The organism is uncultured Winogradskyella sp. (genome assembly GCF_937958655.1).
Lineage (GTDB): Bacteria > Bacteroidota > Bacteroidia > Flavobacteriales > Flavobacteriaceae > Winogradskyella.
On sequence record NZ_CALGNH010000001.1, the window covers coordinates 1 to 101,251 of the forward strand.

At 34.3% G+C, this 101,251-nt stretch carries 88 protein-coding genes and 1 tRNA gene; 50 read left to right on the forward strand and 39 right to left on the reverse strand.

Translation table 11 applies throughout. The annotated features are described in order from the left end of the window. From Q0800_RS00005 to Q0800_RS00020, 4 genes are all read left to right on the forward strand, one after another. The coding region (locus tag Q0800_RS00005; RefSeq protein ID WP_299126551.1) for an isoaspartyl peptidase/L-asparaginase family protein at positions 1 to 800 on the forward strand (800 nt) is incomplete at its 5' end. 123 nt (positions 801 to 923) lie between these two features. After that, the gene (locus tag Q0800_RS00010) at positions 924 to 6,536 is read left to right on the forward strand and encodes an MG2 domain-containing protein (protein WP_299126552.1); all 5,613 of its coding nucleotides are present in this window, start codon (positions 924 to 926) and stop codon (positions 6,534 to 6,536) included. 227 nt (positions 6,537 to 6,763) lie between these two features. Next, on the forward strand, positions 6,764 to 7,615 hold the full coding sequence (locus Q0800_RS00015) for an SH3 domain-containing protein (RefSeq protein WP_299126553.1): 852 nt from the start codon (positions 6,764 to 6,766) through the stop codon (positions 7,613 to 7,615). A 140-nt stretch (positions 7,616 to 7,755) separates the two neighbouring features. Beyond that, the gene (locus tag Q0800_RS00020) at positions 7,756 to 7,899 is read left to right on the forward strand and encodes a hypothetical protein (protein WP_299126555.1); all 144 of its coding nucleotides are present in this window, start codon (positions 7,756 to 7,758) and stop codon (positions 7,897 to 7,899) included. An 88-nt stretch (positions 7,900 to 7,987) separates the two neighbouring features. Here Q0800_RS00020 and Q0800_RS00025 read toward each other — a convergent pair whose 3' ends face one another. Further along, positions 7,988 to 10,453, reverse strand: a complete 2,466-nt coding sequence (locus Q0800_RS00025; RefSeq protein WP_299126556.1) for a T9SS type B sorting domain-containing protein — start codon at positions 10,451 to 10,453, stop codon at positions 7,988 to 7,990. A gap of 100 nt (positions 10,454 to 10,553) precedes the next feature. Here Q0800_RS00025 and pbpC point away from each other — a divergent pair, with 100 nt between their 5' ends. Next, positions 10,554 to 12,884 (forward strand): penicillin-binding protein 1C, encoded by a 2,331-nt coding sequence (pbpC, locus tag Q0800_RS00030; RefSeq protein WP_299126557.1) that lies wholly within the window; start codon positions 10,554 to 10,556, stop codon positions 12,882 to 12,884. 134 nt (positions 12,885 to 13,018) lie between these two features. Next, positions 13,019 to 13,450: a hypothetical protein gene (locus Q0800_RS00035; protein WP_299126670.1), complete on the forward strand. Its 432-nt coding sequence runs from the start codon at positions 13,019 to 13,021 to the stop codon at positions 13,448 to 13,450. Between the two features lie 113 nt (positions 13,451 to 13,563). Here Q0800_RS00035 and Q0800_RS00040 read toward each other — a convergent pair whose 3' ends face one another. Then, positions 13,564 to 14,643, reverse strand: coding sequence for an endonuclease/exonuclease/phosphatase family protein (locus Q0800_RS00040; RefSeq protein WP_299126558.1), 1,080 nt, complete (start codon positions 14,641 to 14,643; stop codon positions 13,564 to 13,566). 139 nt (positions 14,644 to 14,782) lie between these two features. Here Q0800_RS00040 and Q0800_RS00045 point away from each other — a divergent pair, with 139 nt between their 5' ends. The 3 genes from Q0800_RS00045 (at position 14,783) to Q0800_RS00055 (ending at position 19,539) form a co-directional block, all read left to right on the forward strand. Beyond that, positions 14,783 to 17,659, forward strand: a complete 2,877-nt coding sequence (locus tag Q0800_RS00045) for a carboxypeptidase regulatory-like domain-containing protein (RefSeq protein WP_299126559.1) — start codon at positions 14,783 to 14,785, stop codon at positions 17,657 to 17,659. 35 nt (positions 17,660 to 17,694) lie between these two features. Further along, on the forward strand, positions 17,695 to 19,104 hold the full coding sequence (locus Q0800_RS00050; RefSeq protein WP_299126560.1) for a DUF5689 domain-containing protein: 1,410 nt from the start codon (positions 17,695 to 17,697) through the stop codon (positions 19,102 to 19,104). Between the two features lie 72 nt (positions 19,105 to 19,176). After that, the gene (locus Q0800_RS00055) at positions 19,177 to 19,539 is read left to right on the forward strand and encodes a hypothetical protein (RefSeq protein WP_299126561.1); all 363 of its coding nucleotides are present in this window, start codon (positions 19,177 to 19,179) and stop codon (positions 19,537 to 19,539) included. Between the two features lie 64 nt (positions 19,540 to 19,603). On the opposite strand, the gene Q0800_RS00060 is transcribed toward Q0800_RS00055, so the two are convergent. Then, positions 19,604 to 20,116 (reverse strand): heavy metal-associated domain-containing protein, encoded by a 513-nt coding sequence (locus Q0800_RS00060; RefSeq protein ID WP_299126562.1) that lies wholly within the window; start codon positions 20,114 to 20,116, stop codon positions 19,604 to 19,606. A gap of 96 nt (positions 20,117 to 20,212) precedes the next feature. Between Q0800_RS00060 and Q0800_RS00065 the strand changes: the two genes are divergently transcribed. After that, positions 20,213 to 21,091, forward strand: a complete 879-nt coding sequence (locus tag Q0800_RS00065) for an EamA family transporter (protein ID WP_299126563.1) — start codon at positions 20,213 to 20,215, stop codon at positions 21,089 to 21,091. A gap of 50 nt (positions 21,092 to 21,141) precedes the next feature. Here Q0800_RS00065 and Q0800_RS00070 read toward each other — a convergent pair whose 3' ends face one another. Next, on the reverse strand, positions 21,142 to 23,220 hold the full coding sequence (locus Q0800_RS00070; RefSeq protein ID WP_299126565.1) for a pitrilysin family protein: 2,079 nt from the start codon (positions 23,218 to 23,220) through the stop codon (positions 21,142 to 21,144). Positions 23,221 to 23,239: 19 nt separating this feature from the next. Continuing rightward, positions 23,240 to 24,559: a pitrilysin family protein gene (locus Q0800_RS00075; protein ID WP_299126567.1), complete on the reverse strand. Its 1,320-nt coding sequence runs from the start codon at positions 24,557 to 24,559 to the stop codon at positions 23,240 to 23,242. A 290-nt stretch (positions 24,560 to 24,849) separates the two neighbouring features. Here Q0800_RS00075 and rplU point away from each other — a divergent pair, with 290 nt between their 5' ends. Together rplU and rpmA are read left to right on the forward strand one after the other, a co-directional pair. Then, positions 24,850 to 25,530, forward strand: coding sequence for a 50S ribosomal protein L21 (gene rplU, locus Q0800_RS00080; protein ID WP_299126568.1), 681 nt, complete (start codon positions 24,850 to 24,852; stop codon positions 25,528 to 25,530). Positions 25,531 to 25,594: 64 nt separating this feature from the next. Next, on the forward strand, positions 25,595 to 25,855 hold the full coding sequence (gene rpmA / locus Q0800_RS00085) for a 50S ribosomal protein L27 (RefSeq protein ID WP_110474587.1): 261 nt from the start codon (positions 25,595 to 25,597) through the stop codon (positions 25,853 to 25,855). A gap of 180 nt (positions 25,856 to 26,035) precedes the next feature. Here the strand turns inward: rpmA and Q0800_RS00090 are convergent, their stop codons facing one another. From Q0800_RS00090 to Q0800_RS00120, 7 genes are all read right to left on the reverse strand, one after another. Next, positions 26,036 to 27,808: a DNA mismatch repair protein MutS gene (locus tag Q0800_RS00090; RefSeq protein WP_299126569.1), complete on the reverse strand. Its 1,773-nt coding sequence runs from the start codon at positions 27,806 to 27,808 to the stop codon at positions 26,036 to 26,038. 4 nt (positions 27,809 to 27,812) lie between these two features. Then, on the reverse strand, positions 27,813 to 28,712 hold the full coding sequence (locus tag Q0800_RS00095; RefSeq protein ID WP_299126570.1) for a M20/M25/M40 family metallo-hydrolase: 900 nt from the start codon (positions 28,710 to 28,712) through the stop codon (positions 27,813 to 27,815). Between the two features lie 251 nt (positions 28,713 to 28,963). Further along, positions 28,964 to 29,710 (reverse strand): succinate dehydrogenase/fumarate reductase iron-sulfur subunit, encoded by a 747-nt coding sequence (locus tag Q0800_RS00100; RefSeq protein WP_299126571.1) that lies wholly within the window; start codon positions 29,708 to 29,710, stop codon positions 28,964 to 28,966. 11 nt (positions 29,711 to 29,721) lie between these two features. After that, positions 29,722 to 30,096 carry a hypothetical protein gene (locus tag Q0800_RS00105; protein ID WP_299126572.1) on the reverse strand — a complete coding sequence of 125 codons (375 nt, stop codon included), beginning with the start codon at positions 30,094 to 30,096 and terminating at the stop codon, positions 29,722 to 29,724. A gap of 28 nt (positions 30,097 to 30,124) precedes the next feature. Next, positions 30,125 to 32,125, reverse strand: a complete 2,001-nt coding sequence (locus Q0800_RS00110; protein WP_299126574.1) for a fumarate reductase/succinate dehydrogenase flavoprotein subunit — start codon at positions 32,123 to 32,125, stop codon at positions 30,125 to 30,127. Positions 32,126 to 32,137: 12 nt separating this feature from the next. Then, on the reverse strand, positions 32,138 to 32,824 hold the full coding sequence (locus tag Q0800_RS00115; protein ID WP_299126575.1) for a succinate dehydrogenase cytochrome b subunit: 687 nt from the start codon (positions 32,822 to 32,824) through the stop codon (positions 32,138 to 32,140). A 98-nt stretch (positions 32,825 to 32,922) separates the two neighbouring features. Continuing rightward, entirely contained in the window at positions 32,923 to 35,766 is a 2,844-nt protein-coding gene (locus Q0800_RS00120; protein WP_299126576.1) for a glycosyl hydrolase, read from the reverse strand. Between the two features lie 267 nt (positions 35,767 to 36,033). Between Q0800_RS00120 and Q0800_RS00125 the strand changes: the two genes are divergently transcribed. Further along, a complete protein-coding gene (locus Q0800_RS00125) occupies positions 36,034 to 37,326 on the forward strand; it encodes an aminopeptidase P family protein (protein ID WP_299126578.1) in 1,293 nt (430 codons plus the stop codon). 23 nt (positions 37,327 to 37,349) lie between these two features. Beyond that, positions 37,350 to 38,060 carry a PmeII family type II restriction endonuclease gene (locus tag Q0800_RS00130; protein WP_299126579.1) on the forward strand — a complete coding sequence of 237 codons (711 nt, stop codon included), beginning with the start codon at positions 37,350 to 37,352 and terminating at the stop codon, positions 38,058 to 38,060. On the opposite strand, the gene dcm is transcribed toward Q0800_RS00130, so the two are convergent. Further along, positions 38,006 to 39,277, reverse strand: a complete 1,272-nt coding sequence (gene dcm / locus Q0800_RS00135) for a DNA (cytosine-5-)-methyltransferase (protein WP_299126580.1) — start codon at positions 39,275 to 39,277, stop codon at positions 38,006 to 38,008. The two genes, Q0800_RS00130 and dcm, sit on opposite strands and share 55 nt — an antisense overlap. A gap of 216 nt (positions 39,278 to 39,493) precedes the next feature. On the opposite strand from dcm, the gene Q0800_RS14135 reads away from it, so the two are divergent. Then, positions 39,494 to 39,700 carry a type II restriction endonuclease gene (locus tag Q0800_RS14135; protein ID WP_366518819.1) on the forward strand — a complete coding sequence of 69 codons (207 nt, stop codon included), beginning with the start codon at positions 39,494 to 39,496 and terminating at the stop codon, positions 39,698 to 39,700. A 39-nt stretch (positions 39,701 to 39,739) separates the two neighbouring features. Here the strand turns inward: Q0800_RS14135 and Q0800_RS00140 are convergent, their stop codons facing one another. Continuing rightward, complete coding sequence (locus tag Q0800_RS00140) at positions 39,740 to 39,973, reverse strand: hypothetical protein (RefSeq protein ID WP_299126581.1); 234 nt, start codon at positions 39,971 to 39,973, stop codon at positions 39,740 to 39,742. Between the two features lie 356 nt (positions 39,974 to 40,329). Between Q0800_RS00140 and Q0800_RS00145 the strand changes: the two genes are divergently transcribed. Next, on the forward strand, positions 40,330 to 41,694 hold the full coding sequence (locus tag Q0800_RS00145) for an AAA family ATPase (RefSeq protein WP_299126583.1): 1,365 nt from the start codon (positions 40,330 to 40,332) through the stop codon (positions 41,692 to 41,694). A gap of 2 nt (positions 41,695 to 41,696) precedes the next feature. Here Q0800_RS00145 and Q0800_RS00150 read toward each other — a convergent pair whose 3' ends face one another. From Q0800_RS00150 to Q0800_RS00160, 3 genes are all read right to left on the reverse strand, one after another. Beyond that, entirely contained in the window at positions 41,697 to 42,401 is a 705-nt protein-coding gene (locus tag Q0800_RS00150; RefSeq protein WP_299126585.1) for a DNA adenine methylase, read from the reverse strand. Positions 42,402 to 42,594: 193 nt separating this feature from the next. Further along, positions 42,595 to 43,899: a branched-chain amino acid transport system II carrier protein gene (gene brnQ / locus Q0800_RS00155; protein WP_299126586.1), complete on the reverse strand. Its 1,305-nt coding sequence runs from the start codon at positions 43,897 to 43,899 to the stop codon at positions 42,595 to 42,597. Continuing rightward, positions 43,900 to 45,450 carry a serine hydrolase gene (locus Q0800_RS00160; protein WP_299126588.1) on the reverse strand — a complete coding sequence of 517 codons (1,551 nt, stop codon included), beginning with the start codon at positions 45,448 to 45,450 and terminating at the stop codon, positions 43,900 to 43,902. 91 nt (positions 45,451 to 45,541) lie between these two features. Here Q0800_RS00160 and Q0800_RS00165 point away from each other — a divergent pair, with 91 nt between their 5' ends. Continuing rightward, on the forward strand, positions 45,542 to 46,315 hold the full coding sequence (locus Q0800_RS00165) for an alpha/beta hydrolase (protein WP_299126589.1): 774 nt from the start codon (positions 45,542 to 45,544) through the stop codon (positions 46,313 to 46,315). A 411-nt stretch (positions 46,316 to 46,726) separates the two neighbouring features. Then, positions 46,727 to 46,957: a hypothetical protein gene (locus tag Q0800_RS00175; protein WP_299126591.1), complete on the forward strand. Its 231-nt coding sequence runs from the start codon at positions 46,727 to 46,729 to the stop codon at positions 46,955 to 46,957. Here Q0800_RS00175 and thiL read toward each other — a convergent pair. Beyond that, positions 46,941 to 47,993: a thiamine-phosphate kinase gene (gene thiL / locus Q0800_RS00180; protein ID WP_299126592.1), complete on the reverse strand. Its 1,053-nt coding sequence runs from the start codon at positions 47,991 to 47,993 to the stop codon at positions 46,941 to 46,943. The genes Q0800_RS00175 and thiL overlap by 17 nt on opposite strands. Before the next feature lie 105 nt (positions 47,994 to 48,098). Here thiL and Q0800_RS00185 point away from each other — a divergent pair, with 105 nt between their 5' ends. From Q0800_RS00185 to sufD, 11 genes are all read left to right on the forward strand, one after another. Then, positions 48,099 to 49,355, forward strand: coding sequence for a choice-of-anchor B family protein (locus tag Q0800_RS00185; protein WP_299126593.1), 1,257 nt, complete (start codon positions 48,099 to 48,101; stop codon positions 49,353 to 49,355). Between the two features lie 55 nt (positions 49,356 to 49,410). Next, positions 49,411 to 50,856, forward strand: coding sequence for a choice-of-anchor B family protein (locus Q0800_RS00190; RefSeq protein WP_299126595.1), 1,446 nt, complete (start codon positions 49,411 to 49,413; stop codon positions 50,854 to 50,856). Positions 50,857 to 50,918: 62 nt separating this feature from the next. Next, positions 50,919 to 52,253, forward strand: a complete 1,335-nt coding sequence (locus tag Q0800_RS00195; protein ID WP_299126596.1) for a hypothetical protein — start codon at positions 50,919 to 50,921, stop codon at positions 52,251 to 52,253. After that, a complete protein-coding gene (locus Q0800_RS00200; protein WP_299126597.1) occupies positions 52,253 to 53,026 on the forward strand; it encodes an MbnP family protein in 774 nt (257 codons plus the stop codon). The genes Q0800_RS00195 and Q0800_RS00200 overlap by 1 nt, the downstream gene beginning before the upstream one ends. Before the next feature lie 6 nt (positions 53,027 to 53,032). Next, entirely contained in the window at positions 53,033 to 54,091 is a 1,059-nt protein-coding gene (locus Q0800_RS00205; RefSeq protein ID WP_299126599.1) for a cytochrome c peroxidase, read from the forward strand. Between the two features lie 112 nt (positions 54,092 to 54,203). Beyond that, positions 54,204 to 54,449: a hypothetical protein gene (locus tag Q0800_RS00210; RefSeq protein WP_299126600.1), complete on the forward strand. Its 246-nt coding sequence runs from the start codon at positions 54,204 to 54,206 to the stop codon at positions 54,447 to 54,449. A gap of 104 nt (positions 54,450 to 54,553) precedes the next feature. After that, the gene (locus Q0800_RS00215; protein WP_299126602.1) at positions 54,554 to 54,883 is read left to right on the forward strand and encodes an iron-sulfur cluster assembly accessory protein; all 330 of its coding nucleotides are present in this window, start codon (positions 54,554 to 54,556) and stop codon (positions 54,881 to 54,883) included. Positions 54,884 to 54,892: 9 nt separating this feature from the next. Then, on the forward strand, positions 54,893 to 56,341 hold the full coding sequence (gene sufB / locus Q0800_RS00220) for a Fe-S cluster assembly protein SufB (protein ID WP_299126604.1): 1,449 nt from the start codon (positions 54,893 to 54,895) through the stop codon (positions 56,339 to 56,341). 48 nt (positions 56,342 to 56,389) lie between these two features. Further along, entirely contained in the window at positions 56,390 to 56,800 is a 411-nt protein-coding gene (locus Q0800_RS00225) for a hypothetical protein (protein WP_299126606.1), read from the forward strand. A gap of 4 nt (positions 56,801 to 56,804) precedes the next feature. Next, entirely contained in the window at positions 56,805 to 57,557 is a 753-nt protein-coding gene (gene sufC / locus Q0800_RS00230; RefSeq protein WP_299126607.1) for a Fe-S cluster assembly ATPase SufC, read from the forward strand. Between the two features lie 128 nt (positions 57,558 to 57,685). Beyond that, the gene (sufD, locus tag Q0800_RS00235) at positions 57,686 to 58,999 is read left to right on the forward strand and encodes a Fe-S cluster assembly protein SufD (RefSeq protein WP_299126608.1); all 1,314 of its coding nucleotides are present in this window, start codon (positions 57,686 to 57,688) and stop codon (positions 58,997 to 58,999) included. 402 nt (positions 59,000 to 59,401) lie between these two features. Here the strand turns inward: sufD and Q0800_RS00240 are convergent, their stop codons facing one another. Next, positions 59,402 to 59,704: a hypothetical protein gene (locus Q0800_RS00240; protein WP_299126609.1), complete on the reverse strand. Its 303-nt coding sequence runs from the start codon at positions 59,702 to 59,704 to the stop codon at positions 59,402 to 59,404. A gap of 122 nt (positions 59,705 to 59,826) precedes the next feature. Here Q0800_RS00240 and Q0800_RS00245 point away from each other — a divergent pair, with 122 nt between their 5' ends. The 8 genes from Q0800_RS00245 (at position 59,827) to Q0800_RS00280 (ending at position 68,181) form a co-directional block, all read left to right on the forward strand. Then, a complete protein-coding gene (locus tag Q0800_RS00245) occupies positions 59,827 to 61,041 on the forward strand; it encodes a cysteine desulfurase (RefSeq protein WP_299126610.1) in 1,215 nt (404 codons plus the stop codon). Between the two features lie 49 nt (positions 61,042 to 61,090). Next, positions 61,091 to 61,918, forward strand: a complete 828-nt coding sequence (locus tag Q0800_RS00250; protein WP_299126612.1) for an META domain-containing protein — start codon at positions 61,091 to 61,093, stop codon at positions 61,916 to 61,918. A gap of 33 nt (positions 61,919 to 61,951) precedes the next feature. Next, entirely contained in the window at positions 61,952 to 62,374 is a 423-nt protein-coding gene (locus Q0800_RS00255) for a SufE family protein (RefSeq protein WP_299126613.1), read from the forward strand. A 79-nt stretch (positions 62,375 to 62,453) separates the two neighbouring features. After that, positions 62,454 to 62,780 carry a DUF59 domain-containing protein gene (locus Q0800_RS00260; protein WP_299126616.1) on the forward strand — a complete coding sequence of 109 codons (327 nt, stop codon included), beginning with the start codon at positions 62,454 to 62,456 and terminating at the stop codon, positions 62,778 to 62,780. Between the two features lie 2 nt (positions 62,781 to 62,782). After that, positions 62,783 to 63,289, forward strand: a complete 507-nt coding sequence (locus Q0800_RS00265) for a DUF2480 family protein (protein ID WP_299126617.1) — start codon at positions 62,783 to 62,785, stop codon at positions 63,287 to 63,289. 114 nt (positions 63,290 to 63,403) lie between these two features. Beyond that, the gene (locus tag Q0800_RS00270) at positions 63,404 to 64,348 is read left to right on the forward strand and encodes a DUF3078 domain-containing protein (RefSeq protein ID WP_299126618.1); all 945 of its coding nucleotides are present in this window, start codon (positions 63,404 to 63,406) and stop codon (positions 64,346 to 64,348) included. 231 nt (positions 64,349 to 64,579) lie between these two features. Then, positions 64,580 to 67,345, forward strand: a complete 2,766-nt coding sequence (locus tag Q0800_RS00275; protein WP_299126620.1) for a PD-(D/E)XK nuclease family protein — start codon at positions 64,580 to 64,582, stop codon at positions 67,343 to 67,345. Further along, on the forward strand, positions 67,342 to 68,181 hold the full coding sequence (locus tag Q0800_RS00280) for an alpha/beta fold hydrolase (protein ID WP_299126621.1): 840 nt from the start codon (positions 67,342 to 67,344) through the stop codon (positions 68,179 to 68,181). The genes Q0800_RS00275 and Q0800_RS00280 overlap by 4 nt, the downstream gene beginning before the upstream one ends. Positions 68,182 to 68,215: 34 nt before the next feature. On the opposite strand, the gene Q0800_RS00285 is transcribed toward Q0800_RS00280, so the two are convergent. Beyond that, positions 68,216 to 68,289, reverse strand: a tRNA-Ala gene (locus Q0800_RS00285). Between the two features lie 3 nt (positions 68,290 to 68,292). Further along, positions 68,293 to 69,090, reverse strand: coding sequence for a universal stress protein (locus tag Q0800_RS00290; protein WP_299126623.1), 798 nt, complete (start codon positions 69,088 to 69,090; stop codon positions 68,293 to 68,295). An 80-nt stretch (positions 69,091 to 69,170) separates the two neighbouring features. Between Q0800_RS00290 and Q0800_RS00295 the strand changes: the two genes are divergently transcribed. The 4 genes from Q0800_RS00295 to Q0800_RS00310 all read left to right on the forward strand — a co-directional run bounded on the left by Q0800_RS00295 (position 69,171) and on the right by Q0800_RS00310 (position 72,363). Continuing rightward, complete coding sequence (locus Q0800_RS00295; RefSeq protein ID WP_299126625.1) at positions 69,171 to 69,671, forward strand: GNAT family N-acetyltransferase; 501 nt, start codon at positions 69,171 to 69,173, stop codon at positions 69,669 to 69,671. After that, entirely contained in the window at positions 69,668 to 71,002 is a 1,335-nt protein-coding gene (locus Q0800_RS00300) for an MATE family efflux transporter (RefSeq protein ID WP_299126627.1), read from the forward strand. The genes Q0800_RS00295 and Q0800_RS00300 overlap by 4 nt, the downstream gene beginning before the upstream one ends. A gap of 127 nt (positions 71,003 to 71,129) precedes the next feature. Further along, positions 71,130 to 71,582, forward strand: coding sequence for a 6-carboxytetrahydropterin synthase (locus Q0800_RS00305; RefSeq protein WP_299126628.1), 453 nt, complete (start codon positions 71,130 to 71,132; stop codon positions 71,580 to 71,582). Between the two features lie 10 nt (positions 71,583 to 71,592). Continuing rightward, positions 71,593 to 72,363, forward strand: a complete 771-nt coding sequence (locus Q0800_RS00310) for a UDP-2,3-diacylglucosamine diphosphatase (RefSeq protein WP_299126671.1) — start codon at positions 71,593 to 71,595, stop codon at positions 72,361 to 72,363. Here the strand turns inward: Q0800_RS00310 and Q0800_RS00315 are convergent. The 4 genes from Q0800_RS00315 to Q0800_RS00330 all read right to left on the reverse strand — a co-directional run bounded on the left by Q0800_RS00315 (position 72,360) and on the right by Q0800_RS00330 (position 76,985). Continuing rightward, the gene (locus Q0800_RS00315; protein ID WP_299126630.1) at positions 72,360 to 73,634 is read right to left on the reverse strand and encodes an MFS transporter; all 1,275 of its coding nucleotides are present in this window, start codon (positions 73,632 to 73,634) and stop codon (positions 72,360 to 72,362) included. The genes Q0800_RS00310 and Q0800_RS00315 overlap by 4 nt on opposite strands. A 3-nt stretch (positions 73,635 to 73,637) precedes the next feature. Beyond that, on the reverse strand, positions 73,638 to 74,741 hold the full coding sequence (locus tag Q0800_RS00320; protein ID WP_299126632.1) for an OmpA family protein: 1,104 nt from the start codon (positions 74,739 to 74,741) through the stop codon (positions 73,638 to 73,640). A gap of 26 nt (positions 74,742 to 74,767) precedes the next feature. Continuing rightward, positions 74,768 to 76,459: a single-stranded-DNA-specific exonuclease RecJ gene (recJ, locus tag Q0800_RS00325; protein WP_299126633.1), complete on the reverse strand. Its 1,692-nt coding sequence runs from the start codon at positions 76,457 to 76,459 to the stop codon at positions 74,768 to 74,770. Between the two features lie 103 nt (positions 76,460 to 76,562). Further along, positions 76,563 to 76,985 (reverse strand): OsmC family protein, encoded by a 423-nt coding sequence (locus Q0800_RS00330; protein WP_299126634.1) that lies wholly within the window; start codon positions 76,983 to 76,985, stop codon positions 76,563 to 76,565. Positions 76,986 to 77,053: 68 nt separating this feature from the next. Between Q0800_RS00330 and Q0800_RS00335 the strand changes: the two genes are divergently transcribed. After that, positions 77,054 to 77,656: a carboxymuconolactone decarboxylase family protein gene (locus Q0800_RS00335; protein ID WP_299126635.1), complete on the forward strand. Its 603-nt coding sequence runs from the start codon at positions 77,054 to 77,056 to the stop codon at positions 77,654 to 77,656. A gap of 62 nt (positions 77,657 to 77,718) precedes the next feature. On the opposite strand, the gene Q0800_RS00340 is transcribed toward Q0800_RS00335, so the two are convergent. The 6 genes from Q0800_RS00340 to Q0800_RS00365 form a co-directional block, all read right to left on the reverse strand. Continuing rightward, positions 77,719 to 78,843 (reverse strand): Fic/DOC family N-terminal domain-containing protein, encoded by a 1,125-nt coding sequence (locus Q0800_RS00340; protein WP_299126636.1) that lies wholly within the window; start codon positions 78,841 to 78,843, stop codon positions 77,719 to 77,721. A 206-nt stretch (positions 78,844 to 79,049) separates the two neighbouring features. Continuing rightward, positions 79,050 to 79,619 carry a uracil-DNA glycosylase family protein gene (locus tag Q0800_RS00345; protein WP_299126637.1) on the reverse strand — a complete coding sequence of 190 codons (570 nt, stop codon included), beginning with the start codon at positions 79,617 to 79,619 and terminating at the stop codon, positions 79,050 to 79,052. A gap of 3 nt (positions 79,620 to 79,622) precedes the next feature. Next, entirely contained in the window at positions 79,623 to 80,822 is a 1,200-nt protein-coding gene (locus tag Q0800_RS00350) for an AAA family ATPase (protein WP_299126638.1), read from the reverse strand. A gap of 85 nt (positions 80,823 to 80,907) precedes the next feature. Then, complete coding sequence (gene rsmI, locus Q0800_RS00355; protein WP_299126640.1) at positions 80,908 to 81,579, reverse strand: 16S rRNA (cytidine(1402)-2'-O)-methyltransferase; 672 nt, start codon at positions 81,577 to 81,579, stop codon at positions 80,908 to 80,910. Position 81,580: 1 nt separating this feature from the next. Then, positions 81,581 to 81,937, reverse strand: a complete 357-nt coding sequence (locus tag Q0800_RS00360) for a DoxX family protein (protein WP_299126641.1) — start codon at positions 81,935 to 81,937, stop codon at positions 81,581 to 81,583. A gap of 4 nt (positions 81,938 to 81,941) precedes the next feature. Next, positions 81,942 to 82,688 (reverse strand): hypothetical protein, encoded by a 747-nt coding sequence (locus Q0800_RS00365; protein ID WP_299126642.1) that lies wholly within the window; start codon positions 82,686 to 82,688, stop codon positions 81,942 to 81,944. A gap of 83 nt (positions 82,689 to 82,771) precedes the next feature. Between Q0800_RS00365 and Q0800_RS00370 the strand changes: the two genes are divergently transcribed. From Q0800_RS00370 to Q0800_RS00405, 8 genes are all read left to right on the forward strand, one after another. Beyond that, complete coding sequence (locus tag Q0800_RS00370) at positions 82,772 to 83,425, forward strand: thymidine kinase (protein WP_299126643.1); 654 nt, start codon at positions 82,772 to 82,774, stop codon at positions 83,423 to 83,425. Then, positions 83,412 to 84,518: an alanine racemase gene (alr, locus tag Q0800_RS00375; protein ID WP_299126645.1), complete on the forward strand. Its 1,107-nt coding sequence runs from the start codon at positions 83,412 to 83,414 to the stop codon at positions 84,516 to 84,518. The genes Q0800_RS00370 and alr overlap by 14 nt, the downstream gene beginning before the upstream one ends. Before the next feature lie 84 nt (positions 84,519 to 84,602). Further along, positions 84,603 to 85,001: a large conductance mechanosensitive channel protein MscL gene (gene mscL / locus Q0800_RS00380; protein ID WP_299126646.1), complete on the forward strand. Its 399-nt coding sequence runs from the start codon at positions 84,603 to 84,605 to the stop codon at positions 84,999 to 85,001. A 189-nt stretch (positions 85,002 to 85,190) separates the two neighbouring features. After that, complete coding sequence (locus tag Q0800_RS00385) at positions 85,191 to 86,180, forward strand: aspartate-semialdehyde dehydrogenase (RefSeq protein ID WP_299126648.1); 990 nt, start codon at positions 85,191 to 85,193, stop codon at positions 86,178 to 86,180. A gap of 99 nt (positions 86,181 to 86,279) precedes the next feature. Next, positions 86,280 to 88,445: a prolyl oligopeptidase family serine peptidase gene (locus tag Q0800_RS00390; protein ID WP_299126672.1), complete on the forward strand. Its 2,166-nt coding sequence runs from the start codon at positions 86,280 to 86,282 to the stop codon at positions 88,443 to 88,445. 137 nt (positions 88,446 to 88,582) lie between these two features. After that, on the forward strand, positions 88,583 to 89,947 hold the full coding sequence (locus tag Q0800_RS00395; RefSeq protein WP_299126649.1) for a hypothetical protein: 1,365 nt from the start codon (positions 88,583 to 88,585) through the stop codon (positions 89,945 to 89,947). Positions 89,948 to 89,957: 10 nt separating this feature from the next. Continuing rightward, positions 89,958 to 93,062, forward strand: coding sequence for an FG-GAP-like repeat-containing protein (locus tag Q0800_RS00400; RefSeq protein WP_299126650.1), 3,105 nt, complete (start codon positions 89,958 to 89,960; stop codon positions 93,060 to 93,062). Positions 93,063 to 93,129: 67 nt separating this feature from the next. Next, positions 93,130 to 94,041, forward strand: coding sequence for an ABC transporter ATP-binding protein (locus Q0800_RS00405; RefSeq protein WP_299126651.1), 912 nt, complete (start codon positions 93,130 to 93,132; stop codon positions 94,039 to 94,041). Positions 94,042 to 94,047: 6 nt separating this feature from the next. Here the strand turns inward: Q0800_RS00405 and Q0800_RS00410 are convergent, their stop codons facing one another. The 8 genes from Q0800_RS00410 to Q0800_RS00445 form a co-directional block, all read right to left on the reverse strand. After that, a complete protein-coding gene (locus Q0800_RS00410) occupies positions 94,048 to 96,300 on the reverse strand; it encodes an MMPL family transporter (RefSeq protein ID WP_299126653.1) in 2,253 nt (750 codons plus the stop codon). Between the two features lies 1 nt (position 96,301). Continuing rightward, positions 96,302 to 96,844: a 4'-phosphopantetheinyl transferase superfamily protein gene (locus tag Q0800_RS00415; RefSeq protein ID WP_299126654.1), complete on the reverse strand. Its 543-nt coding sequence runs from the start codon at positions 96,842 to 96,844 to the stop codon at positions 96,302 to 96,304. After that, a complete protein-coding gene (locus Q0800_RS00420) occupies positions 96,844 to 97,095 on the reverse strand; it encodes a phosphopantetheine-binding protein (protein WP_299126656.1) in 252 nt (83 codons plus the stop codon). Before Q0800_RS00420 ends, Q0800_RS00415 begins: the two co-directional genes overlap by 1 nt. A 22-nt stretch (positions 97,096 to 97,117) precedes the next feature. After that, positions 97,118 to 98,392: a beta-ketoacyl-[acyl-carrier-protein] synthase family protein gene (locus Q0800_RS00425; RefSeq protein ID WP_299126658.1), complete on the reverse strand. Its 1,275-nt coding sequence runs from the start codon at positions 98,390 to 98,392 to the stop codon at positions 97,118 to 97,120. 291 nt (positions 98,393 to 98,683) lie between these two features. Further along, entirely contained in the window at positions 98,684 to 98,992 is a 309-nt protein-coding gene (locus Q0800_RS00430; protein ID WP_299126659.1) for a GIY-YIG nuclease family protein, read from the reverse strand. Between the two features lie 233 nt (positions 98,993 to 99,225). After that, positions 99,226 to 99,663, reverse strand: coding sequence for a hydroxymyristoyl-ACP dehydratase (locus Q0800_RS00435; RefSeq protein WP_299126662.1), 438 nt, complete (start codon positions 99,661 to 99,663; stop codon positions 99,226 to 99,228). 122 nt (positions 99,664 to 99,785) lie between these two features. Continuing rightward, on the reverse strand, positions 99,786 to 100,583 hold the full coding sequence (locus Q0800_RS00440) for an SDR family oxidoreductase (protein ID WP_299126664.1): 798 nt from the start codon (positions 100,581 to 100,583) through the stop codon (positions 99,786 to 99,788). A gap of 177 nt (positions 100,584 to 100,760) precedes the next feature. Next, positions 100,761 to 101,251, reverse strand: a 491-nt coding sequence (locus Q0800_RS00445) for a 3-oxoacyl-[acyl-carrier-protein] synthase III C-terminal domain-containing protein (protein ID WP_299126667.1), incomplete at its 5' end; no start/stop codon positions are given.

Here is a 101,251-nt window from a genome sequence, read left to right on the forward strand (position 1 = left end):
CAGTAACCAAAACCATTAACGTTATGGAAGATTCTCCTTTATTCAATGCAGGAAAAGGAGCCGTGTTTACCAATGCAGAAACGAATGAGTTGGACGCTTCAATTATGGATGGCAGAACTCTAAACGCTGGTGCTTCTGCAGGCACAACAACAGTTAGAAATCCAATTGATTTAGCGAGGGCAATTATGGATAAATCTCAGCACGTAATGATGGCAGGTTTTGGTGCAGAAAAGTTTGCTGAAGCGCAAGATTTAGAAATCGTAGATCCACAATACTTTTTTACTGAACGTCGCTTTAACTCGCTTAAGAACGCTAAAAATAGAGAGAAGGTAGAATTAGACCATGATGAGAAAACTGCCTTCTATGATGATAATATCAAAGACTACAAATTCGGAACAGTGGGTTGCGCTGCACTAGATAAAAATGGAAATCTAGCTGCTGGCACCTCAACAGGAGGTATGACCAATAAACGCTATGGCAGAGTTGGTGATGCACCAATTATTGGATCTGGCACTTATGCCAATAATGCGACTTGTGCAGTCTCTAGCACTGGTTGGGGCGAATATTTTATTAGAGCACAAGTAGCGCATGATATTTCTGCACTTATGGATTACAAGGGCTTAAGTTTAAAGGAAGCTTCTAAAGTAGTTTTAGACAAAGTTAAAGATCTTGGTGGCAATGGTGGCATTGTAGCCGTAGATAAAGATGGTAATATGGTAGCTGAGTTTAATACAGCTGGTATGTATCGTGCGACGATGAATGATAAAGGCGAATTAGAAATTGGAATTTATGAAAAATAGGTTTTAAGAACAATTTAACAACCACCCAAAGTCTAAATGTTAAAACCTTGGCGTACATATTTTAACAAGAATGTACCTACCCTTCTTTTTCACTGAAGTTTTATTTAATTCCATCAAACAATCATGCACATCAAAAAGCACCTTGCCTTCCTGGCTCTAATTGTCATTGCAATTTCGTGTAAAAAGAAGCCTATAGAAACAGATAATATTTTTAAGTATAGAGATTATATTAGTTACACTACTTCCGGAGTGGTTTCGGTAATAACACCAATTAAAATTAATCTCGCTGAGGACGTAAAAGGTTGGGAAGCAGAGCAAGAGTTAGATGCTGGTTTAATTAAAACACATCCTCATATCCAAGGAACTTTAAAAGCACTCAATAAACACACCTTATTGTTTACGCCAGATGAAGCTTTAAAGCCAGCTACGGCATATGGTGTTACTGTAAAGTTAGGTGATATCTATAAAACCATTCCTACAGAATTTAAAAACTACACCTTTGAGTTTAAAACCATAACACCAAGTTTTAGTATTACCACTAACAACTTACAATCGTATAGTAAAGAATGGCAATATGTGTTGGGTCAGTTGCGCTCTTCTGACGTTATTACTTTAGAAGAAGCTAAGCAATTAGTCACTGCAAAACAGAAGAAAAAAGACTTAAATATTGTTTGGTTAGAAGAACCAAAGCCTTCAAAATATTTTGAATTTAGAATAGACAGTATAAAACGTGAAATAGAAGATAGTAAAATTGATATCGCTTGGGACGGTAAAGCCATTAAAGCCGAAAATAAAGGCGAGAATTTCATCACCATTCCTGGGAAAAACAATTTTAGTATTGTTGAAACTAATGTGATTCAAAATCCAGAGCAATACTTATCCATTAACTTCTCTGACCCATTAAAAAAGCAACAGAATTTTGCAGGTTTAGTAACTATTCAAAATGTGAAAAACCCAAGATATATTGTAGATGGTAATATTTTAAAAGTGTATCCAGACAATAAACTAGTCGGTGATATTAGAGTAGATGTATTTACAGGTATTAAAAATACCGACGGCTTTAAACTTAAAAGTGCATTCACTCAAACGCTAACCTTCGAAGAATTAAAACCACAAGTACGACTAATAAGCAATGGTTCAATTCTACCAAATTCAAAAGATTTAAAATTCAATTTCGAAGCCGTTAACCTCAATAAGGTTGATGTGCGTATCATAAAAATATTTGAAGATAACGTGCTTCAGTTTTTGCAAGAAAAGAACATGAATAGCAACAACGAATACCATATAAAACATGTTGGTCGTCGTATTGCTAAAGAAACAATAACGCTTATTCAAGATCCAAAACAAAACACAGGCAAATGGAAAGCCTACAGCATCGATTTATCTAAATATTTACAAGCTGATCCTGGTGCGATTTATAGAGTTGAAGTTGGTTTCAAAAAAGACTATTCACTTTACGACTGTACTTCTAATTCAGAAACGACAGAAGTCGACGAAGACGATGATTATGATGACTATTACGATGATTATTACGAAGAAGATTTCTATGCATCAGAGGATATTTCTGAAGAAGAACAAGAACTTCGCGAAGAACGTTATTGGGATAATTTAAGCTACAGTTACAGAAATACCAATTACAGATATAGAGACAGAGACAACCCTTGTACAGATTCGTACTTTAACTACGGAAACCGTACAGTAGCACTAAATTTAATAAGTTCGGACCTTGGTGTGATAGCAAAGCAAGGCAACGACAATACCTATTTCTTTGCTGTGACTAATATTTTATCTACAAATCCTGAAGGCAATGCTAAAGTCACTTTATATAATTACCAACAACAAGAATTAGCAAAAGGCAATACCAACAGTGATGGAATTATAGAATTAGACGCTAAAAAACGTGCTGCTTTTGCCATTGTCACCAAAGGAAAAAATGTGAGCTATGTGCGATTGTTTGATGGTAATTCGTTATCGCTAAGTAAGTTCGATGTCTCAGGTAATCGTTTACAACGTGGACTCAAAGGTTACATCTATGGTGAGCGAGGAGTTTGGAGACCAGGTGATAGTTTATTCTTAACCTTTGTACTCAATGACAAGGCCAATAAATTACCTAAACGTCATCCTGTTAAGCTCGAAATCACAGGTCCTGTTGGAAAGCTCGTTTACAGAAAAGTGTCAGTAGATAACATCAATAATTTCTACGATTTTAAAGTACCAACATCACCAGATTATAAAACCGGAAACTACAATGCAAAAGTGTCTGTTGGTGGAGCTAATTTTACAAAACCCTTAAAAATTGAAACGGTTAAACCGAACCGTCTAAAAATTAAAATAGACTTTAAAGACAAGGTGTTAACCAACAACAAGTCATTACAAGGTGATTTAGACGTAGCGTGGTTACATGGTGCACCAGCAAAGAATTTAAAAGCTGAAATAAAAGCAAAATTCACGACGTCGTACACAAGTTTTAAAGGCTATAAAGGTTATGTTTTTAACGATCCAACTAAAAACTTTAACACTGAAGAAACCAATGTATTTGAAGGCTATTTAGATGCAGAAGGGAAAGCAAAAGTAGATACAGAATTAAATATTGGCAAAAATGCTCCTGGCATGTTAACCGCTCAATTCCTAGTGAGAGCATTCGAAAATGGTGGTGATTTTTCACTCGATGCCTTCACCATGCCTTATGCTCCTTATGAAAGTTTCGTCGGTTTACAATCACCAAAAGGCAACAACTATGGTTCGTTCTTTACAGACGAAAATCACACCTTTGATATTGCTACAGTTACTGCTGAAGGGAAACCAATTCAACGTAAAAAATTAGAAGTAAAAGTCTATAAAATCGAATGGCGTTGGTGGTGGAATTCTTCTTACGATAACTTATCGAGTTACGTATCGAGTAATTACCATAGACCAGTTCAACAATATGAAATCGATACTGATGCTAATGGAAAAGCTAGCTTTAAGGTTAATATTCCAGAGAACGATCGTGGACGTTATTTAATTAGAGTGGTTGATCCTGTAAGTGGTCATGCCACAGGACGCACAGCCTATTTCTATAAGAACTGGTGGTCTAACTCAGCTTCTGGTAATAAAGAAGCAGCTAAGATGTTAGTCTTTTCAACAGATAAAGAAAATTATAATGTTGGTGATACAGCTAAACTCACTTTCCCATCTGGTAGTGAAGGCAGAGCTTTAGTCAGTATAGAAAATGGAACAGAAGTGTTGCAACACCAATGGGTAAAAACAAAGCCAGGTGAAACTACGATTGATATTCCTGTAACTAAAGACATGGCTCCGAATGTATTTATCAATATTTCATTATTGCAACCACATGCAATAATCTCTAATGATTTACCAATTCGTTTATATGGAGTGATTCCGATGCTCGTAGAAAATCCGGCTACAAAATTAGAACCTCAGATTAGTATGCCAGATAAAATTCAACCAGAGCAATCGTATGAGATAAAAGTGTCAGAAAAGAACAATAAAGCTATGACCTATACCATTGCAGTTGTTGAAGAAGGTTTATTAGACTTAACGCGTTTTAAAACGCCAAATGCTTGGAATAGCTTTTACGCTCGCGAAGCTTTAGGTGTAAAAACTTGGGATATTTTTGATGATGTCATTGGAGCATATTCTGGTAGTATAGATCAAGTCTTTGCCGTTGGTGGTGATGGCGCTGCGGCTAAGGGCAAAAACAAAAAAGCAAATCGCTTTAAGCCAGTAGTCACCTATTTAGGACCTTTCCTTTTAAGTGAAGGAAAAACAAAAACTCACAAACTGAAAATGCCAAATTATGTTGGTGCAGTGCGTACTATGGTTGTGGCTGGTAATAACAATAATGAAGCTTATGGAAGTGCTGAAAAATCAGTGCAAGTTAAAAAGCCATTAATGGTCTTAGCAACCTTGCCGCGCAAGTTAAGTCCTGGTGAAAAAGTAACGCTTCCTGTAACTGTTTTTGCTATGGAGAATAAAGTGAAAAACGTTACACTTTCTGTAAAAACTAGTGATGGTATTACTGTAAAAGGGAACAAATCACAATCCTTACAATTTAGTAAACCAGATGAAAAAATGGTCTATTTTGAATTGGATGTCACTAAAGCAAAAGGCATTAATACGATTGAAGTTGTAGCCACTGGGAATGGAGAAAAATCAACCTACAAAGTAGAGATTGATGTGGAGAATCCGAATCCAATGACCTCTCGTGTTATTGACAAGGAATTACAAGCCAATGCAAAACAAAAAATTGATATTACAACCTTTGGAGTGCCTGGAAGTAATTCCTCAACTGTAGAGTTTTCAACTTTACCTCCAATGGACTTTACCAAGCGTATGGAGTATTTAATTCGCTATCCACATGGTTGTGTTGAGCAAACCACATCTGGTGTTTTTCCACAATTATTCTTAACCGATATTTTTGATTTAACACCTCAAAAGAAAAAGCAGGTGCAAAGCAATATTGAAAATGGCATCAGACGCTTAGGAAATTTTCAAAATACAAGTGGTGGCTTAGGCTATTGGATGGGTGAAAGTACAGCCAATGATTGGGGAACAAGTTATGCCGGTCACTTTATGATTGAAGCCGAAAAGAAAGGCTTTGTATTACCCTTAAGTTTTAAGAGTAATTGGATTAATTATCAAAGACAAGCTGCTCGTAATTGGAGACCAAGCTACAAACATTACCATACTGATTTTGCACAAGCCTATCGTTTATACACCTTAGCTTTAGCTGGAAGCGCAGACTTAGCAAGTATGAACCGTTTGAGAGCGTTTGAAGAGATTTCTAACGATGCCAAATGGAGACTAGCTGCGGCTTATGCATTAGCTGGACAAAAAGAAGCGAGTGAAGCCATTTATAAATCCGCAAACATCGATTTTGAATCTGATAAGGAAGATAACTATACCTATGGTTCTGTTTACAGAAATAGAGCCATGGCTTTAGAAACTATGCTCATTACAAATCACCCTAAGAAAACAGATTTGGCAAAATCTATTGCAAAATCTTTAGCAAGTGATCGTTGGATGAGTACACAAACAACAGCATACAACTTATTAGCAATTGGCAAAATGATTACGAAGAATGGCGGTAAAGAATTGAAATTAACGTACAGTATTAACGGAAAAACAGAAACCATTGACACACAAAACGGCATTGCTCAACGAAATATTTCAATAAACGAAGGAGCAAATCAATTGGTAGTAGATAATGGAAAAGACAATTTGGTGTATGTACGCATTTTAAATTCTGGAAAACTAAAACTGGGAGAAGAAATAGCAGTACAACGAGGCTTTTCAATTTCAACCGTATATAAAGATTTACAAGGCAACACCATTGATGTAACCAAATTACAACAAGGTCAGGATTTTGTAGCAACGGTTAGTATTTCAAACTTAACCAGAGATTATGTAAATGATGTGGCTTTAACACAAATTTTTCCATCAGGTTGGGATATTGTGAACACACGATTTACAGATTTTGGAGATACTACTGTGAGTCAGGCAGGATTTACAGATATACGAGATGACCGTGTAAATTTCTATTTTGATATGAGTAGAAAAGGAAAACATCCTTCGACTGCGCTCAGGACAGGCTCTACCAAAACCTTTACTGTAATGCTAAATGCATCGTACTTAGGCACCTATTATTTGCCAGGAGCGCAAGCAGAAGCCATGTATGATAATGATGATTATTTGGTAAGAAATAAGGGCCAATGGGTTATTGTTGAAAAATAAAAAACGAGTATGAACGTCAGTTCGAGTGATTCTGACTTTTCTGTCAGAATAGTATCGAGAACCTTAGTAACTAAACATTGTTTCTCGATACAAATCTTAAGCTCCTAAAAGCCTAAAATTCACTCGAAATGACAAAACAATAAACAAAACTAAATTCTTACTAGTCGACAAGTAAGAAGCTAAGCATAAACAAACCGCTAAAATGTTTAACTTAAAAACAAGAAATTATGAACAATTTAAAAATGATTTTAGCGATTGCATTGGTATTCAATATGACAATTGCAACAGCACAAGAAGAAGCCTATGTAGCGGCAGAAAGTGGATTATCTCTGAGAGATCAGCCAGATGTTAGTGGAAAAATGTTGACCAAATTAGCCTATGGTGAAGCCATTGGTGTACTAGAAGAAACGGATAAGAACTTAGTCGTATTAGATGGAGGTGAGAAAATTAGCGGTAATTGGGTAAAGGTAGAAACCAATAATCATGTTGGTTATGTGTTTAACGGATACTTATCTCCAAATAAAATTGCACAGACAATTCGAGTTACGCTTAATGATTTAAATGTTGAAATTAAAAACTTAGCAACTAGTGATTATAAACGTTTACATCGTTTAAAAGAAGATGAATCCATTACAATTAATGTAGATGAAAGCGATTCTCCAGAAGGCAAAAACATTGTCCTTATAGATAATGATTATAAGCAAGTGAGCCTATTTCAACGTTTTGAAAATAGTTTCTCATTTATGAGTGCGGATACTAATTGTAACTCTAACGAATGGACACAATTTAACACCGAATGGAAGCCATTAAAGCAATTAAAGTCTAATACTTTTGAAACTTTAACTTTTACAGAAAAGGATTGGGTCAACTTTATTGAAACTGCGACAAAAGATTTAAAAGATGATGTTGTAGATAAATGTGGTGAAGACTGGTTGGCTTATGTAAAGTCTATAGAAAATATAAAAGATTTCCCTGTTAGTGTATCTACAAACCGTGTATTTATTAAATTTATCTTGACAGATTTTGAAGATAATATCACTGAAAAAATAATTGAGTTTGAAATCCCAAAAGACTCATGAAATATTTACACCCCTAAAGTCCCCTCAAGGGGACAATCCTAATAAGTTACTTTTGAACTATTGTCCCCTTGAAGGGACTTTAGGGGTGTTTTTAAAAATAAGTTTAACCTAACAGATTACCATTTTCACAGGAAATGAATATGAAGGACTTTACACCATACTTCGACGTAATTTTTACGTCAATACAGACAGAAAATACCGAAGGCTATGCTGAAATGGCTGATATAATGGAAACCTTAGCAAAACAATCAAAGGTCGGAGCAAAAAGAAAAAAGAATATTTAATAAAAACTATAAATCCTACTTAGAAATTTCTAAATAGTGGTATTTAGATTCTTCATTCGTTCTTCACTCTGAATGACAAAAAATACGTCTAACGTTTCAACGTAAAATGACCTTTTAACTCTTTTCCATCTAAAACGATGCGATACCAATAATCTGATGTCGGTAAATCCTGTCCATTGAATGTGCCGTCCCAATTGACATTTCTATTTGTTGCAGAAAATAGCAACTTACCATAACGATCAAAAATATAGACTTCGGAAGACGTAAAAAACGGGTCAAGGTTTAAGGAAAAGAAATCGTTTTTACCATCATCGTTTGGCGTCATAAATTTTGGAATATAAAAATGTGCGTGCTCTTGTATAGTAATTGTATTACACTGAGTGGATTTTACGTAAATAGTATATAAACCAGACGGTAAATTACTAAACGTGTTACTTAACTGATAATTAATACCGTCAATTGAATATTGAATCGCTCCAGTATCTACTGTATTAATAATTATAGAGCTTCCTAATGTGGTAATATTTTCAATTATTGGATTTTCAATCTCAGTAACATTAAACGTTATAATTTCAGTAGCGCAACCATCGGTTACCTCAACTGCATAAACACCACCAGCACTTATATCTATAGATGGTGTGGTTTCACCAGAATTCCATTGATACACAGGATTACTAATTGATGTTGTTGCTATTAAGGTTATTAATTCATCCTCGCATAGTGTTAAAAACGCATCTCTTGTTTCAATAGGTTGTGTTCCTATAATGCCCCATTGGCAGGTAGTTAAATTAAACTGAGTAGATTGCCAACACTGTAAATCCATTGGCTCTTCTGGCGCAACACCTATAATTTCCCACAAGCAAGTAGCGTCATTAAATGTTGCGGTTTCCCAACAATCTAAATTTATTGGCGCTTCAGGTTGAGTTCCTGATATTTCCCACGAGCAGGTTACTTCGTTAAAAAGTGTAGTTTCCCAACAGGCTAAATTAGTTGGTGGCTCTGGTGCTGTACCACTAACTTCCCAGCTACAATTCACAGTATTAAAAGTTGCCATTTCCCAACAGGCTAACCCTGTTGGTACTGTTGGCTCCGTACCTGTAACGTCCCAAGCACATGTTGTTGTATTAAAGGTTACCGTTTCCCAACAAGCTATAGTGGGCTGTGCTGGTTGTGTGCCAATAATTTCCCAACTACAGGTGCTATTATTAAATATCGTAGATTCCCAACATGCCAATCCTGTAGGTGAAGCGGGTTGTGTGCCTGTAATAGTCCAATCACAAAGCGCATTATCAAACACTGCAGTTTCCCAACATTCTAATGCAGGTTGCATTGGCTGATTTCCTGTTACCTCCCAAATACAAGTGGTATCATTAAAGGTAGCTGACTCCCAACATTCTATAATTGGTTGCGTTGGCTGATTTCCTGTTACTTCCCAACTACAAGTTGCGTTATTAAATGTAGCGATTTCCCAACACTCTAAGTTTGTGGGTGCTGTGGGTTGTGTTCCTGTAATAACCCAATTGCATATATTATCATCAAATAGTGCGGTTTGCCAACATTCTAATACAGGTTGCGTAGGAGCCTGAGTAATATTTACCTCATAAATATCTGAAAACGTAATACAATCTTCATTATCTAAATTGATGGGAAACTCAGCCACCTTAGCTCTAAAAAAAGTAGTTGTAGTAATGTTATTTATAGTTAAGTTAGCCATTGTCTCACCTGGGATATCTACCCAATTTAGACCATCATTACTGCTCTGCCATTGGTAAAAATGACTACTAAAAACTATATTGTCTGGTTGCGCAAAAATGGTATCTGAAAAAGGTGCCTGTGTACTACAAAAACTTACTGAATTATTGTTTCCTGTATCCGCAATAGTTATTTCATCTCCACAACTTTTAAAAACAATATCATCTATAGCGACATCATTACCACAACCACCAGAACTATTATTAATCATTTTTAAAATCACTGATGTTTGACTAGGTATGGTTTGAAAAACTAATGCAAATTGATCCCAAATTGGTGCCAATGTACCCGTAATGTTACCTGTACTGCCAGAGGCTAATAGATTAGAGTCTGTACTATCCCAAATTTCAAAACTTACGTTAACTGGTATAGCACCAGCTCCACAATACCCATTAAGTGGACTTAAATTTAACAACCAAGATGAAAACTCGTAAGTCGTATTTTCGCACAAACCTGTTATTGTTGTTCTGTAGAATTCACCAGGACTAAAGCTAGAATTTACAATTAACATTCTACCGTGCGTGTCATTTGGCGTATGATCTCCTGTAAAGAACCAATCAAAATAATTGGTATTACTGGTGACCGTATAAAGTCCGTCATTTGGCGGTTGCCCATTGGCATAGTTATAAGTTGTAGTTCCTGGTGGTAAGGGTGTATCATTTAATCCTACCCCAAAGTCCTCAACAAAAATTGGATCACCAGAATTTCCTTGACAGAAACCTAATTGGGCTTGCATTTCTATAGTTACAAAAGAAATACACAAAATAAAAAGGGTCTTAAAATCTAAAACATTCTTTTTCACGTTTAAATATATATAGAAGTTTGTGTAATTTTCTTTTCTTTTCGATAAAATGAAGTTAAAAATTGATTTTGTATAGTATATGTATAGGTTGATAAAATATATGAGGCGTAAGCGCATAATTACTCTAGTGATTTTATTACTAAGTATTGGCTACTATTTTTGCTTACCTCAACAATTATTTAAAGACCCAACTTCAACCATAATTACAAGTTCATCCAATGATCTTCTTGGCGCATTAATTGCCGATGATGGCCAATGGAGATTTCCTGAGTGTGATAGTATTCCTCAAAAATTTAAAACGTGTATTCTTCAATTTGAAGATGAATACTTTTATAAGCACCCTGGCTTTAATCCTATTTCCATTTTTAAAGCGTTTCAACAAAATCTAAGTTCTGGCTCTATAAAACGAGGAGGAAGCACCATTACACAACAGGTGATTCGCTTATCTCGAAGGGGACAAAAACGAACATATCTTGAGAAACTTAAAGAAATCATTCTCGCTACACGTTTAGAATTTAGAAGCTCTAAAGACGACATCTTAAAACACTATGCAAGCCATGCTCCTTTTGGCGGTAATGTCGTTGGTATAGATGCTGCTGCTTGGCGTTATTTTAATCGTAATGCTTCAGATCTATCTTGGGCAGAAAGTGCTACGCTTGCTGTGCTTCCTAACGCACCGAGTTTAATTTATCCAGGTAAAAACCAAAAAAGCTTACTAGACAAGCGTAACCGCTTATTGAAAAAATTATTTGAAAACGGAACAATCGATGAGCTTACATACAAACTATCAATTGCAGAAGGTTTGCCTCAAAAACCTTATCCTTTGCCACAAATTACGCCTCATCTGCTTCAAAAAGCGGCGAAAAATCAAAAAGGAAAACACATAAAATCCACAATTGACATCGCTTTACAATCTCATGCCAATCAATTAGTAAAACGGCATTATAATGTCTTAAAACAAAATGAAATTTATAATATTTCGGTATTAATATTAGATGTGAATACGCGTAAGGTTTTAACTTACATAGGCAATTCCCCTACTGATAAAGCACATCAAAAAAGTGTTGATATTGTAAATAAACCTAGAAGCACAGGCAGTATTTTAAAACCATTTTTATATGCTGCTATGCTAGATGCTGGAGATCTACTTCCTAATACTTTGGTTGCAGATGTACCAACACAATTTGGCAGTTATCAACCAGAAAATTTTGATAAATCGTATGACGGAGCTGTACCTGCAAGTGAAGCTTTATCGCGCTCATTAAATGTACCCTCGGTTAGGATGCTTCAAGGTTTTGGACTAGATCGTTTTTATCATTACCTAAAACAACTTCAATTAAAAGATTTAAAATATAACACTAACCATTATGGTTTATCGCTTATACTTGGTGGTGCAGAAAGCAATTTATGGGACTTATGTAAGAGTTATTCGGCCATGGCCTCCACTATAAATCATTTTAATGATAACTCTAGCCAATACTTTACTCATGAATTTATTCAACCCATTTATAATTCTAAATCAACTATTGATTTTGGTAAACCTACCCACGAGAAAACGGTATTTGATGCTGCTTCGATTTATCTTACGTTTGAAAGTATGAAACAAGTCAATCGTCCTCAAAGTGATGAGAGTTGGGAGTTTTATGATTCTTCACAAACTATAGCTTGGAAAACAGGTACAAGTTTTGGTTTTAGAGATGCTTGGGCCATAGGTACAACAAAAGATTATGTTGTGGGCGTTTGGGTTGGTAATGCAGATGGTGAAGGCAGACCTGGCTTAGTTGGAGTACAAACGGCAGCACCAATACTGTTTGATGTCTTTAAGCTTTTACCAAAAAGTGAATGGTTTGGCAAGCCCTATGACGAAATGATTGAGGTCTCTATTTGTAAAAAAAGTGGTTACAGAGCGTCCTCAATTTGTGATGAAACATCAATTATGCACATCCAAACTTCTGGTAAAAAGACTGAACCTTGTCCTTTTCATAAATTAGTTCATTTAGATAATTCCGAGCGCTATCAGGTGAATTCTTCTTGTGAATCGGTTTCTAACTTAAAGACCTTGTCGTGGTTTGTATTACCACCATTACAAGCCTATTATTTTCAGAATAAAAGTCCGTTTTACAAATCGCTTCCGCCTTACAGAAATGATTGTACTGAGGTATCTAAAGTAACTATAGAATTTATTTATCCCAATCAGCAAAGCACTATTTTTCTTCCTAAAGATTTTGATGGAGAAGCTAACGAGCTCGTACTAAAAGTGGCTCACTCAAAACCTGAACTAGAGCTACACTGGTATATTAATGAAAAATATATTGGTAGTACAAGAGACATCCACGATATGGCAACAAAGCCAGAAGAAGGCGAACATATTATTACCGTTGTTGATGAGCTTGGTAATGAGATAAAACATAAAATTATAATTGCACAGTAAAAGTTTATACGATATTGTTTTGCCCAACACACCTAAAGTCGCCTTGAGGAGGTTTTAGGGTGTAATAGTTTTCAAATGCAAATATTGAACATTGTTGTGTTCAATTGTTTACTTTTGTCATTATATAATAACTCATTATGGAAACGATTCAATTTATACATTCTGGTTGGGCCTATTTAGTACTCGTGGTTTTAGTATTAGCTACTATAAACGCACTTTTTAAATTCTTTGGTGATAAGGAATTTGATGCTAAAGATTTTAGAATCTCACTTTTTACTTTAATAATAATGCATATTCAGTTATTGTTAGGTCTTATTTTATGGTTTACAAAAGGCTATTTTGATGAAATGACGGTTGGGGAAGTCATGAAAAATGATGGCGTAAGAAAATTAGCCGTTGAGCATCCTGTAACCATGCTAATCGCTGTAGCATTGGTAACTATTGGTTATTCTAAACATAAAAAGAAATTAGTGTCTAAGCCTAAGTTTAAGGTGCTTTCGGTTTTTTATACCATAGCATTAGTCTTAGTACTATATATGATTCCTTGGAATCTTTGGTTTAGCTAAAAATAATATGATTGTCTGAAAAGTAGTGCTCTCTGTAATTTTGAGCATTAGTTAAAATGACAGTTTTTTATTAATTTACATTTTAGACATCCTCTTGTTATGAAATCTGTTTATTAGCCCTTTGTAGTCTCTTTATCTTCCTCAACTTCCCTAATCAAATAAACATAAACAGGGAAGTGATCACTAAAACCATCTGTAAAACCACCATCGGCAAAACTTCTAAATGGGTAGCCTTCGTATCTGCCTCTTTTATTAGTTAAAAATGCTTTATTGTAAATACCTGCTTTCCAAAATCTAAACGACGAATAATCATTGCTAAGTAATGGCTTGGTCATCATTATTTGATCAAACAAACTCCAAGCATCTCTATAGGCAGTTGTACCATATCCTTTTTCAGTAAACATTTTTTCAAAAGGATTATAGATCCCTTTAAAGGGCACTTTTTTTCTATCCTTCCTAGCTTTTAGCACTTTCTTTACACTTTCGTTAGTTGGATCATCATTAAGATCTCCCATGGTTAATATCTTGGCATAAGGATCAATAGATTGCAATGAGTCTATAAGGCGTTTATTTAATTTTGCCGCACCTACACGCTTAGATCGACTTCTTGCCTCACCACCACTTCGAGATGGCCAGTGATTAACTAAAACATGGATTAGGTCTCCATCTAATTTACCATAGACCAATAATTGATCTCTAGTATAGACTCTTTTCCTAGTAAGATCATCGTATATTAAAAGCTCATGAGAAGTAGATTCTATAGGTCTAAATAGTGCCTTTTGGTATAACAAAGCAACATCAATACTTCGTTTATCAGGACCATCAAAATGAATAATACCATAGTCCTTAGATAATAATAATGGATCATTAACTAAATCCTCTAAAACCTTTCTGTTCTCAATTTCACAAACACCAATAATAGCTGGCGCATTATTGGCCATATCGTTGCCAATACCAGCAACCACAAGTGCCATGTTTTTTATCTTCTTTTTATAAACCTCTGATCGATTAGCTTTTAGTTCCATGATAGGACTAGCTTCGTCATATTTTAAAGGATCATTAATAGTATCAAAAAGATTTTCTAAATTATAAAAGGCTACGGTGTGGATTTTAAAACGCTTTTCATCTTGTGCTTCAATATTTGAAACATAAGTTATAGCTAGTGTAAGAAGTAATAGTTTTAATGATTTCATGGCTACTATATTAACTAATTGTTATATCCTAAGCAAATTGCTTGCCAAAAGTATATAATTCTTATAAATGGTGTAAATTTGAGGGTTTTTATTAACCATTATTTAATCTGTACTAACAATCATAATCAAATATGCAGGTATGAAAAAAAGTTTTTTATTCTTTCTATTCGGAACAATACTTACCTTAACTGCTTTTGCACAACAAACCATTGTAAAGGGTAGTGTTTTGGATGGAACTACAGGAGAACCAATTCCTGATGTAACCATTACTATTGAAGAAACCTTACAGACACTAAAAACAGACGCCAAAGGTGAATTTAGTTTTGTACAAAATGTTCCTCTTGGGGAACAGGTTTTGAAAATTGAAAAAGTAGGCTATGTTACAAAACGTTACCCAATCATTGTTAACGAAGGACAAACCGTTGATATCAGCGGAATGACCTTAGATTTTGATACCAGTGACAAAAAAGATCTATTCATTATTTCAATTTCAGATGCCAATCTCAATAGTGAGGATGACGGATTAACAGATAACATTTCTGGTCTTCTACAAGCATCTAGAGATGTATTTTTAAGTGCAGCAGCATTCGATTTTAGTGCAACATTCTTTAGACCGCGAGGTTTAGATAATGCCAATGGTAAAGTACTCATCAATGGTTTGGAAATGAACAAGCAATTTAATGGACGACCGCAATGGGCAAATTGGGGAGGCTTAAACGATGTGCAACGTAATCAAGAATTTTCAATGGGTATGTCTGCTAATGATTACAACTTTGGTGATTTAGCAGGTACTAATAATATTATAATGCGCGCCTCTAAGTACAGGAGAGGTGGTCGTGTATCTTATGCAGCAGCGAATAGAAGTTATGCTGGTAGAGTTATGGGAAGTTATAGTTCTGGGCTTTTAGAAGGAGGTTGGTCGTACTCTGTGTTAGGATCTAGACGCTTTGGTAATGAAGGTTACATTGACGGAACACTTTATGATGCTAATTCGCTATTTGTTGCTGTAGAAAAGCAACTCAATGATAAGCATAGCATAAATTTTACAGGAATTTATGCGCAGAACAGACGTGGCCGTTCTACAGCTATTACAGAAGAGGTGTTTAATCTTAAAGGAAGACAATACAATCCTTTTTGGGGACTACAAGATGGAGAACAACGAAATTCAAGAATGCGAGAGACTAATGAACCAATACTAATGTTAAATCATTATTGGGATATAGCGCCTAAAGTTCGTTTAAATTCTAATGTCGCCTACCAATTTGGTGAAATTGCGAATACTAGAATAGACAATGGAGGTACAAGATTGGTGACCTTTAATGGTGAAAATGCGTATTTAGGTGGTGCTCGTAATCCAGATCCTACCTACTATCAAAATTTACCAAGTTTCTTTTTACAAGATCCCAACCCAACATCGTATGATTTTCAGCAGGCTTATGTCTCTCAACAAGATTTTATAAACGATGGTCAATGGGATTGGAATGCGCTTTATGAGGGTAACGCTACTTTAAGAGCTCAAGGAGGTAATTCATTATATGTTGTACAAGCAGATGTAGTAAAAGACCAACAGTTCTCTTTTAATTCTATATTAGATGCTGAACTTGCAGATAATATAAAATTAAATGCTGCTATTAATTATAGAAAACTAAAAAGTGAAAATTTTGCCCGTGTAGAAGATTTACTTGGAGGAACTGGCTATTTAGATGTTGATTTTTTTGCAGAAGAAGATGACAATTCAACGATCAGTGACCAAGTAGCCGCAAACTTAGCGCAGAGTGACGTAAATAATCCTAACAGAATAGTTGGTGAAGGCGATCGTTATAAATACAATTATGAGATGAATGCAGATGTTGTAAGTGGATTTGCTCAGGCACAATTTAAATATAATAAAGTCGATTTTTATACTGCCATTAATTTGTCGCAAACAACATATCAAAGAAATGGATTATATGAAAATGGATTTTTTCAAGGTAATGGTTCATTTGGAAATAGCGAAAAATTAGACTTTTCAAATTATGGTTTTAAAGCTGGCTTTACATATAAAATAACAGGTAAACATTTAATAGATGTCAATGGAAGTTATTTTACTAAAGCACCATCAATTCGTAATTCGTTTAGTAATGCTAGGCAGTCTAATGCTACAGTAATAGGCTTAGAAAGTGAAAAAGTGCAATCCTTAGATGCAAGTTATATTTTTAGATCACCTATTGTAAAAGCAAGATTAACCGGTTTTTATTCTGGTTTTCAAGATGGCTCAGACATTGGTTTTTATTTTACTGAAGATCTTGCTGGTCTTGGTATAGATACTGGTGACGCATTTGTTCAAGAAGTTTTAACAAATATAGAACGTAGACATGTTGGTGTAGAGTTTGGTTTAGAAGCACAAGTTACACCAACAATAAAACTAAAAGGTGCAGCTTCTGCAGGACAGTATACATTTCAAAATAATCCAGATCTATACTTAACGAGTGTGGATTTTCAAAACAGAAGTGATATTGGTACAGAAGTTAGATTTGGTGACGGCACAACTCAATTAGATGGTTACCATGTTGCTGGTGGACCAGAACGTGCTTACCAAATTGGGTTTGAATATAGAGATCCTGACTTCTGGAATATTGGCATTACTAGTAACTTTTTCTCTAACGCCTACGTGGATGTCAGTAATTTAGCTAGATCGGCTAACTTTACGTCAGATTTTGATGGTAATACCTTCAATGACTTCGACGAGCGTACTGCAAGAGATTTACTAAAACAAGAACAATTTGATGACTACATGTTAGTTAACATTATAGGTGGAAAATCGTGGAAAATTAACGATTACTTTTTAGGCTTCTTTGCCACAATAAATAATGTTTTAAACGAGGAATATAGAACTGGTGGTTTTGAGCAATCTCGTTTAGCCAACTTTAGGCGTTTACAGGAGGATAAATCTAGAGATAACGGCCCTGTTTTTGGACCTCGTTATTTCTACGGAAATGGCACTACGTATTACCTTAATCTATATGTTAGATTTTAATAAAAGCTATGTTAAAACAATATAAAATTACAAAAATGAAAACTTTAAAAATTACAAAAATAGTACTACTTCTTTTAGGGTTAGTGGTATTTAACGCTTGTGTACAAGACGATGAATTTAATACACCAAATACTGGAGTTACAGAACCTAATATAGATACTGTTAACGACGTCGTTAGCATCAATTCTGTTCTAGGTGAGCTAATACAAGCTAATCAAGGCGGTGAACCAATTTATACTTTTGAATTTGATGAAGGTATTGAAAGATTTGTTGAAGGTTTTGTGATTTCATCGGATGAAGGAGGAAATTTCTTTGAAGAATTTATTATTCAAAACGCACCAGAAAATCCAACTAATGGACTAAGAGTTTTATTAGATGTTAACCCTTTATTTGTGCGTTACGAAGTTGGTCGTAAAGTATTTATAAAATTAAACGGTTTAACTGTTGGATTCTCTAATGGGGTTTTAACTCTTGGAGTATTAGAAGGTATAGATGGTGCTGCAAAAATACCCGCAGCACAAGAGAATGATTTTATTTTTAGATCGCCAGAAGTCGCAGACCTAATTCCTCTACCAGTATCTATATCGGATTTTTCAGATGACAAAACAAATTTATTAATTGAATTACAAGATGTTCAATTTAGTAGAAATGAAGCAACTGGAGATAACCCTTTAAGTTTTGCTTCAGAACCGTCTGATCAATTTGATGGTGATCGTACTTTAGAAAGTTGTGCTTCTTCTGCATCGGTTGTTTTTAGCACTAGTACGTTTGCTGATTTTAAGGGCTTAACCTTACCGTCAGGTAGAGGTAGTATGAATGTTATATTAACTAAAGATTTCTTTGGAGAAGTATTTAATGTTGTTGTAAACTCACCTGAAGATATCAATTTTGATAGTGCAGATCGATGCGACCCAGATTTCTTAGAATGTACTGATCCATCTGGTGGTGGCGCTGCCATCTTCCAAGAAGACTTTGAAGGTTTTGGCACTTATACTTCTGAGGGTTGGGATAATATTAATATAAGCGGAACCGATACAGACTGGTTTATTAGTAGTTTTAGTGGTAATTTCTACTCTCGTATTTCGGCATTTGGCTCTGATAATAACGAAGCAGATGTTTGGTTAGTAACACCAGAGATAGATTTAAGCACAACTGAAGGTGAGGAATTAAGTTTTGATGTTCAAGCAAATTTTGACAATGGCACCAATTTATCAGTTTGGATTTCTACGGATTACGCGGGCGACCCTACCACTGCAACTTGGTCTATTTTAGACGCCACCATACCTACTGGTCCTGCTGGTACATTTGGTAATTTTGAATCTGTTGGCCCTATAAATATTTCTTGTGTAGAAGGTACTGCTGTAGTAGGCTTTCTTTACGAAGGGTCTGATCCTAGCGCAACAACACGATATCATTTAGATAATGTTATAGTCACTGGTAACTAATTTAATGACTTTAATTTATCCTAAAACCGCATCTTATTCTTTTTTAAGATGTGGTTTTTTTAAGTTTACATTATGCTAGACACCTATTATATAACCATATTTAATCATTACAAGAAAAGGTTTAAAAAACAAAGTATTCGCATTGCGTTAATCTATATTATTTCTTTAGAGTTTTCAATTATTATAGCATTAGGAGCTTTCTTTTTAGCTTTTGCTAACCAGATGAAAATGGCGACTATGTCGGTCACTAAATTTTGGGTACTATTAAGCCTAATAGGTCTATTTATTATTTTTAAAAACTGGATGCGTTACAATGGCAAAAAAAGAAATATTTTAAACGCCAAACTCAAAGTAAAAGGTACATCTGTTTATTTACTATGGCTTTTGCCAGTAAGTTTTTTTGCAATGGCATTAATCTTTCTACAAACACAATAAAAAAGCGCTACCTTATATGGTAACGCTATGCTATTTTTTATTAGATTAAAAAACAATCTTATTGTTAGGCACTTTTCTCTTGTTTACAACATGCTTTTTTGCAATCTTGCATACAAGCTTCCTTGTCGTTTTTTGCATCACCAGTGCAACATTTCATTTTACAGTCTGCTTTGCAGGTTTTTTTATCCGAGCCAAATACCTCAACTTTTTTAATATCCTTTACCTTGTAAATATCAGCAACACTCGTTACTGTTTCTTCTAAGGACTCAGGTGATACCTTTGCTTCGTCGTACTCTACCATTGCAAGACGCTTATCAAAATCTACTTTTGCAGATTTAACACCTTCCATTTTGGCCATTTTTTTCTCTATCGTTTTAGCACAACCCATTGCACAGGTCATACCATCGATTCCAAATTCTACTTTTGCATAGGATGCATTAGGATCTAAGGTCTTAGCAACATCCTTTTCGTCCACTTCAATTGCTACAGTTTTCACCTCTGGTTTAGTTTCATTTTTACAAGATGTGAAACCCAAAACTAAAACCACAGCTAGACATAAACTCTTAAATACTCTCATAAGTTTAAAATTTTAAATATTGGTTAAATCTAATAAATATTGCCATTTATTGCAGAATATTTAACGACTTTTGTGACTGTTTTAGATGGCCTTTGTATGAAAAACCCTAGCATTAAGTGGATATATCTAATTATTTTATCTATAATTTGGGGCAGCTCCTTTATTTTAATTAAAAAATCGTTGTTAGGCTTATCTCCTTATCAGCTTGGTGCACTGAGAACTATTATTACAGGAGTTATTCTATTAGTAGTAGGATTTACAAAACTTAAAACCATCCCTAAATCTAAATGGAAATGGATTTGCCTTTCCGCATTCTTAGGGTCTTTCTTCCCTTCTTTTTTCTTTGCCATTGCAGAGACTGAAATTGATAGCGCCGTGGCCTCTATTTTAAATTCTTTAGTTCCGCTCAATACAATATTACTTGGTTTCGCCATCTTTAAAATAACATCTACTAAACGACAAATTTTTGGAGTTATCATTGGCTTTATCGGTACTGCAATTTTAATTTTAAAAGGGGCTGATCTTAATCCTAACCAAAATTATTTATATGCAGGTTTTGTTATTGCATCAACACTTATGTACGGTGCTAACGTTAATATTATAAAACGTTACTTACAAGATGTAAAACCTTTAGCAATTGCCGCTGGTAATTATGTGTTTATTATAATCCCTGCATTGGTTGTACTTCTTTTCACAGACTTTTTCACCGCTGCACGGTTTAGCCACCCAGATCTTCCCATGTCTATTTTTTATACTATTGTTTTATCTGTTTTTGGTACCGCTATAGCTAAAGTTATTTTTAATAAATTGGTACAGATGTCTACACCAGTTTTTGCATCTTCAGTAACTTACGTTATGCCTATTATCGCTTTAATTTGGGGGCTTTTAGATGAAGAAACCTTTAGCTTAATACAAGGTTTGGCGGCATTACTTATTTTGTTTGGTGTTTATTTATCGCACATAAAAAAAGTATAAAAAAACCGAAACATTTCTGTTTCGGTTCTTATAGATAATTTTAAAAGTTTTTAATTAAAATCTTCTGCTGTTACTCCTTCGTTAACTTTTATTTCAGTAACATCTAATTCAATAACCTGTGGGCCATTTGCTATTTTCCATTTTTTAGGCATCATAACACCATTTACATCGGCATAGTCTGAAAAATCAGTAATTGTAGTTATTGACTGCCCTTGAGCCTCACTGGTTTCTTCAGTTCTTAAAAGATATCCTGTTTTAACATCATAATATCTAAATGAGTCTTTACCGTCTTTAGTTACTTTAATTTTATAAACATCTTTACCATCAATCGCTGTTAAGCTTTCTAGTTTAACAGTAGAAGCTTCTAGAAATAATTCGGGAAACAAGCCTTTTGCTGATTTTCTAGAGGATACATCTTTTTCGTCCATAGGAATTTTTCTACCCTGCTGCTCTATGTATCCGTTCTCTCCATCAAAATTCTGCTTCATTACAGTTCCCATACCTTCAACAATCATTTCCATAGAAAACTTATTTGGCGACATCTGTTTCAGCACCGCTTTAGGCTTAAAGGGTGCACCAGCAATTGTTACATCTGCATTAGTAAGTGTTGAGTTTACCTTTCTTAAATTAGCTTCACCTCCAACTGCGCTCACATAGTTTTTAATAACAGTCTCTGCAGTTAATCCTTCTGGTAATGGCTTGGAGAAAACTGGCTTTTCTGTTTTGTTGGCATACTTATCGTAATACATAATTGGTATACCTGTCTTTTCAAGATTTTCCAACACTTCACTTCCTTTACCAACAACTACAATACGTGCATTTTCAGTTTTAAAGTGCTTATTTGCTACTCGCATTACATCATCTTTAGTTACCGCGTTAATCTTCTCTAAATACGTAGAATAAAAGTCCTCTGGTAAACCGTTAAGTTTTATATTTAATGCATAATTAGCAATAGTCTGTGGACGCTCTAATGCCAAAACAAAATCACCTACATACTTGGCTTTAGCATTGGCCAAATCCTTGGCGTCAACTGGTTCTGTTTTAATTCTATTAATTTCTTTAAGCGTTTCTACAACAGCGCTATCTGTCACCATGTTTCTAACGGCTGCGCCAGCCGTAAAACGAGATGCGTTCCAACGGCTTGTACTAATATTAGAACGTGCTCCGTAAGTATAACCATGTTCTTCTCTTAAGTTCATATTTAAATAGCTCCCAAAACCACCTCCTAATATTTTATTAGCAATTAGAACTGAATGATAATCCTCATCGTTCATTTTAAAATCAACATTATTAGTCAACGAAATATTAGATTGTACTGCATTTGGCATATCCACAAAATTAACCTGAGTATATTGTGCATTTGGAGCTGGATTAGGAATCTTAATATCTATACCCGCAGATTTCTCCCACTTGCCAAAATGCTTTTTTATTTGGCGTTTTACACTGCTCATATCTACATCTCCAACAACAACTAAATAGGCGTTATTTGGATTGAAATACTTTTCGTAGTATGCCAAAACATCACCAAATTCAATATTATTAACGGTTTCTTCTGTAACAAATTCACCTCTTGGATGATTAGTACCGTAAGATAAAGCACTACCTACTCTGCCTGCAACAGCATCTACACTTTTAGCTTCTGATTTTAATCCTTCTATTAACTTTTCTTTTTCCTTGTCAAATTCTTCTTTAGTTAATAGTGGATTGATGGCAGCATCGGCCATTAATTCAATAATTCTATCAGAATACTTTGATAACGAACTCGCAAATGCGCTTTGAGACCCAAAACCTAAGTTAGCCCCTAAAAAGTCGATTTCGTCATTAAACTCGTCTTTAGGAATATTAGTTGTACCATTACCTAGCATAGCACCCAAAATACTCGAAACACCTGCTTTATCGCCTTCTGCTATTGGTTTATTATCTATTCTTAATGAATAGGATACTCTTGGTAATTTATGGTTTTCTACCACTAATACCTGAATCCCATTTTTTAACTTAAACTCACCTGGTTTCTCTAAAGTAATTTTTGGAGCAGGTCCTGGTTGTGGTTGTTTAGATCTGTCGATTTGAGCACTTACTCCAATTGCCATTAAAAACAATACAATAAATGCTGATATTTTAGTTTTCATCTGTCTTTTCATTTTAATGTTATTGGTCGTCTTTTTTTGGTAAGTATTCCAAGATTAAACGTTGGTTAGAATTTAAATACTTCTTAGCTACGTCTCTAATTTCTTCTCTGGTTATAGAGCGGTAGATATCAATTTCATTATTTATTAAATTAATATCATCGTATAACATATAGTAGCGTGCCAAAGAATTTGCAATACCCTCTACACTAGAATTAGAATTTACAAAGTCATTTTCAAATTGATTTTGAAGTTTTTGATAATCGCGCTCAGAGATTAATTCTGTTTGTATTTTTGCGAGTTCTTCATCCATTTCTGTGATTAATGTATCTAGTGACACCTCACCCAAAGGAAGTCCAAATAACGCATAGATACCATAATCTTCTTGACTGATATTTACGGCTTGGACTGCTAATGCTTGTTTTTGTTGGTCTACTAATTTTTTGTATAATACAGAACTTTTTCCACCACTTAAATAGCTAGAAATCATGTTTAAAACATACGAATCTCTATCTTTAAATGATGGTGTTCTGTATGCTGCTATAACCGCAGGGATTTGAATGTTAGGGTCATAAGCTTTATCTCTCATAGACTCAGTAATTGGCTCCTCTCTCGGTAAATCTCTTGTAACTTCAGCACCTCTAGGGATTGGACCAAAATAATCTTGAATCATTTTTTTTGCGGCGGCTTTATCTATATCTCCAGCAACAACCAAAACAGCATTATTTGGCACATAATACTTTTTATTAAATGCTTGAAATTCTTCTAAAGTAGCTGCATCTAGGTGCTCCATTTCGCCAATAGTGGTTCCTTTATAAGGATGCACTTTAAACACACGTTTCTTAACCTCTGCAAGTAGATTACCGTAAGGTTGATTATCTACTCGTAGTCTTTTCTCTTCTTTTACAACTTCATTCTGTGTATCTACACCTATTTGATTAATTACTGGGTGTAATAAACGCTCAGACTCCATCCATAGCCCTAGTTCTAAACTATTAGACGGAAATACTTCATAATAGTATGTTCTGTCATCTGTAGTATTAGCATTGTTGCTTCCTCCATTTGAGGTTACAATATTAAACCACTCACCACGAGGGATGTTCTCAGTACCTTCAAACAGTAAATGCTCAAAGAAATGAGCAAATCCAGTACGTTCTGGGTTCTCATCCTTAGCACCAACATGGTACATTACAGAAACTGTTACTACTGGAGCGGAATTGTCTTGATGCAAAATTACATGCATACCATTGTCTAAATCGTACTCTTCAAATTCTACTTGCTGTGCATTGGCAAAAATACCAACGAACAACATGAGTACGAGAGCAAATAAGGCTTTTTTCATTAGTACTTGTGTTTAAGTTTTTATAATAATTAAAATGTAAGTCTTAACTCTATGCACTTTGTTACATAAAGTAGTGTAAAAATAAGTAATGCATAGTTTTTTTAGTATAATAAAATGTGAAAACTGTGATATTTAGATCATCTGTCTCAATTTAAAACCTGTACCTATTAAAATATAGTGGGCTAAAGGGCTGAAAACGTTTGTATATTACGGATTTAAGAGTATATTTGCATCCGCTTTCTGAGAAAAGCACATTTAATTATTAAACAAATTAATAAAAACGTTACGCTATGTACGCAATTGTAGAGATAGCAGGGCATCAATTTAAAGTTGAAAAAGACCAAAAAGTTTTTGTTAACCGTTTATCTACTGAAGAAGGTAAGAAAGTCTCTTTTGACAACGTTCTTTTAATAGGAAATGGTAATGACATTACTTTAGGCGCCCCAGCTATAGACGGAGCACAAGTTAGTGCAAAAGTCTTAAAGCACCTTAAGGGTGACAAAGTTATTGTTTTCAAAAAGAAAAGACGTAAAGGTTACCGTGTAAAAAATGGTCATAGACAAGCCTTAACAGAAATTATTATTGAAGGCATTACTGCTTCTGGAGCTAAGAAAGCAGCACCGAAGAAAGAAACTAAAAAAGCTGAACCTAAAGCTGCTGCTCCAAAAGCAGAAGCAAAGAAGGCAGCTCCAAAAGCTAAACCAGCTGCAAAAAAAGCAACAGGTAAAGCAGATGATTTAAAGAAAATTGAAGGTATCGGTCCTAAAATTGCATCTACTTTAGTAGAAGCTGGAGTAGCTACTTTTGCTGACTTAGCTAAAACGAGTCCAGAGAAAATTTCTGAAATCATTGCGGGAGTTCGTGGTAACCATGTTACCGATACTTGGCCAGCACAAGCTAAATTAGCTGCCGAAGGTAAATGGGACGAGCTTAAAAAATGGCAAGACGAATTAGACGGTGGTAAAGCGTAATTGCTTAATCACTTTAGTATAACCTGTCTGCCGACATAGGCAGGCCATATAAAACTTATAGATCATGGCTCATAAAAAAGGAGTTGGTAGTTCGAAGAATGGTAGAGAATCAGAATCAAAACGTCTTGGCGTTAAGATTTTTGGTGGACAAGCTGCTGTTGCTGGAAACATTATCATAAGACAACGTGGTAATACGCATCACCCAGGTGAAAACGTATACCAAGGAAAAGACCACACTTTACATGCTAAAGTTGATGGTTTAGTAAAATTTACTAAGAAAAAAGACAATAAGTCTTATGTTTCTATAGAGCCGTTTGAGGCTTAGGAAATAATTTTCTTTGTCTGCCGAAGCTTTAGCGAAGGTCGATATTAACATTTAAAAACCCTTTCTGTTTCAGAGAGGGTTTTTTGTTGCAATATATTTTTTTGTCATGCTGAATTTATTTCAGCATCTGGTTTATTCTATTTGAAGAGAGATTCTGAAACGAGTTCAGAATGACAAATATTAAACAATCTCCATCTTCTTCAAAAGAAAACTCGCATTCATATTTTGGCAAACACCTTTTTTAAGTTTGTAATCAAAAAACAGTTCGTCATTTTTTATTTCTGCATCAAAGAAATAGTTTTTCACTGCTTCCAATTGAGTAGCAATTTCTGTGAGACTTAAATCATGAGTCGCAATGATTCCTGTAGCATTAAGTGTTACTAGTTTTTCAACGAATTTTCTAGAACCAATGGCTTTGTCCGTACTATTAGTGCCTTTTAAAATTTCATCTAAGATTACAAAGTAATTTTTATCATTCTCTATAGTATCTACAACAAATTTTAGTCGCGTTAACTCACTAAAGAAATAAGAACTATCATCTGTTAAAGAGTCTGTAGTCCGCATACTCGTAATAAGCTTAATAGGCTTATATTGACTTTTACTTACACAAATTGGTAATCCTACATTTGCCATTACAATATGTAAAGCTATAGTTCTTAAAAAGGTGCTTTTACCAGCCATATTAGCGCCAGTAACAATAAAGAATTGCTGATAATCTATTTGTAAATTACTATCTACGCGTTTTTTTGAATTTAATAAAGGGTGACCTAAATCCTCAGCCAAAATCGTAGTGCTGTTGTTTGTAATTTCTGGATATGTGAATTTTTGATGGTTAAAAGCATAATTGCCCAAACTATTGTAAGCATCAAAAAAAGTAACAACCTCAAACCAATCTTCAACCTTATTTGCGTATTTCGTAATCCATTGTTCTACATGGTAGGTTTGTCTAATATCCCAAAGTAAATAGCCATTACCAAAAATGGCAGAGATAAAATTATTTCTATTATCAAGTGCATCTAAAGCTTTTGAAAATTTTGAGAAAATCTGAGAGGCTTTTAAAGCTTCTGATTGTATTTTTAGTTGCTTGTGCTTTAGCAAATCAGAATTAAAAACTTTTGATTCTATTTGGTCTAACAAAAGTGCATATTGCCTAAAGGTATCTTTTGCTTTTTCAGTAGGCTGTGCGAGATAGTTAACTTTTTTGAGATAGCGACCTGTAATACCTAGACCTAAAAGCAACCAATAACCAGCGTACTTTATGGGAATAATTTCTAAAATACCCAATGCCAAAATTACTATCGAGGCTAAACTAAAAACAATTGTTAACCAATACGTTACGGCATTTAAAAAAGGCTTATAATCTTTTAACCATTTAATGATTGAATTTGCCGAATGCTCTACGGCAACTCCTTGAGCTATACCGGAATAATTTTGCCTCCACTCAGGTAAGCCTGCTAATTCTTTAATAGCTTTTTGACGTGTTTTTATATTTTCAGTATCGTTAGCCAGAAGCTTAGAAGCAAGCACTTGCGTACCCTCTTTAATTGCAGTCCGATCGATAAACTGAAAAAACGATCCTCTGCCAAATAGATCAATATCGAGACTGTAAGCATGATTTGCATTTTGAAATTGATCTCCGTCTGGTCTGTTATGAAAATCGCCAGATAAAATTTTAAGCTCATCTTCGTTTAGCATAGCCAAGCGCTTATGCAGTGCTCTTTTAGATTTTAAATCTGTATATTTTGAAAGCAGAAATAGAAAAATACCAATACCAACTATACCGAGTACAAGAGCAACTTGCCAATTGTGAAGCGTTAGATATATACCTAAAGCCACAGAGACAAAAACGGCCAATCTAAGCGTGCTTAACAGTCCCATTTGATTGTAGAGCCGTTTCGCCGTATTTTGATGTGACTCTAATTGTGATTTATAAAACGTTTCTGGGTTTTGCATTTAATTATAATCCTGAATTATCGATAGTTTCAAAAATTGAACTAATCATTTTTACTGAATTTTTATAGAATTCTGGTGTAATGTCCTCGAAATCATCTGTTGGTTTATGATACGCTGGGTGATCTTCGTTACCGAAATATAAAAAGGGGATATTAGCCTTATAAAAAGGACCATGGTCTGATGCCATAGTCCAATCATCCTTTCCGTCAGTACCATCATGTCCCTGAAGTAATTTGGACGTCGTAGGGTTTTCAAAATTGGCAATAATCTTTTTTAAAGCTTTATTGTAACGACCACCAACTACATAGAGTTCGTCCTTTGGGCTTCGGCTTATCATATCCATATTTAAGTTAACCAAAATCTTATCGTTGTCAAAACTTGAAACAAATTGTTTTGCTCCTTGAAGCCCTAATTCTTCAGCATCAAAAGCGGCCAAAATTACTGAATGCTTTGGTGGATTCTTTTTAAAATATTCAGCAAAAGCAAGTAATGCAGAAACCCCTGAGGCATCATCGTCTGCACCATTATATACCTTTCCATTTTTAATACCCAAATGGTCATAATGTGCGCTTATGACGATGTACTTCTTAGGAAATTTAGAACCCTTTATTTCAACTAAAACATTTGCGGCGTTTAATGTTCCGATGCGGTTTTGAAACGAAAATAAATGCTCAAATCCCCCATTCAATCCAGAAACATTTAATTTTTTAAATTCTTTAATTATATATGCTCTAGCTAAAGCATTTCCCTTTTCACCAGTGCGTCTCCCCTCAAACTTATCAGAACTAAGAATCCTTAAATGTTCTAATAGTTTATCCTCGTTAAATTGTGCAGTTAAATTTTGAGAACAGCTTAACGTCACTGTCAATTGAAACAATACTATTAATAGAATCTTATTTTTCATACTACTAATTTAAGCTTTTGTAAAAGATCTTAACTTTTGCTAGTTGATAAAAAAAATGTCTGATATAAACTCTTACTCCGTTATTTCTTTTGTTTGTAGCTATGGCAGTAAGTTTCAAAATGTGCCTCGTCTATCAGAATTTAGTCTCATTTTTGCCTAAAAGCAGAAAATAAAAATGAGTTTAAAGAAAATATCCTAAGATAAATATTATCATCTTAGGATATAACTGTATTATATATTTAAACTTAACCTTAGCCTTTTAATGAAGCTGATAAGTACTCACGGTTCATACGCGCAATGTTTTCTAAAGAAATTCCTTTAGGGCACTCCACTTCACAAGCTCCTGTATTGGTACAATTACCAAAACCTTCATCATCCATTTGTTTTACCATATTTAATACACGATCGGTAGCTTCAACCTGTCCTTGTGGCAATAAAGCAAACTGTGATACTTTTGCCGATACAAATAACATGGCACTAGAGTTTTTGCAACTCGCCACGCAAGCACCACAGCCTATACATGTGGCTGCATCAAAGGCCATATCTGCATTGTGTTTTTCTATAGGGATGGCATTTGCATCTTGCGTATTACCAGATGTATTTACCGAAATAAATCCACCAGCCTGCTGTATGCGATCAAAGGCGGTACGATCTGTCATTAAATCTTTAATCACTGGGAATGCCTCAGCTCTCCAGGGTTCTATATATATGGTTTCCCCATCAGAAAAGCTCCGCATGTGTAATTGACACGCTGTAATTTTTGTTTGGGGACCGTGTGCACGACCATTGATATACAACGAACAAGATCCACAGATACCTTCTCTACAATCGTGATCAAAAACTACAGGATCTTGTCCTTTTTCAATTAATTCTTGATTGAGAACATCTAACATTTCTAAAAAAGACATGTCAGGTGAAATTCCACTTACAGGATAATCAACAATTTTACCTTTATCATTGGCGCTTTTTTGACGCCATATTTTTAATGTTAAATTCATAGCTGTTCTTTTTATTGTTTTAGTCGTTCTTGTGAGGAACTTGTAAAATCTATATTATTTTGAAGTTCTAAATCATGCCCTTCAAATTCTATTGGTATGCCTCCTGTTTTCTTTAAAATAAAGTTGAGTAGCATAGATGCTAATAATGTAACTACAAATATGATAGCACCGTAAAAAATCATTGCGAAAATTATAACAAATATTCCGCCACCCATTATAGCAAAACCACCAACAGCATCTTGTGTCATCCCTACCGCAGAAGCTATGAGCATCACAGGAACAAATATTAACAACAGTATAGCTAAGTAAGTTAATGTTGCTACAATAGCATACTTAACTGGGTCTACACGCTTTAATTTTAATTTTATAATCCTACTACTGTTCATATTGATTGCTTGGATAATTGGTTAAATCTTATTTGTAACTTCTCTCTTTCACTTCAATATTCTCGTAAGTCAGTTCTTCTTTATGAAGTACGGCATCACTTGGTTTACCTTTATACTCCCAAGCCGAAGTAAATCTAAACTCAGGGCGTCTTAAAGCTTCACCTCCTTCTGTTTGGTATTCTTCCCTAAAATGACCACCTGCGGATTCTTCTCGTGTTAAGGCATCTTTTGCAAATAACTCGCCCAATTCTAAGAAATCTGCTACCCTTCCTGCTTTTGCTAATTCTTCATTGTATTCATTCTCGGTACCAGGAACAAACACATCCTTATAGAATTCTTCTCTTAAAGCTGCAATTTCTGTAATGGCTTCTTTAAGCTCTTTTTCATTACGTGCCATACCACATTTGTTCCACATAATTTTACCCAAACGTTTGTGAAAATGGTCTACAGATTTTGAGCCTTCGTTATTAATTAATTTATTAATGTCAGCTCTTACTTTCTCTTCTGCTTCATCAAACTCTTTGGAGTCCGTAGGTATTTCACCCGTTCTAATATCATGTGCTAAGTAATCACCTATGGTGTAAGGCAATACAAAGTAACCATCTGCTAAACCTTGCATTAATGCAGATGCACCTAAACGGTTAGCACCATGGTCTGAGAAGTTAGCTTCGCCAATGGCATATAATCCAGGAACCGTTGTCATTAAGTTATAATCTACCCAAAGACCTCCCATGGTGTAATGTACAGCAGGATAAATCATCATTGGTGTTTCATAAGGGTTTTGGTCAACAATCTTTTCGTACATCTGGAAAAGATTACCATATTTATTTTCAACGACTTTTTTACCTAACTTAGTAACAAGTGCTTTATCTTCAACATTTAGGCCTTTTACATAGGCTTGCTCTTTGCCGTAACGCTCAATAGCTGCAGCAAAATCTAAATAGACAGCTTCACCTGTTTTATTTACACCATAACCAGCATCACAGCGCTCTTTAGCTGCTCTAGAGGCAACATCACGAGGTACTAAATTTCCAAAGGCGGGATAACGACGCTCTAAATAGTAATCGCGATCTTCTTCGACCAAATCTTTTGGCTTTAAGGTTCCATTTCTAATCGCTTCAACATCCTTTTTATGTTTTGGCACCCATATACGTCCGTCATTTCTTAAAGATTCGGACATTAATGTTAATTTAGATTGATGGTCTCCAGAAACTGGAATACATGTTGGGTGAATCTGAGTGTAACATGGATTGGCAAAAAATGCACCACGCTTGTGTGCTTTCCAAGCTGCCGTTACATTAGATCCCATGGCATAGGTTGAAAGGTAAAATGCATTTCCATAACCACCTGTACCAAGAACCACAGCATGAGCCGAGTGTCTTTCTATTTCTCCTGTTATAAGATTACGCGCAATAATCCCTCTCGCTTTTCCATCTACTATAACAACATCTAACATTTCATGTCGCGTGTACATTTTTATTTTACCACGTCCTATTTGGCGATTCATAGCTGCATAGGCACCTAGTAACAACTGCTGACCAGTTTGTCCCTTAGCATAAAACGTTCGCGATACTAACACACCACCAAACGATCGGTTATCTAACAAACCTCCATACTCGCGAGCAAAGGGTACCCCTTGTGCAACACATTGATCAATAATGTTAGTAGATACCTCAGCTAAACGATAGACATTAGCCTCACGAGAACGGTAATCTCCGCCTTTTACTGTATCGTAAAACAAGCGGTATGTTGAATCACCATCACCTTGATAATTTTTTGCTGCATTAATACCACCTTGCGCCGCAATAGAGTGTGCACGTCTTGGTGAATCTTGAAAACAGAAGGCTTTTACATTATAACCTAATTCCGCTAGCGTTGCCGCTGCTGAACCACCAGCCAAGCCTGTACCAACAACAATAACATCTATTAACCGTTTGTTAGCCGGATTAACCAAGTTAATATCGTTTTTATGTTTTGTCCACTTGTCTTTTAATGGACCTTCTGGAATTTTAGAATCTAATATTGACATGTGATACTTTTTTTAGTGAGTGAAATAGTGAAATAAAGCGATAAAAATGAATCCAAGTGGTACTCCAATGGCGTACACTTTACTAAAACCCTTAAGACCTCGTACGTATTTATTATTAGCACCAACAGATTGAAATGCTGAGTTAAAACCATGTAATAAATGTAGACTTAGCAGCACAAAAGAAACTGCATAAATAGCAACACGCCAACCATCTACAAATTTATGTTGCAAATGCTCAAAATACCTGTAACCACTATCCGCATCGTTAGGGTCTATTAAACCAGACATATCACCTTCAATAAATTTTATATTAATTTCAGGAAACCAAAAATCGTAAAAATGTAAACCCATAAATGCTAAAATAACCGCACCAGACAATAACATATTTCTGCTCATCCATGTTGAATTTGCTGCTCTACTTGTTTTGGCATAGGCTACTTTCCTCGCACTCGAATTCTTATATTCTAGCACAAAACCCATTACAAAGTGAAAAACAACGCCAAAAATAAGAACGGGCTGCAATACATATTGAATAACCCAAAAGGTACCCATAAAATGCGATACATCATTAAATAATTCTGGGCTAAAAACTGATAAAATATTTATTGAAAAATGTTGTAATAAAAACACCATTAAAAAAAGTGCCGAAAGTGCCATAGCAAACTTTCTTCCTATCGAAGAATTAAAAATTCCACTCATTGTAGATACTATCTTTTGTTAGTATTACAAAGATAAGGCTCTAACGGGGTTTTAACAACTAGGCTATATTATAATTATTTATTTAGAATGATTTTAAGCTATTTAACCTCAAGTATCTTAGACTCATTATTAATTATAATTTTATACTCCCCTTTTGGCAGGTAGTACTTACCATTACTAGCTTCGTTAATTACAAGGCTTGTGTTTTCTTTCATTAACGCAATACGACCTTTTGGTGTTAATTCTAGATTATAATCTATGTAATTATAACCTTTATCCGCATCAATTGAAATACTATTTAATTGTGCGCCACCTTTAGATTGGATTTTTATTGTTTTCTTATCTGAAGAATTACTGTAAAACTGAATTGTTTTTTTAGGCTCATAAGCCTCTAACCATTTGCTCCAAGAACTTCCCCAACGACTAGAGTGGCGAACAGGCGTTAAATCAAAAATTGTAATGGCCTTTAATTTTATATCGGCGTTCATTTGCTGTAATGGTGCAATATTGGCCTTATAAATACTTCTTCCGTGTGTGCCTAATAGTAAATCTTTGGCTTCGGGTTGAATAACGATATCATGAACGGCCACATTAGGAAGCCCTTTTGAAAATACATCCCAAGATTCACCTTTATTTAAAGACACATAAGCACCATTATCTGTGCCTAAGTACAGTACCTTTTCATTTGCAGGATCTTCTTTAATAACATTAACTGGCGAAGTTGAAATATTACCGCTAATGTCTTTCCAGTTTTGTCCGTAATCTTCACTCATGTACACATAAACTTTAAAATCGTCCCAACGATAACCGTTTAATGTCACATACACACGTTCTTTCTTATGTTGAGAAGCAATAACTCTACTTACCCATAAATCCTTTGGAAAAGACGCAGATATTGATTTCCAGGAAGCACCTGAATCTTTTGTAAGCGCCACAATACCATCATCACTGCCTGTATAAATTAATCCAAATTGAAAAGGACTCTCACTTATAGTGGTCAATGTTCCATAAGCTACATTCCCTTTTTTGCCTCCATTAGTTAAATCTTCACTAATGGCTTCCCAATCGCTACCTTGGTTCATAGAACGCATCAATTTATGGCCTCCTAAATATAAAATATCTTGATTATGAGGAGATAGTAAAATTGGAGTTTGCCAATTAAAACGGTAAGGATTTTCGCCCAAAGTATGTTTGGGCTGAATATAGGTTTGCTCGTCGGTTTCAAGGTTTAATCTAAAATAATTCCCAAACTGAAATCCTGTATATACTATATCAGAATTTCGGTTATCAATCTGAATCTGCATACCATCACCTCCCATTATTGATTTCCATGGGTATTGACCTTGTTGATGCCAACTTTTGTTTTGTCTCGTATTATGTGCTCCTTTCCATACACCATTATCTTGTAACCCACCATAAACATTATATGGTTTTTCGTTATCTACATTAATCGCATAAAACTGACCAACCGAAGGAGAATTGTTTTTTATCCAGTTTTCACCATCGTCATAAGTAATATTTACTCCTCCATCATTACCGTTTACTAAATGATTTGGATTTTTAGGATTAATCCAAAGTGCGTGATGATCTGCATGTACATTTTCAGCACTAATTGAGGTAAACGTTTTTCCACCGTCTTTAGACTTTACAATCGGCACTCCATAAATATAAATGTGATCTTGGTTAGCTGGTGATACATGAATGTGCCCAAAATAATAACCATAACTAAAGTAAATACCATCTAAGTAATCCTTGTGTGTTTTCTTCCAAGATTTGCCTCCATCTGTACTTTTATAGACTTCTGCACCAATCACGGGAGTATCAAAAAGCATAGAATTGGCATCCTCAAGGTATTTTACTAAATCAATAGGTTTTACATTACCGGAACGCACCATTTGTTTTACGTTTTCAGCTCTGTATTTTTCCTGAAAACCATTGGTCTTTAAAAACGCATTCAACTTTTTGTCTTCTAATGCCAAGAAATCTGAATTAGACATCGACTTAAAATCGTCTTTAGCTAAGCCACGTTTTTCTTCTTTCTTTTCATCATCTGGTCGTCTAAACTGACTATCATGCACTGCGTAAACGACATCGTCACTAAAAACTGCTATACCAATTCGACCGACACCATCACCTGTTGGAAAACCGCTTCCATTAGTTGACACCTTTGTCCAAGTTTCACCTGCATCTGTACTTTTATATATACCAGAATTGGTGCCATTACCTGTAAAATTCCAAGCTTTACGATCTTTAGTCCAAGACGTTGCGTACATCATGTTATAATTATTTGGACTGTGTTGCAAATCAATCACACCACTCATATCCTCTACAAACAAGGTTTGTTTCCAAGTCTTACCACCATCCGTAGTTTTATAAACTCCACGCTGATTATTTGGTGAATATAAATGACCTGTGACTCCAACAGTAATAACATCTGGATTATCTGGGTGGACTAAAATAGGTGCAAAATGATGTGCATCCATAAGCCCAATATTAGTCCAAGTCTTTCCGTTATCTGTAGACTTTAAAAGGCCAATACCTGCATACGATGAGCGCGATGCATTATTTTCACCTGTACCAACGTAAATGGTACGTGTTGGCCAGTGCACCGCAATATCACCAACGTTTTGCGTGTCTGAGTTGTCTAATATTGGTGTAAAAGTCGTTCCATTATTCGTTGTGTGCCATACACCACCAGAGGCGTAACCAACATAGAACTCTGAAGTCATGTCTGGATTTACATCCAAATCGACCACACGACCACTCATTATGGTTGGCCCAATATTTTTAAATGGTACGTTTTTAACCAAAGACGACCCAGCCATTGCACGCTTTTGCTTTAAAGCTAATTGCATACTTTCAGCGGAAGTTGCTGGTTGTTGTGCAAAAGCAAATACTACACTAAAAAAAAATAGGAATGACAGATATTTTGACTGCGACATGTGGGTTTATTTTAAGAAAGCTGAATTTAATGATTAATGCATACATCTTAAAATTTGATAACAAAGTTTAACAGATTAAGATTTCTTCTTTTGCTTGCGATTTTGTTTGTTTATTTTTGATAAAACTTACAGATACTGTCAGCTTAAGGGTAGTCCAACAATCTTAGAATAATATTTTTAAACAGTTCGGCTGCGCTCAATGTTATATACTAAAAAATATTAATGAGATTTCCGTTTTCACGGAAATTGAAAAACAAACTTTTTCAAATGAAATACAATCCAATAGACTCAAAACTCTTTACAAATAACCGTAAAAACTTCATGGCGCAAATGAAGCCTAGTAGTTTAGCGGTGTTTAACTCCAACGATATTTATCCAATTAGTGCAGACAGTACTATGCCGTTTGAGCAACACAGAGATATCTTTTATTTAAGTGGTGTGGATCAAGAAGAAAGTATTTTAGTGCTGTTTCCAGACTGTCCAAAAGAAAAGCATCGCGAGATTCTATTCTTAAAAGAAACCAACGACCATATCGCCATTTGGGAAGGTGAAAAACTAACCAAAGAAGCGGCTTTAAAAACCAGTGGCATTAAAACGGTATATTGGTTACAGGACATGGAAAAGGTAATGTTTGAACTCATGACGCAATGTGATACGGTTTACATTAATACCAACGAACATTACAGAGCTAATGTAGAAACTGAAACGCGTGAAGACCGTTTTACCAAATGGCTGAAAAATAAATATCCTGCCCATTCTGTAGCTAAGAGTAATCCTATTTTACAACGTCTGCGTTCTGTTAAAAGTCAAATAGAATTAGACCTCATCCAAAAGGCCTGTGATATTACCGAAAAAGGCTTTAGACGCGTGCTTAATTTTGTAAAACCAGATGTTTGGGAATATAATATTGAAGCCGAATTTATGCACGAGTTCCTCAACCATCGTTCTAAGGGTTTTGCCTACACTCCTATCATAGGCTCAGGAAACAATGCTAATGTCTTACATTACATAGAGAACAACCAACAGTGCAAAGCTGGAGATTTAATTTTAATTGATGCGGCTGCTGAATATGCCAATTACGCCAGTGATATGACGCGTACCATACCAGTTTCTGGTCGTTACAACAACAGACAGAAGGCCGTGTATAATGCTGTAAATCGTGTTAAAAATGAAGCTACTAAAATGCTAGTTCCCGGAACTCTTTGGGAGCAATACCACATCGAAGTTGGTAAACTCATGACCTCTGAATTATTGGGCCTTGGGCTTATTGATAAAGCCGATGTACAAAACGAAAACCCAGATTGGCCAGCCTATAAAAAATACTTTATGCATGGTACCTCTCACCATATGGGATTAGACACCCACGATTATGGTTTACTACACGAACCCATGAAAGCCAACATGGTCTTTACCGTAGAACCTGGTATTTATATCCCAGATGAAGGTTTTGGTATTCGTTTAGAGGATGATGTGGTGATACAAAACTCTGGTGAACCTTTTAATTTGATGCGGAATATCCCAATTGAGGTTGAGGAGATTGAGGATTTGATGAATTCTTAAATTGCATTTAAAAAAATAGACAAATGAGTGAAATAGAATTATTAGCTATCATTACAGATTATTTTAAAGAAAAAATCTTTGATAACCATAGGATTAATGCGTTAAAAACGCATTCAAAACTTAAATCTTACAAGATAAACCCGATTATTGTAAAATATCTATCTAAAATTTTAGAAGATGATTTCACAGCAATTGGTATAGCTAAAGCTTTATATTATCCGAGAATTTTAGGAACTTCCATTAATACTTCTTTTGGCACAAGAATTCAGAATATGTTTGTTGAACTTAAATTAGCTGAAGGTTCTTTAATCAAAGGAATGGATATTGAATTTGTTGATAAAATTGACAATAGAAAGAAATGGTGTCAATTAAAATCTGGACCTAACACTATTAACTCAGAAGATGTGAAACCGTTGCTTCGAAAATTCTCTACAGTTACTAATTTAGCTAGAACTAATTCAATGAATCTTAATAATTCAGATTTAATTTTAGGTGTTTTATATGGTGAAGAAGATCAGTTAAGTCAACATTATAGAAAGATTGATGAAGAATTTCCAGTTATAATTGGCAAAGAATTTTGGCATAGAATAACTGGGTTTCCAGATTTTTACAATGCACTTGTTTCAAATCTAGATGAAATGATTCTTAGTCTTGACACTGAAGATTTTTTCAAAAAAGGTTATATGGCATTAGTTAAAGAAATAGAATCTTCAGATTTATTTGATTTGGAATAAAGTTTATTCAAAAACTTAACAATAGAATAACCAACCTCTAAACCTAAATTACAAGGAACAGCATTACCTATTTGTTTATACTGTTGAGAAACTGAACCTGCAAATTTCCATTCATCTGGAAAAGTTTGTATTCTAGCATATTCGCGCACAGTAAAAGGTCGTGTCTCATCAGGGTGACATCTTTCGGTTTGTTTTTGAGCAGGACTACACGTCAATGTTAAGCTTGGTTCATCCCATCCAATCCTTCTAGCCATACCTGTTTTTCCTCCGCCTAAATAAAAACTTTTACCCATAAATTCTTTCTGAATATCTAATGGTAAATCTCTCCAATAGCCTTTTGGCGGAACTAAATCTAAAACTTCTTTTTTATGCTGAGGATATTTTGAACCTTCTGATTTTGGAACATTAGAATCATATAAATCACCTTTCTTAAGAGCGTCAACTAAATTATAAATTCTATTATATGGTTTCGGATATTCATAAGATACATCAATATCTTTTCTAATACCGACCAAAATTAATCGTTCTCGCTTCTGAGGAACATTATAATTAATAGCTTTTAAAACTTTATATGGTACAACATTATAACCGATTTCATCAAGAACAGATAGCATCCCTTGAAGTGTTTTTCCTTTTTCATGAGATAATAAACCTTTTACATTCTCACCAATACAAATGGGAGGTTTAACCTCATTAATTACTCTAGCAAATTCATAAAACAGAGTTCCTCTAGCGTCTTCTAAACCCAATTTTTTTCCTGCATAACTAAATGCTTGACAAGGAAATCCTCCAGTTACTACATCAACTTCATTTTTATATTTTTCAAAATTAAAACTCTTAATATCACCTTCTAAAACATTCCAATTTGGTCTATTTTCTCTAAGTGTTTGGCAAGCCCATTTATCTATTTCATTTAAAGCAACACACTTTATTCCTGCTTTTTCTAAACCAATCGCAAGCCCACCTGCACCTGCAAATAATTCTAAAACTTTGTATTGTTGTAATGGTTTTACAAAATTATTCGTAGTCTCTTCGGTCTCATTATCAAATAACCCAATTAAAGAATCAATTTCAGATTTTTTATAAATCCTATAATCGCTAATAGGTTCTCTAGCTGCAATTAATTTTTCATCTCTATCCCATCTTCTTAGTGTCTCTTTACTTTTTCCTAGTTTTTCCGCAGCTTCTGAAAGCGAATAATAATCTTTGATAACCATATTACACAACCTTATACATTGGTTACAAATTTAAAAGTATTTTTTGAATAAAAAAGATATGTTTAAAAAATTGTTTTAAGTACTTAATTATCAGAAGAATTACACCTTAAAACAAACAACCGTTCCAGACTTTCTTTAGTCGATAAGTTCTCCACATGCCAAGAAAACGTAGTTTTTGAGCCCTTTTCCCAAATACATTTAAAATCTTCTAGTGCATTGTACTCACTCACAAACACTTGGTTACCAACTTTATTTTGTTGTCTGCTGCAAGGAATTTCTAAAAATCAGCTCTCAGAAATGAAGCAATATAATGTACAACTAGTTGTTCCAAAAGCTTATTTGTCTAGTTTTCCACAAGAATATCGTACTGATATTTTAATACTTGAACAATTTGTAAATAAGGTAACCCACTCACAATTGTAAACAGTATTATTGAAAGTAATTTAATAGGTTAAATAATACCTAAAATAAATCATGATTTCCATATTTTAAATAATAGTCCAATTCAAAGGTTTGCCCTTCATCAACCTCTAAATCCTTTGCAAAAGCCATGCTGACCTGTCCAGTTTTTAGTTGATATATTCTAGCTTTTGATCTAATGCCTGCTTCTATAAAGTTTAAAACAACATAAAGTTTTTCAAAACTTTCGTTTGGTACTTGATATTTTACAATTTGTCCGCGTCTTGTTGGTCTCATAATAAGTCGTTTTACATAAATTTAGATAGATAGACCTCACAAGTCAACATACAATAAGTATCAAAAAAATCTATTATTTAACAAATACAAATAACCGCTCCAAAGCAACCTTAACTAACCTTTTCAAGTTCTAAAGCACAAAATTCTTATTCAAACAGCTTAAAAGCTACAACCACTTAGACAATCCGCAAACCCAATTACCACGACCTTGTCTGAGCTTTTTAAAAATAAAATCTCACCATAGTAATCAATTAGCCTTGTTTCATTACGTAAAAGTAAATATTTTACCCTTGTTTTGTTACAAATATTTAATATATTTACCTTTGTTTTATTACAAATACGATAAATTAGAGCTGTTGAATCATAAAAGACACATCTATAAAGTGCTTAGGCAATGGAAAACTAACCCTAAACGTAAACCTCTTGTTCTTAGAGGAGCAAGGCAAGTTGGTAAAACTACAGCTGTTAATCATTTCTCTAAAAACTACGATCACTATATAAGTCTCAACTTGGAGCGTCCACAAGATGCAGATTATTTTCAAAATTATAAAGATGTAAAAACACTGGTAGACGCACTGTTTTTGGAGCACAACATATCTGTAAAAGTCATATCAAAAACACTACTTTTTATTGATGAAATACAAGAATCCCCAGAAGCAATCGCATTATTACGCTATTTTTATGAAGATCTACCTCAACTACATGTTATCGCGGCAGGCTCTTTACTAGAGCATGTTATGGATAAGGTAAAAAAATTTCCGGTTGGTCGTGTCTCTTATTTATATGTGCATCCTTTAAATTTTTTAGAATATTTGGAGGCCAAAGGTCAAAATCAGGCTTTAGAAGCGCTTTATCAAATTCCATTACACGATTTCGCGCATACCACCTTAAAAAAGTTATTTCATGAGTATGCTATTATCGGTGGAATGCCAGAAGTAGTAAACACATATTTAGAACAAAATACATTAACCGCTTTACCTGAAGTCTACGAAAGTATATGGCTAACCTATAAAGATGATGTAGAAAAATATGCGAACAACAATACAAATGCGGTAATTATAAAACACATAATGGATACGGCTCATTTGTATATGGATGAGCGTATAAAATTTCAAAACTTTGGGAATTCAAACTATAGGTCTAGAGAAGTGGGAGAAGCTATGCGAAATCTAAATGATGCACGTGTTATTCAATTAATTTATCCCACTACGGTTATAGAACCACCCATAAAACCCGATATAAAAAAATCGCCTCGCTTGCAATTTTTAGATACTGGTTTGGTAAATTATGAATTAAATATTCAAGCAAGTATGCTGGTCTTGGACGATTTAAGTACGGCTTATAAAGGTGCTATAATTCCACATTTAATTACGCAAGAGTTACTTTCTTTGAACACTTTAAACTATAAAAAGCCTAACTTTTGGGTAAGAGAAAAAACGCAATCATCTTCTGAAGTTGATTTAGTAGTACAATACAAAGACAAAATTATTCCGATAGAAATAAAATCTGGTAAAGAAGGGAAGTTAAAATCACTACATCAATTTGTAGATCGTAGTAATCACCCTTATGCCGTACGTATGTATTCTGGAAAATTTAGTATTGAAGAGCATACCACTCCAATGGGCAAAAAACCGTATTTGCTTATGAATTTACCTTATTATTTAGGTACAAAACTTGAAGACTATATAGACTACTTTGTTACCAATCATCAATTAAAATAGATTTACCCTCCAAAAACAAACAACCGTTCCAAAGCTAACTTAGTCGATAAATTCTCCGCATGCCAAGAAAAGGTGGTTTTTGCATCTTTTTCCCAAATGCAGGTAAAATCCTCTGGCGCATTGTATTCACTTATAAAAACTTGGTGACCTGCTTTGCTTTGTTGTTTGCACCAATCCCAAAAAACGTCATGATCAAAACCATCGCGATACTTTGTAGTGGATGCATAAGGTGGATCACAATAGATGATACTGTGTTTAGGAACATCTAATTCGAGATAAGATTTACAAGACAGTTCTACACCTTCTAGTTTTGGGACTTGCTTGGTGATATTGCGATAATGTTCGCCCCAATAATCGCGCTTGCCTTCTTTATCGCGTCTATAACCTGCAAACCATTTGCCACCAAACGAGTTAAAGCCAACATAACCGACTAGGTGTTTTGGGTATTGGTCTTGGTTGTTTTTTATGTGCTTATACTCATCCTCGCTTACCAATTGTGGTGGATCCCAATTATCGTAAATTAAGGCTTGCCACATCGCCATGAGTTCTTGGTGTTGATCGTTGGCAATACGTATGCCATCCACCTTGTCTATCATGTTCATGCCTCCAGCAAAGGGTTCAAGATAGGCTTGGTTGGCTTGTCTATCCTTTAGAATAATAGGTAATAAATCTTTGGCAAAGCGTGCCTTACTTCCCATGTACTTCATAAACTTGTCTCTGTTTTGTTATATACAACCTCGTCAATTCGAGTGAGTTTTACCATTGAAATGAGAAAAACTTGTATCGAGAATCGAGACTTTAATTTATCAACCTGTTCTCGATACGATTTTTCATTCTTCAAAATCACTCGAACTGACGTATCGCTATTTATTTGAAGCAAATAAGAAAATAGATATTTCATTATTCCGTCTTTTGTTTTGGTTGCACAAGAGACGTAACGACTAAAGCTAATAAGGCTGGTAAAACCCAACCTAAACTATGCTTTGCTAGTGGTATAAAATCGGTGGTTTTTTTTAATCCTTCAGAAGGACTTATAAAACCAATCACATCTGGTATGCTAAAGATAAACGTTACTATAACCACAGCTCTAAAAATTAATGGAGTTGCTAATTTTTCAGGTAATACATTCAAAAAAATTAATATAATAGTGATGGGATAAATACATAACAAAACGGGTATAGCAACCACAACAATGGAGTTAAAATCGAGCTGACCAACACCAATACCAGCAATACAAGCAATAATTGCTGTAACCACATAAGCCGTTTGCGATTTATGAAACAAGCCTCTAAAATAATCTGCTGTACCTGCAACAATACCAATAGCCGTTGTAAAACAAGCTAAGGAAATGAGCACACTTAAAACCGTGTTTCCAAATTCACCTAAGGATGCGATACTAATGCCTCTTAATAAATTAGCACGTTGCATATCTGAATTTAACTTTGTGTCAACCTGAATTTCAGAACCATAATACGCTCCTACAGAGATTAAACCTGCGTAAATGATGAATAAACCCGTACCTGCTATAAATCCTGATTGTCGTATAAGTTTTCGTTTAGATTCAAACTGACTCACCTTCATATTTTTAAAGTTCAGGGACACGATAATCACCGCACCAACCACCACCGCTCCAATGGCATCAAAGGTTTGATAGCCTTCTAAAATTCCGATGACAATGGGTGTTTCAAAAGTTGAAAGTCTTGGTGTAAATGACGAAGAGGACAGGCCAATACCAATAACGGCCAAAAGCATAATGACAATAAATGGCGTTAAAAACTTTCCGATCAAATTCAAAATTTTTGAACGGTTGAGCACAAAGACTAAAACCAAAGTAAAGTAAATAGCACTAGTTAATAATGGGCTTGTTCCAAAAGCAGGATGTATGGCAATCTCGTGGGTGGCTGCAGCAGTTCTAGGTGATGGAATAGCAACCGCAATCACGTAAATAATAATACAATAAATTAAACTAAAGGTCGGCGATACTTTTTTACCAAAATCGTATAAAGTGCCTTGCAGTTTCGCATGTGCTAAAATCCCGATAATTGGAATCACCACAGCCGTAATCATAAAACCTATAGTGACCCAAAACCAATTGTCACCGGCATTATAACCTAATAATGGTGGTAATAACAAGTTTCCTGCACCAAAAAAAAGCGAGAATAAAGCGAAACTGGTCACTAAAAGTTCTTTACGCTGAATGCTCACTTAATTAGTTTTTTTAAGTTCTAGGTCATGAAAATCGAAACTGAAATCAGTAATTGGTGCAATGTATTTCATACTTGCTGAAACGGCTTCTCCTTTTTCGTTAAATGTAAATTGAATAAACACATCTGCGTCGTAGCTTCTGTCATTCCACTTTGTGACAAAAGTGGTTGCATTGTATGGTAGTAATTCACCAAATAATCGTGGAGAACGTTCACATCTAATAGAATAATTGCCTTGTCTTTCAGATATGATGACTTCACCAAACCAATCATCTGTATAGGTGCCAACAATCTGTTCAGGTTTTGGAAGTGCTATATTCCCTTTCATTTTTACAGTCTTAGTATAAACAGCAGCTTTTATACTATCGTTATATTTTAGGTAATCTGCGTTACGAGCTCCATACTTATTTAACCAATTTCTGTTTTCATAACCTAAATAAGCATCTTTAATCGTATTGGTAATGGTATTAAAAGCTGAACCATTCATTTGATTAGTCAACACCACAATCGCTAAATCTAAATCTGGAATCATAGTAAATTGCGTAACCGTTCCTAACAAACCTCCTGTATGATACACTTGTTTGTGGCCACCTTTAACATCTGTTAAAAACCAACCCAAGCCATAACCTTTAAAATTAGAGTCGTAAGAATCATTAGGATAAACCGTTAGCGGAGTTTGCAATTGCCATAACTCATGAAATAATTGGGCGTCTAGCAAACGTTCTCCACTTTCGGTAACCGCATCGTTCATTAAAAACTTAGCCCAGCTCATCATGTCGTGAACATTACTCACAATACCTCCTGCTGCGTTTGCTGTTTCACTCCAGTCGTGCGGAATCTGAATCACCTTACCTTCGGCTCTGGTATGCGCATCGATGATATTAGATTTATCGGTCACTCTATTGTAAGACGCTTTAGAGTTGATCATTCCAACAGGTTTCATGATTTTAGTTTCAATGAACTCTTCCCAAGACAATCCACTCACACGTTTTAAAACTTCGCCAGCAATAATAAACATGTTATTGTTGTAGGCAAACTTACTTCTAAATGAGGTTTCGGCTTCAAGGTATTTTACTCCATTGATAACATCATCAACATCAAAACTATTCCCTTCTGGGAAAAACATTAAATCACCTGCTCCTAAACCCATGCCACTTCTGTGTGTTACTAAATCTCTAACCGTAAAATTTTCAGTCACCCAAGGATCGTGTAATTGAAATTCTGGAATGTACTTTCTAACGGGATCGTCCCATTTTAATTTTCCGGTATCTACCATCATCGCCAAGGCAAAACATGTAAACCCTTTACTGTTAGAAGCTACACCAACTAAGGTGTTAGAATTCATATCTTTTTTAGTCGTCAATGAACGGACTCCATGTCCTTTGGCATAAACTTCTTTTCCGTCTTTAAATACTCCGACAGAAATTCCTGGCACATCAAATGTGGTTAAGGTTTCTTGAATTAATTTATCGAGTTGTTTTTCTTCAATTTGTGCTGACAAAGCTAAACTGCTTACGCATAAGGCTAACGATAATAATCGCTTTAAAGTCATGAGAATCTTAGTTTAAAATGAGTAGCTTCAAATATAATAAATGTTGGTGATGAATAGCTTTTAAACACTGCCAAAACATATCTTTGTCATTATGATTTTAGATTATAAAAATAGCAGTATTTATTATGAAGACATTGGTACGGGACCTGTAGTAGTCCTTTTACACGGCTTTTTAGAGACAAGTGCTATGTGGTTAGATTTTATACCTCAACTAAGCCAAAACAATCGTGTAATAAGTATTGATTTATTAGGCCATGGCAAGTCCGATTGCATTGGTTATGTACATACTATGGAAGACATGGCTGATGCCGTTAGTGCCGTTTTGTCTGAGCTCCAAATTATTAAAGCTAAGATTATTGGACACTCTATGGGTGGTTATGTAGCGCTGGCACTAGCCGAACAACGACCAGCCTTGGTAGAAAGTTTATGCCTAATGAATTCTACTTTTGAGGCCGATGATAATGAACGAAAAATAGTACGATCGCGAGCTAACGTTATGGTAAAAACTAATTTGGAAAACATGGTTCGCATATCGTTCGCAAATCTATTTTCCGCAAATAGTAAAACAAGATTTAAATGCGCTTACGAATCAGCACTTTCTATAGCCTTAAAAACCACCGTACAAGGCTACATCGCTGCTAACGAAGGCATGCGATTGCGTCCAAATCGTTTCAAAATTTTTAATTCAATTAGAAAAACAAAACTTCTCATTTTGGGTAAAAAAGATATTTTGATAAATGTTAAACAACTAAAATCTCAAACTAAAGACACAAAGATTATTATAGAAGAATTATCTGAAGGGCACATGAGTCATATTGAAAATAAATCAGATTTATCTTACTTAATTAGTCATTTTGTCGAATAATTAAACTTTTAAGCGTAATTATGGTGATAATAGTTTAAGTTTATCCGACTAAATCAAATCTCATAAATTTAACCTACCAAATATGGCTCCAATAAAACTATACTGCGACTTTTTTGGGCATAATTACAAACTTACAAAGCATGTAACAAAACATGTTAAAGAATATACCTGCAAACACTGTAAAAAGCAATTAACAACTAGCAGTAATGGTGAATTAATAGAATTGACTCCCACATATAAAGACATTAACTTTGTATTAGAACGTATCTATAACAATCGCAGGCTACGTTTAAAGCAAAAAACACTCAGTTCATCGATTTATTGATTGTTAATAATATGTGAACAAGTTCTTTTCTTATATTTAAACCCCTAGCAAATTACCTTAATTCCTAAGCTAAACTAGTTAACATAATGAAGAATGTGTATTGCTCATTATTTGGGCATGATTTTAAAATTTCTAAAGAAATAACATACCACGTCAAAGAGTATAAATGCACTCATTGTAAAACTGAAATGACCATAGATGGCAATGGCAATTTTATTCCTTTAACACCAAAATATAAAGAAATAAATAAGGTGTTAAATCGTGTTCATAACAAGCGTTTAGAACGCGGACGAAAACTTCTTATGATGGATTTTTAAGAGCATTCCATCCCTTTGCTATAATGGCAATCTTTTCATCAGCTCTTGTTATAAGATGCGCTCCTCTTTCTTTTTCAGTTACATAACCTATTACGGTTAAATTAGGATTACCTTTAATTTTTGGATAATCTTCTTGTGAAATTGTCATTAATAATTCATAATCTTCGCCACCATTTAGAGCTACCGTTGTACTATCTATATTAAATTCTTCACATGAAGAAATAACTTGTGGATCTAATGGTATTTTATTTTCATAAACATCCATACCTACATTACTTTCTTTGCAAAGATGGAGTACTTCAGAAGATAATCCGTCGCTAATATCCATCATACTCGTTGGTTTAACCTCTAACTGTTTTAATAACTGAACAATATCCTTTCTTGCTTCTGGTTTTAATTGGCGCTCTACGATATATGCGTACATAGATAAATCTGGCTGAGAATTCGGATTCACTTTAAAAACCTCTTTCTCTCGTTTTAGGATTTGTAAACCCATGTAAGCTCCACCAATATCACCAGACACTACTAATAAGTCATTGGGTTTAGCACCCGAGCGCCATACTTCGTCTCCTTTATCTATTTCTCCTAAAGCTGTAACCGATACAATCAAACCCGATGTTGAAGAGGTTGTATCTCCACCAACAACATCTACATTATATAATTTAGCTGCTGTAGATATACCTGCGTATAGTTCTTCCAAAGCTTCTAACGGAAAACGATTAGATACAGCTATTGAAACTGTAATTTGTGAGGCTTTAGCATTCATAGCATAAATATCAGATAAATTAACTACAACTGCTTTGTAACCTAAATGCTTAAGAGGAACGTAACTTAAATCAAAATGGACGCCCTCTACCAACAAGTCCGTAGATACCACAACCTGTTTTTTACCAAAATTTAAAACGGCAGCATCATCACCAATACCTTTTATTGTAGATTTTTGCTTCATCTCAAAGTGCTGAGTTAAATGCTCTATAAGTCTAAATTCACCCAACTCGCTTAATGGAGTTCGTTTTGGATTTTTATCTTCTATCATACTGCAAAAATATTATGCTTTTTTCAATAAAACCCCCTTTATTAACGTTAATTCAGTCCCTCTACTAATGAAATATAAAATTTAAAGTAACTTGCTAAAAAAAATATGAAAATTTCAGCACTAGATAAGTCCTTAAGCAGGATTACTTTTTGTGCCATTGTATTTATAAATTTGTCATGTTCCAATGATGATAATGGTAATATAACTGTACAAAATTCACAATTTCAGTGCGTAAATGGTTTAGCTAACGGTTACCCTTGTAATGGCTTCGATTTAATGAGCCATATTCCTAATGAAATCTTGGGTGGTGCAGATGCAGAAGGCAATGATTCTTGGGGCTGGACAGATCCCGAAACCGGAAAAGAATACGCTTTAGTAGGCACAACAACAAGTACTGCTTTCGTTGATGTTTCAGAACCTAACAACCCTGTTTTTTTAGGAAGAATCCCAACAGAAACAGTGAGTAGCATTTGGAGAGATATAAAAGTCTATAACAATCATGCTTTTATTGTCGCTGATTTTCGCTCAAATGTGCCATTAGAAAATCAAGAACATGGCATGCAAGTTTTTGATTTAACAAGATTAAGAAATGTTCAAAATGCGCCAACTACATTTACTCCAGATGCGGTATATAGTGAATTTACTAAAGCACATAATATTGTAATTAATGAAGAAACCGGTTATGCTTACGCCGTAGGTACCAATACATTTAATGGAGGTCCTCATTTTATTAATATCCAGAATCCAACTAATCCAATAGCAGCAGGCGGCTATGGTGACGATGCTTACTCGCACGATGCGCAAGTTGTTAGTTACAATGGTCCAGATGTTGATTATACAGGAAAAGAAATTTACATTGGCAGTAACGAAAATGAAGTTGTAATTATTGATGTTACCGATAAGACTAATCCCACTCAAATCTCAACTATAGATTATAGTAACATTGGCTATACACACCAAGGGTGGTTTACAGAAGACATGCAGTACTTTTTATTGGGTGACGAAATTGATGAGATAAATTTTGGGGTAAATTCTAGAACCATTGTTTTTGACTTTTCTGACCTAGATAATCCCGTTTTTCATATAGATTATTCTGGCCCAACGGCTGCTATTGACCACAATGGCTATGTTGTTGGCAATACATTTTATGTAGCAAATTACACAGCTGGTCTTAGAGCTATTGATATTTCTAATATAGCCTCTGGTGTTATGAATGAAATTGGTTTTTTTGACACTTACATACCAAACGATAATACTGCTTTTAATGGTGCATGGAATATTTATCCATTTTTTGAAAGTGGAAATATTGTAATAAGTGATGTTGATGGAGGTTTGTTTATTGTAAGAGAAAGCAACCCTTAAGTTAAAATATAATACCTTTATTTTAGATTATATAGCATAGGTTTAATACTTAAACATGAAAAATAAATTACCCCATTTCTTATTTTTTCTTATTACACTTTCTCAAGTTATTTATTCTCAAACCAATTGTATTAACGGTTTTGCAGGAGAATACCCTTGTAACAATTTAGATTTAATGGCTAACATTCCTATTTCTGTCCTTGCAAATACAAGCGGAAATCCTGAGGGAAGCGATGTTTGGGGTTGGACGGACCCTATGGATAATAAAGAATATGCCATTGTTGCTACAACAAATAGCACAGCTTTTGTAGATATTTCAGACCCAATAAACCCAGTATTTTTGGGTAGATTAGATACTTCCGCCGGAACAAATTTTTGGAGAGATGTTAAAGTATACAATGATCACGCATTTATAGTTGCTGATAATGTTGGTCCACATGGTATGCAAGTTTTTGATTTAAAACGACTAAGAAACGTAACCTCTCCTCAAACCTTCACTGCCGATGCCATTTTTAATGGTGTTAATAGCTGTCATAATATTGTTATTAACGAAACTATTGGTGTGGCCTACTTAGTGGGTTGTAATACCTTTGGTGGTGGCCCACATTTTATTGACATATCTAATCCTCTAAACCCTCTAAGTCTAGGAGGTTATGCTGCAGAAGGTTACACGCACGACGCGCAAGTGATAACCTATAATGGCCCTGACCCAGATTACACAGGTAGAGAAATCCTCATTGGCAGTAACGAAACAAAAGTTGTTATTTTAGATGTTACTGACAAAAACAATGTCATTAAAATAAAAGATGTCGACTATCCACAAATCGGTTACACTCACCAAGGTTGGTTTACCGACGACCAACGTTATTTTATTTTAGGAGATGAAACTGATGAGCAAAACTATGGTATTAATACAAGAACCATCATATTTGATTTTTTAGATCTCGATAACCCTACACAATCGTCCACATATTTCGGAAACTCATCAGCTATAGACCATAATGGTTACGTATTAGGAAATGAATTTTACCTAGCAAGTTATAGAGCAGGATTAAGACTCCTCGATATTTCAAACATTCAGTCTCCAACCAATCCTATGACAGAGATCGCTTACTTTGACACCTATCCAGATAACGACGGCACGGCTTTTAACGGAGCCTGGAGCGTATACCCTTACTTTAGTAGTGGCAACATAGTAATTAGCGATATTGAAAGAGGGCTATTTGTTGTTAGAAAAAACCAGACATTATCCGTTAAAGAAGAGACGGCTGACGCCGGCTATTCACTTTCTCCAAACCCAACCAATGCTTCAGCTCAAGTAAAAGCATCACAAAATCAAATTATTAATTCTATTGAAATCTATAATAATCTAGGACAAATAGTATATTCTAACGCTTATATTAATAACAACAATTTTACACTGCCAACGCAGAACTATACATCGGGTTTATATCTTGTAAGAATAAATAATAAAGTCATAGAAAAACTAGTTATTAAGTAGTAGATGAATACCACAGAGAATTATAATGAAATACGTTTTAATTATTAATAATTACAACACTAATGAAAAATAGAACGTTAATATATAGTGTACTTTTTTGCTTTTTTTTAGCCCTTTTCAATTGTACTAATGATGACACTCCTGCACCAAACTTATTTGAAGGTATTATTGAGAGTACAATAACCTATGGAGGTACTAAAAATGAGAGTGCCCAAGCGGTGACTAAAACTACTGATGGAGGATTTGCCGTTTTAGGCTACACTCAAAGTATGAATGGTGATGTTACTGATAAGCAAAATGAAAGTTTTGATTATTGGTTATTAAAATTTGATTCCGAAAACAACCTTCAATGGTCTAAAACTTACGGTGGCAGTAATGACGATAGAGGAAACGATATCATACAAACAACCGATGGAGGTTATGCCATTATCGGCTACAGCTCTAGCATTGACCAAGATGTTACAGAAAACCAAGGCACAAGAGATTACTGGCTACTAAAATTAGACAGTTCTGGTAACATTAGTTGGCAAAAATCTTATGGTTATTCGGGAGTTGATGTCGGCCATAATGTTATACAAACAAACGAAGGAGGATTTTTTATTACTGGTGTTTTAGACGTAACTGCATCAGCGGGAGAAGGTAACACATCAAGAACCACAAGCCGTCATGCAGGTGGAGATTATTGGGCTCTTAAATTAGATGCCTCTGGCACTATTGAATGGAGTAGATATTATGGCGGAGGATTTACAGACACTCCTTTTGATGCTATACAAACTAATGATGGGTACATCATCATTGGTTCCTCTGATAGTAATGACGTGGATATTTCAAACAACAAAGGCACCTACGATTTTTGGGTTGTAAAAGTTTCTAACTCAGGAAATCTTATTTGGGAAAAATCCTTTGGTGGCGATGAGATTGATGAAGCCCGCGCTATAGCAGCGACCGATGATGGTAATTTTATAATTGCTGGTGATACAAGAAGCAATACCATAGATGTATCTCAAAATAATGGAGCTGCCGATTTATGGCTCATTAAATTAGCACCAAACGGAGATTTACTTTGGGAAAAAACATATGGAGGAAGTAATTTTGATGTTGCAAGATCCATTGAAAAAACAGACGATAATGGCTTCTTAATATCCGGAAGCACAAGAAGTTCAGATGGGGATGTCACCACAAATAAAGGACAAAATGATGCTTGGGTTCTAAAGACCGATCCAAACGGCAACATTCAATGGCAAAAAACAATCGGCGGATCGGACATAGATTTTGCCTTTGATGCTACAGAACTAAATGATAAGACTGTAATACTTGTTGGAGAGTCTAATAGCAATAATATAGATATACCAACTAATCAAGGTTTTACAGATCTACTAATTACTAAAATAAAATAATGATAAAGAAAATTCTATTACACCTGTGCATAGGCTTATGTTTGTTTGCCTGTGAGAGTGATACCTACAGTAGTGCAACGGTAAGCCAAGTAAATCCAACATTTATTTTTCAGCATAATTGGAACGGTAATAATGTAAGCAATGCCGACTTTAATGATTTTATTTTCACTACAGAAAACGGCACCTCTATTAGCATAGAACGGTTACGATATTTAATTTCGGATATAACATTCACTTCCAATTCTGGCGAAGTTCTAAATACTAATCTTTATAAATTAGTAGACGTCACAAACAACAATATTACCTATACACTAGCAAACACAATACCTTCTGGCAATTACGCTAACGTATCTTTTACCTTTGGTTTAAATAACGAAAACAATGCACTAAACTATACCGATTTAAACTCAGTGTCCTTTAATGTACCAGAGCTGTTGGGTGGTGGTTACCATTACATGCAGTTAGATGGTAAGTTTATAAATAGTAACATGCAAGAGCAAGGCTTTAACTACCATGCCATACGCGCAGTAGATAATACTGGTGCTAATCCTACATTTCCACAAGACACTTTTTTTACAGTAAATTTAGGCCCTATAACTATTGGTAATTCTACAGAAATAGAGGTAAACGCTAACCTCGCAGAATGGTTTAAAAATCCTTATGAATGGGATCTAAACACTTACAACCAAATGCTTATGCCTAATTCTGAAGCTCAAATTTTAATGTACAATAATGGCCAAAGCGTCTTTTCTCTAGGAGACGTAACACAATAGTAAAATATGAAGAGATTCTGTGTTTTAATATTAGCTGTGCTAACCGTTGTAAATTGTGCAAATGAAGATTCAAATTTAGACTACCAGCCTACATTGCAACCCTTAGATACACCACAAATTTTCTCATCTAACATAATTGCTCCAATAATCCCTGCAGATAACCCGCAAACTACTGAAGGTATAGCTTTAGGAAAACGCCTTTTTTTTGATCGAATTTTGTCAGCAGACGGCACGCAATCCTGTGCAACGTGTCATTCTCCGCAAAGTGCCTTTACTGATAATTTACAGACTAGTTTTGGTGTTAGTGGTAGCGCTGGCACTCGTAATTCTATGCCATTATTTAATTTAGCTTGGAATTATGGCGAACGATTTGCTTGGGACGGCAAAGAACTAAGTTTAGAACGCCAAGCAGAAGAACCTGTGCAAAATCCAATAGAATTACATAGTAATTGGGATAACGTTATAGAGCGGTTACAGAATCACCCTGAGTATCCTGAGCTCTACAGATTAGCTTTTAATAGCACTATAATAAACAAAGAACTTACAACAAAAGCAATCGCTCAATTTGAGCGTACTTTGATTTCAGCAAATTCTAAATTCGATAGATATTCGCTGGGACAAGCCTCATTATCAAATCAAGAATTAAATGGTTTAGATGTATTTTTAAGAGAAGATAAAGGAGACTGCTTTCATTGTCATGGCAACCCAAATAATCCACTATGGACCGACAATGATTTTCATAACAACGGTTTAGATAGCACATTTAATGATCTAGGGCTTGGTGGTGTAACTGGCGACCCTAATGATAACGGAAAATTTCGTTCACCATCATTACGCAACTTGGCTTTCACCGGACCTTACATGCACGATGGTAGATTTGCAACCATAGAAGAAGTTATAAATCATTACAGCGAAGGGCTACAAAATTCACCAACTATAGATCCATTAATGAAGAACATCAATGAAGGTGGTGCACAATTAACCGAACAAGATAAAGCGGATTTAAAGGCCTTTTTATTAACACTTACCGATCAGTCTTTCGTTAACAATCCAAATTTTCAATAATCTTAGAGTAGTAAATCTTTAATTTTAGTGCATTTCATCGAAAATAAATGTATTTCATCTTGGAGCGTTACATTTTTTTAATATTTTCATGGTCCCTAAATAACCTACACCTATGAAATTTAAAGTAAACTCAGCGCTACCGTGTGCAGTTTTTGGTCATAATTATATTAAATCAAAAATGAATGCAGATCAAACTTCAGAATTAACATGCTCACATTGCAAAACGGTTGCAAATACTGATCCTTTTGGCAACTTTATTGAAACCTCATCACCAAGTAAGGATGTTCAGAGCACACTAAGAAAACTCTATCACTTAAGCCTTAGAACTCGACAATTTAAAGTGGCTGAATTACAATAATTAAATACAATACCAGTATATCCTAATATAATGTTAGGTTGTATGGTTAAGAGAGACTTATATCGTATCTTTGCACACTGTTTAGAGTTAATCTATATAAGAATATGATAAAAGTTTCCGATTCTGCTAAAAAGAAAGTGGTTGAGCTTATGACTGACGACGGCTATAATCCTAGTAATGATTATATTAGGGTTGGCGTTAAAAGTGGTGGTTGCTCTGGTCTATCTTATGACTTAAAATTTGATAATTCTAAGGCCGAAGAAGATAAAGTCTTTGAAGATAATGGCGTAAAAATTATTGTAGACAAGAAAAGCTTTTTATATCTCATCGGTACAACTTTAGAGTATTCTGGAGGATTAAATGGAACCGGATTTGTTTTCAACAATCCAAATGCCAACCGCACCTGTGGTTGCGGAGAATCATTTTCACTTTAAAACAAATTGATGAGCAAGTATACTGAAGACGATTTAAGAGAAGAATTAAAAACCAAGGAGTACGAATATGGTTTTTACACAGATATTGAGTCTGAGACGTTTCCAAATGGTTTAAACGAGGATATTGTTAGAGCAATTTCCAAGAAAAAAGAAGAACCAGAATGGATGACAGAATGGAGATTAGAAGCCTTTAAAGTTTGGAAACAAATGACTGAGCCAGATTGGCCAAATGTTCATTATGAAAAACCAGACTTTCAAGCTATTTCTTACTATTCTGCTCCTAATAGCAAACCAAAATATGAAAGTCTTGATGAAGTAGATCCCGAGCTTTTAGCAACATTTGAAAAACTGGGTATTTCTTTAGATGAGCAAAAGAAGTTAACAGGTGTAGCAATGGATGTTGTTGTAGATTCAGTTTCTGTAGCAACTACCTTTAAAAAGACCTTAGCAGAAAAAGGTATCATTTTTATGAGCATTTCTGAGGCCATCCAAAAACACCCAGAATTAGTCAAAAAATATATCGGTACCGTTGTGCCGCAAAAAGATAATTTTTATGCCGCTTTAAACTCTGCAGTGTTTAGTGATGGTTCATTCTGTTACATTCCTAAAGGCGTACGTTGTCCTATGGAATTATCTACATACTTTAGAATTAACCAAGCTGGTACAGGACAATTTGAAAGAACCTTAGTTATTGCAGACCAAGGCAGTTATGTAAGTTACTTAGAAGGCTGTACAGCGCCAAGTAGAGATGAAAATCAATTACATGCAGCAGTTGTTGAATTAATTGCATTAGATGATGCAGAAATAAAGTACTCAACTGTACAAAATTGGTATCCAGGAAATGCCGAAGGAAAAGGTGGTGTTTATAATTTTGTAACCAAAAGAGGTCTGTGCGAAAAGAATGCAAAAATTTCATGGACACAAGTAGAAACAGGTTCTGCTGTGACTTGGAAATATCCATCTTGCGTATTAAAAGGTGATAATTCTGTAGGCGAATTTTACTCTATTGCTGTCACCAACAACTTTCAACAAGCCGATACAGGAACTAAAATGATACATCTTGGTAATAATACCAAGTCCACAATTATATCTAAAGGAATCTCTGCCGGTAAATCGCAGAACTCCTACAGAGGTTTAGTACAAATTAGTCCGAGAGCTAAAAATGCACGTAACTTTTCGCAATGTGATAGTTTACTAATGGGCAATGAGTGCGGTGCACATACATTTCCTTATATAGAAGCTAACAATAAATCCGCACAGATTGAGCATGAAGCTACAACTAGTAAAATTGGAGAAGACCAAATTTTCTATTGCAACCAACGCGGTATTGATACCGAAAAGGCCATAGCATTAATTGTAAATGGTTTTAGTAAAGAAGTACTAAATAAGTTACCAATGGAATTTGCTGTTGAAGCCCAAAAACTATTAGAAATTAGTTTAGAAGGTTCTGTAGGATAAAGCTATTTATAAGTAGATGCTTTCCATCATGAAATAAATAACAAATCAATGAAAAAGCTTGTAATCATTTTAGTATTAATCGTAAGTGTTTTAGCCTGTAAAAACGAAACAAAGCCCGAAGTTAACCTAGAAGAACAAAACCGTGCAAAATCATACGATGTAAACGATGGCTATATAACTATGCGTGGCGAATTTGTGTATTATGCTGATGCTGCGGTTTTTCAGACATCAAACGATATCTATGGTGTTGTTATTGACGAAAATATGCACCTATTAAACGAAACAGCAAAACCATTTAAAACTGCCGACACAGATGGAGTTATGGTTACAGCTCGTGTAAAAAAAATTAAAAAACCAGAAGGTGAAGAAGGCTGGCCTTTTTCTTTAGAAATTAAAGAAATATTAAAGGTAGAAGCTACCAAAAAAAGTAATAAAGACGTTATAAAATTATCAAACTAGTAAGATGTTAAATATAAATAACTTGCACGCAAGTGTAGATGACAAAGCGATTTTAAAAGGAATAAACCTCAATGTAAAACCAGGCGAAGTCCATGCTATAATGGGACCAAATGGTTCTGGTAAAAGCACCTTGGCTTCTGTTATTGCCGGTAAAGAAGATTACGAAGTTGATGAAGGTGAAATTCTGTTAGAAGGAGAAAACATTGATGAACTTGGAGCAGACGAGCGTGCACACAAAGGAGTGTTTTTATCTTTTCAATATCCGGTAGAGATACCAGGTGTTAGTGTTACTAACTTCATAAAAACAGCCATCAACGAAACACGTAAAGCAAAAGGTTTAGAAGATATGCCTGCTAACGAGATGCTAAAGATGATTAGAGAAAAGGCAGAGCTGTTAGAGATAGACCGTAAGTTTTTATCGCGCTCTTTAAACGAAGGATTTTCTGGTGGTGAAAAGAAGCGTAATGAGATTTTTCAAATGGCAATGTTAGAGCCTAAGCTGGCTATCTTAGATGAAACAGATTCTGGTTTAGATATTGATGCCCTGCGTATTGTTGCCAATGGAGTTAATAAATTAAAATCCGAAGATAACGCCGTGGTAGTTATAACGCATTATCAAAGACTGTTAGACTACATTGTACCAGATCACGTTCATGTTTTAATGAACGGTAAGATCGTTAAGTCGGGTGGTGCAGAATTAGCCCACGAGTTAGAGGCCAAAGGTTACGACTGGATTAAAGAAGAAGTTAGCGCGTAACGCTAGTTTGTCATTCCTGCGTAGGCAGGAATCCAAAAAAAGAATAATAAACTTTACACAAAATCCCACTGTTTTAGGGATTATAAAAATATAAAGCGAGGTGAGATTCCCGCTTTTGCGAGAATAAAATGGAATTAAAAGATAAGCTTATATCATCATTTATGGCGTTTGAAAATAACGTTGATGTAGATTCTCCTATACACGATATTCGTACGGAAGCTATAAAGAATTTTGAAGATGAAGGGTTTCCTACAAAACGACAAGAGGCTTGGAAATACACCTCATTAGATGCTGTACTAAAACACGATTATAGTGTTTTCCCCAAGCACGAGAGTGCGTTAGAGTATAAAGATGTAAAGAAATATTTCATACATGAGATTGATTGCTATAAAATCATTTTTGTGGATGGTAAGTACTCTTCGCACCTATCACAAACCACACACGACGATATCGACGTATGCTTAATGTCCTCAGCTTTAAGTAAGCCAAAATATAGACTCATCATTGAAAACTATTTCAATAAAATAGCAACAAAAGATGGTATATCATCATTAAACACGGCTTTCTCAGCAGAAGGTGCTTACATTCATATTCCAAAAAATAAATTGGTTCAAAAACCAATACAAATTATTCATTTCTCAACAGGGCGCGAAGGTGCTTTACTCTTACAACCTCGTAATTTAGTTGTTGTAGATGAGAACTCACATGTTCAAATTATAGAGCGTCACCAAAGTTTAACGGACAACCCTATCTTAACAAATAGTGTTACCGAAATTTTCGCGAATAAACGCGCTATAGTAGACTATTATAAAATACAGAATGATACCTCTTCGGCATCTTTGATTGATAACACTTTCATAAATCAAAAGCAGGAAAGTATAGCTAAAGTACACACCTTCTCCTTTGGTGGAAAACTCACTAGGAATAATCTTAATTTTTATCAAAACGGAGAACGCCTAGACTCCACTATGAAGGGTATTACTATAATCGGAGATAAACAGCACGTAGATCACAACACCTTAGTACACCATATTGAGCCTAATTGCGAAAGTCACCAAGATTATAAAGGGATTTATAATGATAGTGCCACAGGTGTTTTTAATGGCAAGGTCGTTGTAGAAAAAGAGGCGCAAAAGACCAATGCATTTCAGGCTAATAACAATATTTTAATTAGCGATAAAGCAAGTATTAATACCAAACCTCAGCTAGAGATTTTTGCTGATGACGTAAAATGTTCTCACGGTTGTACCATTGGTCAGCTAGACGAGAGTGCCATGTTTTATTTACGTTCTCGTGGCATCCCAGAAAAGGAAGCAAGAGCATTGTTAATGTTTGCATTTAGTAACAATGTATTAGATTCAGTTAAAATTCCTGAAATTAAAACTCGAATTACTAAGATTATAGCAAGTAAATTGGGTGTTAATATTGGGTTTGATTTGTAGATTATTAACAATAAATAGCTTTATCACTTTTTAAAAGACGTTTGTCCTAATTACGATTTACGCTGTAAATAGTAGAAAAGAATAGCACTAAACATATATAGAACAACATCTACAGCGTCAGGTGTATAGCGCTTATAGTATTTAGGTAAAATAAATTCAAAAAGTATTGCGTAGACAATGGCTAGATATAAAACGTGGTGTAATCTCAAATAAAAATGAGGTTCATTTTTTGTAATCCGTAATACTGTTAAACTTATTGTTAAACAAATAGGTACAATTAAAAAATCATTGACGTAATTATTAACAATTGCAGGCAGTTCCATATTTAGTCGCTGAGCACCATAAATAAGGGTGCCGATAATTACAGAAACAATAAAATATAGTTTTAAAGTTCTATTCATGTCATCCAGCTGCAATAGCAAAAACTAGCCAGGCAATAAATGCTCCTATAGCACTAACAACCGCAAAACTAGAATACAGGAATGCTCCTGTAATACGATAGACCATATTTGGATGACTTCTCAAGTTTTCGATAAAATTTGGTGGCTGCATCTTTAAAACTTCCGCTCTTTTTTTCTTTTGTGCTTCCACCTTTTGCTCACGACGTTTTCTAAAGGATAAAACAGCACCACAGTTTTTACAGAACTCAAGATTTTCATTATAAACACCACAGCTAATACATTTTATGATTCTTCTCTTCGCCAAATAGTTATTGTTTTTCTAATATTTATACTGTACAAAGATACCAAATCACCATTCATAAAGTGGTCCTAATTATTGTTTACTAACTTTAACTATTCGTATTTTTGTATATGGAATTGAAACAGATGTTAGACATACAAAAAATAAGAAAAGATTTTCCAATACTTAATAGAAAAGTTAACGGAAAACCTTTAATTTATTTTGATAACGCTGCCACCTCACAAACACCACAGCAGGTTATTGATGTTATAGTAGATTATTACTCCAATTACAATGCCAATATCCATAGAGGTGTACATGCTTTAAGCCAAGAAGCCACAGATGCTTATGAGCTAGCACGCGTTAAAATTCAGAAACATTTTAATGCCAAAAGTCCTCATGAAATTATTTATACCTCTGGTACCACACATAGTATAAACCTTGTTGCTAATGGATTTTCTTCACTTTTAACAAAGGGAGACGAAATTTTAATTTCAGCTTTAGAACATCATAGCAATATTGTACCCTGGCAAATGCTATGCGAACGAACAGGCGCTACATTAAAAGTCATTCCCATGAATCAAAATGGTGAGTTGGTTTTATCAGAATTTGATGCGCTTTTAAATGATAAGACAAAACTCGTTTTTGTAAATCATATCTCTAATGCTTTAGGCACCATAAATCCAATAGAATATATTATAAATGAGGCCCATAAAGTTGATGCTGCGGTTTTAGTTGATGGTGCACAATCTTGCCCTCATATAAAACCAGATGTACAGTCCTTAGACGTAGATTTTTATGTGTGTTCCGCACATAAAATATGTGGCCCAACAGGTGTTGGTATGCTATACGGAAAAGAAGCGTGGCTAAATAAATTACCACCTTACCAAGGAGGTGGTGAGATGATTGCAGAGGTTACGTTTGAAAAAACAACTTACGCAGACTTACCTCATAAGTTTGAAGCTGGTACGCCAAACATTTGTGGAGGTATTGCTTTTGGTGCCGCTGTCGATTATATGAATGCTATAGGATTTGAAGCCATAGCGGCTCATGAAAACGAGCTTTTAGATTATGCCACACATCAATTACAACAAATAGAAAGACTAAAAATATATGGTACATCTAAAGAAAAAACCTCTGTAATATCATTTAATGTAGGTGCCATTCACCCTTACGATATTGGTACAATTTTAGATAAAATGGGTATTGCTGTACGTACTGGTCACCATTGTGCCCAACCTATAATGGACTTCTATAATATACCAGGTACTATTAGAGCGTCTTTTATGTTTTATAATACTAAGGAAGAAATAGATACCTTTATAGCAGCTTTAAAAAAAGCAGTTTTAATGCTCTCCTAGAGTTTGGCATTAAAAATGTATCTTAGTTAACAAACAAAGCGTTATAATTATGAAATTTATATTCAGTTTAATAGCAATGATAATGTTAACAGAATCTTGTAAATCAACAATAGAAACTCCAACATCTCTACAAAAACAAGTGGAAGCTGAGTCATTACCCTCTGGCACTTATAAAATCAATACACTGCAAGGGTATTCTAACTCCATGAAAAAAGCAAAAATCACATTTAATAGTGATGGAACAATTTCGGGCTCTACAGGCTGTAATTGCATGTTTGGAAATTACAGAATAGATGGAAATACCATTACATTCAAGGGTATTGGTGCATCTAAAAAATATTGCCCAGAGGTCTCTAAATCTGAACGGCTTTTATTAAAAGCATTAAATTCTACCACTAATTTCTCAATAGGTGATAATATGCTTACCTTATCTAACGTTGATGGCTTGTTAATTAAAGCAGTCCCAGTTGGTGGAGCTTCAGAACAAAAAAAAATAAGTGAGCATTATTACACCACAAGTGTTAGCTATAAAGCTTTAGGTCGTGGTTATTTTGAGTTTATAGAAGTTTCAGAAGATAAAGTTTCAATCGCTTCGGACGCAAATTTAAAGGATATTAAAACCTATAAGTCTACTAATAAAAAGGATTGGGCTTCTGTAGAAGCTATGATTAAAAGCGTAAATCTTTCAAATTTAAATAACTTAAAAGCGCCTACTAATAAAAGGCTATACGATGGTGCTGCCAGCGCTACCTTAACCATTAGAACAGGTGATATGATAGTGACCTCCTCCGCCTTTGACCATGAGCATCCCCCAAAAGAGATTGAAGCACTTGTTAATAAAGTGTTATCCATAAAAGAAAACAGCACTAAAGAGTAGTGATTTTGTAACTTTGATATAAAGATATTTATTATGACTATTGAAGCTATTCAAAACGACATTATTGATGAGTTTTCCATGTTTGAGGATTGGGAAGAACGCTACCAGTATATGATAGACCTTGGAAAAACACTTCCGCTAATAGATGAAAAATACAAAACTGAAGATCATATTATCAAAGGATGCCAAAGTAAGGTATGGGTGCATGCAAATTTAGAAGATGATAAAATTAATTTTACAGCAGACAGTGATGCCATAATAACTAAAGGTATTATTGCTATATTAATACGCGTATTTTCTAATCAGAACCCAAAGGCCATTATAGATGCTAATACGGATTTTATTGATAAAATTGGCTTAAAAGAACATTTATCGCCTACTAGAGCCAATGGCTTAGTGAGTATGATAAAACAACTAAAGCTGTATGCTATAGCATATCAAACACAATTAAACTGATTTGTAATTATTGCTTAGACAATAATCTAAATCTTAAAAAGATTTCCGCTTCTTAAGGAAACAAAAAATAAATTTTTCGATGAGTGAAACAACTATAGACACCAATATTCTAGGAGACAAAATTGTAAGAGTTTTAAAAACCATTTACGATCCTGAAATTCCTGTTGATATATACGAGCTAGGCCTTATTTACGATGTTTTTGTAAACGAAGATTACGATGTTAAAATTTTAATGACACTAACCACACCAAACTGCCCAGTTGCAGAAACATTGCCGTTAGAAGTTGAAGAAAAAGTAAAGTCCTTAAATGATGTTAAGGATGCTGAAGTAGAAATAACTTTTGATCCTCCTTGGTCTCAGGATTTAATGAGTGAAGAGGCAAAATTAGAATTAGGAATGCTTTAGCTATGGCTGAAGAAATAATAAATAGAGTAGCCAAAAGTAATCTAAAAGTCATTGACTTAGAGGATTATTATCCCAATGGAGATCGTGTGCTTTTTGATATTAAAGACTGGCTGTTTGAAGGCTTAGTACTTAGAGAAAAAGAATTTAGAGCTTTTGTGTCTCACCAAGATTGGTCAAAATTTAAGGATACTTATGTGGCGTTATATTGTTCAACAGACGCTATTATACCAGATTGGGCTTTTATGCTCATTGCAACCCAACTCCAAGACCTTTCAAAACTTACTGTTATTGGCTCTCTTGAGCATTTAGAGTCTATAATTTACACTTCAATTATTAATAACCTAGATGTGTCAACATACAAGGATAGACCTGTAATTATTAAAGGATGTTCTCATAAACCCGTGCCAACAAATGCGCTTGTATTACTTACCCAGAAACTAAAACCAGTGGCTAAATCTATTATGTTTGGCGAAGCATGTTCTGCAGTACCTATATTTAAAAGAAAATAATGTGACTTTTCTTATTTTTTAAGGTCTTAATAGTAATACGTTTTTTATAGAAAATTATTATTAACCTATATTTGTAAACTAATAACTATAACGATTTACTAAAATTAATTTATTATGAACAAAAAATTACTTTTATCCGTATTCTTAATGTTTAGCCTAGCGATTAGTTTTGCGCAGACTAAAGAGGAATTAGAATCTCAAAAAGCTGAAAAACAGGCTGAAGCCGATAAATATCAGGCTGAGGCTAATGCTTTGCAAGCAAAAATAGATGCATTACCAGGTTGGAGAAAAGGTGCTTTTGGTACAATAGGTGGAAGCCTTTCTAATTTTAACAACTGGTTTGCTCAAGGTACACCTAATAACACCTCTGGTAATATAGGCGCAACCTTAAATGCCTTTGCTAATAAAGTAGAAGACAAATACTTTTGGAATAATTCCTTAAATTTAAATTTAGCGTGGGTAAAGCTAGACGATAAAGATAATGGTACAGATGACGATAGCGATTTTAACCCAACTACAGATGTATTTAACATAAGTTCATTATACGGTAGAAGGTTAAGTGATAAATGGGCTGTTTCTGGTTTAGGTGAATATAGAACTACCTTATTAGATAACTTCAACGATCCAGGATATCTTGATCTTGGTGTTGGAGCAACATGGACACCAATAGAAAATTTATTTGTTGTTATACACCCATTAAACTACAACTTTGTATTTGCAGAAAATGATACTGTTTTTAACTCTTCTTTAGGTGCAAAAATTGTAGCAGATTACACTAGACAATTTGGTGCTGTTAGCTTTAAATCTAACTTCTCCACATTCCAAAGTTATGAAAGTAGTGATTTGTCTAACTGGACATGGATAAACGGGTTTAGTTACACGCTTTGGAAAATGATCGGTGTTGGTTTTGATTTTGGTCTTAGAAGCAGCAAGCAAGAAGCTTTAAATTTTGCTTTAAATAATTTTGATGCAATGAGTGGAGATCCTACTCCTGATTTTAATAATATTGATAACGATTTACAATCTTACTGGACTATAGGTTTAAGCTACGCTTTCTAAAAACTATTTTACATTTATATAAAAAAGAGGTCTAATATTAGACCTCTTTTTTATATTATTCTTTACATCTAACTACACAAAATGATTATAGAGAAAACGTTTTTACAAAAATTTCTATGAGATGCTTATAGACCCGTTTTATAAATTCATTTAAAGTTTCCTTATTTCAAACTGAATAAAAACTAATTCAAAAAACACTCCTTTATACGGAGCGTTTTTTATTTTTATAGAATGGAAACGTTTATAAAAAGTGTGTTAAAAGATTTAAAGGCTAAAGGGCTAAAAATCGAAGATCTTCACTTTATATTGCCAAGCAGACGTGCTGGCACTTTCTTAAAACATGAATTAGCGACCATACTAACATACCCAATTTTTTCGCCTCATATTCTTAGTATTGAAGCGTTTGTCGAAGATCTTTCTGGGCTACAAAACCTACCTAATACAGAGCTACTATTTAAGCTTTACGAGTCCTATCTTAAACTAACAAAAACAACTGATATAGAGCCCTTTGAATCTTTCTCAAAGTGGGCACAAATAGTATTACAAGATTTTAATGAAATTGATAGATATCTCATTGAACCCGATAATATTTTTGACTACCTCAGTGCTATCAAAGAAATAAATCACTGGTCTTTAGAGGCGCAACAAACCGACCTCATTAAAACCCACCTTAAATTCTGGAAAAACTTAAAAAATTACTATAAAGAATTTACAAACGAATTACTAGAAGCTAAACAAGGCTACCAAGGGTTAATATATAGAGAAGCTGTAAATAATCTAGAACACTATATAGATAGTAATTATAACAGAAAACATATTTTTTTAGGATTTAATGCGCTTAATAAATCAGAGTCAACTATTATACAAGGTTTACTCGAAAACGATCTTGCATTTATTTATTGGGATATTGATAAAACTTTTATTGAAGATAATATCCATGATGCTGGTTTATTTACAAGACATCATAAAAGCACATGGAATTACTTTAAAAAGCACCCTTTTAAATGGCTGGGCACACAATATAAAGAAGAAAAAAATATCAGTGTAATTGGAGTTCCCAAACTGGTAGGGCAAGCTAAATATATAGGACAACTTTTAGAGCAAATACGTCTTAAAAATAAAAACCTATCTAGTGTTGCTGTTGTTTTAGGTGAGGAAAATTTATTGACACCTGTTCTTAATTCTATTCCAAATAGTATAGATCGTCTAAATGTAACGATGGGTTTACCCTTAAAATATGTACCCTTAGCCTCATTATTTGAACTCCTATTTTATATACATATAAATAAGCCAGAAAAATTCTATCATAAAGAGGTCATAGATGTAATAGCTCATCCAACAATCTACGGTTTGTTTTTATCGGATATTGAAAATAAATCCAACAACATAATATCTCATATTCAAAGTAACAATCTTGTTTATGTCGATAATTTCAAACTAAAACAACTAGGAGACCCTTCAGATGATGCGCTTATTGATTTGTTGTTTGGTTCTTGGCAAGATCATCCTAAAATAGCGCTAGAAAACTGTAAGAATTTAATCCAAATCATAAAAGAAGATCTCGTTAAAGATAAACATGCAAATCGTTTAGAATTAGAATATTTGTATAGATTTAATACCCTTTTCAATCAACTATTAAAACTTAATACGGATTTTAGTCATCTTAAATCTATAAACGCATTATATGGTATTTACAAAGAGCTTTTATCAACAGAAACGCTAGATTTTAAAGGCGAACCCTTAGAGGGTTTACAAATTATGGGTATGCTAGAGTCGCGGGTTCTAGATTTTGAAACTGTTATTATAAGCTCAGTTAACGAAGGTATTTTACCAGCAGGCAAAACAAATAATTCTTTTATTCCATTTGATGTAAAAATTGAAAACGGACTACCAACATTTAAAGAAAAAGATGCTGTGTATACCTATCACTTCTATAGACTTATACAACGTGCTAAGACCATTTATATATTATACAATACTGAGATTGATACCTTAAAAGGCGGAGAAAAAAGTCGCTTTATCACACAATTAGATGTAGAAAATATACATCATATAAAACACCTTACCGCTTCGCCTAATGTTCCTGTAATACAAAAACAACCTCAACGCATTTCTAAAAATACGTCGGTATTAAAAGCTCTAAAGGCATTGGCTAATAAAGGATTTTCACCATCCTCATTAACTAATTACATAAGAAATCCTATTGATTTTTATTACGAAAAAATATTAGGAATAAAATCGTTTGAAGATGTTGAAGAAAACATAGCTGCCAACACATTAGGATCTGTAATTCATAATACACTGGAAGAATTGTATAAACCTCTGGTGGGTCAATTTTTAACTCAAGACCATCTCAAAACATTTAAATCTAAAATTGAAGTTTTGGTCACAAAACAGTTTAAAGATTTATACAAAGATGGTGATTTTACAAAAGGTAAAAATCTTATTATTTTTAAAATAGCACAACGCTATATTATAAACTTTTTAAATTCTGAAATTAAAACGCTTAAAGCTGGTAAAAAAATAAAAATCATAGCAATAGAAGCTGATGAAACTGTAGTATTTAATGTTGAAAGTTTAGAGTTTCCTATTAAACTCACAGGTAAAGTAGACAGAATAGATGAGTGCGATGGTGTAACAAGAATTATAGACTACAAATCTGGAAAAGTAGAACAAAATAAAGTTGAGGTAGTTAATTGGGACGACATAACAACCGATTATGATAAGTATAGTAAGTCATTTCAAATATTATGTTATGCCTACATGATGCACAAAAAAAACCTCATAACATTACCTATTGAAGCTGGCATAATATCCTTTAAAAATTTAAATTCTGGCTTCTTAAAGTTCGGTAAAAAAGATTCTCCTTCTAGTAAAAAAAAGAATCAAATTGTTACAGCAGACACCATTTTAAATTTTGAAACCGAACTAAAAAAATTAATTATTGAAATCTATAACCCAGACCTAGACTTTATTGAAAAAGAACTTGAAAAATGATAATTGAAAAAAATATAATATTAAATAGATCGGATAAAAAACCAATTCTTATTGATACGTTTTATTCAGATTTAAAAACAAATCAACCTATTGTTATTTTTTGTCATGGTTATAAAGGGTTTAAAGATTGGGGAGCATGGCATCTTATGGCAAAAACTATTGCTAAAACTGGTTTCTGCTTTATTAAATTCAATTTTTCTCATAATGGAGGTACTATGGATAACCCTATAGATTTTCCAGATTTAGAAGCCTTTGGCAATAACAATTACACAAAAGAACTCGATGATTTAAATGACGTTATTGATTGGGCACAAAGCCATTTTATAAATAAACCTTCAATAAACACCTCAGAAATAAGTTTAATTGGTCATAGTCGTGGTGGAGGAATAGCTATTTTAAAAGCATCAGAAGACGCTAAAATTTCAAAGCTTATAACATTAGCTAGTGTCAGTGATTTTGGCAGGCGCACAGCAACAACTAGTGGTTTAGAAGAATGGCATCAAAATGGCGTAAAGTACGTGCTTAATGGCAGAACAAAGCAACAGATGCCACATTACTATCAGTTTTACGAAGATTTTAAAGCGAATGAAGAACGTCTACATATAGCCTCTGCTGTAAAGCAAATACAGATTCCTATGCTAATTATTCATGGTAATAATGATACGTCCGTTTCAATAAATGAAGCTTATGAATTACACCAATGGAATCCTAATAGTCAATTAGAAATTATTGAAAATGCTGACCATGTGTTTAATGTAAAACATCCTTGGGTAAGAGATACACTTTCAGATCAACTTAAAACGGTAAGTAATTTAATAATTCAGCATTTATCATAAAAAAACACTAGAGGTATACTCTAGTGTTTTATTGTGGAGCATATCGGAGTCGAACCGATGACCTCTACGCTGCCAGCGTAGCGCTCTAGCCAGCTGAGCTAATGCCCCAAATTACTTTAATCCGCTCAACACCAATACTGGTACTTTAGAACTGTGAAAATCTTTTTTTAAGATAACATTATCTTCCCAAAGTTTAGAAAAGAAACCTCGCTTACGTCTTACCACACAAAGTAAATCAGGATTATTTTCTTTTGAATGTTCTAAAACGGCTTGAAATGTTGTAGGACTCTCTATAACTGTTGAATTTGTTAATATAGCTTTAAAATCTTCATCTAAGTCAAAATCATTTTCTTTATAATTGGCGGTTTTGACCATAAGTATATTTACTACGGCTTTATAATGGTTCTTTAAATCTTTTAATGGCTGTAAAACACCTTCTCTTTTTATAACTGTAGATTTTAACGCAACAAGTATTTTGTTTATTGGTTTATAACTATAGTTTTCTGGTACAATTAAAGCAGGTATTTGAGTGCGTTTTATAATTTTACCAGACGTCTTACCCAAATATAACTCGTCCTTAATAGAGTTGGTACGTGGTTCTAATATAATTAAATCTACTTCTAATACATTACTAACTTTTTCAATAGTATCCACTAATTTTCCCTTAAAAGTTCTTGTAACAACCTCAACACCTTTAGTATCAATTGAGGCGACATGAGTATCTAAAAAAGCTTTTGACTCGCGCTCAATAATATGATCTACTTTAATCATAGTTCCTGCTTTTGTGTAAACATTATATATTTGAACCACATAAAGTTTAGCACCAAATGCTTTTGCAAAATCAACAGCAAATTGTAAATGCGATTTTGCGTTTTTTGAAGACCCAACAGGAACTAATATTGTTTTCATAATTACATTTTATTAAAAAACTTAAGGAAGTATTCACCTACCACCCAACATAGATTAATATACAAAAGTAAACATTAAAAATGATTCGTAAAGGCAACTTAGAAGATATAGAAATTATTATGCACATTACAAAAGAATGTGCTAAAACTATGATTGATAATGGTGTTTACCAGTGGAACGAACATTACCCAAACGTTGATGCTTTTAAAAATGACATTGCACGTAAAGAACTCTTTGTATTAGAGCTAAACGGCGTTGTAAAAGGCACTGTGGTTATTTCAACCTTTATGGATAGTGAATATATACCTATTAAATGGCTCACTAAAAACAAAAATAATATTTACATACATCGTTTAGCTATTCATCCTGAGGTCCAAGGTAAAGGCTATGCCCAACAACTCATGGCATTTGCAGAACAGTATGCCATAGATAATAACTATGGCTCTATTAGATTAGACACCTTTTCACAGAATAAAAGAAACCAAAAGTTTTACGAACTTCGCGGCTTTAAACGATTGGGTGATATTTACTTTCCTAAGCAGAGTAAGTTTCCTTTTCATTGTTACGAATTAGTCCTTTGAGTGCATCAATTACATTAAAACAAATTAACAAACTGGCTATACCTGCATTAATTTCTGGTGTGTCCGAGCCTATACTGTCATTAACCGATGCCGCAATCATTGGTAATATGGATTATGGTGCCACTCAATCCTTAGCAGCAGTTGGTATTGTAACTACATTTATGTCTATGCTTATTTGGGTTTTAGGACAAACTCGCAGTGCTATTTCGTCTATTGTATCTCAATACTTAGGTGCCGATAGATTAGACGAGGTAAATAATTTGCCTGCTCAAGCTATTTTTTTAATTACATCTTTAAGTGTTTTAATTATTATTGGTACATATCCATTTGCCGCTCAAATTTTTAAAATCTATAATGCTTCTGGCGTAATTCTAAATTATAGTATAGATTATTATCAAATACGCGTTTTTGGTTTTCCGTTTACACTTTTTACAATAGCAGTTTTTGGTACCTTTAGAGGGCTACAAAATACCTATTATCCCATGCTCATTGCTATAGCAGGTGCTTTAGCCAATATAGTGCTAGATATCGTCTTAGTTTATGGTGTAACGGATGTTATCCCAGCAATGCACATTAAAGGTGCTGCCTATGCAAGTGTTATTGCACAAACTATAATGGCACTATTGTCTGCTTATTATATCTTAAAGAAAACGAATATTCCATTGTTGGTTAAATTTCCATTTAATCCGGAGATTAAACGTTTTATATCAATGATATTAAATTTATTCGTAAGAACAATTGCGCTTAATATCGCTTTATATTTTGGTACTAGTTTTGCTACTAAATATGGCACTACCTACATTGCTGCTTATACCATCGCTATTAATCTATGGTTTTTGGGAGCTTTTTTAATTGATGGTTATGCCAGTGCTGGTAATATTTTATCAGGAAAATTATTTGGTGCTAAAAACTACAAAAACCTCATAGACTTAAGCAATAAACTTATTAAGTATGGTATTATAATTGGTATTGTCATCTCTGTAACAGGGGCTATATTTTATTATCCTATCGGAAATATCTTTACAGATGACAAAGCTGTATTAGATGAATTTTATAACGTCTTTTGGATTATTTTAGCCATGCAACCACTATGTGCCCTAGCCTTTATTTTCGATGGTGTTTTTAAAGGTTTAGGGAAAATGCAATACTTAAGAAATGTGCTTTTATTTTCAACACTCTTCATTTTTATTCCTGTAATTTATTGTGTAGATACATTAGACTATAAACTCAGCGGAATTTTCATTGCTTTTACCCTTTGGATTATCGCTCGTGGATTACCATTAATCATAAAATTCAGAAAAACATTTAAACCACTAGCACAAAACACTTAAATTTGATACATTAATACGAAACAAAATTTATGGATATTCTAGGATTTTTAGGAGGTAATGGATTATTTTTAATTTTAGGTATTGTGCTTGTTGTAGTCTATTTTTACAACCGAAATAAAAGACGTTAATGAGCAACATACGCATTACAAAGCAATTTTCTTTTGAAACTGGTCACGCACTCTACGGTTATGACGGTAAGTGTAAAAATGTACATGGTCATAGTTACAGACTAGACGTCACAGTATTTGGCACACCAATATCAGATAACACCAACGTAAAATTTGGAATGGTTATAGATTTTGGAGATCTAAAGAAAATCGTAAAAGAAGAAATTGTAAATGTCTTTGACCACGCAACAGTGTTTAACAAAAACACACCACATGTTGAGTTGGCTAGGGAGCTAAAAGACAGAGGTCATAATGTCTTGCTCGTAGACTACCAACCCACTAGTGAAATGATGGTTATAGACTTTGCAGAAAAAATTAAACTTCGCCTACCTAATAATATAAAATTACATTCGTTAAAGCTTCAGGAAACTGCAACCAGTTTTGCAGAATGGTTTGCTTCGGATAATGACTAGTAACAACCACATAGAAATTGGTAAAGGGAAGAAAGTCTATTTTGCTTCAGACAATCACCTTGGCGCACCAACTCCTGCAGCTTCTCGCCCACGAGAAAAGAAATTTGTAGCTTGGCTAGATTCTGTAAAAGAAGATGCAGCAGCTATTTTTCTACTCGGTGATTTATTCGATTTTTGGTTTGAATATAAAACCGTAATTCCTAAAGGATTTACAAGAACATTAGGAAAATTAGCAGAAATTGCGGATTCTGGCATTCCTATTTTCTATTTTGTAGGCAACCATGATCTTTGGATGAATGGTTATTTTGAAGAAGAACTTGGCATTTCTGTGTACCACAAACCTCAAGAATTTACTTTTGAAATGGTTGCTGAGCGAAGTCGAAGTACTTTTTTTATTGGCCAGGGTGATGGTCTAGGACCTGGAGACAAAGGTTATAAACGAATGAAAAAAGTATTTATTAGCCCATTATTTAAATGGATTTTTAAATGGGGACATCCAGATATTGGCATGCGAATAGCACAATACTTTTCAGTAAAAAACAAATTAATTTCGGGTGATGATGATGCTACTTTTTTAGGAGAAGACAATGAATGGTTGGCTATTTATAGCAAACGCAAATTACAAGAAAAACATCGTGATTATTTTGTGTTTGGTCACAGACACTTACCCTTAGAAATTGAATTAAACCAAAGCTCAAAATACATCAACTTAGGTGACTGGATTCAGTATTATACTTACGGTGTTTTTGATGGAAACACTTTTGAATTGAAAAAGTATTAGTTTACCTCTTCTAATTCATGCGCTTCAATATCGTCTTGTAAATCTAACGTTCGTAAAGGTTCGTTTTTAGCGCCTATTATAGCAACTATAATCAAAGTTAATGTACCCCCTAGCATAACTGCCAATGGTGCTCCAAAAATCCGTGCAGCAATGCCACTTTCTAGAGCTCCTAACTCATTTGAGGACCCAACAAACATAGAATTAACAGCACCTACACGACCTCGCATTTCATCAGGCGTTTTAAGCTGAAGTATGGTTTGGCGTACTACCATTGAAATCCCATCAAAAACGCCAGAAAAGAATAAGGCTAAAACACTGAGCCACATGAGTTTTGAAGCTCCAAAAATGATCATGCAAACTCCAAACCCAAAAACCGAAACCAGTAATTTTTTACCTGTATTTTTGGTAATAGGAATATATGTAGTAGCGAGCATTGTAATTATACTACCTGAGGAAAGTGCTGCATTCAAAATACCAAATCCTTTTGGGCCTGCATCTAAAATGTCTTTAGCAAACACTGCAAAAATTGCAACAGCACCACCGAACAATACAGCAATCATATCTAAAGTTAATGCACCTAAAATAACTTTATCATTAAATACAAAACTAAGTCCAGCCTTAAGGCTTTCTTTAACAGATTCGTTAGACCCTTTATTCATAATCTGTTTTTGACCTATAAAAAAGACTAAGATTAATGCTAACATAACAAGTAAAAAGACAATTCCCAAGGTATAGTGGACATCTATCCACGCTATAAAAAACCCACCGCATAATGCACCAAAAACATTGGCTCCTTTCCAAGTACTACTACTCCATGTTGCTGCATTAGGATATATTCTCTTAGGTACTAAAAGCGCAATTAATGAAAAAATAGTAGGGCCGAAAAAGGCTCTTAAAACACCACCAAAAAACACCAATCCATAGATACTGTATAAAATTGTATTTGTTTCCCAAGCGGATTCAATTGTTTCGGAGGTTAACCAAAAGAGTCCAAAACTTATCAAGGAAAATAAGGCTATACAAACGGCAAATAAATTTCGTTTTTCCTTTTTATCAACAATATGTCCCGCAAAAGGCGCGAGGAAAAATGCTGGTAAAAATTCGCAAAGACCTATAAAACCCAGAGAAAAAGGATTGTTAGTTAAGGCGTAAACTTGCCACTCAATCACTACAAATTGCATAGACCAACCTAAAACTAAAGCAAAGCGAAGCAATAAAAAAATATTGAATTCTTTATATCTTAAGGCTGCGTATGGGTCGTTTTTTTTCAAATGTTAGTTGTCTATTATTTTAAACTCAACACGTCTATTTTGTTGTCGTCCTTCTTCTGTTTCATTAGTTGAAACCGGTTTAGAGCTTCCAAATCCAATAGATTGAATTCTAGACATATCTAGACCTTGCGAAATTAAATAATCTGCCACAGCTTTAGCGCGCTCCTTAGATAATTCTTTATTCCGTTTATTTAGACCAACATTATCAGTGTGTCCGTAAATTTCAATACTTAAATCTGAATTTTCTTTGAGGTAGCCATAAAGCTCATCTAATTCATGGATTGAAACTTCCAATAATTCTGATTTATCAAAGTCGAATAACACATTATTGAACCTATAAATTTCATTGACTTTTATTTGAGGTTTTTCAATTACTTCTAAACTCGGTTTTACTCCTCTTTTTTCGATTGGTTCAATAGAAACATCATCTATATAATAATATGAAAAGAAAAGTGTACTCGTGGAAAGCACCTTTTGTTTCTTGGTTTTAGGGTTTCTATAGAAATTCCCGATTGAAAAATAATTTTCGTAACCTTCAGCAGTAAATTCGAAAGCATACTCCATCCATGATTTCTTATCAGAAAAATATATATCTTCTGAATTGGAATATATTTTAAATTCACCTTTTGTTGATTTTGAAGGTTTTATTGCTTTTTCACAATTATTAGATTTATAACAAGGTTTTAGCTGCTCTTCTGTGATTAAAACCTGAATATCTTTTAATGCATAAGAGGACTTATCAGCTAAGCTTAAATAAAAGGTCATTTTATACTTTTCACCTTGTTTTAATGTTTGAGATAGTGTCCCTTGTATATATTCTCTGTAGTTTTTGTCAGTATAGACGTAAACACCAGCATATGCATCTCCAGATTTTGCCTTTTGATAACCGTTATAATTTTTAACACCTGTATTCTTATTCTCAGTGCATCCGCTAAAAACATCTGTTGAACCCATATTAGGAATTGACCAATCAGAAACACTACTAGCAAATGCTCCTATGTGCCAAGGACATTCATTATTAACTTCAAAACTAGAGTTGAGGACTAGGTTTTGACTAATTAAAACATTACCGAAAATAAGGATATAAATTATGGTTAATTGTTTCATACTTAGCCAACGAAGTGCTTAAACTTTTATTCTTTTATATCCTTAACCTTCAGCTGTAAACTCACATTACCATTCCAATGGTTTTCGTCAATAGAATAGGCTATACTAAAAGGCCGTCTATTTTTAATGAGGTCTATTTTATCGCCTAATCCAAAACCAATACAAACAATTTTATCACTGAAGGATTGCGTAGCCGTAAATCTAATATGCTTATCGTCTTCACCAACACATTTCCCATAACCTGTATCTTTTATATTTTGACTCATAAACACAGGTGTCATATTACCTGGCCCAAATTGAGCAAATTGGCGGATAATTCGCAATAATTTTGAATTGATATCGTTTAATTCAATTTCTAAATCAACTTTAAGTTCTGGAGTTAATAATTTTGGATCAATGGTTTCTTTAACTACACTTTCAAACTTTGTTTTAAACGCTTCATAGTTTTCGGGCAACAATGTTAAACCTGCTGCATATTTGTGACCTCCAAATTGTTCGATATGTTCGCTACAAGCTTCCAACGCATTATAAACATCAAACCCAGAAACCGAACGTGCTGAAGCTGCTAGTTTATCTCCACTTTTAGTAAATACTAAGGTTGGTCTGTAGTAGGTTTCTATTAATCGAGATGCAACGATTCCAATAACGCCTTTGTGCCAACTGTCCTTATAAACAACAGTTGTAAAACCCTCTTGTTCGTTATTTTCTTCTATTTGAAGTAAAGCCTCTTCAGTAATACGCTTATCGGTTTCCCGTCTATCTGTATTGAACTGGTCAATGTCTACAGCGTACTCTACTGCGAGATTAAAATCAGTTTCCGTTAAGAGTGTTACGGCATGATTACCATGCTTCATTCTTCCTGCAGCATTAATCCGTGGAGCAATAATAAAGACGACATCTGTAATAGTTAACTCATCTTTTTTGACCTCAGCGATAATGGCTTTCATGCCAGGTCTTGGGTTGGTGTTAATTACTTGTAAACCCATATATGCCAGTGCTCTGTTTTCACCGACAATAGGAACGATATCTGCACCAATTGCAGTGGCTACCAAATCTAAATATTCAACCAAATCTTCTGGAGATTGCCCTTGGTTATACGCTAAGGCTGAAATCAATTTAAAACCAACTCCACAACCACATAGTTCTTTAAAGGGATACTCACAATCGGTTCGTTTTGGATCTAAAACTGCAACTGCATCTGGAAGTTTATCTCCTGGTCTGTGGTGATCGCAAATAATAAAATCAATGCCTTTTTGGTTGGCATATGCAACTTTATCTAGAGCCTTAACACCACAATCTAGAGTAACGATTAATGAAAAATCATTATCATGAGCAAAGTCAATGCCTTTATATGAAATTCCATAACCTTCATCATAACGATCTGGTATATAAGTAGCAACAGTATGAATCCGTGTTTTTAAATAGGACGACAGTAATGCCACTGAAGACGTGCCATCAACATCATAATCTCCATAAACCAAAATATTTTCACCTTTAGCCATTGCTTTTTCAATACGTGCAACAGCTTTATCCATATCTTTCATTAAAAAAGGATCGTGCAAATCTTCAAAACTTGGTCTAAAAAATGTCTTGGCATCATCATAATTATCGATACCACGTTGCAATAATAACATTGCAACAATATCATCAACTTGAAGTGCTTCCTTCATAAATCCTACTTGTGTAGCTTCAGGTTTTGGCTTAAGTGTCCATCGCATGAATTCTTTTGACTCTAATTTATCGATTTAACGTCATTCTGAATGAAATGAAGAATCTCATTAGAGATACTTCGACAAGCTCAGTATAACAGTGGTTATCGTTTTATCGCTTATGATATGTAATGTTCGTTTTTACATCTGCAAAACGTCTAAACATTTCCATGACTCCACAGTATTTCTCAACAGAAAGATTTACAGCGCGCTCGCACTTGTTTTTATTGAGGTCAGACCCATAAAAATGATAATCAACAACAACGGAATGGTAATATTTTGGATGTTCATCTGTAAGTTCTCCAAACACTTCAATCTTAAAATCATCAATGTCCTCTTTCATTTTATCTAAAGTAGAGATGACATCTAGTGCAGAGCAACCTGCCAATGACGACAACATCATAGCTTTTGGTGATAGGCCATAACGTTCCTCTTGGCCTTCGATATTGGTGTCCATAATTACAGATTTACCACTTGGGTTATCAGATTCAAAAGTGAGTCCACCTTTCCACTGTGTTGTTATTTTATGATCCATTTTGTTTTAGTTTAAAAATTAGAACTGCTATCTTGTACTTTCAAAAATACGACTTAAAAAAAAGAAATATGGCATTAGTAACTCCGTTATCCCCAGAGCACGATTTAGAAACCAAACAACTAGCTGAATTCTTTAATGAAACCCTTGGTTTTTGTCCTAATTCTGTATTAACCATGCAACGCAGACCTGCAATATCTAAAGCATTTATCAACTTAAATAAAGCTGTAATGGCTAACGAAGGCCGTGTGACCTCAGCATTAAAACGCATGATCGCTTGGGTAAGTAGTAACGCAACAGGTTGCAGATATTGCCAAGCCCATGCTATTAGAGCTGCAGAGCGTTATGGAGCTGAACAAGAACAATTAGATAATATTTGGGACTACAGAACACATCCTGCATTTTCTGAAGCTGAACGTGTGGCTTTAGATTTTTCTTTACAGGCCTCTATGGTACCAAATGCTGTGGATGCCGATATTAAAAAGCGTTTATATGAGCATTGGGATGAAGGAGAAATTGTTGAGATGCTAGGTGTTATTTCATTATTTGGTTACCTGAATCGTTGGAACGATAGCATGGGAACAGATATCGAAGAAGGTGCTGTTGAAAGTGGTAATAAATATTTAGGGAAACATGGTTATGAGGTTGGAAAGCATGATGGGTCGCAATACTAGACGTTTAAAGACTTCACCACCTTTAGATAAATTGCATTGAACCTTGCAAGAAATGTTAAGTCTTACACTCTAACCAATCTCATCAAGGGTTCAAATGAATATAATGCTGCTCTTCTTCCCGATGATTCTTCCCTAGTAATAATTAACTCATTTTCTAAAAGAATTCGAGTAAACCTTGAAGCTGTTGCTACAGGTATTCCGCTATTTGAAGTAAATTTATTATTTCGAAATATTGGATTTGTAAATATATAATCTAAGGCATTTACACTATATTTTGATGATAAGACTTCTGAAAATATACTTTTCATTTCTTCATAGAGCTCTTTGATCTTTTCTGCTATTTCTAAGTTTCTCATTGCTTGATTCTCAACTGCGCTTAAAAAGAATGCACACCAGCTTTCCCAATCCCCATTCTTTGATACATTTCTCATAGTATCTATATATAAGTCTTTATTTTCCTCCAAATACCCACTAATATAAAAGTGAGGTGCAGATATTACTCCTGAAGACCAAAGAAATAATGTGATTAATATTCTTCCTATTCTACCATTACCATCTTGAAATGGATGTAACGCTTCAAACTCAACATGCATTAAAGCTGTTTTAATAAGTATCGGATGGGCTGTTTCTTCTTCCAAATATTTCATTAAATTTTCGATTCCTTCATTTAGTTTTTCAGGGCTTATAGGAACAAATAGGATATTTCTTTTGATTTTATCTGCCAAATAATTTTGTTCATGTTTAAAATTTCCAGGTGATTTAGTAGCACCTCTTCCAAAAAACAACAATTGTTGGTGCATTGTTTTAATTAATGTTTTTGAAAATTTATAACCGTCCTCTAATGCTTTTTGAGCATTAATTAGTGCTCTTTGATACAATACTGTTTCAAAAACGTCCGATCTAAAATTCGAGTTCTGTGAAGGTATTCCATCACCATCTGCTTCAAACTGTAATATTTCATCTATAGTGCTTATAGTACCTTCCATTCTAGAAGAAAGAACTGCTTCTTGATTTCTCAAGGGAGCCAGTAGGATTTCACTATTATGCATATTTTTCAACATTTGGTCATATCTTGCAATAGCATCCGTAGCTTTAATTAATTCATTAATGAATTTGTCATATTGTAATGCTTGTGGAGGAAATTGACCATAATGATAATCTACTGCTTTTTCAAAATTTAAGTCCATTATGTTTAATTTGCACTTATTAACATCTAATGCTTTTGATGTTAATAAATCGTTTTTTATGATAATCAAAGTAAATATACGTAAATGTATTTACATCAAACCTCTTTGACTATCAAAAATCAAAAAAAATGATAGTCAAATAATTTTGATGTAACTATATTGTAATCTACAAATTTAGATTATCATTTTAGATTAAATATGATAGTCTAAATTATTTCTACAACTATTTTCCGCAACTCAGGCACCACCAATTCCTCAAACCAAGGATTTTTTGCCCTCCAAAACCGATTGGTTGGAGATGGATGCGGAATAGGAAAGTATTTTGGCAAATAACTTTTATACTCACCAACGGTTTCCGTTAATGTGCGTTTTGCTTTATCTTTTAAATAATACTTCTGCGCATAAGCACCAATTAAAATCACCAATTCTACGTTTAGCATTTTTTCTAATAATGCATCGTGCCACTGTGGTGCGCATTCTGGTCTTGGTGGCAAGTCTCCTGTTTTTCCTTTGCCAGGATAACAAAATCCCATGGGTATAATAGCAAAATTCTCAGAATTGTAAAATTGGGCATCAGTAACATTAAGCCATTGTCTTAATTTTTTACCGCTTTGGTCATCCCAAGGAATACCAGACTCGTGGACTTTAGTGCCTGGTGCCTGACCAATAATTATAATTTTAGAGTTGACGTGCGCCGTTGCCACTGGTCGTGGACCTAAGGGCAAGTGTGCTTTGCAAATGCTACATTGGCTAATTTCATGCAATAATTCTTCCATATTTTAGTATAAAAATCCGAATAAATATAGTGGTATGATATTCAAACTTCCAACTTCCATATCATCTCTAATAACAAAACTATTTGGAACTCCTTTAATTTGTTTTGTTTTTTTGTTCTTTCCTCCTATTTCGAACGTGTATTTTCTTTCGATAATAAAATCCCCTTTTTCTGCTAAATGAATCTCATGAATATGTTTCATTTGGTTGGCGAAAAATGTTTCTCTTAGTGTTCCTACTTCTGCATTTTCTTTACCTAAAGCATAAACCAAATTCGGATTATTTAAATATAATTTTTCTGGTTTAGTGAGTGCGCCAACACCTTTTGCTGGTTTATACAACTCCATTACTAAATCTGCACGATTCAATAATTTTATTGCATTTAATAAAAAACCTCTCGACATGCCTAAACGCTCACTGAGTTTACTAACATTAGGTGTAAAAGGAGCACTTTGAGCAATTGCAACAAGTAATTTTTTAATTTTTCTACTATCTTGATATTGTATATTTTCTACCGCATTAAAATCTACCTCTAAAATTAAAGCAATGGTCTGTTGTAGTTTCTGCAGATAACTCTCTTTATTTTCTAAGTAATATGGATAAGCACCATAGTTTAAATAATCATTAAAATATTTAATTATATACGCAACTTTGTTTTGAATATTTCTCGCTATCTCCTTATGGTTTTCTATTAAATCTTGAAGTTTGACTTTTGGTAAATCTATATTGATTTCAAAATTTAAAAACTCTCTAAACGATAATTCTTTTAAATGATAAGTGACTACTCTTCTACTTAAATCTGATTCTCCTTTGTAAATTTCTAACATTGAAGACGATGTGAATACGGTTTTTAAATTTGGAAATTGGTCGTAAATTAACTTTATCTCTCTTGACCAATTTGGGTATTTATGAACTTCATCTAAAAACAAATAATTTCCGCCTAATAGCACAAATTCCTTTGCTAGATCTACTAAGGTGTTTTCTAAAAAGTAAAGGTTATCTAAAGAAGCATATAAATATTCTGAAGAAGAATCCGCCTTATCTATCTGTTTTAAGCGTTGAAATAAAAGTGTGGTTTTTCCAGAACCTCTAGCTCCTTTAATACCAATGAGCCTATTGGACCACTCTATATCGTTTAATAGATAACGTTCTTTATGAGTAAGGTTCGTTAAAAACTGTTCTTGTAATTGAAATAATTCTTCCATTTTGTTTCATTCGAAGAACAAATATAATTAAAATTGTTTTTAATAAAAAACATTATTATTAATTTGTGTTTTTGATTAAAAACAATTATTTTATCCCACCAACTACAACGACAATCTCCCCTTTAGGCAACTTATTAGTATAATATTCTAAAACTTCTCGTGCAGTGCCTCTAACTGTTTCTTCGTAAAGCTTCGTTATTTCTCTAGAAACTGAGACCAACCTATCTTCACCAAAGTACTCGCAAAAATGCCCTAAAGTCTTTATTAACTTATGTGGACTTTCGTAAAAAATCATAGTTCTGGTTTCTTCAGCTAGTAACAGCAGCCGGGTTTGACGACCTTTTTTTACAGGTAAAAACCCTTCAAAAACAAACTTATCATTAGGCAAACCGCTATTCACTAGTGCAGGGACAAATGCTGTTGCACCTGGTAAACAATCAACTTCGATGTTATTTTCAACGCATGCTCTTACTAATAAAAATCCTGGGTCAGAAATTGCAGGAGTACCAGCATCACTAATTACCGCAACAGATAATCCCGATTTTAATTTTTCAACTAAGCCCTTTACCGTTTTATGCTCATTGTGCATATGATGGCTTTGCATTTGCGTAGTAATTTGATAATGTTTTAGAAGCTTTCCTGAATTTCTGGTGTCTTCAGCGAGTATTAAATCAACTTCCTTCAACACTTCTATTGCTCTAAAAGTGATGTCTTTTAAGTTTCCTATTGGTGTTGGTACGAGATAAAGTTTAGACATATTAATCCCTTATATATTTACCCAAAAAGTATGATGGAAACAACGCAAGTAATCCATAAAGTGAAAATCCAAATATGCCATGGCCTGCAAAATAATGAGCTGCTGTAGCTAGCACCAAATCGAAGAAAAAACCAGCATAAGTCCATTCGGTAAGCCACTTATTAGGTCGCCAGAGTACCACAATAATCCCAATTGTTTTTAATAGCGCTAATGGGATAACGATATAAGTTGGGTAATTGAAATTTTTAAATAAATCTTTTACCATTTCGGTTTTGGTACAATACATCCAAGCCGAATAGAAGAAAATACCACACAGAATTGCAGTAGTCAACCAATATACAATTTGCTTTATTCGCATTAATTTAGTTGTATTGGCTTGCTAAGATTTCCATAAACCGTGCTTCGTAGTCTTCTTTTCCTTCCCAATTATTATAGTCTGGCTTTACCATATTAATAATTAGTTTTTGTGCTTTATCAAACGAATTTATGGTGTTTATTTGAGAAATAACACGGTCATAGTCTTCGTTTTGCCCTCCAAACAAATGTTTTATAAAGGCAAGTTTATCATTTAAACCTATTTGAAGGGTTTTACCTTTTAACTTATCATTTAATGACTTTTTTGCTTGCTCTGCTTCGCGTTTTTTTGCCTCTTCTATAGGCTCAAAATCTGGAATATCAGCAAAATCAGATGAAATTGTTTCAAACTCAATAGTTTTTGGCATCTCTTTTTTAACAGCTTCCTCTACCATAATATCAACCTGTTCTGCTTCTTCTGGCATTTGAGCTACCATATCCTTAATTTTCTCCATAACAGGTTCCATAATGCCATCATCTTCTACCTCGTCTAAATTAACATAGGTTTTATTTTCAACCTCAATAGTATCGCTTACCTTGTTATTAAATGCAGTGTCTAGCATATCAAAAAACGAAGAATTATTACCAATGGTTGGCATATCGTCTTCAAAATTTTCTTGTGCAAACTTTAAAACTGTTAGTTTCTCATATAATTTAGACACTTCTTCATGCAGTCTATCCACATCCTCTTTGCCCTTTAATTTTAGAATCCTATGTGCAATACTAATTAATTCTGATTCTAATTTCTTTTTCATGAGTTTTACTTTTGTTTTTTAATAAATTTACTTGACCTTTATACAAACGGAAAAAGCAAACGATTTAGTGCTAAAATTACGAAATGTTTCTTGAAAATACGGTAAATCATAAAGAACAATTTGGGTGGATTGAAGTGATTTGTGGGTCGATGTTCTCTGGTAAAACCGAAGAACTGATTCGCAGATTAAAGCGTGCCAAATTCGCAAGGCAAAAGGTAGAAATCTTTAAACCTACCGTTGATGTGCGTTATGATGATGACATGGTTGTTTCGCACGATGATAATGAAATACGTTCTACACCTGTTCCTGATGCAGCTAACATTCCTATTTTAGCTGATGGCTGTGACGTCGTAGGTATTGATGAAGCCCAATTCTTTGATGATGAAATAGTACGAGTTTGCAATGATTTAGCCAACAAAGGTGTACGTGTTATTGTGGCTGGTTTAGATATGGATTTTAAAGGCAATCCCTTTGGACCAATGCCTTATTTAATGGCCACAGCAGAGTATGTTACAAAAGTGCACGCTATTTGTACTAAAACAGGAAATTTGGCACAATACAGTTACAGAAAAGCTAATAGCGATGATTTGGTGTTGCTTGGTGAGGTTGAAGAATACGAACCTTTAAGTAGAGCCGCTTTTTACAAAAGTATGCTTAGAGATAAGGTAAGACAAATGAACGTCAGCGATGCTGAAGAAATCAATTCTAAACACAACCCATCTAATGCCAAAAGCTAAGGAAACTGTTTTAGAGATTGATTTAGGAGCTTTAGCCCAAAACTTCAATTACTTAAAATCTAAATTAAAAACCGACACCAAGGTTTTAGCCGTTATTAAAGCCTTTGCATATGGTAGCGATTCCGTTGAAATTGCCAAACAACTTCAACATTTAAAGGTCAATTATTTTGCTGTAGCTTATACACATGAAGGAGTCGTATTAAGAAACGCTGGTATCACTACACCTATTTTGGTTTTGCATCCACAGACCACAAACTTCGATACTATTATTGATCGATGTTTAGAACCAAGTCTTTATAGTACAAAGATTTTGAATGAATTTATACAAGTTGCGGAGAAAAAAAACCAAAGTGCTTATCCTGTACATATTAAATTTAATACCGGCTTAAATCGTTTAGGTTTTTGGCAAAATGAAGTGGACGATGTAGTTTCTAAACTAAAAACTTCAAAAAGCGTAATCGCTAAAACTATATTTTCTCACTTAGCAGCAAGTGAAGCCATAAATGAAAAAAAATTTACAACACAGCAAATAAATTGTTTTAAAGCCATTGCTAAAGAATTTGAGACTAAAATTGGCTACAAACCTTGGTTGCATCTATGTAATACCTCTGGAGTTATTAATTACCCAGAAGCGCATTTTGATATGGTACGTTGTGGCATAGGTCTTTATGGCTTTGGTAATTCTGCACAAGAGGATAAAAACCTTAAACCAATTGCAACCCTTAAATCAATAATCTCTCAAATTCATAACGTAGATAAAAACGAAACCGTTGGCTACAATAGAGCTTTTAAAGCTAATAGTCTTGTAAAAACAGCCACCATACCTATTGGTCACGCAGACGGAATTACTAGAATCTATGGTAACGAAAAAGGATTTGTTTATATCAATGACAAAAAAGCACCAATCATAGGAAATGTCTGCATGGATATGATAATGGTAAACGTAACTGGCATTGATTGTAAAGAAGGAGATGAGGTTATTATCTTCAATACAAAATATAATGCCTCTCAATTAGCTGAATCTGCTAATACTATTTCTTATGAAATTATCACTTCTATTTCTCAACGCGTGAGGCGTTTATTTATAAAATAAACTATTCATATTTCAAAATTGTGACTTTTTTAACTACTTTAGTATCTTACTAATATATTAACTAACTATTAAAAACACTAAATTATGTTAAAAGAATTTAAAGATTTTATTATGACAGGTAACGTGATCGATTTCGCTGTTGCAGTCATTATGGCTACTGCACTTGGTGCTGTAATCAATGGGTTTGTGAATAACATTATAATGCCAGTTGTAGGTCACTTTACTGGTGGTTCTGATTTTTCAAATATGAAAATCGTTTTAGATGAAGCAGTTGTAGATGCAACCGGTGCCGTAACAACTCCAGAAAACGCTATTATGTGGGGAAGTTGGGTAAATACTATTATTAATTTAATAATCGTAGGTTTTGTAATGTTCTTAATCGTTAAGGCTTATAACAAAACTAAAAAACCAGTTGAAGAAGCTCCTGCAGGACCATCCGAACTTGATTTATTAACTGAAATCAGAGACGCATTAAAGAAATAAAGCGATAGCGACACCGCTACACTATAGTTTAATAACTAAACCCAGGCTTTTTGCTTGGGTTTTTCTATTGAATCGCATTCGTTTTGTTAAATAATTAACATTATGTTTTTTAGTTGTTAAAAGCATCTCATTATTTATAATCAAGGGGTTTTTTTTCTGTAATTTTGCACCTCATTAAACGAAAATAAAATGAAAGTAGCAATAGTAGGTGCAACAGGTTTAGTAGGTAACGTAATGCTCAAAGTACTAGAAGAGCGTAACTTCCAAATTGATGAATTATTATTAGTAGCTTCAGAGCGTTCTGTGGGTAAAACTATTAACTTTAAAGGAGATGATATTTCTGTTATTAGTATTCCCTCGGCCATTGAAAAACGTCCAGACATTGCCTTGTTTTCTGCAGGTGGTAGTACCTCTTTAGAATGGGCACCAAAATTTGCAGAAGTTGGCACAACAGTAATAGACAATTCTTCTGCATGGAGAATGGATTTATCTAAAAAATTAGTGGTGCCAGAAATTAATGCAAACGAACTTACTAAAGAAGATAAAATTATTGCAAACCCTAACTGCTCTACCATACAAATGGTAATGGCTTTAGCTCCACTGCATAACAAATATAAGATTAAGCGTATTGTAGTATCTACATACCAATCTGTTTCTGGTACTGGAGTAAAAGCTGTAGAACAGTTAGAAAATGAAATTGCTGGCAAAAAAGGCGAAATGGCTTATCCTTATCCTATTCACAAAAATGCTATACCACATTGCGATATTTTTGAAGACAACGGATATACCAAAGAAGAAATGAAATTGGTTAGAGAAACACAAAAAATCTTAGGTGATAAGTCTATAGCTGTTACAGCAACTGCTGTAAGAATACCGACAGCTGGTGGACACAGTGAAGCTATAAACGTTGAGTTTGAGAATGACTTTGATCTTTCTGAAGTAAGACAACTACTTAATGAAACCGAAGGAGTAACAATACAAGACAACTTAGATGTTAATGTCTACCCAATGCCTATGTATGCTAATGGAAAAGATGATGTTTTTGTAGGTCGTATTAGACGCGATGGGTCTCAACCAAACGCACTAAATCTATGGGTTGTAAGCGATAACTTAAGAAAAGGTGCCGCTACAAATACGGTTCAAATTGCAGAATATCTTGTTAAAAACCAACTGGTTTAAGTCGCATACAAAACCTTTAAAGAAATCTTAAAAAGCAACCTTTAGCAAAATAAGGTTGCTTTTTTGTTTAATTTTAAAATATTAAAAATTTAATTGATGATGAAAAGATTTCTATTTGCCTCTTTGCTATTTGCTTTTGTTTACCATAATTTAAATGCACAAAAATTGATTCAACCAAAATTACAATACCCTAGTACAAAAAAAGTTGACACTGTTGATACTTATTTTGATGTTGCTGTAGCTGATCCTTATCGTTGGTTAGAAGATGACCGAAGCGAAGAAACTGAAACTTGGGTAAAAAGCCAAAACGAAACTACATTCGGCTATTTAGATAATATTCCTTACCGAGAAGAACTAAAAGAACGTCTTACCAAGCTATGGAATTACGAAAAAATAGGATCACCATTTATTGAAGGTGATTATACATACTTCTACAAAAACGATGGGCTTCAAAATCAATATGTCATTTACAGATATAAAAACGGAGCAGACCCAAAAACTGCTGAAGTATTTTTAGACCCAAATACATTTAAGGACGATGGCACCATTTCATTAGGTGGTACAAGTTTCTCAAAAGATGGTAAGACTTTGGTATATGCTATTTCTGAAGGTGGAAGTGATTGGAGAAAGATCTTAATAATGGACGTTGAAAGCAAAGAAATTGTTGAAGACACTTTAGTGGACATAAAATTCAGCGGTATGTCTTGGCATAAAAACGAAGGGTTTTATTATTCAAGCTATGACAAACCAAAAGGTAAGAGTGAATTATCCGCTAAAACCGATCAGCACAAAGTTTATTACCATAAAATAGGCACAAAGCAATCCGAAGATCAACTGATCTACGGTGGTACACCAGCCGAAAAACACAGATATATTTATGGCGGCGTTACCGAAGATGATCGTTATCTTATCATAACACCTCGCGTATCTACTTCTGGAAATAAATTATACATCAAAGACTTAACAGTGCCCAACTCGCCATTAGTTGAAATTCTAGGACACACAGATTCCGATTCAAACATTATTGAAAACGTAGGATCAAAGCTTTATATTATGACTAATCTTGATGCTCCAAACCGACGCGTAGTCACAGTAGATGCTTCTAATCCTAGCCCAGAAAACTGGAAAGACTTTATTCCTGAAACAGAACATGTACTTAGCCCATCAACAGGTGGTGGTTCGTTTTTTGCAAACTACATGGTAGATGCCGTTTCTAAAGTTTTACAGTATGATTACGACGGAAATTTAATTAGAGAAGTAGCTTTGCCTGGTGTTGGCAGCGCTGGTGGTTTTGGTGCTAAAAAAGAAGACAAAGAATTATATTACTCTTTTACAAATTACGTAACTCCAGGTAGTATTTATAAATACAATATTGAAACTGGCGCTTCAGAATTATTTAGAAAACCAAGTATAGACTTCAATCCAGAGGACTACGAAAGTAAGCAGGTTTTTTATACCTCAAAAGATGGCACAAAAGTACCAATGATTATCACTCACAAAAAAGGCATAGAACTTAACGGCAAAAACCCAACCATTCTTTATGGATATGGCGGATTTAATGTGTCTCTAACTCCTAGTTTTAGTATTGCCAATGCCGTTTGGATGGAACAAGGTGGCATTTACGCAGTTCCTAATCTTAGAGGTGGAGGCGAGTACGGTAAAGCTTGGCACGACGCAGGTACTAAACTGAAAAAACAAAATGTATTTGATGATTTTATTGCCGCAGGAGAATATTTAATTGAAAACAAGTATACCTCATCAGATTATTTAGCAATAAGAGGAGGCTCTAATGGTGGCTTACTTGTTGGTGCAACAATGACACAAAGACCCGATTTAATGAAAGTAGCATTACCTGCCGTTGGCGTTTTAGACATGTTACGCTATAATACATTCACTGCTGGCGCAGGATGGGCTTATGATTATGGCACTTCAGAAGACAGCAAAGAGATGTTTGAATATATAAAGGCCTATTCTCCTGTTCACAATATTAAAGAAGGTGTAAATTACCCTGCAACTTTAGTAACTACAGGCGACCATGACGACAGAGTTGTGCCTGCACACAGTTTTAAATTTGCAGCAGAGCTACAAAATAAACAAGCAGGAGATAATCCTACGCTTATTAGAATAGAAACTGACGCTGGCCATGGTGCTGGAACACCGGTAAGCAAAACCATTGAGCAGTATGCAGATATTTTTGGCTTTACACTCTACAATATGGGATTCGATGTACTACCAAGCAAAACCAAAGAAAAAATAAAAGGGTAAACAGCAACCAATTAGGGCGTTAACTGATTTTATTACCTTTAATCGATTTAATAAAAAAAGCTTAGATTTACTCAGCTCTGATATTCATTAAGAATAAACCCAGCCCAATTATTTTATTAATACACGATTAGGGTAATATGATAAAAAAAAACACACTTTTATTATTATACTTAGGTGTTTCGCTATTATTTTCATGCGACCCAGATGAGGGTATGACGGTATTACCTATTAAAACACAACCAGATTTAATAGCTATATCCCAAAATACAACTATTGAAATTTTTATGTTTCAAAATGATACTAATATTCCTAGTACCGGAACTTTAGAAATTTCACAAGCATCAAAAGGATCTGCCATAATTAACAATGGTAACACACCAAATGACATAAGTGACGATAGTATTATTTATAGTGCTAACGCTAATGTAATAGGTGAGGACAGTATTATATATACTATTTGTAATGCCTCTCAGACATGTAACACGGCGACTGTAACCATTTCAATTACATCGGCTTCTCCTATTCTATTAGATTTAGAAAATGTACCCTATCCGTCATTAACAGATTATAATTTTTTTGAAGGAGATTTAAAAAATCTTAACCCTGCTTTTGGTGTTTTACCCTACACACTAAATGCTACATTATTTTCGGACTACGCAAAAAAAAAGCGATTTATTTGGATGCCAAATAACGTAAAAGCTCAATATTTAAATGACGCTGAACCCTTAGATTTTCCTGTTGGTACAGTACTTATAAAAAATTTCTATTACGAAAACACACTTCCTAATAACCAAACTCGTATTCTTGAAACACGCTTAATGATTAGAAAAAACGATAACTGGATTTTTGCTAATTATGTTTGGAATGATGCGCAGAATGAAGCTATATTCGATATGGATGGAAGTTTTGTTGACCTTCAGTGGCAAGAAGGTACAGCTACAAATTCCGTTCAATATAGAATTCCTGCTGGGCCAGAATGCCATACATGCCATAAAGTAATGGAAGTTGCGCAACCCATTGGGCCAAAACCAAGAAATTTAAACAGAAATTTTAACTATAATGATGGTACTTATAACCAACTTAATAAATTAGTAGACTTTGGTTATCTCAATAATTCACTGCCATCCTCCATTACTACAATGCCAGACTATAATGACACCTCAGAACCCATAGATCTTAGAGTTCGTTCTTACTTAGATATAAATTGTGCACACTGCCATTCTGAAGAGACACATTGTGCCTACAGACCTTTAAGATTAAGTTTTAGCGATACCGAAGATTATACAAATATTGGAGTGTGTGTAACGCCAGATACAGACTTAGGAGAAGGTCTAGGTCATATTATAGAACCTGGAGATCCTAATAGCTCAGTATTACACTTTAGGTTAAGTTCTATTGAACAATCTTATAGAATGCCACTCTTAGGACGAACATTAAAAGATATTAAAGGAGTGGCTCTGGTTGAACAATGGATTGACCAATTAACGAACGAATGCGAATAATTATAACACTATGAATAAAATTACACTATTATTAATGCTCATAATCTACAGCGCTGTTGGCAAAGCCCAAACCACTGTAGATTGTTCAACGGGTCCTGTAAATACTACATATTGCTATTTAGACAATGACACCACCAGTTTTTCATTTGTAAGTTCTGATGGTACATCACTAATTCTAAATTTTAATGCAGGACAACTAGAGGTCGATTGGGATGAATTGGTTGTACTAGATTCAGATGGTACAGAGCTCTATAATGGCTATGGTAACAATGGCGAATTAGCTGGTCTTAATTTTCAATCTTCTGGAGATTCAATAACAGTTTCTATTAATTCTGATACAACAATCAATTGTTCGGATAACAATTATACACCTTGGGATTTTGATGTGTCTTGTAATACTTGTACAAACCCATCAGTAGTTTATAACATTATTGATGATTGTGATACTAGTGGTGGCTATTTTGTTAATGTACAAGTCAATGATCTAGGTTCTGCTAACTCATTAACACTATCAGATAACCAAGCCAGTACAGACCAAAACATAAGCACTACTGGTAGTATACAATTTGGCCCATACACCAATGGCACAAATGTGATTATAAATGTACAAAACAATGATGATGTTAATTGTAGGTTAAACAGTCCTACTTTAACCCAAGCCAATTGCCCACCACCATCTCCAGTGGGAATATCTTGTGCTAGTGACAACTCTATCTACATTTTTACAGAGGAATTTAATGCAGCAGGAGGTTGGACAGGAGATCTAAATAATGATAATGGTACTTGGGAGATTCCTGATGGATCCACCTCATCAGATACTGGCCCTAGTATAGTATATAGTGGGACAAATTTTATGAACTACGAAGCTTCTGGTAATACCACAGCTACAGCATCTGCTGTGAGCCCAGCAATTGATTTAACTACAGCTACTGATGGCGCTGAATTATCTTTTTATATGCACGCTTATGGAAGTGATATGGGTACACTAAATGTAAATGTAGGCACCTCCGTAAATGGCCCATTTACCACACTTTTAACCTTAGATGGAGAATATCAAAACAGTGGTGTAGCAAATTGGATTCCTGTAGGTGTTAACTTAGATGCTTATCTCGGTGAAATTATTTATATAGAATTGAACCATACAGGCACAGGAACTGGATTTGAAGGTGATATGTCTATAGATTATTTGCGTATAGAAACATGTGGTACATTTTGTATTGCTCCATCAAACCTTACCGCTACAGCCATTACAGGAACTTCAGCAGCAATTTCTTGGACTCCAAATAGTAACGAAACTTCTTGGGAATATGCTATACAAGTTGCTGGTGGCGCACAACCGTCTTCGGGAACTTCAATCAACATGACTTCTTTTAATGCTTCAGGCTTAACACCGGAGACTACTTATGAGGTATTTGTAAGAGCAGATTGCAGCAGTAATAGTTTTAGTAATTGGAGCGTATTTAGTTTTACTACAGGAGAAGATTTATCGAGTTATCCAATTACATTTGCCAATAGCCCAATTAATACCTCGGAACAATACGATATTGCTTTAGTAGATTTAAATGGGGATTTTTTAGACGACGTTGTTTCTGTTGGATCAACTAATATTAACGTACACTACCAACTGGCCTCTGGTGGATTTAATGAAGTTGATATTACGACCACACCAGCTGACGATTTACCGACTTGGAGTTTAGCCGCTGGTGATTTTGACAAAAACGGTTATAACGATTTGCTTTATGGTTCGGGCAGTGGAGTTACATTTATGAAAGCTAATGCTACAGGTACAGGTTATACAGAAATTTCAACTGGTGAATATGTCTTTTCTCAACGTTCTAATTTTGTGGATATTAACACCGATGGTCACCTAGATGCTTTTGTGTGCCACGATGTAGATCCTAATGTTTATTATATAAATGATGGCAGTGGTAATTTAACATTCTATCAAGGCGAAAGTAGTGGTGTTGTCCCAAACGGTCTAGGCTTAACACCAGGTGGTGGTAACTACGGAACCGTTTGGATTGATTTTGATAATGATAGAGATATGGACTTATTTATTGCTAAATGCAGAGGTGGCTCAACAACAATAAGTACTAACGAGTTATGGAGAAACGATGGTAATGGTGTTTTTACAAACATAGCCGATAGTAATAATTGGTATACTAATAATTACCCAAGCGTTGGACACAACAATTCGTCTAACTTAGGAGATAACGTACAAACATGGTCATCTGCATGGGCAGACTTTGATAATGATGGTGATATGGATGTTTACGTCGGAGCCAGTAATGCTACTAACGGAGACTCTAAATTAATGCGTAATAATGGCGATGGCACTTTTACAGATATTACCTCAGGGTCCGGAGTTTTAGATGCGCAACTAGGTATTGAAAATGCACCAGCAGATTTTGATAATGATGGTAACGTAGACATATTATCTAACGGTAATATATTGTTTGGTAATGGTGATCTTACTTTTATAAATTACTCAAATAACGTACCACCAAGTGGTGCTATTGGTGATGTAAATAATGATGGTTTCTTAGACGTGTTTAGAAACGGACAACTTTATGTAAGTAATACAAACACTAATAATTGGCTAAAAATAAATACTGTTGGTACAGTGAGTAATATTAACGGTATTGGAGCGCGTGTTGAGATTATTACACCATCTGGTACTCAAATTAGAGATGTTAGAAGTGGCGAAGGGTTTGAGTTTATGAGTTCACTTAACACTCACTTTGGTCTTGGCACGGACTCATCTATTACTGAAATAAGAGTTTATTGGCCATCGGGTATTGTTGATGTTATTCAAAATCCTAATATAAATAATACGCTCACAATTGTAGAAGGTTCTAGTCCATTGAGTTTAGACGATGAGTCTTTATCTCGTCTCTCCATTTATCCCAACCCAGTTGAGAATATTTTAACCATAGAGGCATCTGCTAATTTAACAGATATGATTGCTTCGGTTTTTGATATTAATGGAAAGCGCATCGTAAGTCATAAATTAAAATCTAATACCTTAGACGTGTCTTTTTTAGAGGCCGGAATCTACTTTCTAAGATTAGAAACTAATGGACGAACCATGAAGCATAAATTTATTAAAAAATAAAATTTTAAAGATAAATTACAATGAACCGTTTGAGAAATCAAGCGGTTTTTTTGTGGTATTTTTGCGTATGCTCAAAGTCAAAAATATCTCTTTTGGTTATTCCTCATCATCAATTTTAGAGAAGCTTAATTTTAAGCTTAAACGAGGGGAAAATCTAGCGATTATCGGAGAAAGCGGTTCTGGCAAAAGCACACTACTTAAACTTATTTACGGAGAATACGACTTAAATAAAGGTGAAATCTTTTGGAAGGATACTAAAATTTTAGGCCCAAAATTTAATTTGGTTATCGGCTATGACTTTATGAAATACGTAACGCAAGAGTTTGACCTTATGCCCTACACCACCGTAGAAGAAAACATAGGTAAACACTTATCGAGATTCTTTCCTGAAGAAAAACAAAAACGAACCGATGAACTTATAAAAGTAGTTGAGCTCCAAGCTTTTGCAAAACGAAAAGTAAAAAACCTCAGCGGAGGTCAAAAACAACGTGTTGCCATAGCAAGAGCATTAGCAAAAGAACCCGAAATCCTTTTGCTAGACGAACCTTTTAGCCATATCGATAATTTTAAGAAACAATCTTTAAGGCGTAATGTCTTTAATTATCTAAAACAAAATAATATTACCTGTCTTGTGGCTACACATGATAAGCATGATGTACTAGGGTTTTCAGATGAAATGATAGTGCTTCACCATAAAAAAATTATTGCTAAAGACACGCCTGAAAATTTATATACCCATCCTAAATCACCTTTAATAGCCTCATTTTTTGGAGAGTTTAATACTATTAATGGTAAGCTCTATTATTCAAATCAGCTAAAAATTGTGGCTGACTCAGATTACAAAGCTGTAGTGAAACAGTCTTATTTTAATGGTAAAAATTGGTTGATAGAAACGCTATTCAATGGTGAGTCTCTCTTTATTGAGCATCCAAATTCAATCTTTGAAAATGTTGAGATCTATTTTGAAATTCAAAAATAGGACAAGTTACCCATCAAACCGCTTCAATAACGCTGGCAAATAAAAGATATCTGTTATTAAAGCAATAGCTACCGTCACTGCACATAAAATACCAAAATCACTAACGGATGGTGTTGCACTAGACGCAATAATTAAAAATCCACCAACCAAAGCAATCGTGGTAGAAAATAAAGCATTACCTGTATAGCGCATAGCGTTGTCCATGCGTTCCTCAGGTGTTCCCTTTATATATTTACTACGTCTGTATTTATAAACGAGATGAATGGTATCGTCCATAGCTATGCCTAACATTATTGGTGTAATCATGGCTGTGGTCACGTCTAAGGGAATATCCAACAAACTCATTAATATAGCCAATAAAGCCAAGGGCAAAAGGTTTGGAATTAAAACTAGTAGTGTTGTTTTTAAATTCTTGATAAAAATTAAAAGGCAAAGAAAGGCTACAAAAAAGGCCACAAAAAAGGATTTAAACTGCGTCTCTAAAATAAAGTTGTTTAGTTGTGAAAAGACAACGGCAAACCCATTAATTTTTAGCTCGTATTCATCAGTATTAAATGTAGATTGAAAAGCCTCCTTTATCTCCTCTAAAACTTGTTCTAACTCAGAGGTTCTCATTTCCATTAAAGTCAATGTAAAACCAGCGGTTAACAAATCTTCTGAAAATAATTTAAAAAAACTATTATCGTTAGAATCTACATTTTTAAGCGTATTTTTTAATTTACTTTCCGATACGTTAGATTGAAACAATACAGGATTTCGTTGTTCTAAAAATGACTTTATTGTTACCACAGAAACCGGATTAGAAATCAAAGCATTTACTTCTAATTTATTCTGAAATTCTTCAAGTTTAGTAATGGCCTCTTTACTAATAATAAGATCACCTGTCTTGGTTGTAATATTAAGTTGTAGCCTATTACTTCCGCCAAGTTCTACCTCAACCGCACGTAAATCTTGTTTTGCTTTGCCTTCTGCTAATAAATCTCTAGAATTGGTGTCTATTTTAACCTGAAAAATAGAATAAATTCCGAATAAAAGCATGGCTGTAAAACCAATAATTATTGTGTTTTTATATCTACTTGTAAAACCGTTAAGCCATGCAATGAATTTAGACTGGGAATAGTGCTTTAAACTTAGTATCGGTTTGGCTTTTTCAAAATTTAAAGTCATAAAACTAAAGCCAATTATGGTAATAATATACACTAAAAAGAAACTCAGTAACAGACCAATACAGGTAAACACACCCATATTTTTAAACGCTGGCAATGGTGACAAATACAAGGCAAAATAACCAACAAGTGTGGTTAGCGTTGTATAAAAACAAGGGGTTAAACTTTTTCGGATAGTAATGGCTAATAAATCAACTTTTGAAATAGCGCTATTTGCAAGACCTTCTTTATGGTAAATATTAATGATATGAACCGCATCGCTAACACTATAAACCATTAGAATTGTTGGTATTAACATAGAAATCATATTCAATGCAAAACCTAATGATGTAATTAACCCAAACAGTAAACTTACGGGTACCGCTACTGAAAGAAGTGCTATAAGCAGGTAGCGTTTGTTTGGTAGTAAAAATAACAGCAATACTGTGATTACTAAAACCGTGAGAATACCAAAGGTTAAACTTTCTTTGTAAATACCTTTACTATAGGCCTCGTTTAAAACGGGTGGCCCTGTAAGATAATAGTCGGAATAGGTTTGGTCTATTATCTTTTTTATCTCTACGGCAATGGCCTGGCGGTCTTCCTCTATGGTTGGCGTTGGCTTCATTTGAACGTAAAACAACTGATTTTTAAAGTCTTTAGTTACCAATTGCGAAGTAACATTCGATAATTTAGAAAACAGATTTTTTAAACCTTTTTCACTGCGCTTTGGATTGTATAAATTATCAAATCTTATTGCGTTGTTAGCATAAACAGGATACTTAGCTTTAGCTATACTAAAGGTTGTTTTTACATAAGGTAAAGCCTCTACGTTTTTATGTAATACTTTGAGTTTATTAACTTCTGCCTCGCCGATGGCATTTTCTACAGGAAGCATAACGATGAAGATTTCATCGGACCCAAAATTTTCCTGAAAATCGATATACGCCTTATAGCTTGGATCGTCCTCTAAAAACCAAATACCTAGCGAATTATCTACACTTAACTTATTTAGTGTTTGATAGCCCGAAAACCCCATAAGTAAAACCAAAACAGCAATTATGGCTATTCTAAATTTAATGATAACTGGTATAATGCGTTTCAATCGTTTCATATTATGCTATAGCATAAGCGCCATAATTGCCATGATGCGTTAAACTTATATTATGAATGTTTTTGGCGTTGGTTAAAACCGGAATATTAAATTTAGTCTTATTTATGCGATATTCCTTTCCAAACCCATCCAATAATTCTGATTTTAATAGCCCACTTTGTACTTTATATATTGTTGTGTTGAATGATACTATGGTAGAAGTGAGCTTTTGAGGCTCAAATCTCGCTTCGGAAATGATGTAATCTGAAGTAATTTTACTTTCAACATAACATTTAAAATTTCTGAAACTTACGACACCCTTATGCCCTTCTATATCGCACAGAAATCCTTTTGGGTTGTAAAAACGACTTGGATGAAGTTGCGTATAAAGTTTATACGATGCCTCTTTCATACTCCAAAGACGCCAGATCATTACAAACGGGTTATGAGAAGTTTTAATTTGATATTGTTCTTCTTCAGAAAATAGTTTATTCAGAAATCGTGGGCGTTCCCAATTAGAAGTCTTTTTAGCTTCGTTAAGATCAACAATATCATTACCAACCATTAGTTGTTGAGTTTAGAAGTAACAATAGCCATAGCAGATTTTACATCGAGCATTTGCTCCATGTCTTCATTTTCTAAGCGGATATCAAATTCGTCTTCAATATCTAAGATAATATCCACCAAATTTGCGGAGTTAATCTTTAGATCCTTTACAAAATCTGTGTCTTCGGATAGTTTTTTAAACGCCACCTCATCCTGCACGTAAGGCGCAATAATAGGTTTTAATTTGGCAATTAATTGGTCTTTGTTCATAACAATGTGATATGAAACAAAGTTACGCTATAAATCGTTTAAATAAAATACAAGCATTAACATCCCCAAAACCAAAGCTTGCTTTAGCAATAATATCAAAATCACAAGTCAAAGATTTCTGCGGTACTCTATCACGATGCAGTAATTTTTCAATCTCAGGATGCAAATCTTCACAATTAATACTTGGTGCAATAAATTGTTCTTTAAGCTGAATAATACTTGCCACACATTCTATAGCACCTGCTGCTGCTAGGCAATGGCCAACTAATGACTTTGTTGAATTTATAAATGGAAAATCTTTACCACTTCTATTTAAAGCGCTGGACCAATTTTGGATTTCTAAGGCATCTTTTGCTGTTGCCGTAAGATGCCCATTAATAACATCAACTTCAGCGGTATTAATACTTGCATTTTCTATAGCTATTGAAATACAGCGTTTAACGGCTTCTGCATTAGGTGCCGTCAATGTGCCTCCATTGCGTTGTCCGCCAGAATTTACTTCGCCACCCAAAACCTCAGCATATATTTTAGCTCCACGTTCTAAAGCACTTTCGAGGGACTCTAAAACCAGTGCCCCAGATCCACTTCCGGGTACAAATCCTGATGCTGTAGCACTCATTGGACGCGAGGCTCTCTCTGGTTCAATATTGTGCTTGTAGGTCATAACACGCATTGCGTCGAAGCCTCCCCAAACATAAGGGCCATGATCGCTACAACTCCCAACAAGCATCCGCTTGGCTTTCCCGTTTTGTATTCTGTCATAACCTAATAACAAAGCTTCTGTTCCTGTAGAACAAGCTGATGAATTTGTAGTGACTTGGTTACCCAATCCTAACATACCACTGAGATAAGCACTAACACCACTTGCCATGGTTTGTAACACCACGGTGCTACCCAGCCGTCTTACATTACCTTCATCTAACTTATAAATGGCTTCGCGAAATTTTTCTACGCCAGAGGTGCCTGTCCCAAAAATAAGACCAGTATCATAGTCGAGTTCTGAGTCCTCATTTACATTAAAGCCAGCATCCTTCCATGCATCAATACCTGCAATGCAACCATATAAAATGCCAGAACTATTAAAGCCACGTAATTGTAGGTCCGTAAAATATTGCGACTTTAATTGGTCCGAAATTGGCGGAATACCTCCGATTTGACATGAAAAATTTAAGTCCTTAAGTTCTTGATGAAATGAAATCCCGGAAGTACCATTTTTAAGTGCTTTTGTAAAGGCTTCTACGCCTACTCCGTTTGGTGCAACCACACCTAGACCTGTTATAACTACTCTTTTTTTCAATTTTCTTTTTTAGTATACATTTTTACGCGTTTTGAATCACACTTAAATATTGGAATGTCGGTCTGAGCATTTCGAAAAGACGCAAGACAAGCCTGTATAAGACTTATGCTATTTTTATTCTGTCTTACATGATACACTTCGACAGGCTCAGTGTGACATTTTAACTCTTATTTGGCTTTATAAGAAGTATAATATTATAAAATCTTCAGTTAAAGGAAATGTCAATTTATTCATTTTTTAGTCAATCTAAGCCTTTGATAAGACTCAGTACAAGCCTGCGAAAGACTGGTATTATTTAATTTTATTTCCATGCTCTGTATAATTTTTTGAAAATTCAACTAAATCATTCCAATTTTCATCAATTAGTGCTTGCTTCTTTCTGTGCGACCAACCTTTTATTTGTTTTTCAATCTTAATCGCCTCTGACGGATTTGTGCATTGTAAAAACCATTTCAACCTTATTGGTAATCTAGAAGACGTATAACTGAACTTGTTATTTCCTGAATTGTGTTGTTGTAATTGTCTTTCTAAATTATTAGTCATTTCTGTATAGAATGTTTTATCCGAACAAAGTAATATGTATACGTAATAAAATTTCATAAATGCATTATACGCTTCAATAAGCTCAGCTTAATATTTTAACTCTTATTTGACTTTACAACTATAATATTATAAAATCTTCAAATTAAGAAAATGTCAATTTTACATTTTTCAGTCAGTCTGAGCGTGTCGAAGACTGGTCTTGTTTAGTTTTTATTTTTAATCAAAAGCTCTAATAAACTTCGCCAAACATTAAGCTATTAATTAACTTCGACTTATAAAAATTTAAACACTTATACTTTCAACATTCCTGAAATGGTTCCTCTTGCAATAAGCTCACCATCTATATTTAACATTTTTACCTTACATTTTAACTTATTGAATCTAAACACCTCCTTTTTAGACACTACAGTTACTTTTTCACCCGGTAAAACAGGTAAATAAAAATCCATTTGACTTGCCGTTAAAGCTATTTGTGGCTGTTTGGTTTTGTTCAATTCGTCTTTTAGTAAATAAATACCTAAACAAACCAACCCAATCTGTGCCATACATTCCGTTAAAATAACGCCTGGTGTTATAGGGTTATTTTTAAAGTGACCCTCATAAAAAAAGGCTTCTTCATTGAAGGTATAATTTCCTTTTATACCAGTTTCTGAAATTGCATCAATCTCGTCTATAAAGAGAAATGGGTCTTGATAGGGCAATAATGATATGATTTGTTCTTTTTTCATTTTAAGACCTTTTGACTTGCTTTGCAAGATACCTACAATCAAAATATATTTTGATTTTGGTAGTGCTCAAGGTGACAATTTTGTTCCAATTAAAAAATAGTTCTGATGTCTCAGAAATTTGACTATGATAAATGCTCACCTCCATCTACAGGAATTATAGCTCCTGTTATCCAAGAGGCTTCGTCTTTTGTTAGTAAATAAACAACATTAGCAACATCTTCAGGTAAGGTTAAACGCTCGTTTGGATTTCGTTTTAAGGTGTGTTTAATAATCTGTTCACTATCTGGAATCATACGTAAGGAAGCGGTATCTGTAACACCTGCTTGTATGCAATTGGCTTTTATACCAAAAGATGCAAACTCAAGAGCGATGTTTCTAGTAATGGCTTCTAGTGTCACTTTTGCGGCTGATACAGCTGCATAGTTTTGCCATGCTTTGGTGTTCCCTTCACTGGTGAAACTTATAATACGTGTATCATCAGCAAATAACTTAGCTTCAAAAACAGATTTAACCCAATCGTATAAACTAATACCCATTGCTTGAATGGTTAGCGCAAAATCATCATGTTTAAGTTCAATGTTTTCATCAGATACCATTGGTTTTAAATTCCCTTTTGCTACACTATGAACTAAGGTTTTAATTTTATGCTTATGCCCAAATAATAATTTTAATTTGTCAATAATTTCAGCTCTTTTTTCTGGCTTAAATGCGTCAACATTAAAAGATTTAAATTGGACACCTTCTTGTTTAATAATTTCGAATTCTTTTGAGATAGCTTCCTGCTGCATTCTAGAGTTACGATGCAAAATACAAATATTAAGGCCGTGTTTTGCTAATTTCTTAGCCGTCGCTAATCCTAGCCCACTGCTACCACCTAATATTAAGGCCCAATAGTTTTTATCTATAAATTCTTTAATCATATTTTATAAAAAAATGAGATGCTGAAACAAGTTCAGCATGACAAAACATTAATTTTAATTTGTGTTTTGAGTTCCTTAAACCTTGTCTTTCATTACACTAATTTCAGTAATTTGAATTTGTCGTTTAACTTTTTACTTTCGATTTCAGTTTTAATCTCGACTTCGACTTCATCAAGGTCACCATTCTAATAAAATGCGTTGTGCTGAAAATCCTGGTCCAAAACTTAACATTATTCCCTTATCGCCTTTTGGTAAATTTCTGTCCATAAATCGTTCTAGTACATAGAGTACGGTTGCACTACTCATGTTACCATAAAGGCGCAATACCTCTTTTGTATCGTCTATATTTTTACCTAAATCGCCGAATAAATCTTCAACAGTCTGCACAATTTTTTTTCCACCTGGATGAAATACCAAATGATCAATATCTTCTATGGTTAGATTATTTCGTTCTAAAAACGGATGAATAATTTTAGGAAAATGATCTGCTATAGTTTGCGGTACAGATTGGTCTAAAACCATTTGCAAACCTGTATTTCTTAATTTAAATCCCATCATATGGGCTGCGTCATAGAAATGATACATGGCCTCATCTTTAATCTCAGGGCCAACTTCATCTTCATAAGATGACAAAATAACACTAGCGCAACCGTCTCCAAAAATTGCTG

What these genes read in the sequence shown, in the direction of transcription:
- Q0800_RS00010 (WP_299126552.1), top strand. Translation starts at nt 924, where the DNA reads ATGCACATCAAAAAGCACCTTGCCTTCCTGGCTCTAATTGTCATTGCA.
- Q0800_RS00015 (WP_299126553.1), top strand. Translation starts at nt 6,764, where the DNA reads ATGAACAATTTAAAAATGATTTTAGCGATTGCATTGGTATTCAATATG.
- Q0800_RS00020 (WP_299126555.1), top strand. Translation starts at nt 7,756, where the DNA reads ATGAAGGACTTTACACCATACTTCGACGTAATTTTTACGTCAATACAG.
- pbpC (WP_299126557.1), top strand. Translation starts at nt 10,554, where the DNA reads ATGAGGCGTAAGCGCATAATTACTCTAGTGATTTTATTACTAAGTATT.
- Q0800_RS00040 (WP_299126558.1), bottom strand. Translation starts at nt 14,643, where the DNA reads ATGAAATCATTAAAACTATTACTTCTTACACTAGCTATAACTTATGTT.
- Q0800_RS00045 (WP_299126559.1), top strand. Translation starts at nt 14,783, where the DNA reads ATGAAAAAAAGTTTTTTATTCTTTCTATTCGGAACAATACTTACCTTA.
- Q0800_RS00050 (WP_299126560.1), top strand. Translation starts at nt 17,695, where the DNA reads ATGAAAACTTTAAAAATTACAAAAATAGTACTACTTCTTTTAGGGTTA.
- Q0800_RS00055 (WP_299126561.1), top strand. Translation starts at nt 19,177, where the DNA reads ATGCTAGACACCTATTATATAACCATATTTAATCATTACAAGAAAAGG.
- Q0800_RS00060 (WP_299126562.1), bottom strand. Translation starts at nt 20,116, where the DNA reads ATGAGAGTATTTAAGAGTTTATGTCTAGCTGTGGTTTTAGTTTTGGGT.
- Q0800_RS00065 (WP_299126563.1), top strand. Translation starts at nt 20,213, where the DNA reads ATGAAAAACCCTAGCATTAAGTGGATATATCTAATTATTTTATCTATA.
- Q0800_RS00070 (WP_299126565.1), bottom strand. Translation starts at nt 23,220, where the DNA reads ATGAAAACTAAAATATCAGCATTTATTGTATTGTTTTTAATGGCAATT.
- Q0800_RS00075 (WP_299126567.1), bottom strand. Translation starts at nt 24,559, where the DNA reads ATGAAAAAAGCCTTATTTGCTCTCGTACTCATGTTGTTCGTTGGTATT.
- rplU (WP_299126568.1), top strand. Translation starts at nt 24,850, where the DNA reads ATGTACGCAATTGTAGAGATAGCAGGGCATCAATTTAAAGTTGAAAAA.
- rpmA (WP_110474587.1), top strand. Translation starts at nt 25,595, where the DNA reads ATGGCTCATAAAAAAGGAGTTGGTAGTTCGAAGAATGGTAGAGAATCA.
- Q0800_RS00090 (WP_299126569.1), bottom strand. Translation starts at nt 27,808, where the DNA reads ATGCAAAACCCAGAAACGTTTTATAAATCACAATTAGAGTCACATCAA.
- Q0800_RS00095 (WP_299126570.1), bottom strand. Translation starts at nt 28,712, where the DNA reads ATGAAAAATAAGATTCTATTAATAGTATTGTTTCAATTGACAGTGACG.
- Q0800_RS00100 (WP_299126571.1), bottom strand. Translation starts at nt 29,710, where the DNA reads ATGAATTTAACATTAAAAATATGGCGTCAAAAAAGCGCCAATGATAAA.
- Q0800_RS00105 (WP_299126572.1), bottom strand. Translation starts at nt 30,096, where the DNA reads ATGAACAGTAGTAGGATTATAAAATTAAAATTAAAGCGTGTAGACCCA.
- Q0800_RS00110 (WP_299126574.1), bottom strand. Translation starts at nt 32,125, where the DNA reads ATGTCAATATTAGATTCTAAAATTCCAGAAGGTCCATTAAAAGACAAG.
- Q0800_RS00115 (WP_299126575.1), bottom strand. Translation starts at nt 32,824, where the DNA reads ATGAGTGGAATTTTTAATTCTTCGATAGGAAGAAAGTTTGCTATGGCA.
- Q0800_RS00120 (WP_299126576.1), bottom strand. Translation starts at nt 35,766, where the DNA reads ATGTCGCAGTCAAAATATCTGTCATTCCTATTTTTTTTTAGTGTAGTA.
- Q0800_RS00125 (WP_299126578.1), top strand. Translation starts at nt 36,034, where the DNA reads ATGAAATACAATCCAATAGACTCAAAACTCTTTACAAATAACCGTAAA.
- Q0800_RS00130 (WP_299126579.1), top strand. Translation starts at nt 37,350, where the DNA reads ATGAGTGAAATAGAATTATTAGCTATCATTACAGATTATTTTAAAGAA.
- dcm (WP_299126580.1), bottom strand. Translation starts at nt 39,277, where the DNA reads ATGGTTATCAAAGATTATTATTCGCTTTCAGAAGCTGCGGAAAAACTA.
- Q0800_RS00140 (WP_299126581.1), bottom strand. Translation starts at nt 39,973, where the DNA reads ATGAGACCAACAAGACGCGGACAAATTGTAAAATATCAAGTACCAAAC.
- Q0800_RS00150 (WP_299126585.1), bottom strand. Translation starts at nt 42,401, where the DNA reads ATGAAGTACATGGGAAGTAAGGCACGCTTTGCCAAAGATTTATTACCT.
- Q0800_RS00160 (WP_299126588.1), bottom strand. Translation starts at nt 45,450, where the DNA reads ATGACTTTAAAGCGATTATTATCGTTAGCCTTATGCGTAAGCAGTTTA.
- Q0800_RS00165 (WP_299126589.1), top strand. Translation starts at nt 45,542, where the DNA reads ATGATTTTAGATTATAAAAATAGCAGTATTTATTATGAAGACATTGGT.
- Q0800_RS00175 (WP_299126591.1), top strand. Translation starts at nt 46,727, where the DNA reads ATGAAGAATGTGTATTGCTCATTATTTGGGCATGATTTTAAAATTTCT.
- thiL (WP_299126592.1), bottom strand. Translation starts at nt 47,993, where the DNA reads ATGATAGAAGATAAAAATCCAAAACGAACTCCATTAAGCGAGTTGGGT.
- Q0800_RS00185 (WP_299126593.1), top strand. Translation starts at nt 48,099, where the DNA reads ATGAAAATTTCAGCACTAGATAAGTCCTTAAGCAGGATTACTTTTTGT.
- Q0800_RS00190 (WP_299126595.1), top strand. Translation starts at nt 49,411, where the DNA reads ATGAAAAATAAATTACCCCATTTCTTATTTTTTCTTATTACACTTTCT.
- Q0800_RS00195 (WP_299126596.1), top strand. Translation starts at nt 50,919, where the DNA reads ATGAAAAATAGAACGTTAATATATAGTGTACTTTTTTGCTTTTTTTTA.
- Q0800_RS00200 (WP_299126597.1), top strand. Translation starts at nt 52,253, where the DNA reads ATGATAAAGAAAATTCTATTACACCTGTGCATAGGCTTATGTTTGTTT.
- Q0800_RS00205 (WP_299126599.1), top strand. Translation starts at nt 53,033, where the DNA reads ATGAAGAGATTCTGTGTTTTAATATTAGCTGTGCTAACCGTTGTAAAT.
- Q0800_RS00210 (WP_299126600.1), top strand. Translation starts at nt 54,204, where the DNA reads ATGAAATTTAAAGTAAACTCAGCGCTACCGTGTGCAGTTTTTGGTCAT.
- Q0800_RS00215 (WP_299126602.1), top strand. Translation starts at nt 54,554, where the DNA reads ATGATAAAAGTTTCCGATTCTGCTAAAAAGAAAGTGGTTGAGCTTATG.
- sufB (WP_299126604.1), top strand. Translation starts at nt 54,893, where the DNA reads ATGAGCAAGTATACTGAAGACGATTTAAGAGAAGAATTAAAAACCAAG.
- Q0800_RS00225 (WP_299126606.1), top strand. Translation starts at nt 56,390, where the DNA reads ATGAAAAAGCTTGTAATCATTTTAGTATTAATCGTAAGTGTTTTAGCC.
- sufC (WP_299126607.1), top strand. Translation starts at nt 56,805, where the DNA reads ATGTTAAATATAAATAACTTGCACGCAAGTGTAGATGACAAAGCGATT.
- sufD (WP_299126608.1), top strand. Translation starts at nt 57,686, where the DNA reads ATGGAATTAAAAGATAAGCTTATATCATCATTTATGGCGTTTGAAAAT.
- Q0800_RS00245 (WP_299126610.1), top strand. Translation starts at nt 59,827, where the DNA reads ATGTTAGACATACAAAAAATAAGAAAAGATTTTCCAATACTTAATAGA.
- Q0800_RS00250 (WP_299126612.1), top strand. Translation starts at nt 61,091, where the DNA reads ATGAAATTTATATTCAGTTTAATAGCAATGATAATGTTAACAGAATCT.
- Q0800_RS00255 (WP_299126613.1), top strand. Translation starts at nt 61,952, where the DNA reads ATGACTATTGAAGCTATTCAAAACGACATTATTGATGAGTTTTCCATG.
- Q0800_RS00260 (WP_299126616.1), top strand. Translation starts at nt 62,454, where the DNA reads ATGAGTGAAACAACTATAGACACCAATATTCTAGGAGACAAAATTGTA.
- Q0800_RS00265 (WP_299126617.1), top strand. Translation starts at nt 62,783, where the DNA reads ATGGCTGAAGAAATAATAAATAGAGTAGCCAAAAGTAATCTAAAAGTC.
- Q0800_RS00270 (WP_299126618.1), top strand. Translation starts at nt 63,404, where the DNA reads ATGAACAAAAAATTACTTTTATCCGTATTCTTAATGTTTAGCCTAGCG.
- Q0800_RS00275 (WP_299126620.1), top strand. Translation starts at nt 64,580, where the DNA reads ATGGAAACGTTTATAAAAAGTGTGTTAAAAGATTTAAAGGCTAAAGGG.
- Q0800_RS00280 (WP_299126621.1), top strand. Translation starts at nt 67,342, where the DNA reads ATGATAATTGAAAAAAATATAATATTAAATAGATCGGATAAAAAACCA.
- Q0800_RS00290 (WP_299126623.1), bottom strand. Translation starts at nt 69,090, where the DNA reads ATGAAAACAATATTAGTTCCTGTTGGGTCTTCAAAAAACGCAAAATCG.
- Q0800_RS00295 (WP_299126625.1), top strand. Translation starts at nt 69,171, where the DNA reads ATGATTCGTAAAGGCAACTTAGAAGATATAGAAATTATTATGCACATT.
- Q0800_RS00305 (WP_299126628.1), top strand. Translation starts at nt 71,130, where the DNA reads ATGAGCAACATACGCATTACAAAGCAATTTTCTTTTGAAACTGGTCAC.
- Q0800_RS00320 (WP_299126632.1), bottom strand. Translation starts at nt 74,741, where the DNA reads ATGAAACAATTAACCATAATTTATATCCTTATTTTCGGTAATGTTTTA.
- recJ (WP_299126633.1), bottom strand. Translation starts at nt 76,459, where the DNA reads ATGCGATGGACACTTAAGCCAAAACCTGAAGCTACACAAGTAGGATTT.
- Q0800_RS00330 (WP_299126634.1), bottom strand. Translation starts at nt 76,985, where the DNA reads ATGGATCATAAAATAACAACACAGTGGAAAGGTGGACTCACTTTTGAA.
- Q0800_RS00335 (WP_299126635.1), top strand. Translation starts at nt 77,054, where the DNA reads ATGGCATTAGTAACTCCGTTATCCCCAGAGCACGATTTAGAAACCAAA.
- Q0800_RS00340 (WP_299126636.1), bottom strand. Translation starts at nt 78,843, where the DNA reads ATGGACTTAAATTTTGAAAAAGCAGTAGATTATCATTATGGTCAATTT.
- Q0800_RS00345 (WP_299126637.1), bottom strand. Translation starts at nt 79,619, where the DNA reads ATGGAAGAATTATTGCATGAAATTAGCCAATGTAGCATTTGCAAAGCA.
- Q0800_RS00350 (WP_299126638.1), bottom strand. Translation starts at nt 80,822, where the DNA reads ATGGAAGAATTATTTCAATTACAAGAACAGTTTTTAACGAACCTTACT.
- rsmI (WP_299126640.1), bottom strand. Translation starts at nt 81,579, where the DNA reads ATGTCTAAACTTTATCTCGTACCAACACCAATAGGAAACTTAAAAGAC.
- Q0800_RS00360 (WP_299126641.1), bottom strand. Translation starts at nt 81,937, where the DNA reads ATGCGAATAAAGCAAATTGTATATTGGTTGACTACTGCAATTCTGTGT.
- Q0800_RS00365 (WP_299126642.1), bottom strand. Translation starts at nt 82,688, where the DNA reads ATGAAAAAGAAATTAGAATCAGAATTAATTAGTATTGCACATAGGATT.
- Q0800_RS00370 (WP_299126643.1), top strand. Translation starts at nt 82,772, where the DNA reads ATGTTTCTTGAAAATACGGTAAATCATAAAGAACAATTTGGGTGGATT.
- alr (WP_299126645.1), top strand. Translation starts at nt 83,412, where the DNA reads ATGCCAAAAGCTAAGGAAACTGTTTTAGAGATTGATTTAGGAGCTTTA.
- mscL (WP_299126646.1), top strand. Translation starts at nt 84,603, where the DNA reads ATGTTAAAAGAATTTAAAGATTTTATTATGACAGGTAACGTGATCGAT.
- Q0800_RS00385 (WP_299126648.1), top strand. Translation starts at nt 85,191, where the DNA reads ATGAAAGTAGCAATAGTAGGTGCAACAGGTTTAGTAGGTAACGTAATG.
- Q0800_RS00390 (WP_299126672.1), top strand. Translation starts at nt 86,280, where the DNA reads ATGAAAAGATTTCTATTTGCCTCTTTGCTATTTGCTTTTGTTTACCAT.
- Q0800_RS00395 (WP_299126649.1), top strand. Translation starts at nt 88,583, where the DNA reads ATGATAAAAAAAAACACACTTTTATTATTATACTTAGGTGTTTCGCTA.
- Q0800_RS00400 (WP_299126650.1), top strand. Translation starts at nt 89,958, where the DNA reads ATGAATAAAATTACACTATTATTAATGCTCATAATCTACAGCGCTGTT.
- Q0800_RS00405 (WP_299126651.1), top strand. Translation starts at nt 93,130, where the DNA reads ATGCTCAAAGTCAAAAATATCTCTTTTGGTTATTCCTCATCATCAATT.
- Q0800_RS00410 (WP_299126653.1), bottom strand. Translation starts at nt 96,300, where the DNA reads ATGAAACGATTGAAACGCATTATACCAGTTATCATTAAATTTAGAATA.
- Q0800_RS00415 (WP_299126654.1), bottom strand. Translation starts at nt 96,844, where the DNA reads ATGGTTGGTAATGATATTGTTGATCTTAACGAAGCTAAAAAGACTTCT.
- Q0800_RS00420 (WP_299126656.1), bottom strand. Translation starts at nt 97,095, where the DNA reads ATGAACAAAGACCAATTAATTGCCAAATTAAAACCTATTATTGCGCCT.
- Q0800_RS00430 (WP_299126659.1), bottom strand. Translation starts at nt 98,992, where the DNA reads ATGAAATTTTATTACGTATACATATTACTTTGTTCGGATAAAACATTC.
- Q0800_RS00435 (WP_299126662.1), bottom strand. Translation starts at nt 99,663, where the DNA reads ATGAAAAAAGAACAAATCATATCATTATTGCCCTATCAAGACCCATTT.
- Q0800_RS00440 (WP_299126664.1), bottom strand. Translation starts at nt 100,583, where the DNA reads ATGATTAAAGAATTTATAGATAAAAACTATTGGGCCTTAATATTAGGT.